Annotated in this window: 112 protein-coding genes, 5 tRNA genes, 1 other RNA gene and 1 pseudogene; 52 read left to right on the top strand and 67 right to left on the bottom strand. The window is 65.5% G+C overall.

Going from position 1 to position 109,238, the window contains the following annotated elements; genetic code table 11:
• Positions 1–544: 544 nt before the first annotated feature.
• From ABV518_RS21495 to ABV518_RS21465, 7 genes are all read left to right on the top strand, one after another.
• Positions 545–964 carry a DUF3052 domain-containing protein gene (locus ABV518_RS21495; protein ID WP_131133250.1) on the top strand — a complete coding sequence of 140 codons (420 nt, stop codon included), beginning with the start codon at positions 545–547 and terminating at the stop codon, positions 962–964.
• A 23-nt stretch (positions 965–987) separates the two neighbouring features.
• On the top strand, positions 988–1,479 hold the full coding sequence (locus ABV518_RS21490; RefSeq protein ID WP_367771397.1) for a peroxiredoxin: 492 nt from the start codon (positions 988–990) through the stop codon (positions 1,477–1,479).
• Positions 1,480–1,485: 6 nt separating this feature from the next.
• Entirely contained in the window at positions 1,486–2,406 is a 921-nt protein-coding gene (locus ABV518_RS21485; RefSeq protein WP_367771393.1) for an NAD-dependent protein deacetylase, read from the top strand.
• Positions 2,407–2,513: 107 nt separating this feature from the next.
• Positions 2,514–2,589, top strand: a tRNA-Val gene (locus ABV518_RS21480).
• A gap of 92 nt (positions 2,590–2,681) precedes the next feature.
• On the top strand, positions 2,682–2,972 hold the full coding sequence (locus tag ABV518_RS21475) for a hypothetical protein (protein WP_367771391.1): 291 nt from the start codon (positions 2,682–2,684) through the stop codon (positions 2,970–2,972).
• 249 nt (positions 2,973–3,221) lie between these two features.
• Positions 3,222–4,019, top strand: a complete 798-nt coding sequence (locus ABV518_RS21470) for an IclR family transcriptional regulator (RefSeq protein WP_367771389.1) — start codon at positions 3,222–3,224, stop codon at positions 4,017–4,019.
• 168 nt (positions 4,020–4,187) lie between these two features.
• Positions 4,188–5,537 (top strand): MFS transporter, encoded by a 1,350-nt coding sequence (locus ABV518_RS21465; protein WP_367771386.1) that lies wholly within the window; start codon positions 4,188–4,190, stop codon positions 5,535–5,537.
• Positions 5,538–5,776: 239 nt separating this feature from the next.
• Here the strand turns inward: ABV518_RS21465 and ABV518_RS21460 are convergent, their stop codons facing one another.
• Positions 5,777–6,841 (bottom strand): D-2-hydroxyacid dehydrogenase, encoded by a 1,065-nt coding sequence (locus ABV518_RS21460; RefSeq protein ID WP_367771383.1) that lies wholly within the window; start codon positions 6,839–6,841, stop codon positions 5,777–5,779.
• A 70-nt stretch (positions 6,842–6,911) separates the two neighbouring features.
• On the opposite strand from ABV518_RS21460, the gene ABV518_RS21455 reads away from it, so the two are divergent.
• Genes ABV518_RS21455 through ABV518_RS21445 form a run of 3 tightly spaced genes read left to right on the top strand, consistent with a single transcriptional unit; the run spans position 6,912 to position 9,675 of the window.
• Positions 6,912–7,841, top strand: a complete 930-nt coding sequence (locus ABV518_RS21455; protein ID WP_367771380.1) for an NAD(P)-dependent oxidoreductase — start codon at positions 6,912–6,914, stop codon at positions 7,839–7,841.
• Positions 7,838–8,608: an SDR family oxidoreductase gene (locus ABV518_RS21450; protein ID WP_367771377.1), complete on the top strand. Its 771-nt coding sequence runs from the start codon at positions 7,838–7,840 to the stop codon at positions 8,606–8,608. Before ABV518_RS21455 ends, ABV518_RS21450 begins: the two co-directional genes overlap by 4 nt.
• On the top strand, positions 8,608–9,675 hold the full coding sequence (locus ABV518_RS21445) for an L-idonate 5-dehydrogenase (protein ID WP_367771374.1): 1,068 nt from the start codon (positions 8,608–8,610) through the stop codon (positions 9,673–9,675). The genes ABV518_RS21450 and ABV518_RS21445 overlap by 1 nt, the downstream gene beginning before the upstream one ends.
• Positions 9,676–9,830: 155 nt before the next feature.
• On the opposite strand, the gene ABV518_RS21440 is transcribed toward ABV518_RS21445, so the two are convergent.
• Positions 9,831–10,559 (bottom strand): FadR/GntR family transcriptional regulator, encoded by a 729-nt coding sequence (locus tag ABV518_RS21440; RefSeq protein WP_131133241.1) that lies wholly within the window; start codon positions 10,557–10,559, stop codon positions 9,831–9,833.
• A gap of 243 nt (positions 10,560–10,802) precedes the next feature.
• Here ABV518_RS21440 and gndA point away from each other — a divergent pair, with 243 nt between their 5' ends.
• Together gndA and ABV518_RS21430 are read left to right on the top strand one after the other, a co-directional pair.
• Positions 10,803–12,239 carry an NADP-dependent phosphogluconate dehydrogenase gene (gndA, locus tag ABV518_RS21435; protein ID WP_367771371.1) on the top strand — a complete coding sequence of 479 codons (1,437 nt, stop codon included), beginning with the start codon at positions 10,803–10,805 and terminating at the stop codon, positions 12,237–12,239.
• A gap of 125 nt (positions 12,240–12,364) precedes the next feature.
• Positions 12,365–13,201: an oxidoreductase gene (locus ABV518_RS21430; RefSeq protein WP_367771369.1), complete on the top strand. Its 837-nt coding sequence runs from the start codon at positions 12,365–12,367 to the stop codon at positions 13,199–13,201.
• 3 nt (positions 13,202–13,204) lie between these two features.
• On the opposite strand, the gene epsC is transcribed toward ABV518_RS21430, so the two are convergent.
• From epsC to msrA, 3 genes are all read right to left on the bottom strand, one after another.
• Positions 13,205–13,789: a serine O-acetyltransferase EpsC gene (gene epsC / locus ABV518_RS21425; protein ID WP_310163404.1), complete on the bottom strand. Its 585-nt coding sequence runs from the start codon at positions 13,787–13,789 to the stop codon at positions 13,205–13,207.
• 39 nt (positions 13,790–13,828) lie between these two features.
• Positions 13,829–14,764, bottom strand: a complete 936-nt coding sequence (gene cysK / locus ABV518_RS21420; RefSeq protein ID WP_131133237.1) for a cysteine synthase A — start codon at positions 14,762–14,764, stop codon at positions 13,829–13,831.
• A 65-nt stretch (positions 14,765–14,829) separates the two neighbouring features.
• The gene (gene msrA / locus ABV518_RS21415; RefSeq protein ID WP_131133236.1) at positions 14,830–15,354 is read right to left on the bottom strand and encodes a peptide-methionine (S)-S-oxide reductase MsrA; all 525 of its coding nucleotides are present in this window, start codon (positions 15,352–15,354) and stop codon (positions 14,830–14,832) included.
• Positions 15,355–15,453: 99 nt separating this feature from the next.
• Here msrA and ABV518_RS21410 point away from each other — a divergent pair, with 99 nt between their 5' ends.
• Positions 15,454–16,377, top strand: coding sequence for a Nif3-like dinuclear metal center hexameric protein (locus ABV518_RS21410; RefSeq protein WP_367771363.1), 924 nt, complete (start codon positions 15,454–15,456; stop codon positions 16,375–16,377).
• Positions 16,378–16,437: 60 nt separating this feature from the next.
• Positions 16,438–17,175, top strand: a complete 738-nt coding sequence (locus ABV518_RS21405; RefSeq protein WP_367771360.1) for a zinc ribbon domain-containing protein — start codon at positions 16,438–16,440, stop codon at positions 17,173–17,175.
• Positions 17,176–17,240: 65 nt separating this feature from the next.
• Here the strand turns inward: ABV518_RS21405 and ABV518_RS21400 are convergent, their stop codons facing one another.
• Positions 17,241–18,005, bottom strand: a complete 765-nt coding sequence (locus ABV518_RS21400; RefSeq protein ID WP_367771357.1) for a YaaA family protein — start codon at positions 18,003–18,005, stop codon at positions 17,241–17,243.
• A gap of 56 nt (positions 18,006–18,061) precedes the next feature.
• Here ABV518_RS21400 and rnpB point away from each other — a divergent pair.
• The 4 genes from rnpB to ABV518_RS21380 all read left to right on the top strand — a co-directional run bounded on the left by rnpB (position 18,062) and on the right by ABV518_RS21380 (position 21,388).
• An RNA gene (rnpB, locus tag ABV518_RS21395) (RNase P RNA component class A) lies at positions 18,062–18,453 on the top strand.
• A gap of 268 nt (positions 18,454–18,721) precedes the next feature.
• Entirely contained in the window at positions 18,722–20,200 is a 1,479-nt protein-coding gene (locus ABV518_RS21390) for a glyceraldehyde-3-phosphate dehydrogenase (protein ID WP_367771354.1), read from the top strand.
• A gap of 74 nt (positions 20,201–20,274) precedes the next feature.
• On the top strand, positions 20,275–20,478 hold the full coding sequence (locus ABV518_RS21385) for a hypothetical protein (protein ID WP_310163411.1): 204 nt from the start codon (positions 20,275–20,277) through the stop codon (positions 20,476–20,478).
• A gap of 112 nt (positions 20,479–20,590) precedes the next feature.
• The gene (locus ABV518_RS21380; RefSeq protein ID WP_367771351.1) at positions 20,591–21,388 is read left to right on the top strand and encodes an HNH endonuclease family protein; all 798 of its coding nucleotides are present in this window, start codon (positions 20,591–20,593) and stop codon (positions 21,386–21,388) included.
• Positions 21,389–21,403: 15 nt separating this feature from the next.
• On the opposite strand, the gene def is transcribed toward ABV518_RS21380, so the two are convergent.
• The 3 genes from def to orn form a co-directional block, all read right to left on the bottom strand.
• Complete coding sequence (gene def / locus ABV518_RS21375) at positions 21,404–21,976, bottom strand: peptide deformylase (RefSeq protein ID WP_310163413.1); 573 nt, start codon at positions 21,974–21,976, stop codon at positions 21,404–21,406.
• Positions 21,977–22,099: 123 nt separating this feature from the next.
• Positions 22,100–22,172: transfer RNA gene (locus tag ABV518_RS21370), tRNA-His, on the bottom strand.
• Positions 22,173–22,300: 128 nt separating this feature from the next.
• Entirely contained in the window at positions 22,301–22,945 is a 645-nt protein-coding gene (gene orn / locus ABV518_RS21365; RefSeq protein ID WP_367771347.1) for an oligoribonuclease, read from the bottom strand.
• A 154-nt stretch (positions 22,946–23,099) separates the two neighbouring features.
• Here orn and mptB point away from each other — a divergent pair, with 154 nt between their 5' ends.
• On the top strand, positions 23,100–24,653 hold the full coding sequence (mptB, locus tag ABV518_RS21360; protein ID WP_367771344.1) for a polyprenol phosphomannose-dependent alpha 1,6 mannosyltransferase MptB: 1,554 nt from the start codon (positions 23,100–23,102) through the stop codon (positions 24,651–24,653).
• Here mptB and ABV518_RS21355 read toward each other — a convergent pair.
• Positions 24,636–25,355, bottom strand: a complete 720-nt coding sequence (locus tag ABV518_RS21355; protein WP_367771341.1) for a DNA alkylation repair protein — start codon at positions 25,353–25,355, stop codon at positions 24,636–24,638. The two genes, mptB and ABV518_RS21355, sit on opposite strands and share 18 nt — an antisense overlap.
• Before the next feature lie 138 nt (positions 25,356–25,493).
• Here ABV518_RS21355 and map point away from each other — a divergent pair, with 138 nt between their 5' ends.
• Both map and ABV518_RS21345 read left to right on the top strand, forming a co-directional pair.
• Positions 25,494–26,261 carry a type I methionyl aminopeptidase gene (gene map / locus ABV518_RS21350; protein WP_367771338.1) on the top strand — a complete coding sequence of 256 codons (768 nt, stop codon included), beginning with the start codon at positions 25,494–25,496 and terminating at the stop codon, positions 26,259–26,261.
• Between the two features lie 72 nt (positions 26,262–26,333).
• On the top strand, positions 26,334–27,236 hold the full coding sequence (locus ABV518_RS21345; RefSeq protein ID WP_367771335.1) for an aldose 1-epimerase family protein: 903 nt from the start codon (positions 26,334–26,336) through the stop codon (positions 27,234–27,236).
• On the opposite strand, the gene ABV518_RS21340 is transcribed toward ABV518_RS21345, so the two are convergent.
• Positions 27,229–27,864, bottom strand: coding sequence for a GNAT family N-acetyltransferase (locus tag ABV518_RS21340; protein ID WP_367771332.1), 636 nt, complete (start codon positions 27,862–27,864; stop codon positions 27,229–27,231). The genes ABV518_RS21345 and ABV518_RS21340 overlap by 8 nt on opposite strands.
• A gap of 130 nt (positions 27,865–27,994) precedes the next feature.
• Here ABV518_RS21340 and ABV518_RS21335 point away from each other — a divergent pair, with 130 nt between their 5' ends.
• Complete coding sequence (locus ABV518_RS21335) at positions 27,995–28,789, top strand: sugar phosphate isomerase/epimerase family protein (RefSeq protein ID WP_367771329.1); 795 nt, start codon at positions 27,995–27,997, stop codon at positions 28,787–28,789.
• Here the strand turns inward: ABV518_RS21335 and ABV518_RS21330 are convergent.
• Together ABV518_RS21330 and ABV518_RS21325 are read right to left on the bottom strand one after the other, a co-directional pair.
• Complete coding sequence (locus ABV518_RS21330) at positions 28,765–29,511, bottom strand: alpha/beta hydrolase (RefSeq protein WP_367771326.1); 747 nt, start codon at positions 29,509–29,511, stop codon at positions 28,765–28,767. The genes ABV518_RS21335 and ABV518_RS21330 overlap by 25 nt on opposite strands.
• Before the next feature lie 2 nt (positions 29,512–29,513).
• Positions 29,514–30,617 carry a LacI family DNA-binding transcriptional regulator gene (locus ABV518_RS21325; protein ID WP_367771323.1) on the bottom strand — a complete coding sequence of 368 codons (1,104 nt, stop codon included), beginning with the start codon at positions 30,615–30,617 and terminating at the stop codon, positions 29,514–29,516.
• Between the two features lie 188 nt (positions 30,618–30,805).
• On the opposite strand from ABV518_RS21325, the gene ABV518_RS21320 reads away from it, so the two are divergent.
• Genes ABV518_RS21320 through ABV518_RS21310 form a run of 3 tightly spaced genes read left to right on the top strand, consistent with a single transcriptional unit; the run spans position 30,806 to position 34,025 of the window.
• Positions 30,806–31,975, top strand: coding sequence for a Gfo/Idh/MocA family protein (locus tag ABV518_RS21320; RefSeq protein WP_131133219.1), 1,170 nt, complete (start codon positions 30,806–30,808; stop codon positions 31,973–31,975).
• On the top strand, positions 31,975–33,189 hold the full coding sequence (locus ABV518_RS21315; RefSeq protein ID WP_367771319.1) for a dihydrodipicolinate synthase family protein: 1,215 nt from the start codon (positions 31,975–31,977) through the stop codon (positions 33,187–33,189). Before ABV518_RS21320 ends, ABV518_RS21315 begins: the two co-directional genes overlap by 1 nt.
• A complete protein-coding gene (locus ABV518_RS21310) occupies positions 33,186–34,025 on the top strand; it encodes a sugar phosphate isomerase/epimerase family protein (protein WP_367771317.1) in 840 nt (279 codons plus the stop codon). Before ABV518_RS21315 ends, ABV518_RS21310 begins: the two co-directional genes overlap by 4 nt.
• Positions 34,026–34,137: 112 nt before the next feature.
• On the opposite strand, the gene ABV518_RS21305 is transcribed toward ABV518_RS21310, so the two are convergent.
• Both ABV518_RS21305 and xylA read right to left on the bottom strand, forming a co-directional pair.
• A complete protein-coding gene (locus ABV518_RS21305) occupies positions 34,138–35,559 on the bottom strand; it encodes an FGGY family carbohydrate kinase (protein WP_367771314.1) in 1,422 nt (473 codons plus the stop codon).
• Between the two features lie 79 nt (positions 35,560–35,638).
• Complete coding sequence (gene xylA / locus ABV518_RS21300) at positions 35,639–36,826, bottom strand: xylose isomerase (RefSeq protein WP_367771312.1); 1,188 nt, start codon at positions 36,824–36,826, stop codon at positions 35,639–35,641.
• A gap of 92 nt (positions 36,827–36,918) precedes the next feature.
• On the opposite strand from xylA, the gene ABV518_RS21295 reads away from it, so the two are divergent.
• The 3 genes from ABV518_RS21295 (at position 36,919) to ABV518_RS21285 (ending at position 40,524) form a co-directional block, all read left to right on the top strand.
• Entirely contained in the window at positions 36,919–38,253 is a 1,335-nt protein-coding gene (locus ABV518_RS21295; protein ID WP_367771309.1) for an ROK family protein, read from the top strand.
• A gap of 444 nt (positions 38,254–38,697) precedes the next feature.
• Positions 38,698–38,970 carry a hypothetical protein gene (locus tag ABV518_RS21290; RefSeq protein ID WP_367771306.1) on the top strand — a complete coding sequence of 91 codons (273 nt, stop codon included), beginning with the start codon at positions 38,698–38,700 and terminating at the stop codon, positions 38,968–38,970.
• Positions 38,971–39,642: 672 nt separating this feature from the next.
• Positions 39,643–40,524, top strand: a complete 882-nt coding sequence (locus ABV518_RS21285; RefSeq protein WP_367771303.1) for a tyrosine-type recombinase/integrase — start codon at positions 39,643–39,645, stop codon at positions 40,522–40,524.
• A 52-nt stretch (positions 40,525–40,576) separates the two neighbouring features.
• On the opposite strand, the gene ABV518_RS21280 is transcribed toward ABV518_RS21285, so the two are convergent.
• Positions 40,577–40,649: transfer RNA gene (locus ABV518_RS21280), tRNA-Arg, on the bottom strand.
• Between the two features lie 109 nt (positions 40,650–40,758).
• Here ABV518_RS21280 and ABV518_RS21275 point away from each other — a divergent pair.
• From ABV518_RS21275 to ABV518_RS21265, 3 genes are all read left to right on the top strand, one after another.
• Positions 40,759–41,100 carry a hypothetical protein gene (locus ABV518_RS21275; RefSeq protein ID WP_367771300.1) on the top strand — a complete coding sequence of 114 codons (342 nt, stop codon included), beginning with the start codon at positions 40,759–40,761 and terminating at the stop codon, positions 41,098–41,100.
• A 191-nt stretch (positions 41,101–41,291) separates the two neighbouring features.
• Positions 41,292–42,455, top strand: a complete 1,164-nt coding sequence (locus ABV518_RS21270; RefSeq protein WP_367771297.1) for an acyltransferase family protein — start codon at positions 41,292–41,294, stop codon at positions 42,453–42,455.
• Positions 42,456–42,679: 224 nt separating this feature from the next.
• On the top strand, positions 42,680–43,327 hold the full coding sequence (locus ABV518_RS21265) for an SGNH/GDSL hydrolase family protein (RefSeq protein WP_367771295.1): 648 nt from the start codon (positions 42,680–42,682) through the stop codon (positions 43,325–43,327).
• Here ABV518_RS21265 and ABV518_RS21260 read toward each other — a convergent pair.
• From ABV518_RS21260 to ABV518_RS21060, 41 genes and pseudogenes are all read right to left on the bottom strand, one after another.
• A complete protein-coding gene (locus tag ABV518_RS21260; protein WP_367771292.1) occupies positions 43,324–44,808 on the bottom strand; it encodes an SGNH/GDSL hydrolase family protein in 1,485 nt (494 codons plus the stop codon). The genes ABV518_RS21265 and ABV518_RS21260 overlap by 4 nt on opposite strands.
• Positions 44,809–44,810: 2 nt before the next feature.
• Positions 44,811–45,581 carry a hypothetical protein gene (locus ABV518_RS21255; protein WP_367771289.1) on the bottom strand — a complete coding sequence of 257 codons (771 nt, stop codon included), beginning with the start codon at positions 45,579–45,581 and terminating at the stop codon, positions 44,811–44,813.
• A gap of 61 nt (positions 45,582–45,642) precedes the next feature.
• Positions 45,643–45,810 (bottom strand): hypothetical protein, encoded by a 168-nt coding sequence (locus tag ABV518_RS21250; protein ID WP_367771285.1) that lies wholly within the window; start codon positions 45,808–45,810, stop codon positions 45,643–45,645.
• Between the two features lie 4 nt (positions 45,811–45,814).
• Positions 45,815–46,138 carry a hypothetical protein gene (locus ABV518_RS21245; protein WP_367771282.1) on the bottom strand — a complete coding sequence of 108 codons (324 nt, stop codon included), beginning with the start codon at positions 46,136–46,138 and terminating at the stop codon, positions 45,815–45,817.
• Positions 46,138–47,052: a murein hydrolase activator EnvC gene (locus ABV518_RS21240; RefSeq protein ID WP_367771279.1), complete on the bottom strand. Its 915-nt coding sequence runs from the start codon at positions 47,050–47,052 to the stop codon at positions 46,138–46,140. Before ABV518_RS21240 ends, ABV518_RS21245 begins: the two co-directional genes overlap by 1 nt.
• Complete coding sequence (locus ABV518_RS21235) at positions 47,049–47,696, bottom strand: hypothetical protein (protein WP_367771277.1); 648 nt, start codon at positions 47,694–47,696, stop codon at positions 47,049–47,051. Before ABV518_RS21235 ends, ABV518_RS21240 begins: the two co-directional genes overlap by 4 nt.
• Complete coding sequence (locus tag ABV518_RS21230) at positions 47,696–47,962, bottom strand: LapA family protein (protein ID WP_367771275.1); 267 nt, start codon at positions 47,960–47,962, stop codon at positions 47,696–47,698. The genes ABV518_RS21235 and ABV518_RS21230 overlap by 1 nt, the downstream gene beginning before the upstream one ends.
• Positions 47,963–47,980: 18 nt before the next feature.
• Positions 47,981–49,012: a hypothetical protein gene (locus tag ABV518_RS21225; protein WP_367771272.1), complete on the bottom strand. Its 1,032-nt coding sequence runs from the start codon at positions 49,010–49,012 to the stop codon at positions 47,981–47,983.
• Positions 49,009–49,929, bottom strand: coding sequence for a tail fiber domain-containing protein (locus ABV518_RS21220; RefSeq protein ID WP_367771269.1), 921 nt, complete (start codon positions 49,927–49,929; stop codon positions 49,009–49,011). Before ABV518_RS21220 ends, ABV518_RS21225 begins: the two co-directional genes overlap by 4 nt.
• Entirely contained in the window at positions 49,929–51,080 is a 1,152-nt protein-coding gene (locus ABV518_RS21215) for a hypothetical protein (protein ID WP_367771266.1), read from the bottom strand. The genes ABV518_RS21220 and ABV518_RS21215 overlap by 1 nt, the downstream gene beginning before the upstream one ends.
• Positions 51,071–51,934, bottom strand: a complete 864-nt coding sequence (locus ABV518_RS21210) for a hypothetical protein (protein WP_367771263.1) — start codon at positions 51,932–51,934, stop codon at positions 51,071–51,073. The genes ABV518_RS21215 and ABV518_RS21210 overlap by 10 nt, the downstream gene beginning before the upstream one ends.
• 1 nt (position 51,935) lies before the next feature.
• Positions 51,936–54,395, bottom strand: coding sequence for a hypothetical protein (locus ABV518_RS21205; RefSeq protein WP_367771260.1), 2,460 nt, complete (start codon positions 54,393–54,395; stop codon positions 51,936–51,938).
• Positions 54,396–54,554: 159 nt separating this feature from the next.
• Positions 54,555–54,977, bottom strand: coding sequence for a hypothetical protein (locus tag ABV518_RS21200; protein WP_367771257.1), 423 nt, complete (start codon positions 54,975–54,977; stop codon positions 54,555–54,557).
• Positions 54,974–55,558 (bottom strand): hypothetical protein, encoded by a 585-nt coding sequence (locus tag ABV518_RS21195; protein WP_367771254.1) that lies wholly within the window; start codon positions 55,556–55,558, stop codon positions 54,974–54,976. The genes ABV518_RS21200 and ABV518_RS21195 overlap by 4 nt, the downstream gene beginning before the upstream one ends.
• A complete protein-coding gene (locus ABV518_RS21190) occupies positions 55,558–56,586 on the bottom strand; it encodes a phage tail tube protein (protein WP_367771251.1) in 1,029 nt (342 codons plus the stop codon). The genes ABV518_RS21195 and ABV518_RS21190 overlap by 1 nt, the downstream gene beginning before the upstream one ends.
• An 11-nt stretch (positions 56,587–56,597) precedes the next feature.
• A complete protein-coding gene (locus ABV518_RS21185; RefSeq protein WP_367771248.1) occupies positions 56,598–56,897 on the bottom strand; it encodes a hypothetical protein in 300 nt (99 codons plus the stop codon).
• 12 nt (positions 56,898–56,909) lie between these two features.
• On the bottom strand, positions 56,910–57,386 hold the full coding sequence (locus ABV518_RS21180; RefSeq protein WP_367771245.1) for a hypothetical protein: 477 nt from the start codon (positions 57,384–57,386) through the stop codon (positions 56,910–56,912).
• Positions 57,386–58,183 (bottom strand): hypothetical protein, encoded by a 798-nt coding sequence (locus ABV518_RS21175; RefSeq protein ID WP_367771242.1) that lies wholly within the window; start codon positions 58,181–58,183, stop codon positions 57,386–57,388. Before ABV518_RS21175 ends, ABV518_RS21180 begins: the two co-directional genes overlap by 1 nt.
• Positions 58,183–58,599, bottom strand: coding sequence for a hypothetical protein (locus ABV518_RS21170; RefSeq protein ID WP_367771239.1), 417 nt, complete (start codon positions 58,597–58,599; stop codon positions 58,183–58,185). Before ABV518_RS21170 ends, ABV518_RS21175 begins: the two co-directional genes overlap by 1 nt.
• A gap of 79 nt (positions 58,600–58,678) precedes the next feature.
• Positions 58,679–59,917, bottom strand: a complete 1,239-nt coding sequence (locus ABV518_RS21165) for a phage major capsid protein (RefSeq protein WP_367771237.1) — start codon at positions 59,915–59,917, stop codon at positions 58,679–58,681.
• 116 nt (positions 59,918–60,033) lie between these two features.
• Entirely contained in the window at positions 60,034–60,717 is a 684-nt protein-coding gene (locus ABV518_RS21160; protein WP_367771234.1) for an HK97 family phage prohead protease, read from the bottom strand.
• Entirely contained in the window at positions 60,710–62,023 is a 1,314-nt protein-coding gene (locus ABV518_RS21155; RefSeq protein ID WP_367771231.1) for a phage portal protein, read from the bottom strand. The genes ABV518_RS21160 and ABV518_RS21155 overlap by 8 nt, the downstream gene beginning before the upstream one ends.
• A complete protein-coding gene (locus ABV518_RS21150) occupies positions 62,020–62,160 on the bottom strand; it encodes a hypothetical protein (RefSeq protein WP_367771228.1) in 141 nt (46 codons plus the stop codon). The genes ABV518_RS21155 and ABV518_RS21150 overlap by 4 nt, the downstream gene beginning before the upstream one ends.
• A gap of 13 nt (positions 62,161–62,173) precedes the next feature.
• Positions 62,174–63,610 carry a hypothetical protein gene (locus ABV518_RS21145; RefSeq protein WP_367771225.1) on the bottom strand — a complete coding sequence of 479 codons (1,437 nt, stop codon included), beginning with the start codon at positions 63,608–63,610 and terminating at the stop codon, positions 62,174–62,176.
• Complete coding sequence (locus ABV518_RS21140) at positions 63,600–64,106, bottom strand: hypothetical protein (protein WP_367771222.1); 507 nt, start codon at positions 64,104–64,106, stop codon at positions 63,600–63,602. Before ABV518_RS21140 ends, ABV518_RS21145 begins: the two co-directional genes overlap by 11 nt.
• Positions 64,107–64,127: 21 nt before the next feature.
• Positions 64,128–64,397, bottom strand: a complete 270-nt coding sequence (locus ABV518_RS21135) for a hypothetical protein (protein ID WP_367771219.1) — start codon at positions 64,395–64,397, stop codon at positions 64,128–64,130.
• A gap of 166 nt (positions 64,398–64,563) precedes the next feature.
• Positions 64,564–64,890, bottom strand: coding sequence for an HNH endonuclease (locus tag ABV518_RS21130; protein WP_367771216.1), 327 nt, complete (start codon positions 64,888–64,890; stop codon positions 64,564–64,566).
• Between the two features lie 107 nt (positions 64,891–64,997).
• Positions 64,998–65,291: a hypothetical protein gene (locus ABV518_RS21125; RefSeq protein ID WP_367771213.1), complete on the bottom strand. Its 294-nt coding sequence runs from the start codon at positions 65,289–65,291 to the stop codon at positions 64,998–65,000.
• A gap of 2 nt (positions 65,292–65,293) precedes the next feature.
• The gene (locus ABV518_RS21120; protein WP_367771210.1) at positions 65,294–66,112 is read right to left on the bottom strand and encodes a hypothetical protein; all 819 of its coding nucleotides are present in this window, start codon (positions 66,110–66,112) and stop codon (positions 65,294–65,296) included.
• 2 nt (positions 66,113–66,114) lie between these two features.
• Positions 66,115–67,089 carry a hypothetical protein gene (locus ABV518_RS21115; RefSeq protein WP_367771207.1) on the bottom strand — a complete coding sequence of 325 codons (975 nt, stop codon included), beginning with the start codon at positions 67,087–67,089 and terminating at the stop codon, positions 66,115–66,117.
• 85 nt (positions 67,090–67,174) lie between these two features.
• Entirely contained in the window at positions 67,175–67,618 is a 444-nt protein-coding gene (locus tag ABV518_RS21110) for a hypothetical protein (RefSeq protein WP_367771204.1), read from the bottom strand.
• A 202-nt stretch (positions 67,619–67,820) separates the two neighbouring features.
• Positions 67,821–67,979 (bottom strand): annotated as a pseudogene (locus ABV518_RS21105) (DNA translocase FtsK); the annotation flags it as partial.
• Positions 67,980–68,848: 869 nt separating this feature from the next.
• The gene (locus tag ABV518_RS21100; protein ID WP_367771201.1) at positions 68,849–69,193 is read right to left on the bottom strand and encodes a hypothetical protein; all 345 of its coding nucleotides are present in this window, start codon (positions 69,191–69,193) and stop codon (positions 68,849–68,851) included.
• 164 nt (positions 69,194–69,357) lie between these two features.
• Positions 69,358–69,861 (bottom strand): hypothetical protein, encoded by a 504-nt coding sequence (locus tag ABV518_RS21095; RefSeq protein WP_367771199.1) that lies wholly within the window; start codon positions 69,859–69,861, stop codon positions 69,358–69,360.
• A 104-nt stretch (positions 69,862–69,965) separates the two neighbouring features.
• Entirely contained in the window at positions 69,966–70,418 is a 453-nt protein-coding gene (locus ABV518_RS21090; protein ID WP_367771196.1) for a hypothetical protein, read from the bottom strand.
• Complete coding sequence (locus ABV518_RS21085; protein WP_367771193.1) at positions 70,411–71,769, bottom strand: ParB/RepB/Spo0J family partition protein; 1,359 nt, start codon at positions 71,767–71,769, stop codon at positions 70,411–70,413. The genes ABV518_RS21090 and ABV518_RS21085 overlap by 8 nt, the downstream gene beginning before the upstream one ends.
• A complete protein-coding gene (locus tag ABV518_RS21080) occupies positions 71,766–72,272 on the bottom strand; it encodes a hypothetical protein (RefSeq protein WP_367771190.1) in 507 nt (168 codons plus the stop codon). Before ABV518_RS21080 ends, ABV518_RS21085 begins: the two co-directional genes overlap by 4 nt.
• Complete coding sequence (locus ABV518_RS21075) at positions 72,269–72,463, bottom strand: hypothetical protein (RefSeq protein ID WP_367771187.1); 195 nt, start codon at positions 72,461–72,463, stop codon at positions 72,269–72,271. The genes ABV518_RS21080 and ABV518_RS21075 overlap by 4 nt, the downstream gene beginning before the upstream one ends.
• A complete protein-coding gene (locus ABV518_RS21070; protein WP_367771184.1) occupies positions 72,460–72,693 on the bottom strand; it encodes a hypothetical protein in 234 nt (77 codons plus the stop codon). Before ABV518_RS21070 ends, ABV518_RS21075 begins: the two co-directional genes overlap by 4 nt.
• The gene (locus ABV518_RS21065; protein WP_367771181.1) at positions 72,690–73,241 is read right to left on the bottom strand and encodes a hypothetical protein; all 552 of its coding nucleotides are present in this window, start codon (positions 73,239–73,241) and stop codon (positions 72,690–72,692) included. The genes ABV518_RS21070 and ABV518_RS21065 overlap by 4 nt, the downstream gene beginning before the upstream one ends.
• 150 nt (positions 73,242–73,391) lie before the next feature.
• On the bottom strand, positions 73,392–73,607 hold the full coding sequence (locus ABV518_RS21060) for a MerR family DNA-binding transcriptional regulator (protein ID WP_367771177.1): 216 nt from the start codon (positions 73,605–73,607) through the stop codon (positions 73,392–73,394).
• Positions 73,608–73,717: 110 nt separating this feature from the next.
• On the opposite strand from ABV518_RS21060, the gene ABV518_RS21055 reads away from it, so the two are divergent.
• The 4 genes from ABV518_RS21055 to ettA all read left to right on the top strand — a co-directional run bounded on the left by ABV518_RS21055 (position 73,718) and on the right by ettA (position 77,226).
• Positions 73,718–74,041 (top strand): multiprotein-bridging factor 1 family protein, encoded by a 324-nt coding sequence (locus ABV518_RS21055; protein ID WP_367771174.1) that lies wholly within the window; start codon positions 73,718–73,720, stop codon positions 74,039–74,041.
• Between the two features lie 239 nt (positions 74,042–74,280).
• Positions 74,281–74,826: a single-stranded DNA-binding protein gene (locus ABV518_RS21050; RefSeq protein WP_367771171.1), complete on the top strand. Its 546-nt coding sequence runs from the start codon at positions 74,281–74,283 to the stop codon at positions 74,824–74,826.
• 186 nt (positions 74,827–75,012) lie between these two features.
• Positions 75,013–75,498, top strand: a complete 486-nt coding sequence (locus ABV518_RS21045; RefSeq protein ID WP_367771168.1) for a hypothetical protein — start codon at positions 75,013–75,015, stop codon at positions 75,496–75,498.
• Between the two features lie 45 nt (positions 75,499–75,543).
• Complete coding sequence (gene ettA / locus ABV518_RS21040; protein WP_310163436.1) at positions 75,544–77,226, top strand: energy-dependent translational throttle protein EttA; 1,683 nt, start codon at positions 75,544–75,546, stop codon at positions 77,224–77,226.
• Positions 77,227–77,316: 90 nt separating this feature from the next.
• Here the strand turns inward: ettA and ABV518_RS21035 are convergent, their stop codons facing one another.
• On the bottom strand, positions 77,317–78,297 hold the full coding sequence (locus tag ABV518_RS21035) for an acyl-CoA thioesterase (RefSeq protein WP_367771165.1): 981 nt from the start codon (positions 78,295–78,297) through the stop codon (positions 77,317–77,319).
• A 63-nt stretch (positions 78,298–78,360) separates the two neighbouring features.
• Between ABV518_RS21035 and ABV518_RS21030 the strand changes: the two genes are divergently transcribed.
• Positions 78,361–79,020: a hypothetical protein gene (locus ABV518_RS21030; RefSeq protein WP_367771162.1), complete on the top strand. Its 660-nt coding sequence runs from the start codon at positions 78,361–78,363 to the stop codon at positions 79,018–79,020.
• A gap of 37 nt (positions 79,021–79,057) precedes the next feature.
• Here ABV518_RS21030 and ABV518_RS21025 read toward each other — a convergent pair whose 3' ends face one another.
• Together ABV518_RS21025 and ABV518_RS21020 are read right to left on the bottom strand one after the other, a co-directional pair.
• Positions 79,058–79,510, bottom strand: coding sequence for a globin (locus ABV518_RS21025; protein ID WP_367771159.1), 453 nt, complete (start codon positions 79,508–79,510; stop codon positions 79,058–79,060).
• 4 nt (positions 79,511–79,514) lie between these two features.
• A complete protein-coding gene (locus ABV518_RS21020; protein WP_367771157.1) occupies positions 79,515–80,210 on the bottom strand; it encodes a mechanosensitive ion channel family protein in 696 nt (231 codons plus the stop codon).
• A gap of 119 nt (positions 80,211–80,329) precedes the next feature.
• Between ABV518_RS21020 and ABV518_RS21015 the strand changes: the two genes are divergently transcribed.
• Positions 80,330–81,322 (top strand): NAD-dependent epimerase/dehydratase family protein, encoded by a 993-nt coding sequence (locus tag ABV518_RS21015; protein ID WP_367771155.1) that lies wholly within the window; start codon positions 80,330–80,332, stop codon positions 81,320–81,322.
• 6 nt (positions 81,323–81,328) lie between these two features.
• Here the strand turns inward: ABV518_RS21015 and ABV518_RS21010 are convergent, their stop codons facing one another.
• Together ABV518_RS21010 and pepN are read right to left on the bottom strand one after the other, a co-directional pair.
• The gene (locus tag ABV518_RS21010) at positions 81,329–81,802 is read right to left on the bottom strand and encodes an OsmC family protein (RefSeq protein ID WP_367771153.1); all 474 of its coding nucleotides are present in this window, start codon (positions 81,800–81,802) and stop codon (positions 81,329–81,331) included.
• A 9-nt stretch (positions 81,803–81,811) separates the two neighbouring features.
• Positions 81,812–84,379 carry an aminopeptidase N gene (gene pepN, locus ABV518_RS21005; RefSeq protein WP_367771149.1) on the bottom strand — a complete coding sequence of 856 codons (2,568 nt, stop codon included), beginning with the start codon at positions 84,377–84,379 and terminating at the stop codon, positions 81,812–81,814.
• Between the two features lie 144 nt (positions 84,380–84,523).
• Between pepN and ABV518_RS21000 the strand changes: the two genes are divergently transcribed.
• From ABV518_RS21000 to ABV518_RS20990, 3 genes are all read left to right on the top strand, one after another.
• Positions 84,524–85,531 carry a hypothetical protein gene (locus ABV518_RS21000; protein WP_367771146.1) on the top strand — a complete coding sequence of 336 codons (1,008 nt, stop codon included), beginning with the start codon at positions 84,524–84,526 and terminating at the stop codon, positions 85,529–85,531.
• 72 nt (positions 85,532–85,603) lie between these two features.
• Positions 85,604–86,098: a ribose-5-phosphate isomerase gene (locus ABV518_RS20995; protein WP_367771143.1), complete on the top strand. Its 495-nt coding sequence runs from the start codon at positions 85,604–85,606 to the stop codon at positions 86,096–86,098.
• The gene (locus ABV518_RS20990) at positions 86,098–86,985 is read left to right on the top strand and encodes an Fpg/Nei family DNA glycosylase (protein ID WP_367771140.1); all 888 of its coding nucleotides are present in this window, start codon (positions 86,098–86,100) and stop codon (positions 86,983–86,985) included. The genes ABV518_RS20995 and ABV518_RS20990 overlap by 1 nt, the downstream gene beginning before the upstream one ends.
• Before the next feature lie 77 nt (positions 86,986–87,062).
• On the opposite strand, the gene ABV518_RS20985 is transcribed toward ABV518_RS20990, so the two are convergent.
• A tRNA-Gly gene (locus ABV518_RS20985) sits at positions 87,063–87,136 on the bottom strand.
• A 148-nt stretch (positions 87,137–87,284) separates the two neighbouring features.
• Here ABV518_RS20985 and ABV518_RS20980 point away from each other — a divergent pair.
• The 6 genes from ABV518_RS20980 (at position 87,285) to ABV518_RS20955 (ending at position 92,502) form a co-directional block, all read left to right on the top strand.
• A tRNA-Pro gene (locus ABV518_RS20980) sits at positions 87,285–87,359 on the top strand.
• 83 nt (positions 87,360–87,442) lie between these two features.
• Positions 87,443–88,840 (top strand): trigger factor, encoded by a 1,398-nt coding sequence (tig, locus tag ABV518_RS20975; protein ID WP_367771137.1) that lies wholly within the window; start codon positions 87,443–87,445, stop codon positions 88,838–88,840.
• 219 nt (positions 88,841–89,059) lie between these two features.
• Entirely contained in the window at positions 89,060–89,680 is a 621-nt protein-coding gene (locus tag ABV518_RS20970) for an ATP-dependent Clp protease proteolytic subunit (protein ID WP_310164274.1), read from the top strand.
• A 35-nt stretch (positions 89,681–89,715) separates the two neighbouring features.
• Positions 89,716–90,375 carry an ATP-dependent Clp protease proteolytic subunit gene (locus tag ABV518_RS20965; RefSeq protein ID WP_267275380.1) on the top strand — a complete coding sequence of 220 codons (660 nt, stop codon included), beginning with the start codon at positions 89,716–89,718 and terminating at the stop codon, positions 90,373–90,375.
• 180 nt (positions 90,376–90,555) lie between these two features.
• Positions 90,556–91,836, top strand: a complete 1,281-nt coding sequence (gene clpX, locus ABV518_RS20960) for an ATP-dependent Clp protease ATP-binding subunit ClpX (RefSeq protein WP_367771134.1) — start codon at positions 90,556–90,558, stop codon at positions 91,834–91,836.
• A gap of 51 nt (positions 91,837–91,887) precedes the next feature.
• Positions 91,888–92,502, top strand: coding sequence for a DsbA family protein (locus ABV518_RS20955; protein WP_367771131.1), 615 nt, complete (start codon positions 91,888–91,890; stop codon positions 92,500–92,502).
• A gap of 367 nt (positions 92,503–92,869) precedes the next feature.
• Here ABV518_RS20955 and valS read toward each other — a convergent pair whose 3' ends face one another.
• A complete protein-coding gene (gene valS / locus ABV518_RS20950) occupies positions 92,870–95,488 on the bottom strand; it encodes a valine--tRNA ligase (RefSeq protein WP_367771127.1) in 2,619 nt (872 codons plus the stop codon).
• An 82-nt stretch (positions 95,489–95,570) separates the two neighbouring features.
• Between valS and ABV518_RS20945 the strand changes: the two genes are divergently transcribed.
• Positions 95,571–96,329: an SDR family oxidoreductase gene (locus ABV518_RS20945; protein ID WP_367771124.1), complete on the top strand. Its 759-nt coding sequence runs from the start codon at positions 95,571–95,573 to the stop codon at positions 96,327–96,329.
• Between the two features lie 25 nt (positions 96,330–96,354).
• Here the strand turns inward: ABV518_RS20945 and ABV518_RS20940 are convergent, their stop codons facing one another.
• Positions 96,355–97,347, bottom strand: a complete 993-nt coding sequence (locus tag ABV518_RS20940; RefSeq protein ID WP_367771121.1) for an endonuclease/exonuclease/phosphatase family protein — start codon at positions 97,345–97,347, stop codon at positions 96,355–96,357.
• A 65-nt stretch (positions 97,348–97,412) separates the two neighbouring features.
• Positions 97,413–98,468, bottom strand: coding sequence for an endonuclease/exonuclease/phosphatase family protein (locus tag ABV518_RS20935; RefSeq protein WP_367771118.1), 1,056 nt, complete (start codon positions 98,466–98,468; stop codon positions 97,413–97,415).
• Positions 98,469–98,863: 395 nt separating this feature from the next.
• On the opposite strand from ABV518_RS20935, the gene ileS reads away from it, so the two are divergent.
• Genes ileS through ndk form a run of 4 tightly spaced genes read left to right on the top strand, consistent with a single transcriptional unit; the run spans position 98,864 to position 104,447 of the window.
• Positions 98,864–102,187, top strand: coding sequence for an isoleucine--tRNA ligase (ileS, locus tag ABV518_RS20930; protein ID WP_367771115.1), 3,324 nt, complete (start codon positions 98,864–98,866; stop codon positions 102,185–102,187).
• Positions 102,188–102,190: 3 nt separating this feature from the next.
• Positions 102,191–103,549, top strand: a complete 1,359-nt coding sequence (locus ABV518_RS20925; protein WP_367771112.1) for a folylpolyglutamate synthase/dihydrofolate synthase family protein — start codon at positions 102,191–102,193, stop codon at positions 103,547–103,549.
• A gap of 3 nt (positions 103,550–103,552) precedes the next feature.
• Positions 103,553–103,990 carry a DUF4233 domain-containing protein gene (locus ABV518_RS20920; RefSeq protein WP_367771109.1) on the top strand — a complete coding sequence of 146 codons (438 nt, stop codon included), beginning with the start codon at positions 103,553–103,555 and terminating at the stop codon, positions 103,988–103,990.
• 37 nt (positions 103,991–104,027) lie between these two features.
• A complete protein-coding gene (gene ndk / locus ABV518_RS20915) occupies positions 104,028–104,447 on the top strand; it encodes a nucleoside-diphosphate kinase (RefSeq protein ID WP_131133190.1) in 420 nt (139 codons plus the stop codon).
• A gap of 96 nt (positions 104,448–104,543) precedes the next feature.
• On the opposite strand, the gene ABV518_RS20910 is transcribed toward ndk, so the two are convergent.
• Positions 104,544–105,224 carry a vitamin K epoxide reductase family protein gene (locus ABV518_RS20910; protein ID WP_367771105.1) on the bottom strand — a complete coding sequence of 227 codons (681 nt, stop codon included), beginning with the start codon at positions 105,222–105,224 and terminating at the stop codon, positions 104,544–104,546.
• 464 nt (positions 105,225–105,688) lie between these two features.
• Between ABV518_RS20910 and ABV518_RS20905 the strand changes: the two genes are divergently transcribed.
• Positions 105,689–109,009 (top strand): Rne/Rng family ribonuclease, encoded by a 3,321-nt coding sequence (locus ABV518_RS20905; RefSeq protein WP_367771102.1) that lies wholly within the window; start codon positions 105,689–105,691, stop codon positions 109,007–109,009.
• The last annotated feature ends 229 nt before the right edge of the window (positions 109,010–109,238 follow it).

The following is a 109,238-nucleotide window of genomic DNA, read 5'->3' as shown; positions in this document are numbered from 1 at the left end:
CTGTTCCCTGATCAGCGAATCCAGGGACTCAACCCACTCGGCGGTCTCTTCCGGATCACGATCAGGCAGCTGGTTAGTCAACCCGCTGAGGATATGGGAGGTATCTTCTCCTGCAGCCACGTCCAACCTCTCTTTGCGCGCATTCATCGGCGCCCCCAGGCCGGGCAGGGTGTGTCCGGCGTGAATGCGACGTGTGCGACGTATCGGTTACAACAGCCCGGTCATGTGCGCCGGGCAGGGTCCTATCACGCCTATGTCTGCATAGAGTTCCAGGGCGGTCGCCCCGCAGGCATAGTTGTCACCGATCACTCTAGCTGTGACTCCAGCGCGATGCGTAGCCGCGCCTTCGGCACCGCTGTTGTATTTCGCCGTCATACTGGTTGTGTGACGAAAAGCCGCTGCGATGCGGGTTGGCGGTGCCGGATGTGACGCAGAATATGGCGGATCGCGGTACGGGCAGCTTGAAGCGCAGGCACAAAGGGTGTTGGCTTGGAGTAATGGAAATCACTATGCGCACTGCATGTATTAGGCATTGGAGGAACACGTGAGCGAGGCCGACGCCGCCACTTCGGTAAATGTGGCGGAAAAATTGGGTTTCAAAAACGGGGATCTGATTCAGGAGTTCGGTTACGACGACGACGTCGATTTCGACTTACGTGACGATATTGAGGACCTGACCGGGTCCGAACTCCTGGACGAGGACGACCACGACGTCGTTGACGCTGTCATCTTCTGGTGGCGCGACGGCGACGGTGACCTGGTCGACACGCTCATGGATTCCCTGACCACCCTGAGCGAGACCGGAGTTGTCTGGGTCCTGACTCCCAAGTCCGGGCGGAAGGGTTATGTCTCTCCCGCCGAAATACAGGAAGCAGCACCCACGGCCGGGCTTCACCTGACCACCTCCGCCGGCGTTTCCAAGGACTGGAGCGCAACCCGGCTGGTCAGCAAGAAGAATAAGTGACGTCCGGACTCGCCGCTGGCGGCTTGACCCTGCAGGGGAGCACGGACCTGCCGGTCCCTGCCGTCGGCGAGTCCGCACCGGACTTTGAGCTGGCCAATCAGTATGGTGAGCCCGTCCGGCTGTCATCCTTCCGCGGCCAGAACGTCGTCCTGGTCTTCTATCCGTTCGCGTTTTCCGGCATTTGCACGGGCGAGCTGTGCGAGATCCGTGACAACCTTGGGGACTTCGAGGATGCCAACGCCACTGTCCTGGCCGTCTCTGTGGACAGTAAATTCAGCCTGCGGGCCTATGCGGAGCAGGAAGGCTACAGCTTCGACCTGCTCGCGGACTTCTGGCCCCACGGCTCGGTAGCCAGCGAGTATGGCGTCTTTGACGCCGGGAGCGGCATGGCACGGCGCGGAACTTTCATCATCGACGCCTCGGGTGTTATCCGTTACGTGGTGGTAAACCCCCGCGGCCAGGCCCGCGACCTGTCCGCCTACCGTGAAGCCTTGGCGGGCCTGGACCGGGCCTGACAACAGATGGAGCCGCGCAGGCACGGAGTAGGGCTGACGGGGTTTGCCAGCCTGCCTGTTGCCGGCCCTGCCGCCCTGTCAGCCGCTGATCTCGAAGTCCTCGACCGGATCCGTAACCTTCTCGCCGGCAAGCGCATCGCGCTGTTGACCGGTGCAGGGTTGAGTACTGATTCGGGGATTCCCGACTACCGGGGTCCCGATTCGGCGCCGCGGTCACCCATGACGTACCAGGAGTTCGTTGGTGACCCGGCCAACCGGCAACGGTACTGGGCCCGGAACCACATCGGCTGGTCGCACCTCCGGCATGCCGATCCCAATGCGGGGCACCGTGCGGCGGCAGAACTGGAGCGCCGCGGCCTGCTCACCGGCCTCATTACCCAGAATGTGGACCGCCTGCACGAAGAAGCCGGCAGCGTCAACGTCGTTGACCTTCACGGCCGCTTCGACCAGGTTGTCTGCCTGGAGTGCCGCCGCACGTATTCGCGGCGCCTGCTCGCGGGAATGTTGGAGGAGCTCAATCCAGGCTTCCTGGAACACGCCAGCGCGTCCGGTCTGGTGGAGATGGCCCCGGACGCTGACTCGACCGTTGAGGACCAGGCCCTGATTGGCAGCTTTGTCGTGGCAGTCTGCCCGGCGTGCGGAGGCACGCTCAAGCCGGACTTCGTCTATTTCGGCGAAAACGTTCCGAAGGACCGGGTAGCGCGGTCCTACGCGATGGTGGACGACGCCGACGTGCTCCTGGTTGCGGGATCCTCACTCACGGTGATGAGCGGGTTGAGGTTCGTCCGGCACGCCGCCAACGACGGAAAACCAGTTGTCATCATCAACAGGGGAGCCACCCGCGGGGACGACCGCGCCACTATCAAGCTCCATGCCGGCGTCAGTGAATCGCTGGCGTGGCTGGCCGAGGAACTGCCGCCGTTGTGAAACGCCGGTGCGGAGCCGTTTATGCTGCCGATTCGCTTTTGGCCAGCACCCTCAGGTAGAGTCTATGTTCGTTGGTTGACGCGCAGTGACGCGGAAATCAGCCCCATGGGTCTTTAGCTCAGCTGGTAGAGCGCCACGTTTACACCGTGGATGTCATCGGTTCGATCCCGGTAGGACCCACCAGGCAAAACCCCGTTGTTCCAGTCCACACGGCAGGAACGGCGGGGTTTTTTGGTGCCTGCTTTATTGTCAGTGCCCGCCCGTACGGTGCAGGCATGGAACATGTGGTGCTGATGACATCAGCAAGCGGAGCGCCCACAACGGTGGTCACCAGCGGAAGAAAGTGGGCCGTCAGCGCCGAACCCGTCCGGTGGTTTGAACGCGTCAGCTGGTGGGAAGCCCAGCGGCGCATGCCCCGGGGATTGAGCCGTGTGGACGTAGAGGTCCTGCAGGTCCAGGTACGGCTGGGAAGCAATCCCAATTCGGCATTGACCACCATGACACTGGTGCGGGACGGGCTCGGCGGCAGCTGGAGGCTCAGGGGGTCCGTGGCGGACGCGGCCTGAGTGAGTTCCGTCCGGGCATTGGAAAACCCTCCACCGCGACTATTGGGGGATGCCGCGGTGGAGGGTCTGAGATGAATATACCGTGAACTCCCGGAAACAAAAAATGTCACGTGCGCAATGCGCCATGTTTTTCGCCGACGTGTCATAAAGGCCAACCGGCCGCACCTTCCAGCCATTATGATGGTTTGTGTTCAGTGGAATGAACACTGTGACTCACCACCGCACTGGCGCGCCGATTGAAGGAGAATCATGGCCGATTCCCGTACACCCCGATCCTCCGACGGCTTGGGGAGCGCGTCGCCTGCGCCGGCGGTCACTCGCGCCGCCGCGGTCCTGGAGGCCTTGGCAGCCTCAGCCACCGGCCGGTTGACGCTCAGCGACCTGTCCCGCGAACTCGGTATTCCCAAATCCTCCACTTCCAACCTGATGCTTGCACTCGAGGAAGCACGGCTGATCAACCGCCAGGGCGCCGACTTCACCCTGGGCCGCAAACTTGTGGAACTGGGTGCTGCTTACTTGAGCCGGCTCGACGAAGTCCAGGAGTTCTACCGCTTCTGCGAGCAGGCGCCCACCCTTTCCGGCGAGACGGTCCGCATCGCGATGCTGGACGGAACCAACGTGATATACCTTGCCCGGTATGAGGGCCATCCTGCCGTGCGGCTTACCTCCAACATTGGCGACAAGATGCCCGTTTCGCTCTGCGCTGTTGGAAAAGCGTTGATCGCCCGGCTCCACGACCACGACATTGACGCCATGTTCGCCGATGATGACGAGCTTCCTGTCCTGACCCCTAAGTCGCTTAGGACCGGAGCGGAGCTCAAGGCCCAGCTTGAGACGATCCGCGAGCAGGGTTACGCCTTCGAGGACGAGGAATCCACCACGGGAGTGGTCTGCCTGGCCGTCTCCGTGCCGACCCGGGGTGCACACGGTCCCAGTCTTGGCCTGTCCGTGACCGCCCTCAAGGCGACATATTCCGCGGAACAGGGCGCCCAGATGGTCAAGGAACTTAAGGAGCTGGCCCGATCCCTGGGCAACCCCATGGGCTGACTGCACCCAAAATACGGGCAGCTGCGTCGCAAAACGAAGAAATTTCAGCCGACCACTTGCCCGCTGTTCAACTTGCTGTACTCTGTTCAATATAGTGATCCGCACAACAGGTGCCATTGCTAACCCACCAGGCCAACGGGGGTCTGGAGTGTTTTTGAGGGAGTTCCAGTGACAACTCGTACTAAATCACCGCAGGCTGACGTGGACGGCGCCGTCGTCGATCCCGAGCAGCTGCGCCGGGCAACGCTTGCCAGCTCAGTGGGCTCCGCCCTGGAGTACTACGACTTTTACATCTACGGCCTGGCCTCGGCCCTGATCTTTGGGCCACTCTTCTTCTCTCCGCTGGGCGAGAGCGGCGCAGTCATCGCCTCGTTCGCCACCTACGGCGTGGGCTTCGCTGCCCGGCCCTTCGGCGGAGTTGTCTTCGGCTACATCGGCGACCGCTACGGCCGCAAGATGGTTCTGATCCTCACCATCGGGCTGATGGGCATGGCCAGCTTCGCCATCGGCCTGCTGCCGACCTTCGAACAGGCCGGGATGGTGGGAGCGGTGCTCCTGGTGGCCCTCCGCATCCTTCAGGGTCTGGGCGCCGGCGCCGAGCAGGCCGGCGCCACAACGCTGATCTCAGAAGTGGCCCCGCGCCGCCGTCGTGGTTTCTTCGCCTCCCTGCCGTTCGTCGGCATCCAGCTCGGGACGCTCCTCGGTGCCGGTACCTTCGCCCTGATGGCGCTGGCCGACAAGGAGGTCCTGCAGGGCTGGCTGTGGCGCGTGCCCTTCCTGGCCAGCGTCATCCTGATTATCATCGCCGTGTTCATCCGGCTGCGCCTGAAGGAGACCCCGGTCTTCCAGGAGCTCGAAAAGCACAAGGCCGTGGTCAAGAACCCGGTAGGCCAGATCTGGAAGCACTCCAAAAAGAACGTGCTCATCGGGATCGGCCTGCGGATGGGCGAAAACGGAAACTCTTCCATCTACTCCGCGCTCCTGGTGTCCTTCATCAGCATGCCCGCCGGAATCTTTGCCGGCGATAAGTTCATCGGCCCGACAGGCCTCCTCATCGCCGCCGGATTCGCCGCCGTCATGGTGGTCACCTTCGGTGCCCTCTCCGACCGGTTCGGCCGTGTGCCCGTCTACCGCTATGGAGCCCTCTTCCAGGCCATCATCGCCCTGCCGGCCTTCTACCTGGTCACCCTGGGCAACGTCACGCTGGTCTGGGCGGTCATGGTGGTGGGCATCGCCCTGGGTGTCCAGTCCATGCTCGGCCCCCAGTGCGCACTGCTGCCGGAGCTCTTCGGTTCCCAGCACCGCTTCACCGGCGTGGCCCTGAGCCGCGAACTCTCGGCGGTCCTCGCCGGCGGCTTCGCGCCCATGATCGGCGTGGCGCTCCTGGCGGCCACCGGCCACTCCTGGCTGGTCCCTGCGCTCTACTCGCTGGTCCTGGCGCTGATCTCCTTCGGGACAACGTTCTTCACCCCGGAGACCAACGGCCGTGATCTGGTCCTCGTGGAGGACGCCAGCTAGCCACACCTCAGTTACACAGGAAGGTGGCCACCCCGGCAGCGGGGAGGCCACCTTCCGGCGTTAACAGCGCGAACGAACACCTGGGGCCCAGGCCGTCCGCTTGAGTTCCCCTTATGCGGCACCCGCCGGCAGTCCCGCCAGCAGGAGCGGTCCTGCAGGACCGCCGACACGAAAGAGCCCCTGCCGGGGACTCCTGATTCAGGAGTCCCCGGCAGGGGCTCTGCCGTGCGAAGGACGGATCAGTAGAAGTGGACGGTGTCCACGAGGTGCGGGAGGTCGCCGCCGTCGAGGAACGTGCGCAGGTTGCTGCTGAAGCGCTCCGCGATCAGGCGGTTCTCCGCGGCGCTCAATGCGGACGTATGCGGCGACACCATAACTTTGGGGTGGTGCCAGAGCGGGCTGTCCGCGGGGAGCGGTTCGACGGCGAAGACGTCCAGGCAGGCGTATGACACCTGGCCGTTCTCCAGTGCCTCCAGCAGGGCATCCTCGTCCACCACGGTGCCGCGGCCGACGTTAACGAAAACCGTCCCCGGCTTCATGGCGGAAAAGACGTCCCGGTTGAAGAGGCGCTCCGTGAACGGTGTGCCCGGCAGGGTGTTCACGACGGCGTCGGCGGAGGCCAGCAGCCCGGCAAGCCCGTCGTTGTCGGAGACCTGTTCGATTCCCTCGATCGGCTCCACTGTGCGCTTGGTACCGCTGACCTTCATGCCCAGGGCCCGGGCGATCCTTGCCGTTTCCAGGCCGATTTCTCCCAGTCCGGTGACCACCAGCGTGGATCCGCTGACCAACCGGGTGGGGGTGCGCAGTTCCGGCCATACCTTGGCGGCCTGGTCCTGCGCGAGTTCGGCGCTGCGTTTGAAACCGTTGAGGATTCCGAGGGCAGCGAACTCGGCCAGGGGCAGGGAGTGGACACCGGCGGAGGTGGTGACTTTGAACTTCTGCAGGGTTTCCTGGTCCAGCCCCGAGGCCTTGACCGCGCCGCCTGCGCCGGCTGCCATGCAGTGCACCCACTGGAGGTGCGGGTTCTCACGCGCAATCCGGGCCAGCCCGGCGGCGTTTTCGTTGGGCATGCCATACAGGACCTGGGCCCGGTTGAGCATGGACCAGTAACGCTCTTCCTGCTCCGGCGTGCGGCGGAAGTCGGGGTCGCCCGAGTGGTCTGCCGGGAAACGTTCCGGGGGCAGCAGTTCGGGTTCGTAGAGGACGGTAACGGAAGGATCTACGGCGCGGATGCGGTCAACGAGCTCAGCTTCGAGCGGGACGGCGATAGCGACGGTGGTTTCAGACGTCATGGTGTTCATCATACTGAATGGAGGCTAGGATATTGAACAGATTTCTCTTCATTAACCACGATGATGTGAGGCGGAGCCATACATGGACAACAAAACTGCGGGCTTTGTCGGCCTGGGGCACATGGGCAGGCCCATGGCCGCCAATCTCCTCCGCGGCGGCTGGGACGTTACGCTCTGGAACCGGTCGGCCGGTGCCCTTGAGGACCTCGAGAACCTTGGTGGCCGGCGGACGCCGAACGTCGCCGACATGCGCGATCTGCCGGTCATTGTCTTTATGCTGCCGGACATGCCGTTCATCGAGGAGGCGGCCGCCGGGCTTCTGGAGAGCTGGCGCGCTGCACCACCCCGGTCCGGCACCGCCGTAGTGATCATGAGCAGTGTTTCGCCCTCGGGCGTGCAGGACTTCGGCCGTGACGTGCAGCGGGCCAGCCACGGCAACGCTGCGGTGGTGGATGCCCCGGTGAGTGGCGGAACGGCCGGAGCCGTGGACGGGACGCTGGCGATCATGGCCGGCGGCGCCGCCGCAGACTTCAACAGGCTGGAGCCGCTCTTCAGCGCCATGGGAACCACCGTGCGCCACATGGGCGCGCTGGGGGCCGGATCCCTTGCCAAGGCCTGCAACCAGCTCATCGTGGGAACGACGACGGCGGCACTCGCCGAAGCCGCGGAACTCGCCGAACGCTCGGGCATGGATCCTGCGGCCCTGTTCGAGGTCCTGGCCGGCGGCCTCGCGGCCAGCCGCGTCCTGGAGGTGGTGGGGCCCCGGTTGGTCAGCAAGGACTACAGGCCCACAGGCCCGGCCAAGTTCATGCACAAAGACCTCTCCTTTGTCCTTGACTCGGCCCGCACGGCGGGCGCGGCCGTGCCCATGGCGGCTGCCGGCGTCGAACTTTATGCCGAACTCAAGCGCCAGGGCCTCGGTGACCAGGACCTGGCAGTGGTCCGGCAGGCAATTTCACAACTCAGCGATGCGCACGCGGGCAGCGCCACGGAAGGATCGGTTTCAGCATGAGCGGGCTTTTTGATTTGACGGGGCGGGTTGCCCTGGTGACGGGGTCGAGCCGGGGGATCGGCAACGCGCTGGCCCGGGCACTGGCCGACGCCGGTGCGACGGTGGTGCTGAACGGCATCAATGCCGGGCGGCTCAAGGACGCCGCGGCGGCGATGGCCGCCGACTACGCCCCGGGCCGGGTGCACAGCATCGCCTTTGATGTCACCTCCGATACTGAGGCGGCGCGGGGTGTTGCGTGGGTGGAGGAGCATGTAGGGCCGCTGGAGATCCTGGTGAACAACGCCGGGATCCAGCACCGGGTGCCGATGCTGGATTTGGACGTCGCGGATTGGGAGCGGGTGATCACGACGGACCTGACCAGCGCGTTTTTGGTGGGCCGGGAGGCTGCCCGGCACATGATCCCCCGGGGCAGGGGGAAGATCATCAACATCTGCTCGGTGCAGACCGACCTGGCCCGCCCGACCATCGCGCCTTATGTGGCGGCGAAGGGCGGGCTGCGGAACCTGACCCGCGCGATGACCGCGGAGTGGGCCGCCTCGGGGCTGCAGATCAACGGAATCGCGCCGGGGTATATCCACACCGAGATGACCCAGAACCTGGTGGACGATGAAGAGTTTAATTCCTGGATCCTGGGGCGGACGCCGGCGCACCGGTGGGGCACGGTGGGTGACCTTGCCGGGCCGGCGGTGTGGCTGGCCTCGGACGGGTCGGACTTCGTGAACGGGCAGACGATCTTTATCGATGGCGGAATGACGGTGGTGGTCTGATGCCCGCGAACACAACACTTCCCGTGTCGGGTTTGGCGGTGGTGGCGCACGCGAAGGGGGACCTGCGCGTCGATGAGGTGCCGTTGGCGGCGCCTGCCCCGGATGAGGCGGTGGTCGAGGTTCGCTACGGCGGGATCTGCGGTTCTGACCTGCATTACTGGCTGCATGGTGCGGCGGGGGAGTCGATCCTGAAGGCTCCGCTGGTGCTGGGGCATGAGATTTCCGGTGTGGTGGTCCGCGCCGCGGCGGACGGCACCGGCCCGGTGGCGGGGATTCCGGTCGCGGTGCACCCTGCCACCCCCGGCCCCGGCACAGGTGATGTCCGCTACCCGGCGGACCGGCCCAACCTCTCCCCGGGATGCACGTACCTGGGGTCCGCGGCACGGTTCCCGCACACCGACGGGGCGTTCAGCCGGTATGTGAACCTGCCGGCACGGATGCTCCGGGCACTCCCGGCGGCCTTGGATCTGCGGACGGCGGCGTTGATCGAACCCGCCTCGGTGGCCTGGCACGCCGTCGCCCGGGCCGGGGACGTGGCTGGTAAGACCGCGCTGGTGATCGGGTCCGGACCCATCGGCGCGCTGACCGTCGCGGTGCTGAAGCGGGCCGGCGCGGCCCGGATCACCGCGGTGGACATGCATCCCAGGCCGCTGGAAATCGCTGCCGCCGTCGGCGCTGACGAGGTGATCACCGCCGGTGACGCGGACGCGATCGCCGCGGTCCAGGCCGACGTCGTGATTGAATCTTCCGGCAGCCACCACGGACTGGCCTCGGCCATCCAGGGCGCCGCCCGCGGCGGGACCGTGGTCATGGTCGGGCTGCTGCCCACCGGCCCGCAGCCGGTCCTGATCTCCCTGGCCATCACCCGGGAACTGGACCTCAAAGGCTCGTTCCGGTTCAATGACGAGATCGACGACGTCATCGCCGCCCTCGCCGACGGCACCCTCAAGATTGACCCTGTCATCACCCACGACTACCCCGTGGACCAGACACTCGAAGCCTTCGAAGTGGCCCGCAACTCCGCCGAATCCGGCAAAGTCCTCCTCAACTTCACCCCGCCAAGCTGAGATCCGGCGCCCGCGTCCATCGGCGCGAACGTGCACGTGAGGCCCGAAAGCCCGCTTCCATGCGCGAGCGGGCAGATAAAACCCTCAAAACCGAGTTTTGAGGGTAATACGTGCCAGCTCGCGCGTGGTTTAGGGCGCGAAGTGTACGTTCGCGCTTAGTCCCGGCGGACGGGGATAAAAACCCGCGGCTGGTCCGTCCAGGTGCCGGACATACGCGACATCGTCCGGCGCATGATCCGGTCCGAGGCCGCCCGGGCCGCAGGGGCATCCCCGGCGGCCACGGCTTCGGCCAGGTCCACGTGCCACTGCAGCGCACCCTCATGCGGGTGGTCCGGCATCAGGCCGTGCACGGTCCGGCCCGTGAGCGTCTCAGCCACCTGTCCCATCAGGTTCGCGAACATTTCGTTGCCTGACCCGGAAAGGAGCACCGAGTGGAACGCAATATCCAGCTCCAGGAACCGTGGCACGTCGCCCGAGTGGCCGGCGTCGCGCAGGTCATGGGCAATGTCCACCAGTTCGCGGCGCAGGCGGGCCGGCGCGTTGAGGGCAGCCAGCTCGGCGGCCGCCGGTTCGACGGCGGACCGCAGCTCGGCGAGGGAGCGCAGCTGGGCGCCCCGGCCGTCGCCGGAGAGCCGCCAGCGGATCACCTGCGCGTCGAAGGGATTCCAGCGGCTGGACGGCAGGACCTTGATTCCCACCCGTTTGGTGGTCTCGACCAGGCCCAGGGATTGCAGCACCCGGACGGCTTCGCGGATAACTGAGCGTGAAACCTTCAGTTCGTCCTCCAGCTGCTCCGCCAGCATGATATGGCCGGTGGGAAGCTCGCCGGCGACGATCCGGGTGCCCAGGTTCTCGATGGCACGGTGGTGCAGGCTGGTTGACATAAAGACAAGCCTAATAGGGTTCCTGCCCGCAGAACCGCCAGGCCGGACCGCCGGCGGAGCCACCGGGGAGCCGCCGACCTAGACTGGCTGTGACGGCCGGCGTTCCACAAAGTGGGCGTTACTTTCCCGAAACCGTTTGAATATATATGCTTTATTCGGATCCCTTGGTTCGCAACTGCACGCTCCGCGGTCAAAGCGGGGCCACCTGCACATCCATTGCACAGAAATGAATTGGAGTTTTTGATGTCAGCACACATCGGTGTCACCGGCCTTGCGGTGATGGGAGCCAACCTGGCGCGTAACCTGGCCCGGAACGGCTTCACCGTTGCCCTGCACAACAGGTCGGTAGAAAAGACTGACGCACTGCTGGAAAAGCACGGCACGGACGGCGACTTCGTCCGCACCGAGACCCTGCAGGAACTGGTGGACTCGCTGGAGAAGCCGCGCCGCGTCCTCATCATGGTCAAGGCCGGCAAGCCGGTCGACTCGGTCATCGAACAGCTTGAACCGCTGCTCGAAGCCGGAGACATCATCATCGACGCCGGCAACTCGCACTACGAGGACACCCGCCGCCGCGAAGCCGCACTTGCCAAGAAGGACCTGCACTTTGTAGGCGTTGGCGTTTCCGGCGGCGAAGAAGGCGCACTGAACGGCCCCTCCATCATGCCCGGCGGCTCGAAGGAATCCTACGACGCCCTCGGCCCGCTGCTGGAGAAGATCTCCGCCAAGGTCGACGGCGAGCCCTGCTGCGCCTGGATTGGCACCGACGGCGCCGGCCACTTCGTCAAGATGGTCCACAACGGCATCGAATACGCCGACATGCAGGTCATTGGTGAAGCATTCGACCTCCTTCGCTCGGGTGCAGGCATCGAGCCCGCCGAGCAGGCCAAGATCTTCACCGAATGGAACAAGGGCGACCTCTCGTCCTTCCTGATCGAAATCTCCGCCGAGGTCCTGGGCCACGTTGACGCCAAGACCGGCAAGCCGTTCGTGGACGTCGTCGTTGACGCGGCAGGCCAGAAGGGTACCGGACGCTGGACGGTCATCTCCGCCCTGGAACTCGGCTCCCCGGTCTCCGGCATCGCCGAGTCCGTGTTCGCCCGTGCCCTGTCCTCCCAGGCCGAACAGCGCAGGCTCGGCCAGGAGCTGCTGGCCGGCGAGGAAGCCGCCGTGGAAATCCCCGACACCTTCGTCGAGGACGTCCGCCAGGCGCTGTACGCCTCCAAGCTGGTCTCCTACGCCCAGGGACTGGACATGCTGACCTCCGCTGCCAAGGAATACAGCTGGGACCTCAAGCTGGACGAGATTGCCTCCCTGTGGCGTGCAGGCTGCATCATCCGCGCTGAACTGCTCAAGGACATCACCAAGGCCTACGCCGCCGAGGAGAAGCCCGCCAACCTGCTGTTCGCACCGGCCTTCACCAAGGCCATCGCGGAGGCACTTCCGGCCTGGCGCCGCGTGGTCGCCACCGCCGTGCAGCTGGGCATCCCCGTGCCGGTCTTCTCGTCCTCGCTCGCGTACTACGACGGCCTGCGCCGCAAGCGCGTCGCCGCCGCCCTGATCCAGGGCCAGCGCGACCTCTTCGGAGCCCACACCTACGGCCGTGTTGACTCCGAGGGCACGTTCCACACCCTCTGGGGCGAAGACAAGTCCGAAATCGAAGCTGTGGATACGCACTAGTTTTCGGCTAACGCCGCGGCACATTGCTGCGGCACCTGCGGCCGGCAGTTCCCCGATACTCTGGGAGCAGCCGGCCGTTGCTGTTCCGGGGCAACTGCGGTACCCGTCCAGCGAGGGAGTCCAGCATGGCCCAGCCAGTAGCGTTCGTCACCGGAGCATCCACCGGGATCGGCTTCGAAGCCGCCAGGAAACTCAGCAGCAACGGGTTCACGGTCTACGCCGGGGCACGCCGCGTGGACCGGATGGAACCGCTCAAGGCCCTCGGAGTCCATGTCCTGTCGCTGGACGTGACGGACGATGAATCGATGCGCGCCGCCGTCGTCCGCGTTTTGGAGGAACGCGGGCGGATAGACGTCCTGGTCAACAATGCCGGGTACGGCTCATTCGGCGCGTTGGAAGAAGTGGACCTGGCCGAAGGGCGGCGCCAGTTCGACGTCAATGTGTTTGGCCTGGCGAGGATGACCCAACTGGTCTTACCGGCCATGCGGAAAGCCGGCCGGGGACGGATCATCAACATCTCGTCCATCGGCGGCAAATTCTATGAGCCGCTCGGCGCCTGGTATCACTCCACGAAGTTCGCCGTAGAGGGCATGAGCGACGCATTGCGGCTCGAACTGAAGCCGCACGGCATCAGCGTCTCCATCATTGAACCGGCCAGCACCGTTTCCGAATGGGGAGGGATCGCGGCCGAGGGGCTGCTGGCCACCAGCGGAACAGGGCCCTACGCCTCACAGGCGCGGGAGATGGCCGGCGCACTGGACTCCACCAACCGGCCCGAAACGTCCACGCCTCCGGAAGTCATCGCAGAAGCCGTGCTGCATGCGGCCAGCGCCGCACGGCCCCGGAGCCGCTACCCCGTGGGGCGCGGCGCCCGGGCCATCCTGACGCTGAGGCGGATCCTGCCGGACCGGCTCTTCGACCCCGTGGTCATGCTTGTACTCAAACGGGTGGCGGCCGGGTAAACGTCAGATGCGGTATTCGATGTCGTACTCGGCCGGATCCACCGCTGGCGTGGTTTCACGCTGCGCGTCCCGGTGGCGCCACTTGGCCGGCACGCCGGTAACGATCGATTCCGGCGGCGCGTCCTTCACCACAACGGCGTTGGCACCGACAGCGCTGTCCCGGCCGATGGTGATCGGCCCCAGGATCTTGGCCCCGGCGCCGATGGTCACCCGGTCCTCGATGGTGGGGTGGCGCTTGACCTTGGCCAGGGAACGGCCGCCCAGCGTCACACCGTGGTAGATCATGACGTCCTCGCCGATTTCGGCGGTCTCGCCGATGACCACGCCCATGCCGTGGTCAATAAAGAAGCGCCGTCCGATCGTGGCGCCGGGGTGGATCTCGATCCCGGTCAGGAAGCGGCCCAGCTGGGAAACGAGCCGTGCCGGGAAGCGCAGGGCGGGGTTCTGCCACAGGCGGTGCGTCAGCCGGTGGATCCAGATGGCATGCAGCCCTGAATAGGCGAAAAAGTTCTCAAAAGAACCTCGAGCCGCCGGGTCGTGGGACCGGGCGGCGTCGAGGTCTTCCTTCAGTCTTGCGAAAAAGCCCACAAAGTTCTTTCTACAGGAAACGGGGCGACAAGGGGCTAATCAGCCGCGGATGTCGTCATAGAGCACGGTGGAGATGTAACGCTCGCCGAAGTCGCAGACAACGGCGACGATCAGCTTGCCGGCGTTCTCGGGGCGCTTGGCCAGTTCCAGGGCGCCCCAGACGATCGCGCCGGAGGAAATGCCGCCGAGGATGCCTTCCTTGACGCCGAGTTCGCGGGCAACGCGCACGGAGTCCTCAAGGGTGGCGTCGAGGACCTCGTCGTAGACGTTGGTGTCCAGGATTTCCGGGACGAAGTTGGCACCGATGCCCTGGATCTTGTGCGGGCCGGGAGCGCCGCCGTTCAGGATGGCGGAGTCCTTCGGTTCGATGGCGACGATCTGGACCTCAGGCTTGCGCTCCTTCAGGACCTGGCCGACGCCGGTGATGGTGCCGCCGGTGCCGATGCCGGCGACGAAGATGTCCACCTTGCCGTCGGTGTCCGTCCAGATCTCTTCAGCGGTGGTGGTGCGGTGGATCTCGGGGTTGGCCTCGTTGGCGAACTGCTGGGCCCAGATGGAGTTCTCCGTGTTGGCCACGATTTCCTGGGCCTTCTCCACGGCGCCGCGCATGCCCTCGGACCCCGGGGTCAGCACAATCTCGGCGCCGAACGCGCGCAGCATGACACGGCGTTCCGTGGACATGGTTTCCGGCATGGTCAGGATGACTTTGTAGCCGCGGGCGGCGCCCACCATGGCCAGCGCGATGCCGGTGTTACCGGACGTGCCTTCAACGATGGTCCCGCCGGGCTTGAGGGCGCCGGACTTCTCGGCGGCGTCGACGATGGCAACACCGATACGGTCCTTGACACTGTTGGCCGGGTTGTAGAACTCAAGCTTGACGGCGACAGTGGCACCCAGGCCTTCGCTCAGCCGGTTCAGGCGGACCAGCGGAGTGCCGCCGACCAGCTGCGTTACGTCGTCATAGATCCGTGCCATGTGGATATGCCTATCTCTCAAGAGTGAATACTGAGGTCAGCCTAACGATGGCGGCGCAACCGTTGCTAAGCATTAAGCCATGCAGAGTAATATTTCCTGGCCTTGGCCAGTTTGGGGTTGATGATCACCTGGCAGTAGCCCTGTTCCGGGTGCTTGGCGTAGTAGTCCTGGTGGAAGTCCTCCGCCACGTGGAACCGGGGGAGGCGGCTGACCTCGGTGACGATCGGGTGCGACCACAGCGCCTGGTTCCGTTCGATCGCCTCCTCGAACAGGATTTTCTCCTCCGTGGTCTCGTAGAACATGGACGAGCGGTACTGCGTGCCGACGTCGTATCCCTGGCGGTTGAGCGTGGTGGGATCGTGCAGGACAAAGAACATGTCCAGGATGACCTCGGCAGGGATCACGGCCTCGTCAAAGGTCACTGCCACCACCTCGGCATGCCCGGTGGTCCCGTTGCAGACAGAGTAGTAGTCGGGATACGGGTCGTGGCCGCCGGTGTAGCCGGAAATCACCGAACTGACGCCCTTGGTTTTTTGATAGACAGCGTCGAGGCACCAGAAGCAGCCCCCGCCAAGAACAAAAGTTTTCATGACCTCTTCAATGGTTGAGCGCCCCGGATGATTCCCTGACCACCCTACGAGACTGTGGCACATGCGGGCCAGGGCCAGTGATGGGGTAAAACTGAGACTATGGAACCTGTAGACACCGGCGTTACAGATGCCGAACCGCACGACGACGGCACCCCCCGGGAGGATGCCCTCGTCGCGGATGAGGCGGCCCCGCCCACGCTGGGGCAGGTGCTGCTGGCGGTGGAGGAACTGTGGCCCGAATCTCTTGCCGAGAGCTGGGACGAAGTGGGCCTCGTGGCCGGACGGCCTTCGGCCCCTGTCACGCGGGTGATGTTCGCCGTCGATCCCACCCTGGAAGTCATCGAGGAAGCCGTGGAGTGGGGCGCCGAACTGCTCATCACCCACCACCCTTTGCTCCTCCGGGGCGTCACGTCCGTTGCGGCGACAACCGCAAAAGGCAAGGCAATCCACCGGCTGATCGAGTCCGGAACCGCCCTGCTGACCGTCCATACCAATGGTGATTCCGCCGTCGGCGGTGTCTCCGATGTCCTGGCGGACGCACTGGGACTGGAGGGAGTGGCACCCCTGACACTCGCCAGCAACGGACTGCCGGAAGAGGGCATCGGCCGTGTGGGCGACCTGCCCGACGTGATGAGCCTCGGGGACTTCGCCGCACGCGTTTTTGGCATCCTGCCGTCCGTGGCCGGGGGAGTGCGCGTGTCCGGGGACAAGGACGGGCTGGTGCGCAGGATCGCGGTCTGCGGCGGCGCCGGCGATTCGCTGTTCAACGAGGTCCGCGCGAGCAATGCGGACGTCTTCGTGACCGCTGACCTCCGCCACCACCCTGCGTCCGAGGCCCGGGAAGGGGCAGTAAACGGCCGGCCCTACCTTATTGACGTCTCCCACTTCGCGAGCGAGTGGCTCTGGCTGCCGGCGGCGGCGTCCGCGCTGGGCAACGTGCTCACTGACCAGGGCCACGACGTGGAGATCCAGGTCAGCTCCACCAACAGCGATCCGTGGGACTTCATACTCACTCCGGGCTAGAGTCTATAGAGCGCCGATACGGTGCCCGGCTCCGGCCGGTGGGATCAAGCGGAGGTAACAGTGGCTAAGGCAGCACCGGCGGAACAGTTGAAGTTGCTCGAACTGCAGGGGCTCGACGCCAAGCTGAAGTCGCTCACGAACCGGCGCCGCACGCTGGACACGGATCCGCGGATCACCGACCTCCAGTCGGCACTTTCGGTCGCCAACGGTGAACTTGGCGCCGCCAAGGTGGCCGTCCACGACGCCGAGACCGAGCTGAAGCGGGCAGAGGCCGACGTCGAACAGGTCGCCTCCCGGATCGAGCGCGACGAAGCCCGGCTGAACAGCGGAACGGGGTTGTCCAAGGACCTGGTGGCCCTGCAGAAGGACATCGCGTCGCTCAACAGGCGCCGGTCGGACCTTGAAGACGTGGAGCTGGAAGTCATGGAGCGGCTGGACTCGCTCCGCGCCAGGCAGGCGTCCCAGCAGCTGATCGTGGACAGCATCCAGGGCTCGTTCGGCGGAATCCGCGCCGAGCTCGACGAAGCCCTGGCCGAGGTGGACGCCGAAGCGACGGTGGTCCGCGGCAAACGCACTGAATTCGCTGCCACGCTCGACGCTGGGATGCTGGCGATCTACGAAAAAACGCTGGCCAAGCGTGGAGTGGGCGCGGCACGGCTGTTCCACGGAACGTCCGAGGCCTCCGGAATGAAGCTCAGCCCGGGTGACCTGGCCGAGATCAAGGCAGCAGCCGAAGACGACATCGTCTTCTGCCCGGACTCGGGCGCCATCCTGGTCCGCTCCGCCGAGTGGAACTAGGCTAGCCTGGGCCCACGCCGCCAGGGTCCCTGGCCGAGCTTGCGAGGCGAGGGTGGCGGTGGGCACTAGTTGGACAGGATGATGTTCAGCGCGTGCGGCTTCCGCGCTGAACCCTCCACAAGCTCCGCGTCCCACTTTTCGCGGGCCGCCTTCAGCAGTTGCGACGGCGTCTGCGGGGCGTGGCCGCGGCGGACCAGCAGGTGCCTCGCCAGTTCGCCGCGGGTGTGCTTCGCGAAGTGGCTCACCACCTTGCGCACGCCGTTCACCTCCGTGAACACGTTGACGGCCACCGTCTGCGCCGGCGGCGGGGCCCACGCCGCGGAGTAGGTGCTGGAGCGGCAGTCCACCAGCAGGTGCCCCGCGGACGCCTCGGCGAGGGCCTCCGAGAGTTGCGGTTTCCAGAACGAGGCGAGGCGGCCGACGTCGGGCAGTGCCGTTCCCATCGACAGCCGGTACGCGGGCACGCGGTCGGCAAAGCGGATGGCGCCCCACAGCGCGGACACCACCAGCACCGAACCGTCGGCCTTCCGTCGCTGCGCCGGTGTCAGCGTCTTGTACCCGAGGGCGTCGTACAAAACGCCCGAATAGATCTGGTGGGCAGGAGCCGCCGGTTCCGCGTGCAGCCGGGTGTTGCGTTCGACGTCTTCCTTCAGCGATGCCCCGACGCCCAGCAGTGCGAGGGCGTCCTCGTGGGCGCTCACCGTTCCCAGCGCCTCAAGGACCTTGGCCCGGTACGTGTTCAGCGCCGGGAAGCTCAGGGAAGGCCAGTCGACGGCGGATCCACGGACTGCGGGGGTCTTGCCTTCAGAGGGGGGAAGCAGAATCAGCACCGTACGATCCTACCGGCGACTTCCGGCCCCGTTCCGACGGTAGAATGGACGCCGGATGGGTTGACCAGGCGGCCGCGCGTCACGCAAGTGGCTCGAGGAACGTCCGGGCTCCACAGGGCAGGGTGGTGGGTAACGCCCACTCGGGGTAACCCGCAGGCCAGTGCCACAGAGAACAGACCGCCTGGATCGCGCCGTTTTGAAAGCGGCACGAAGCAGGTAAGGGTGAAACGGTGGTGTAAGAGACCACCAGCTTCCCGGGTGACCGGGAAGGCTAGGTAAACCCCACCCGGAGCAAGGCCAGACAGGACACGTTTGAGGGCTGCCCGCCCGAGTGTCCGGGTAGGCCGCTGGAGGGCGTCGGCAACGGCGTCCGTAGATGGATGGCCGCTACTCCCGCGCTGGTAACGGCACGGGAGCACAGAACCCGGCGTATCGGTCAACCCATCCCACCAACCCCCAGCCGGGCAGCCCGGCGCCGCATGTGAGTGACTTCACGCCCGTGGGGGACGTTCAGGGCCCCCCTCCAGCCTAGAATGGAGAGCGAACGTAGAAGTTCTGCCGCCGGGTCTGCGTTCGCAGCCGGTGGCTTTTCTTTGCGCTTCTCCAAGGTGTCCGGGGTGGACCGAATCCCCGCCGACGCTCGCGCCCCGGAACACCTCCGGCGGCCGCCCTCCGCGTACGAGGACGTATGTGGTTGACCCAAGGAAGGTAGTTCTGTGAGCCAGACGTCAGATTCTTGTCTTGATACGTGGATGGGCCGGGAGGCACTCGCCGAGGCCATGATTCCGGTGATCGGCCGGCTGTACCGCGAAAACAATGTGGTGACCAGCATTCACGGCCGCAGCCTGATCAACAAGTCCACCATGAACATCCTGAAGGCGCACCGGTTCGCCCGCCGCATGAGCAAGGATGAGCTGCTCCTGGAGGAGACAGCCCCGCTGCTGAACACGCTCGCCGGCCTGGAACTGGGCGCGGCAGCGATCGACATCGCCCGCCTGAACCAGAAGTTCAAGGCTGAGGGCGACGGCGCCACCCTGGAAGAGTTCCTCCGCGCCGAACTGGCCGAGGTAGTGGGCAAGCGCGGCGCCGACGACCGCACCAGCACCGACGTTGTGCTCTACGGTTTCGGCCGGATCGGACGCCTCCTGGCCCGCCTCCTCATCGAAAAGGCAGGCGGCGGCCACGGCCTGCGCCTGCGCGCCATCGTGGTGCGCCGCGGCTCGGACAAGGACCTCTCCAAGCGCGCCAGCCTGCTGCGCCGCGACTCGGTCCACGGATCCTTCGAAGGCACCATCCGCGTGGACGAGGATGCCAACACCATCACCGCCAACGGCGTCCAGGTCCAGGTCATCTACTCGGACAACCCGGCCACCATCGACTACACCGCCTACGGCATCCACAACGCGCTCGTGGTGGACAACACCGGCCGCTGGCGCGACGCCGAAGGCCTGTCCCAGCACCTGCAGAGCAAGGGCGTTGCCCGCGTGCTGCTGACCGCTCCGGGCAAGGGCGCGCTGAAGAACATCGTGCACGGCATCAACCACGGCAGCATCGAGGACACGGACCAGATCGTGTCCGCAGCGTCCTGCACCACGAACGCCATCACCCCGGTCCTGAAGGCCATCAACGACAAGTTCGGCGTGATCCACGGCCACGTTGAAACAGTCCACTCCTTCACCAACGACCAGAACCTGATCGACAACTTCCACAAGGGCGACCGCCGCGGCCGCTCCGCCGCGCTGAACATGGTCATCACCGAAACCGGAGCGGCCACCGCTGTGGCGAAGGCACTGCCCGAACTTCAGGGCAAGCTTTCCGGCAGCTCCATCCGCGTCCCCACGCCGGACGTCTCGCTGGCCATCCTCAACCTCAGCCTGGAAAACGGCACCACCAAGGATGAGGTGAACAACTATCTGCGCCAGATGTCCCTGCATTCGGACCTCCGCAAGCAGATTGACTACATCGATTCGCCCGAGGTTGTTTCCACGGACTTCGTCGGATCACGCCGTGCCGGCATCGTTGACGGCCTGGCCACCATCTCCAACGACAAAAACGTCATCCTCTACGTCTGGTACGACAACGAATTCGGCTACAGCTGCCAGGTGGTCCGGGTCATGGAAGAGATGGCAGGGGTCAACCCGCCGTCCTTCCCGGCGAAGGAACCTGCGGCAGCTCTCGCAGCCATCGCCGTCTGATTCCAGCTGAGGTTCCCTGCAGTTTCCCGGCTGGTTCTCTGGAATCAGCCGGGAAACGGGACCACACTGGTGGCATGGACAACGAAACTCTCCACGACACCACCCTGGAACACGCCCTTGATGTGGCTAAGGCCAACCATAAGGAGGCCGTCCGGCTCCTGGAGGATGCCCGGGCCGCCTATCAGGCGGGGGACATCCGCGAGGACCGCGTGCGCCAGCTCGAAGGGCTGCTTCAGGTTGCCGCTGAAGACCTCCGGAGGGTGACCCGGGAGCAGTAGCGGCCATCCCCGGCCGGCCACCTTTCCCCAACACTGTGGATATCGACCCCGGTGTCGGTGGGGTGGCCTAGGCTCTTCTGGTGCAGTACGTATCCGGAAGGGCGGGACGCCCGTGACCGTCAGCTGGTCTGCCTACCGAAAGGCGCGCCGGCGCTCCAGGCAGGCATGGGCCCTGCTGGTCCTCCTGGCCTGCGCCACAGTGGCCTTGGTGGCCTGGTTCTTCATGGCCGGCCAGTTCGCCGTGGCGGAACCGGCCATCGCCGGACCCACCGCGGCTCCCGTTTTCGATGCCGCCTTTATGAAACCTGTGGTCCCGGTACGGGCCGTGCCCCAGGGGAGTGCCCGCGAAGCACTCGAAGGGCTGCCGGTCAAGGGACGTGCGCCGAACGACAACTATGAGCGCGAAGCCTTCGGCCAGGCGTGGCTGGACGTCGACCGGAACGGCTGTGACACCCGCAATGACATCCTCCGCCGCGACCTGGCCGGCGTGGTGTTCACCGAAGGCTCAAAATGCCGGATCGCCGCCGGGACCTTCCATGAGCCCTACACTGGACAATTGGTGGATTTCCGCCGCGGCCAGGAAAGCAGCAAGGCAGTCCAGATCGACCATGTGGTGGCTTTGGGTGACGCCTGGCAGAAGGGTGCGCAGCAACTGACTCCGCAGCAGCGCCAAAGCCTGGCCAACGATCCTGTGAACCTCATCGCCGCCGACGGTCCCGCCAACCAGCAAAAAAGCTCCGGCGACGCCGCTACCTGGCTGCCGAAAAACAAGGCTTTCCGCTGCCACTACGTTGCCCGGCAGATCTCAGTAAAGGCAGCTTACGGGCTCTGGGTGACGCAGCCGGAGAAGGACGCCATGAAGCGTGTCCTGGACACCTGTCCGGACCAGTCCACTGTGACGGCGGGCTGAGGTCCGCCGACTGGGCTAGTGGCCGAAGGGATCCGGATCGACTCCGGGCATCCAGGTCAGGCCCGGAACGCCCCAGCCGCTTTTCTTGGCCTGCTTCATCGCCTTGCGGGCATAGCGGTCCATAAGCCGGTTGACGTAGAGCTTTCCGTCGAGGTGGTCGTATTCGTGCTGGATCACCCGGGCGAACCAGCCGGTGGCCTCAAATTCGACCGGCTGCCCATGGCCGTCGAAGCCCTGGACCCGGGCCCATTCGGCGCGCTTCAACGGGTACTGGCCGCCGGGGAAGGAGAGGCAGCCCTCCTCTTCCTCGTCAGGATCAGGAAGGGCCCCGGAAATCTTGGACAGCGTCAGGACGGGGTTGACCAAGACCCCGGTGGGGGGAGCGCCGTCATCGTTGGCGAACTTGTAGACAAAGATCCGCTTGCCCACGCCGACCTGCGGCGCCGCGAGTCCCACGCCGTTTGCGGCGTCATTGGTTTCGAACATGTCGGCAATCAGGGTCCGGAGTTCGTCGTCGAACACGTCCACTTCGGAGGCCCGGCGGTGCAGGACCGGTTCCCCCCAGATGGTGATCGGCATAACTGTCATCTTCAGCATCCCTTCGGCGTGCGGCCCGGTCTCTATTACCGGGCGCGGGACAAAAACAAAGGAGGCCGCACCGGATATCCGGTGCGGCCTTCTTTTTGGACGGTGTTCGTACCATCCTGTGAGGGTGAGCTACGGGGGTTGAACCCGCGACCTCCTGGACCACAACCAGGCGCTCTGCCAACTGAGCTAAGCCCACCATGTGCCTTGCTGGTTACCGGCTGACCGGCGCCCTTGAAAGGCAACTCAAATAGCTTACCTGCTGTTCGGGGGTGCTTTTGCCACTTTTCCGGTTTTTGGCGAAAAATCCCTCAAACGTGGTGCAGATTACTTCCCGGGGACCGTTGCGTCCGCCTCCGAAGGGGCGGTGCCGGCGGCAATGCGCTTGGAGATGCCCTGTGCCGTTGCGCTGTCCGGCCCCGGCGCAGGAACGAACACCGCTTCGCGGTAGTAGCGGAGTTCGTCGATGGAGTCCTTGATGTCTCCGAGGGCGCGGTGGCCGCCCTTTTTGGCGGGGGACTGAAAATAGGCCCGGGCGAACCACCGGCGTGACAGTTCCTTGATGGTGCTCACATCGATCACGCGGTAATGCAGGTGTTCCACCACTGCCGGCATGTCCCGGGACAGGAAGACCCGGTCAGTGCCCACGGAGTTGCCGCCCAGCGGCGCCTTGCGGGGGTCCGGCACCCACTTTTCGATGTATTCCATGACGGCCGCCTCGGCCTCCTCCATGGTCTTGCCGTGCGGCAGTTCCTTCAGGAGCCCCGAGCGCGTGTGCATGTCGCGGACGAAGTCATTCATCTGCGCCAGTGCGGCGTCGTCCGGCTTGATCACCACGTCCACGCCGTCGCCCAGGATGTTCAGTTCCGAATCCGTCACCAGGGCCGCCACCTCGATCAGGGCGTCGTTCTTGATGTCCAGGCCGGTCATTTCGCAGTCGATCCAGACGATGCGTTCATTAGATATAGGCACTTGACAAGCCTACCGTTTAGCTCTGTCCGGGCCGTCCGATGCTAGGATTTCGGAAACGCGGCGGTGAGTTTTCCGTCGTTGTACTACGCCCCGTCCGGCCCGGTGAGGCCCGTCGGGTGGAAGCGCGCAATGCAAGAGATTGGACAATCCTGAGATGACGGCGCCTGTGCCTGCAGCGGGAGAGAAGGCCGCCACGATCCCTATGCGGCCGGAGGCTGAGGTCGACAACGCACTGTCTCCGTTGATCGCCGGTTTCATCGGTTCGGTCTTTATGATGATCGGCTCACTGGGAGTGGGCTGGCTTGCGCCCGTCTCGGAACTGCGGCGGATGCCGCTCTTCATCTGGATGCGGACCGAGGCCATCGGGGTGGCGCTGTCCATCATCCTCCTGGCTGTCGGCGGCATGCTCCTTGTCCGGGCCTGGCTGCGGCTGGGTCAGCGCGTGCGGGTCTGGGGCCTTCAGGCGCGCAAGGCCACACTGCAGGCGGTGGTGGTGTGGGGCCTGCCCATGATGTTCACCGTGCCCCTGTTCAGCCGCGACGTGTATGCCTACATCGGCCAGGGCAGGCTGATGGTGGAAGGCTTCAACCCTTACGAAAACGGGATATCGGCGCTGTCCAACTACTTCCAGCTCGGTGCCGACAAGATGTGGACCGAGGCCCCGGTTCCGTACGGCCAGCTGTTCCTCTGGATTGAGCAGTTTGTGGTCTGGTCCACCAACGTGCACCCCGAGGCCAGCGTGATGCTCTTCCGTCTGGCCGCACTCGTGGGCATCGTGCTGTGCATCATCTACGTCCCCAAGCTGGCGGACCTCCACGGCGTGAACCCGCACCGGGCACTCTGGCTCACCGCTGCCAACCCGCTGTTCCTCACCAACTTCATTGCCAGCGTGCACAACGACGCCCTGATGATCGGCCTGGCCCTGGCCGGCCTGTATTACTGCGCCACGCGGCGGGTGGTGCTCGGCATCGTCCTGGTCACACTGTCCATCTCGGTCAAGCCGATCACCATCGTCTTCCTGCCCTTCATCGGCCTGCTCTGGGCCGGGAAGGGCGCCAGCTGGCCACGGAAATTCCTGTACTGGGGACTCACCGCCGGCCTGAGCGTCGGACTCCTTTTTGCCATGAGCCGCGTCAACGGCTTCGGCTTCGGCTGGATCAATGGGCTGTCGGCCCCCGGCAGCATCTGGATCTGGTACGCGCCGGTCGGCCTGATGGGCCTCGTAGTGGCCTCCATCGCCAACGCGTTCAGCCTCGACGGCTGGGGGCTCGCCAAATGGGTGTACGACGCCGGGAAGCTGCTTGCCGTGGGCATTGTCGCCTGGCAGATTTTCAAGGGAGACCACGACCGCCTCATGCGGCGCCTGACACTGGCGTTTGCTGCCATCGTCCTGCTGGCCCCCATGATCCAGTCCTGGTACGTGGTGTGGCTCATCCCGCTGTTTGCGGTCACCGGCATCCGTGACGACTGGCAGGTCAAAGCCCTCTACTTCATTGTTTCCTTCTTTATGGTCTACGCCATTTCGGACCAGCTGGAGGTCTTCCCGTACCTGCAGACCGAAGACCTGGGCCTGGCGCTTGCGCTGGCACGGAACGGTGCGGCCATCATCGCGCTGCTGTTTGCCCTGTACCTGATCTTCCTGGACCCGCGCACCAAACAGCTGTTCAGCAAGCCGGACCAGCCGGTCACCTCACGCCCCGTCATCTGACGGAAGACCCGTCCCGTCCTCTGGCGGAAGATTCCGCACGGCTTCGCGGCGGGACAACGGGCTGAGCCGTTCGCCGTACTCTGCGGCGAAAGTCCGCACCCATTCGGGGTCGGTTTTGCCAAACTCGCGCAATGCCCAGCCAATGGCCTTCCGGATGAAGAATTCGGGATCCGCCAGGTTGGCTTCAATGACTTCCCGGAGCAGCCTGCGGTCGGTGTGGGCTTTGGCCTTCAGCTGGGCGGTGATCGAGGCCCTCCTGATCCAGAAGTCCGGGTCGGTGCTCCACCTTCCAAGGACCTCTGTCATGGCCGGCCGGTGCGCCTGGAGGAGGCCGCAGATCCGGTGCGCCACGCCGTCGACGAAGTCCCACCAGGCGCCGGTGCGGATGATTTCCTCGTACACCGGAAGCATCGCCAGGTCCTTGGCTGCCATTTTCAGGCCGGTGAGGTCTATCGCGGCGTAGCGTTCCTCCCGTACCGTGGCGTCACGCCAGAGCTCCAGCACCGTTGCCCGCAACTGTTCCGGGGATTCGAAGGGGTGGGCAGCGGCCGCAGCCATGGTCAGGCGCCGGACCTCGGGCACCCGGACGCCAAGCGACGGGATAGCCGATTTCATATAGGCCTGCGCGCCCGCACCGCGTTCGGCGTCGGCCTGTTCTTCAAGCGCCGCACGGATCGCGGCCAGCAGCTCCCGGTTCACCATGCTGCAACTGTAGCCAGCCAGCCGGCCGGCCGCTTGCCGTGCAGCACCGTCGCGTCCGACCTAAAGTAGGAGCACAGGCAGGGATGGACCAAGCCCCGCACCACGAACGCCGCCGCGAGCTACTGGAGGAACCTTCGGATGTCCATGATCAAGAGCCCGGAACAGATCGCCCTGATGCGTGAGGCAGGGCGCGTGGTGGCCAACACGCTGGCCGTTGTGCGTGCGGCGGCCGGCGTCGGCGTTTCCCTTCGCGAGCTGGACGCGCTCGCGGCCGAACACATTGCCAAGGCCGGCGCCACGCCTGCTTTCCTCGACTACCGCCCGCGGTGGGCCGCCGTCCCCTTTCCGGGCGTCATCTGCGCCAGCGTCAATGATGCCGTGGTGCACGGGATCCCGGACGGCTACCGGCTTCAGGACGGCGACCTGCTGAGCGTGGACTGCGGCGCATTCCTGGAGGGCTGGTGCGGAGACGCCGCCGTCAGCTTCATCGTCGGCACCGCCGACCCGGTGGACCAGGCACTCATCGACGCCACTGACGCCGCATTGGCCCGGGGCATCGACGCGGCCAGGATCGGCAACAAAATGGGCGATCTCGCCTACGCCATCGGCGGCGCGGCCCGCAGGGCGGGCTACGGGCTGCTAGCCGACCACGGAGGCCACGGCATCGGACGGACGATGCACGCCGAGCCGCCCGTGCCCAACGACGGCCGGCCGGGACGTGGCATCAAACTGACGGAGGGGCTGGTCATCGCGATAGAACCCATGCTCATTCAGGGCGGCAAGGACGACTACTACCACGACGACGACGAGTGGACCCTGCGGTCGGCCAATGGCCGCCGGGCCGCACACAGCGAGCACACCGTCGCCATCACGGCCGACGGCCCCGTAATCCTCACGCTCCCGTAACAAGTACCCCTGGCGATCGGATGCGGTACGCTAGTTAGCGCTAACAACCAGCTGGAACGCAGAGGATCCACCATGTCGGGCACGGAACACAGCATCGCATTCGGGCCGTATTCGGCCATCATCACGGCGCGTGGCGGAGCTCTCCGCGAACTTCAATTCCAGGGGCGCCACCTGGTGGTCACGTTTGGGCCGGACGACGAAATCCCCGACTACCGCGGGGTCATCTGCGCCCCGTGGCCCAACCGCCTCGCGGACGGCACCTACAGCTACGCCGGAAAGTCCTTCGAGGCGGAAATCAACGAGCCCGAGCGCGGCACGGCCCTCCATGGCCTGCTGACCGGCATCGACTGGGACCTGCGCGGACACACAGCCGACTCCGTCACCCTCGCCGGAACCGTCGAAGCCGGCCAGGCCTATCCGGCCGGCCTTGACGTCGCCGTCACCTACAGCCTGTCTGCCGACGGGCTCGCTGCCACCGTGATGACGCGGAACACCGGCACCGAAACTGCGCCCTACGGCGTCTGTCCCCACCCCTATCTTGTGGCCGGCTCCTCGCCGCTGGACGAGTGGACCCTGGAGCTTCCCGCCAGGGAGTTCCTGGCGGTGTCCGCCGACCGGCTGCTGCCCGAAGGCACCCATCCGGTGGATGGCCACGAGTTCGATTTCCGAACGCCCCGCCCGCTGGGCACGGTCAAAATCGACCATGCCTTCACCGGCATCGTCCGCGGAGAAGGCGGCCTCGCGGCCGTCCGTGTCCTTGATCCGGCGGGAACCGGCGTTGAACTGGAGTGGGACGGGAGCTGGCCCTGGGTGCAGGTCCATACTGCCGACAAGCCAGCCGGCAAGGACCGGTTGGGTCTGGCTGTGGAACCGATGACCTGCCCGCCGGACGCGTTCAACTCGGGCACGGACCTGGTGCACCTGGCGCCCGGGGAGTCGCACGAGGCCGGCTGGACCATCAGGGCACTCAGCTAGCAGTGGCTCCGCGAAGGTCCAGGCGCACCACGGCCCTCCCGGGGACGGCGGAGCTGACCGCCTGGAATTCCGCACGCAGGAAGAGGTTCAGCGTGCCGTGGTACAGGTCGGCAGCTCCGGCCTTGGGCCTCTGTCCGCGGTCAACCGGGTAGCCTTCCACAATGTCCGCGCCATGGAGCCTGGCATGGTCGACGGCGGCGCGCAGCAGGGCATCTGCCACGCCGCTGCGGCGGTGGCCGGGTGCAACCACAAAGCAGGTCACGGACCACACCTCGCCGGGTCGCTCGGATGCTGCGGCCCCGGCGCCGGTCGGAGGGGAGGGTTCCGCGAGCCGCAGGACGCGGGAACGGAGAACCCGCGGATAACACGCCCGCGGTTCCACAGCGCACCAGCCCACCGGCTCACCGTCCCGGAAGGCGAGTACCCCCGGGGAGGGGGAGCCGCCGTCGAACTTTTCCTTCAGCTGTGCCTTGCGCGCGGACGGTTCCAGGGCGGAGTATTCAGGGCCGGTGAGGGCGAAGTAGCGGCACCAGCAGCGCGACGGTTCCCCCGGCAGGCCAAACAGGCCCTCGACGTCGGGCCATTCCGCCGGAGCCGTCGTCAGGCCAGGGACCGGCTGGTGTTTCATGCGTACAGGTTAGCCCGCCCGGATGGAACCGCAGCGAAATGATTTACGGGGCAAGCGCATTCCCGCTACGCTGGACTGCGATCCCTCCCGGCCCGCAGGCTTTTGGGCCTCAGCAACGGAAAGAATGTCAATGACCTTTGGACAGCAGACGGAACTGGCGGACTGGAACCGGTCAGTGCTCACCCCCGGCCTTTGCTCCGTGACGCTGCGGCACAGCAGCATTACGGACGTTGCCGCGATTGCTGCGGAGGCCGGCCTGGCCGGAATCGAGTGGGGGACGGACGTGCACATCCGGGATGAAGCCTCCGCAGGCGAGGCACGGGAGGCCACCCTGGATGCGGGCATGGAGGTCCAGTCCCTGGGCTCCTACTACCGGGCCGGAAGCTTCGCCGATTTCAACGCCGTGGTGCAGTTGGCCGTCCGCCTGGAGGCGCCCCGGATCCGGGTCTGGGCAGGCGAACAGGGCTCGGCAGACACTGACCGCGACGGGCGCTTGGCCGTTGTCCAGGACGCCCGGAGGATTGCGGAAATAGCCGGCGGCCACGGAGTGGACCTTGCCTTCGAGTACCACGGCGGCACCCTCACGGATACGCCTGATTCCACGCTCCAGTTACTGCAGGAAGTTGGCCGGGACAACGTGGGGACCTACTGGCAGCCCGCCGTCGGCCTCACCGACCAGGCCGCCCTGGCGAGCCTGCGCCAGGTGCTTGAGCATGTGACCGGCGTGCATTGCTTTTCCTGGTGGCCGGAGCACGAGCGGCTGGCACTCAGCGGCCGCAAGCAGCTCTGGCAGTCGGCGGCCGACATCCTGCGTGAGGCAGGCCGGCCCTTCGACATGATGCTCGAGTTCGTCGCGGACGACCTTCCGGAAAACGTCAGCCACGATGCCGACTTCCTCCATCACATTACGCTGGGCGAGGACTGAGACCAGCCCCTCCGCGTCAGCCATGCCGCGCACAGCGATGTCCACTGATCCGGCCCCGGATCCCCGGTAGCCAGTCCCAGGCCGTGGCGGCCATGCGGGAAGACATGAAGTTCGGCGGGCACCCCGGCGCGGACGAGCGAGCCGGTGTAGGCAAGGCTGTGATGGACCGGCACGGCCGCATCATCCGCGGTGTGCCACACGAAGGCCGGGGGAGTGGCGGCGGTGACGTGGAGATCGGCGGATACCTCCCGCAGCAGGTCGTCCGAGGGCGACGCGCCCAGCAAGTTGTCAACGCTCCCCTGATGGACGTCCTCGGTGCAGGACACCACGGGATAGCAGAGCACCGTGAGGTCCGGGACGGCGGCCCGGACGTCAAGCGCTGCATTTCCGGTTGCCACAGCCGTTGACAGCGTGGCGGCGAGATGGCCGCCGGCGGAAAATCCGAGGACTCCCACGCGGGTGGCGTCCACCGCCGGCCCGCCGCTTTCGCTGCGGATCTGCAGCAGCGCCGTTTTGGCGTCCTCAAGCGGTGCCGGATGGCGGTGCGGCGCAACCCGGTACCGGAGCACGTAGGCGTGGATCCCCAGGGAGGCGAGCCACTCCGCCACCGGCTCAGCCTCGTGGTCAGCCTGGTGGCCGTAGCCGCCGCCCGGAAGCACCAGGACGGCGGGCCGTGGCCCGTCGGCGCGGGCGGGGACAGCTGTGAGGGAAACCGTCGCCACCGTCAGGAGGCCGTCTCGGTGCTGCGCCGCAGTGTCACCCGTCCGGTCACCGGAGACGGCGCCGCGGCACCATCTGCGGCCGCGCTTCCCGCCGCGCTGCGCGTGGCGATCCTGCCGATTTCCTCCAGGGGAAGGTGCACGGTGGAAAGTGCCGGGCGGAAATCCCGCAGCGTCTCGATGTCGTCAAAGCCGGCGATGGTGGCGTCGCGGGGTATGCGCAGCCCTTCGCTCCGGAGGGCCGCGGCAGCGCCGATGGCCATGACGTCGTTGACGGCGAAAATGCACAGTCCCTTGGAGCCGCCGATGTTCCCGGTGGCCCCGACGCCACCGGCTTCCGGGCGGGAGGCCTTGATGCGTGCGGCAAGGGTGAGTCCGGCCTCGAACCCGCCGGCGCGGTTGAACGAACTGCGCAGGATTTCCGCCGGGGGTCGTCCCGCTTCGGCGAGGCCCTGCTGGAATCCGCGGATCCGGTCATCGGAGGTGAAGAGTCCTTCCGGTCCGCCAATGATCACGAAGTCGTCGCCAGCCCGGGAGACGGAAAGTTCCGAGGCGAGGCTGGCGGCAAGTTCCTCATTGGGTACTTCCACCACGTGGTACCCGTCGGACACGGCGGCCCCCACCACAGGGTGGCCCACTACAGCCACCTGGCCGCCGTTGCGGCAATACCTGTCGAGTTCAGCGGCGAGGTCGGCGTTGCCGTCGGTGTCCTCGGTGCGGGACGAGCGGGAACCGGCGATCACGATCGAATCGGCCCGGCGGGCAGCGAAGGCGGCAACGGCTTCCTTTTCATCCCCGGGAGCGCCGGCGGTGGTGGCTAGAAGGACCATCCTGCCCTGTTCCCGGGCTGCTTCCTGGACGCCGCGGGCGATGGCTGCGAAGTAGGGGTCGGCGATGTCGTGGACGATCAGTCCGATCAGGCCGGAACTCGATTTGGCAAGCCCCTGGGCCTGGGCGTTGGGGATGTAGCCCAGGGAGTCCGCAGCCTGCCGCACACGGTCCGCAATGTCCTGACCGGGTTTCCGGGCAGAACCGTTCAGCACGCGCGAGGCCGTGGCGGGCGACACGCCGGCCAGCCGGGCCACCTCGGTGAGGGTACTTGCAGCCACGGGATCTCCTTTTTCAGCGGAACTTAGCGGAACTCAGTCGCCAACGGCGGTGACCATATTATGGCAGTTTTAGGGACTTGCCGGAAAGCGCTTGCCAATTTCCTCCTGATGGGTGCAGAATGGATGCAGTGGGAATGCGCTTTCCCAATACAGCTTGAGTAACACTGCTCACTCACCGTGGAGGACACATGGGCTTCGAAACAAAGACGATCCGCATCGCCATGAACGGCATCACCGGCCGGATGGGTTACCGCCAGCACCTGCTGCGTTCCATCCTCCCCATCCGTGACGCCGGAGGCTTCACGCTGGAGGACGGCACCAAGGTCCAGATCGAACCGATCCTGGTGGGCCGCAACGAAGCCAAGATCCGCGAACTGGCGGAACTGCACAAGGTGGCGGAGTGGACCACCGACCTCGATTCCGTAATCAACGACCCCTCCGTGGACATCATCTTCGATGCCTCCATGACCAGCCTCCGCGCCGCCACCCTGAAGAAGGCCATGCTGGCCGGCAAGCACATTTTCACCGAAAAGCCCACGGCTGAAACGCTCGAAGAGGCCATCGAACTGGCCCGCATCGGCAAGGAAGCCGGCGTCACGGCCGGCGTAGTGCACGACAAGCTGTACCTGCCCGGCCTGGTCAAGCTGCGTCGACTGGTTGACGAAGGCTTCTTCGGCCGCATCCTGTCCATCCGCGGCGAATTCGGCTACTGGGTCTTCGAAGGCGACGTCCAGGCAGCCCAGCGCCCGTCCTGGAACTACCGCAAGGAAGACGGCGGCGGAATGACCACGGACATGTTCTGCCACTGGAACTACGTCCTCGAAGGCATCATCGGCAAGGTCAAGAGCGTCAATGCCAAGACCGCCACCCACATCCCGGCCCGCTGGGACGAGGCTGGCAAGGAGTACAAGGCCACGGCCGACGACGCTTCCTACGGCATCTTCGAACTCGAAACCCCGGCCGGCGAGCCGGTCATCGGCCAGATCAACTCCTCCTGGGCAGTCCGCGTTTACCGCGACGAACTGGTCGAGTTCCAGATCGACGGCACGCACGGCTCCGCAGTTGCCGGCTTGAACAAGTGCGTCGCGCAGCAGCGCGCCCACACCCCCAAGCCGGTCTGGAACCCGGACCTGCCCGTCACGGAATCCTTCCGCGACCAGTGGCAGGAAGTTCCCGCCAACGCCGAGCTGGACAACGGCTTCAAGCTGCAGTGGGAAGAATTCCTCCGCGACGTCGTAGCCGGCCGCGAACACCGCTTCGGCCTGCTCTCTGCTGCCCGCGGCGTCCAGCTCGCCGAGCTGGGCCTGCAGTCCAACGACGAACGCCGCACCATCGACATCCCGGAGATCACGCTCTGATGACTTCCCTGATCCTTCCCTCCAACGACGGCGGCACCAGGGAGTACCGCCTCCAGGGCGGTGCGTCCTGGGCCCGACCCACGGCCCCGCTCACGGCCCGCCGCGCCTACGCCGCGGCGCACGTGATTCCCGAGGTCCTCGCGGACAACACGCCGGGCGCCCCGGCACGCCTCGACTGGGACGCCACCATGGCGTACCGGCACGAACTCTGGTCCTACGGCCTGGGCGTGGCCGATGCCATGGATACCGCCCAGCGCGGAATGGGCCTGGACTGGGCCGCAACCCAGCAGCTCATCAAGCGCACCGGTGTGGAGGCCGCCTCGGTGGTCTCCTCCGGCAACGCCGCGACCGCCGGCAAAACCGTGCGCGACCTCGTCTCCTGCGGCGCCGGCACCGACCAGCTGGACATCGCCACGCTGCCCACGGGCGAGGCCGGACTGACAGCCGTCCTCGAGGCCTACCGCGAGCAGATCGCCGTTGTGTCCGAAGCCGGGCCCAAGGTCATCCTGATGGCCTCCCGGGCACTGGCCCGCGTGGCTACCGGTCCGGAAGACTACCTGAAGGTGTACTCCACACTGCTCCAGGAAGTGGACCAGCCCGTCATCCTGCACTGGCTCGGGACCATGTTCGATCCCGCCCTGGCCGGCTACTGGGGTTCGGACGACGTCGCGGCGGCCACCGAGACGTTCCTCTCCCTCATCCGCGACAACGCGGACAAGGTGGACGGCGTCAAGGTGTCCCTGCTGGACGCCAGCCACGAAGTGGCCCTCCGCGCCGTCCTTCCCGAAGGCGTCCGCCTCTACACCGGCGACGACTTCAACTACCCGGAACTGATCGACGGCGACGGCAGCCACCACTCGGACGCCCTGCTGGGCATCTTCGCGGCCATCTACCCCGCGGCCTCCGTTGCCCTGCAGCACTACGACGCGGGTAACGCTGCGGAAGCGCGGGCCATCCTCGACTCCACCCGGGAACTGGGCAAGCACATCTTCAGCGCCCCCACGTTCTACTACAAGACCGGGATCGCCTTTATGTCCTGGCTCAACGGCAAGCAGCCCGGTTTCCAGATGGTGGGCGGACTGCACTCCGGCCGCTCCGTGGTGCACCTGGCCAAGACGTTCGAACTCGCCGACCAGGCCGGACTGCTGAAGGACCCGGCCCTGGCCGCGTTCCGGATGTCCGACTACCTGCGCATCAACGGAGTGGGAGTATGAGCGACTTCTCGCGCCTTGCGATCAACAGCGCCACCACCAAGAAGTGGACCCTCGCACAGGTCGTCGACGGCTGCGTCAACGCCGGCATCCCGTCGATCGGCCCCTGGCGGGACCGCGTTGAGGAAGCCGGACTGGACAAGGCAGCCAAGCTGATCAAGGACGCCGGACTCCGGGTTTCCTCGCTCTGCCGCGGCGGATTCCTGACAGCGGCCGACGCCGAAGGCCAGGCCGCCGCACTGGCGGACAACCGCGCGGCTATCCTCGAGGCCGCGGCGCTTGACACCCGGGAACTCTTTCTCGTGGTCGGTGGGCTGGCTCCGGGGGAGAAGGACGTGGTGGCTGCCCGCCAGCGCGTCGCCGACCGCCTCGCCGATCTGGTCCCGTTTGCCTCCGAGAACGGGATCCGGCTGGTGCTCGAGCCCCTGCACCCCATGTATGCCGCCGATCGTGCCCTGATCTCCACCCTGGGACAGGCCCTGGACCTCGCGGCACCCTTCGACACGAAGGATGTTGGCGTCGCCGTCGACACCTTCCACGTCTGGTGGGATCCGGAGCTCAAGGCGCAGATTGAACGAGCCGGCCGGGAAGACCGCATCGCCTCCTACCAGGTGTGCGACTTCAACATGCCAATCGCCGCGGATCCGCTGCTGTCGCGCGGATACATGGGCGACGGCGTCATTGACTTCGCCACCATCGGCACCTGGGTCAGGGACGCCGGCTACACCGGCGACATCGAGGTCGAAATCTTCAATCAGGAGATCTGGGACACGGACGGCAATACCGTCCTTTCCACGGTCAAGGAGCGCTACGCGGAGCTGGTACTCCCGTACGCGTGACCTGATTCAGACCGCGGGCTCCTGCTGACGTCACGGCAGGAGCCTGCGCCCCACCGGCAAAAGGACCTGCACCGCCTTGGCGGTGCAGGTCCTTTTGCGTTGCTGTCCGGACTCAGGGGAGGTAGGCGGCGGCGTGGCTGCGGTACCTGGCCAGAACGCCGCCGTCGGACGGTTCAGCCGGAAGATCCACGCCGCTGGGGGTCCACTCCGGGAAGGACCCGGCCAGCACAGCGGCGGCCTGGCGGGCCGCGCCGTCGGCCACGTACTCGCCGGGCGTCGGCACAAAGGCGGGAAGGCCAAGCAGCTGGCTGGCTGCCAGCTGCACGGCTGGCGACTGCGCCCCGCCACCTACCAGGATGACGCGCCGGGCCTCAACTCCCTGCGCCTGAAGGGCGGCCAGGCCGTCGGCGAGGGAACAGACGACGCCTTCGACGGCGGCGCGCGCCAGGTTTGCGGGCGTGTAATTCGCCCGGGTGATGCCGTGCAGCGATCCCGCCGCGTCCGGAAGGTTGGGCGTCCGTTCCCCGTCGAAGTACGGAATGAGCGTCAAGCCGCCGGCTCCTGCCGCGGCCGCCATCGCCAGCTCATTGAATTCTTCCAGGCTGACATCCAGCAGTGCGGCCGTCGCATCGAATACCCTCGTCGCGTTGAGGGTGCAGGCAAGCGGCAGGTAGTTGCCGGTGGCGTCCGCGAATCCCGCGACGAGCCCTGACTCATCGGCCGCCGGAGTGGAGGACACCGCAAACACGGTTCCGGACGTGCCCAAGGAGAGGACCACGTCGCCCACGCCGGCGCCGACGCCCAGGGCGGCGGCGGCGTTGTCCCCGGCGCCCGGTCCGATGAGCGACCCTTCCGGGGTTTTCCCGGCGATGTCCAGCGGGCCGACGACGGCGGGGAGCCGGGGGACGTGGCCAAGGGACTTTTCGAGGGCGTCAGGAAGGTACTCGCCCGCAGCCGCGGAGTAGTAGCCGGTGCCGGAGGCGTCGGACCGGTCGGTCCGGAGTGCCGCCAGGCCTGCCTCGCCGCTGCCGAGGCCGAAGCCTGCCAGCCGCCAGGAGAGCCAGTCGTGGGGGAGGCAGACGGCTGCGACGCGGGCTGCGTTGTCGGGTTCGTTTCCGGCGAGCCAGCGCAGCTTGGTGATGGTCAGCGAGGCGACCGGGACTGTTCCCGTGGCGCGGGACCAGTAGCGGGCACCCGAGGCGGAGTCGCCGTCGCCGGCTTCCCGGATCAGGTCCAGGGCGGCGGGAGCACTCCTGGTGTCGTTCCACAGCAGTGCAGGCCGGATGACGTCTCCGGTCCCGTCAAGGCACACCATGCCGTGCTGCTGGCCGCCCACGGACACGGCGCTGACATCAGCGAGTCCGCCTGCCTGCGTGATGGCGGCCTGGAGGGCGTTCCACCAGTGCTCGGGGTGGACTTCGGTTCCGTCGGGGTGGCTGGCGCGTCCCTGGCGCACCAGCGCGCCGGTGTCCGCGTCGCGGATCACCACCTTGCAGGACTGGGTGGAGCTGTCGATTCCGGCAACGAGGGCCATGGGTTTCCTTTTGATGCGCCGGCGCCGCCGGATCGTGGATCCGGCGGCGCCGTGGTGCTGGTGGTTGGTTGCCTGCGGGCTAGCGTGCGTTGAGCAGGTGCTCGATGGCCAGCTGGTTGAGCCGCACGAAGGCGAAGGACCGCTCTGCGGCGGCATCGGCGTCGAACGTTTCAAATGCGCTGGCGTCAGCCAGCAGATCCGCGGTGGTCTCACCGGCGGCGAGCGTGGGTTCGCCGAGTTCGAACACGCCGGAGGTCTTCAGCGCTTCCTGGACCTCAGGGTCTGCGCGGAAGGCGAGCGCGCGTTCCTTGAGCAGCAGGTACATGGACATGTTGGACTTCGCGGATTCCCAGACGCCGTCGTAGCCGTCGGTGCGGGAGGGCTTGTAGTCGAAGTGGCGCGGACCGTCGTACTTGGGGCCGCCGTTGGGGAAGCCGTTCTCGAGGAGGTCAACGGTGAAGAAGGCGCTGGTGAGGTCGCCGTGGCCGAAGACGAGGTCCTGGTCATACTTGATGCCGCGCTGGCCGTTGAGGTCGATGTGGAAGAGCTTGCCTGCCCAGAGGGCCTGGGCGATGCCGTGGGTGAAGTTCAGGCCTGCCATCTGCTCGTGGCCGGTTTCGGGGTTGAGGCCCACGATGTCGCCGTGTTCGAGCTGGGCGATGAAAGCCAGTCCGTGACCGACAGTGGGGAGGAAGATGTCGCCGCGGGGCTCATTGGGCTTGGGCTCGAGGGCGATCCGCAGGCCGTAGCCCTTGTCCTTGATGTAGGCGGCGGCGGTGTCAACGCCCTCCTTCATACGGTCCAGTGCGGCCGACAGGTCCTTGGATCCGTCGTATTCGCTGCCTTCGCGGCCGCCCCACATGACGAACGTTTCGGCGCCGAGCTCGGCGGCGAGGTCGATGTTCTGCAGAACCTTGCTGAGGGCGAAGCGGCGGACGGAGCGGTCGTTGGAGGTGAAGCCGCCGTCCTTGAAGACCGGGTGGCTGAACAGGTTGGTGGTGACCATGGGGGTCTTAAGGCCGGTCTCGGCGAGGGCTGCCTTGAAGTTCTTCAGGATCAGTTCACGCTCGGAGGCCGTGGCGTCGAACGGGACGAGGTCGTTGTCGTGGAAGGTGATGCCGTACGCGCCGAGTTCGCTGAGCTTGTGGACGGCTTCCACTGGGTCCAGCGGCTTCCTGGTGGCCACGCCGAAGGGGTCCGCTCCGGTCCAGCCCACGGTCCAGAGGCCGAAGGTGAACTTGTCGCCGGGTGTGGGCGTAAAAGTCATGATGCGTCCTTGCATTTAGGGGGAACCGTGGAACCCCTGAAGTTAGTTTATCGCTTGAACTATATAAGCGGGAATGCGCTATGGTCAATAGCATGAGCCTCCCCTGGGGCACGAACTTCGAAAAGGAGGGCCGCATGGCCAGTTCAGCGCCTGCCGCCGGCGCTCCCGACACCGGGACGCCGGGCAGCATGGGTGACGTCCGCCGCGGCAACCTGGCCCTGGTGCTCGGACGCATTGCCCAGTCCGGGGCAGGGGCACACTTGACCCGGGCCCAGGTCGCTGCCGCCACGGGGCTCACCAAGGCCTCTGTCTCGAGCCTGGTGCTGGATCTCCTCGACGCCGGCATCGTCAGGGAAATTGGGCTGAATCCGCAGGGGGAGCGCGGACGGCCGGGCGTGGGGCTTGAGCTCAATCCGGCCATGGGCGTGATGGGCATGGAAATCAATGTCGACTACATCTCCGCGGGACTAACGGACCTTTCCGGCAACCTGTTGCTCCACCAAACGCAGGAGCAGGACAACCGCATCGCCTCACCGGGCTCCGTGGCGGCGGCGCTGGCCGGCCTCGCAGCTGATCTCAGGGGCAACGCGGAGGCCCAGGGAGTCCGCGTCCTCGGCGGCGGCCTGGCTGTTCCCGGACTCGTTGATGTTAAGACCGGCACGGTCATTACCGCTCCCAACCTCGGCTGGAACACCGAAGCACTGGACCTGGATGCCCTGCTCCCCGGGGTGCCACTGGGCACCACACTTTTCAACGAAGCCAACGCGGCAGCCCTGGCGGAGCTGCGGTACCGCCCGGCCGGCGGCGCTGACTTCCTCTTTGTCTCCGGTGAGGTGGGCGTGGGCGGCGGGCTGGTGATCGGCTCCGAACTGTTCACCGGCCCCCAGGGGCATGCCGGTGAACTGGGGCATGTTGTCGTCCAGCCTGACGGAGCGGCCTGTTCCTGTGGCGGCACTGGCTGCCTGGAAACTGTGGCGGGCCAGGACGCGATCTTTGCGGCCGCAGGGATTGCCACACAGGCGGCATCCGACGGGTCCGCGGCATGGGCTTCCCGTTCGGGCCGGGCGGCATCCGGTCCATCCAGATCCGAGACCCTGGCGCAGTTGCTGGCAGCGCTCGCGGCCGAGGATGCCGACGCGCTCGGCGCCGTCACCCGGGCCGGCCGCTTCCTCGGTGTGGCAGTTGCCTCCACTGTCCGGCTGCTGAATATCTCCTCCGTGGTGCTGGGCGGACACTTTGCCATCCTGGGGGAGTGGATCATGCCCGCTCTTTCCGACAGCCTGGAACGGTACGCCCCCGGGAAAGTCCTGCCCGGCAACATCAGCCTGTCCGGCGTGGGCCAGGCCGGAGCGCTGCTGGGCGCCGCCGGCAGTGTGGTCCGTTCCCTTGTGGAAGCCCCGCACCGACTCCAGGTCCAGGCTTCGTAGGCGGGCCACGGGCTGCGGCAAATCTTGATCCAACACCCCGTCTTGTCCTTGGCGAACACTGAGCTTCGGTGGGTAGTTTCAGTGCATCAGCGAGAGCAAAGGGGTCCACACATGAGCATCACCGAATACTTCTCAGGCCTGGCCGTCATCCTGGGGTCGCTCGCGGCCGTCCTGGGCCTCTGCGCAGGTGTCCTCCGGCGCGGGGCACGGCACTAGGGCTGCTGCCTAGGGGCCACGGCAAACGCGCAGGTCACAAAAGCAGTGAGGCTTCGGCCTGCGTCATCCGCAGGCCGAAGCCTCACTGCTTTACTTGTGCCCCAGGAGGGAATCGAACCCCCGACCGGCGGATTACAAGGTTGGCGATTCGGCTGAAGAAGAATCGAACGTGCACCAGTTCCCGTTCCGCCGTCAGCACGACGCTGACTTCCCCCTTGAGATCGCCGCGTGAGCCCGCTCCGCGCCGTCCGGGACGCCGCTCCTGACCCCGACAGCGAAGCCCTGGATAGCTTCCGTGAGTGGCGCAGCGCCGTCGATGCCGCTGCCGCCCTGCGGGACGCCATGAAGGGCCGCCGCGTCCGTTTCGTGGGGATGTTCCGCAACGCCTCGGTACAGCCCGAGGGACGCATCAAAGACGTGACGTCCGCCGGCTTCAAGATCCAGTGGGACAGCGGAACAGCCTCGCAATGGATCGACCCCGACAGCGTGGTCTTCATCTAACCCCCGAACTTAAAACTAAAAGCCGGCCGGATGCGTCAACATCCGAACCGGCTAGGCAATCAGTCCCCGGCTACGGACCCTGATCGCGGCTTTCAGTGTACCCACTGCACCCTGCACCAGTCCATAGCTTGTGACGCCCTCATACCGAGGCGGTACGGCTACCCCGCCTGGTGCTTTTGTCGCGCCTCAAAACACGCTAAGCCTTCATTCACGGGCTGCTTACTGGGTCAGAGCCAGTTCCTTTTCGAGCGCACGGGCAGGGTCCATAAAGCGAGCCGAAGGCCGCACATGCGAAGGAGTGCCAAGACCGACCGTGAGACCACCACTAAGGGTGCATCACCAGATCCGTGCGCACATGCCGCCACTGCCCAGGAGTAATGCCCTGGGCCTTGCTAGCTGCTTCCCAGCAGCCAACCGACGACGACCGACTGACCGACGCGGTGTCATCACAGCTTGCCTTGAACGAACCCAGAATTCTTTTCTTGGTTCTGACAAGGCAGGCCCCTGCCCTCCTCGCCCCTCTCTCCCTCTGCGGTATCGGCAAAGACAAAAGAAAAAGCCCTGCAAAGCAGGGCCTAAAAAGCTTGAACCTTCCAGAATATAGAGCGGAAAATCTGGCAAATTCGGTGTACAAATCAGATCGCACAGACACACTAAAGCAGGGGGCACCTAATGAACACGGACGACACGCTGAAATACTGGACGGCTTGCATGAAGGCAGCAGACCTCACGGAAAAGACCATCCGCGAGCGCCTGATCTTCATCCGCCAGCTGGCCCGCGATGTCGATAGCTTGGAGACCGTCACGCGCCGTGACCTGATCCAGTGGACCGCCGAGCAGAACTGGTCCAATAGCACCCGTGTTCATAGAAGATCCGGGCTCCATACGTTCTTCGCCTGGATGCAGGATGAAGGGCTGCGCCTGGACAACCCGGCATACCGTTTGCCGAGGGTGGCCACCCGGAAGCGCGAGCCGAACCCGTTCACCGTGGACGAGATCAACCAGCTGCTTCAGTCCGGGATCTACCGGAAGACCAGGGTCATGGTCGCACTGCATTATTACCTCGGATTACGGGTGTCCGAGATCGCCGCCGTGAACGGCGATGACATCAACTGGGAAGCCCGGACTATCAAGACCATCGGCAAGGGCCGCAAAGAAGCCACACTGCCCGTCCCCGCCGCCCTCTGGCCCCTGTTCCACCAGATGCCCAGGACCGGCTACTGGTTCCCGAACCGGACAAAGAACAAACTCCACGCCGCCGGCCAAGGGCACATCATGGGCAACTCGGTGTCGGGCCTGATCGGCGAAGCGATCAAGCGGATCGGCCTGAAGCACCGGCCCCACGACCTCCGCGCCTCCCTGGCCACCGAGATGCACGAAGCCGGTGTCAGTGACTTCATCGTCCAGCGGTCCATGCGGCACTCGAACATGGACACCACCACGAAGTACCTGCTGCTCCGACCAGAAGGCATCCGCCACGGCTTCGACCTGCTGCCCGAACTCAACATGCCCGAACGGTCCGGCCGGCGGCGCGCGCTGCCCCTGGCTGCCTGACCAGACGACAAAAGGGCCGGTCATCGTCATGATGGCCGGCCCTTTTCGCGTGTGCCCCAGGAGGGAATCGAACCCCCGACCCGAAGATTAGAAGGCTTCTGCTCTATCCCCTGAGCTACTGGGGCGGGCGCAATCCAGTGTATCGCCGTCGCATGTTGCACCCAAACACGCGGCAGCGTGGCCATATCCGCGGGGCTGCTGGTACATTTCGAGCACCATCTACCAGGGGGTCTCATGTCCGAAAAGCCGCTCCACTCCTTCACTTCCCACGTCGCCGGGAAGAATGCCAACGTCTCCATCTACGCCGACCGCGTCGAATGGACGAAGGCCGGCCTGTCCGGCGGGAAGCTCCTCGCAGGTGCAGCCACCATGGGCTTCTCAATACTCGCTACCGGCGTCCGCAATAAGGACACCGAGATGATCCCCGTCCGCTCCATCACGAGCATCACGTCCAAGAAGGGGATGACCAACACGACGGTCAGCGTCATCGTGCCTGGCAACACCATCGACTTCCGGGTATCGCACGGCGAGGCGAAGACGGTCAAGGACACCCTTCAGCGCCTGATGCTGAGCTAGCGGAGACAGCACAAAGCCCCCGGCGCTCGAACGCCGGGGGCTTTTCTCCATGTGCTTAGCGGTCCAGTCAGTCTATGCCCAGGACGCGCCCCTCCGGAAGGGGAACTTAACCGGTCTTATCTGCCCCTATGCATGACCCGGTATCATGAACTATTCGCGCTACTGGGGCGCGCTCGTGGGGGATCTTACTAATGTCAATCGACGCCAATGCTGACACGCGCCCGCAACTCTTTGTTTCGGGTCGCCTTGCCGCTCTCGATGGGCTCCGGACTCCTGCCGTTATGGCGGTCTTCCTGTACCACAGCGCCTCCGGCTTCATGCCTGGCGGGTGGTCGGGCGTTGATACGTTCTTCGCCCTGAGCGGGTTCGTCATCACACTGCTCCTGGTGAAGGAACATGCGTCCCGTGGGAGTATCCGTCTTGGCAGGTTCTACGTGCAGCGGCTTGCCCGGCTTTGGCCGGCGCTGCTAATCGTGTGTGTGCCAGTCGCGGCGGCTTCTGTCCTGCTGCCATCAAGTGGCTGGGGTGGTCAAGGCTCCAACGCTTTGCAGGGCGCCACGTATGTCATGAACATCTTCCGCTCCGGCCTCGTCGGCGTGACTACGGCTGGCGGTGCGTTGGGGCATACCTGGACGCTCGCCGTTGAAGAACAGTTCTACCTTGTGTGGCCGCTACTTCTGATCGTCATGCTCCGGCTGTTCGCGCTGCGCACGATCACTATCATCACGGGCCTGCTCGCCTTAGCGGCCGTTGCTGAGCGAGTCGCTATGGTTGCCACTGGCGTCGGTCTAAATCGTCTCTACAACGGGCCGGACACCCGCGCCGATCAGTTGCTCCTTGGCTGCGTGCTTGCCCTGCTGTTCATGATGATCAAGCCGGGCTCTGTCGCCGCAAGCCGGATGGCGAGCATCTCATCGAAAGCCATCTGGCCCGCCGCCCTGGTCCTGGTTGCGTCGGCCTTCCTGTTGGCCTACCCGAAGGACGCCGGCGCATGGTTTAACTTCTACTGGATGTTCGGCCCGTTCATCCTAGCTTTCGTCGCAACAGCCCTCATCTCCGGCCTCGCGACGAACCCGGACCACCGTCTAGCCAAAGTCTTGGCTCACCCATGGATGTCGTGGCCAGGACAAAACCTTTCCTACGGGGTGTACCTGTGGCACCTGCCCCTGATCTACCTGCTACTGCCGGTCATTGAACCGCTGGTCATCAGGGTGCCCGTTGTCTTCGTGCTGACGGGTGGCCTTGCATACCTGTCCGCTCGGTTTGTTGAAAGCCCCATTCGTGCACGAGTGAAGCTGCGGCTGGACAAGCGGTCCGAGCGGCTACCTGCGGCGGAACCGGCGAGGGCGGGTTAGCGTGATGCTGCCCCTGACCCCGATTGATCGTTTCGTGCTATGGCTACGGCGCCCGCGTACGTGCGTAGAGTACGGCTGCAAGAACGTCCCAGCGTCCTCCGAGCAGGAGTTCTGCTCGGAGGAATGCCGAGATAAGTACGTGGACAGCTTCTAGGCCTGGGATTAGTACGCACCCTATTGCCCCTACAATGATTTGACTTGACATCATTCAAATTGGGGGAATCGTGCGCGTACGCCGCATTGTCGCGGGTGCCGTGGCAGCATTGACGCTGGCCGGCGGTGGGAGCTTTGTGGCCTCCACGGTGAAGAACAATATCGAGCAGGGCCAGAAGTGCGAGTCGATCAAGGCCAGCCTGCCTGTCGTTCACCTGTCCGGCGCCTCGGTGGCGATCATTGGTGACTCTTACACGGCGGGCGATGGTCTGGACCGCCGGGCGGACGGCTGGGCTTACTCGGTCGGGTCCGATCTTGCCGGGGTTGGCATGACCGGCTTCGTCAATGGCGGGTACTGCGGGAACCATTCCTACGCCGAGCGGCTGGATTCGGTTCTGGAACTGCACCCGCAGACCCTCATAATTCAGGGTGGCCTCAATGACTGGAAGTCGCCAGAGAAGGTAGCCGACGCTGCGGCTGCCCTGCTGAGCCGGGCCAACGGGGTGCCCCGTGTGATCGTCGTCGGCCCGCCCGATGTGCCTGGCCGGGACGGTGAATCCGCCGTCGATCAGGCGTTGGTCGTGGCAACCAAGTTCACTGACACCGAATACGTTTCCGCTCTGGACTGGCAACTCGAGTTCCTCCCTGACGACACGCACTTGACGCCCGCCGGCCACGCCACCTTTGCGGCAAACGTGGCCAGCGCCATCAAGCGCTAGCTGCGGAAGACACCAAAGCGACCGACGCGCAAGGTGCCTTGCCCCTTCATCTGCACCGAGACTGTTGCCTTGGTTGCCGCCGCCGGGACCAGCACCCTTGGAATCCGGAACACGCCTGAGCCGGGCCTGGTGTTGACAAGGTCGTATGTGTCTCCAGCTACCCATTGCAGGTCCGTTGATGCGCCGACGCCAGCGAAGGCGTTGTCGAGGAACGCGATGGTCATGTGGAATGAGGTCGTGTTGGCCCAGTCCACGTCGGTCTGAAACTCGCACATGGCATCGATGTAGGTCGTGCCTGGGGTGATGCCGGCGAAGTTGAGGTTCTGCTGGATAGAACAACCTTCACCTGCGCTGACGCTGACCTGCTGCCACTCGCCGGGCAGGAAGTCCGTCCGGGCCACCTTGGAAGCAACCGCCGTGATGGCGGCCCCGGTGAGGCTCTGGCATGTCCAGCTCGTGGCGGCCTGACCAGTGATGCTGTTGGACAGGGTGCCGGTGGTTCCGGTCATGTTGGGGTTGGTCATCACGGCTTGAAGCTCCACGTCCTCACCCCAGCCGAGGATATCGACGGGTGGGCTGTAGGTGTTGATGATGTTGGCGATGGCTGCCCCGACGCGCTGCGAACCTATTCCGTTGAGGTGGACACCGTCCGATGCGACCCCTGAGCGGAACCCTCCGTTGGTCGGGTCAACGAGCAACTGCCATGCGTCCACCACATACACGCCTCGGCGGGTCTGGCCCTGCTCCCTGATCCACCGGTTGACGGCGCTCATGACGTTGCGTTGCGCCGTGGTGAGTGCGTTGCGCGGGGGGATGGTGGAGATGATGAGCCGTGCTCCGATGGCTGCGCACTTGTCCATGTACTGGGTGAGGCGCGTCTGGATCGTCGCGGCGGACGTGCTGCTGGCCACATCGTTGGAGCAGGGCGAGGTGAGGACCACCCAGCCGGGGTTGAGCGGCTTGATGTTCGTATCGAACCGGGAGACGAACGTGTCCGACGTGGAGCCGAAGACGCCCTTGGGGCCGTAGTACTTGAGCCGCTGCCGGGTGAGGACGTTCACCCAGGACATGATGCCCTGCGCTGAGTTGCTGTAGGACTTGTCTACGCGGACGGTCGCGCCGCCTGCGCCCGTGGCGCTGACAAGGTCGCCCTTCTGCGCCGCCGTGCTGATCATCGTCAGGCTGTAGCTCGCGCCGGCTGTGCCGGATACGGTGACGTTGCCCGTGCCGACGCTGGCGAGTGCAGCCACGGCGGTCTGGACAGTGGCTGTGCTGGCGTTATAGGCGAGGTCTGATGTGGTGGAGCCGTCCACGGTGATAGCGAACGTCCCGGCGCCGCCGCTGACCTTGATCACCGGGGACACTAGGCGGTTCTTCGAGTCGAACGAATCGCCGTCGCTGACCATTGTGTTCAGGTTGGGGCGGTTGAACTTCGCGTCCGCCGCCGCCTGGGAGTATGCGGGAGTGTCGAGGATTCCCATAGTTAGCTCACCACAATCTGGGGGACGTTGGTCGCGGCGCCGTTGGCGTTGCGCGTGATGGTCGGCTGGGTGAAGGTCTTCGTGACGGGCGAGCCGTAGGTGATGTTGTAATTGGTGACCGCTCCGGTGGCGTGCCGAGCGGTGATGGTCAAGACGCCGGGGGTGTCATCCGGCCAAGCGACGACAGCCGATGTGACCTGATCCGAACCGTCCACAGTGACCGCCCCAGCGATCAGCAGATCAGGGTTTTTCGCCGCCTGAACAAGGTTTAGGTAAGTGGCAGAAAGTTCCTCAACCGAGAGCCTGTTCGGCAGGTCCGATTCCTGGAGCGTGATGAACCCGGTACGGCCGCCGAAGCCCAGCACCGCCGCCGTCGGAGCCGTGACCGGGATCGACACCGGCCCGTCCGGGATCAGGTCAAGATCGATCGTGCCCGTCTGACCCAGCAGCGGCTTGAGGTTCTTGGCCCAGTTGATCGGGCGCTCGTTCGCGAACTCCCAGGACGCGCTGACCTGGTATGCCCAGTCCGTCACCTCGTTGCCTGCCAGGTCAATGAACCCGGCCTGGTCAACGAACGGGACCTGGAAGGAACCCAGCTGCCCGGCCTCGGCGGTGAAGGAATCCGAGAAGGCTGGGATCGGCTGGCCGGTGGCCGCCCAGATCACGGTTGAGGTCGGCTTGACCGTCACCTTCGTGACGACGTCCTTGCCGGTGATGGTCAGCGGGATACCGAAAGCAACCGTCGCCAGCTGCATGCCTACGGGAAAGCCCATGGGGAAAGCTCCTTACTCTGCCCGCCTCACGGGCCTTGTCGTGCTGGTGGTCTGGCGGGTGTCAGGCAGGGGTAAGGACTGCCCGGGAATACGTGATGGGTTCGGTCTGCCCGTCGAGGACCACCAGGTAGAGGTCATCACCGGGTACTTCCAGCACCTCCACCACTTCGCCGCCGATGCTCGGCGCGAGGGTCAGGGTGACGCGGTCGCCTACTTTGAGTTCAGTCATCCGGTTATGCCTCGTGCTTTCCGTCATTCGTGGGTGAGGTTGCTGCTTCGATCGCCGGGCTGATCCCGGTTGGTTTCCACAGCGTCTTGTAGCTGGTGCCGGCGGCTAGGAAGACCAGCAGCGCCAGGCGCAGAATGTCCCCGGTGGTGAACAGCCCTGCGACGTACGCGGTCACCGCGGCCACCAGCAAGTAGAAGCCGAAGGCCACCAGCGCCTGGGTGCGCTGGCTCCAGCGGGACTGCTGGATGGTGCTGATGACCGGCGGGCTGAAGAAGCCCACGGCGAGCGCCCACAGCGTGGCGTTGTCGAGGTTCAGGAGGGCGTCCATCACTTGCCCCCTACTGCGCTGTCGATGATGGCCTGCGGCAGGATCGACAGGACCGCCCCGCCGGTCACGAGTACCAGGTACTCGTCCCAGTGCAGCCCGCGGAACCCTGTCGCGGGGTCCCAGGCGTAGACGGTGTCCGAGTTGTCGCCCTTGAACAGGGTGCCGCTGGAGGTCTTGCCGGCGGCGGCGAGTTCGGCGAACTTCGCGTCGATCTCGGCGGGGCTGATGGTGTCCTTGGCGTTGACCACGTCGCGGACGAAACCGGCGAGCGCGTTGCGGTTGCTTTCGGCCACTGCCTCGGCTTCGCGGAACTTGGTGTTCATCCACTCCACGATTTCCGCGAGCCGTGCCACGATGTCTGCTGCTGCTGCCATGTCAATCTCCTCAAGAGGTGTGATGGTGCCGCCCTGGTAGGACAGGGAACCGGCGAAGTAGGGTTCCGGGTCAACGCGGCCGTAGTAGGGGGCGACGTTGACACGGAAGGGTGCGAGCACGAAGTCGAAGTGCAGGTGTTTGCCGGCGCTGAAGCCCGTCTCGCCGCAGACGGCGATCTGCTGGCTGGCGCGGACGCTGTCCCCGGCCTTGACCCAGACTTCCTCGAGGTGGCCGTAGCCGGTGAGGGCCACCAGCACGCCGCTCAGGTAGTGCCCGAGGATGATGTAGTTCCCGGCCGAGGTGTCCACGTTGTCGGTGCGGTCGAAGTCGATGTTCAGGTACATGATGTTCGGCCAGCCGAGGCCGCGGGAGTCGCCGGCGAACAGCACCACGCCGGCGGCTGCGGCGTACACCTCGGGGAAGATCTCCACCCCGTTTGTGTAGCCGGAGTCCTGGCCGGCGTGCGGGTTCCCGTCCGGCTGGATGTTCCCGTACCGCTGGGTGGTAGGGCCGCGGGACGGCCTCACTAGAGTGATCATGGGACAAGGCCTCCTTGGGCTGCGCAGGTGTAGGTGGTGGACCCTGGAGGGTTGGGGGTGCAGGTGTAGGTTGTCCCGGTTTGGTCAGTGAACGTTATTGACGTCGGGGCAGCGCCGTTGGTTCCGTCAACTCCGGCGGCGCCTTGCGGGCCCGTTTCGCCTTGCGGCCCGGCTGGGCCCTGCGGCCCTGGCGGGCCGGGGACCGTCGAGTCTGCGCCGTCCGCCCCTTGGGCGCCTGTTGCCCCCGCCGCTCCTGCGATGCCGGTCTCGCCCGGCGGGCCGCTGGCACCGGCCGCGCCGTCCTTACCCTCTGGCCCGGGCGGGCCTGGCGGCCCCGGTGCGCCGTCCTCACCGTCCTGCCCGTCGGCACCGGAAGGTCCGGGCGGGCCGGGTACCAGCTCGGCAGGGGAGGAAGCAATCTGGTTGGCTTTTTCGCACAGATCCCGGTCATCGATGACGAGCTGGCCGGTAGCGCAGGCCTGCTTGACCTGCTCCGCAATTGTCACCGTGTTGGCCGTCAGCACCTCGCTGCGCTGGGCAGCTGCCGTCCCCCAGAGGAAGACGCCGATTAGAAGGGCCGCCGAAACAACCCCGACAATCGCCGCGTACACGTTGCGCTTACGTCGCGCCGCTGTATCAGGCATCACTCGGTACCGCCGTTCTTGGGGTAGAGGCACGCCAAGAGTTTGTTGTAGCTATCTCGCTCTTTGGCTTCTGATTCGGACAGTTCCTTTTTGAGGTCCGCAATCTCTTTGTCTTTGCGGGCGATGATTGTTTCGGTGTCGGCTCGGACGGCGCGGGATTCGCGCATCCACAGCCACACGAACAACCCGATGACGACAAGCCCGAGACCGAAGACCCCGAGCTGAGCCAGCCACGAGGAGAGAATCCCCGATGCTTCTTGTTCCACACGTTTGGCCCTCCTGCGCTACGGCTTCTCGGTGACGGCCACGGAGCCCTTGAGGACCACGACCGCGCCGGCTGCGCTGGCGTTGCCCTGGATCTTCCACGTGTGCGAACCCGCAGTGGGGGTGTGCTCGACCAGCAGTGACGGGTTGAAGGGGACTTGGATGCCGGCAATGTACGGGATGGTGAAGGTCCAGCCGTCAATCTCGCCGCCGTCGCAGGTGATCCTGACTGCCGCGTCACGGTGCGCGCCTGAGTTTCCATTGGCCAGGGCGATGGCGTAACTGATAGCCACCTCGCCGCCCTGCGTGGTTCCCGTTACGGTGTGCAGGTCCGTCCAGCTCGGGGTCTGGGCTATCGCGCCGCTGCTCCCGGCCAGGCTGTGTCCCAGCTCGGTGGCCGCGGCAAGGGCCCATCGGGTGCCGTTCCACTTCTCCCGGCGGCCGGTGTCGCGCCGGTCGATCTCCTGCCCCTGGGCGGGGGATGTGATCTCGGCCCGTTCGGTGGAGTTGCGGATGGTGAAGGCCGCGCCGCGCGCCGCGGTGTGCCGCCAGACCTGGGTGATCGTGTTGGAACCGCCGGACGTGCCGGTGGTGCCAGCGAAGATCCGGGCCTCGGCAATGACGTAGGCGCCGGCCGGAAGGGAGCCGGTGGGCTTGGTCGGCGACGCTCCGGCGGTGCCCTGCTGAACACCGATCACGGCGTCGTTGTCAGCGTCGCCCTTAGCCTGGTCGTTCTGCTTGACGTAGATCAGGTCCCACCGGGAGTTCGTCCCCGGCGCGGCGCCCGTGGCCACGTTCGTGGTGCCGGTCAGCGTCGGCGTGTACACGCCTTCTGCTGCGGTCCGGCTGATGACCAGAGCGGCGGGGCTGACGTCATAGGACATGTCCGCCTTGCCGATGACCAGCTGGTCGGTGGCCTGCCCGAGTACGCCCGAGCGGGGGACTCCCGGGGCATTCTCCGCGTAGAGCCCTGCCAGCTGGAGTCGGTGCTCCACGGTGGTGGTGCCTACGCCCGCGATGGGTGCAACGCCTGGTCCTCGGTTGACCGTCATAGTGTTCCTCCCATGGCAATGACCGCCGCCTTCAGGGCCGCGATCTCTTGGTCTTGTTTGATTCGGTCTGCCACGAGTGTGGCGATGGTCCGCTCGTGAGCCTGTACGAACGGCAGCAGGACGACGCCGAGCCGCTCGTAGAACACGCTGTCAATCTCGCCGTTGAACCGCAGCGCGAGCTGAGGCACGGCGGCGGCGACTTCGCCAGCGATAAGCCCGGGCTCGTCAACGTGGACGGCGGGGGTGTAGTCGTCGGCGCCGGTTGCTTTCCGGTCGTAGAGGACAGCCCGAAGTCCCAGCAGTTGCTCTGGGGTTAGCGACCATTCGCGGATGTTTTTCTTGTACCGCTCGTCGGACGTGTTGTATCCGAAGACGTTCGTGCTGTGCATGTACACGGCCTTGTACGAACCGACCAGGCCTGTGATGTCGCGGTTGAATGCGGCGGTTGTGTTCCCGTCAGCCTGCGCAACTGCCGATGTGACGTCGGACCCGGCGTGGGTGTGGGCGGTGGGTGTGAAGGTGGAAGGTTTGCCGGTGATCGCTGCCCATGAGGTTGAGGCGCCGGTGACGAGCTTGACCCAGATGCTGTTGACGTCGTCCCAGATCTCGCCGCCGAAGTTGCCGGGGTCGGAGAGGAGCGGGCCGAAGCGCGCCATCGGGGTGCCGGCACTGTCGAGGATGACGAAGGCGCCGTCTTCGGTTTGGAAGATGCCGATGATGTTGCCTTCGGCGTCCACGGTGTAGAAGCCGGATTCGTCGGCGCGGATGCCGGCTCCGGTGTCATCGCTGATGGACATGGACCTTTGGGGTGCGCCGCGTTCGAGTTCCTCGGTTTGGCGCTGGTGCTTCCTGTTGTTGTTTGCTATCCGTTTCCGGGGGTCCGGGTCGGGGATGGAGCGGGGTGCGTCGATGGTCATTACACTCCTGCCGGCATCGGTGCGGGGGTGAGTTTCACTGTGCTGCTGCCGTCCCCGTCGATGGCCATCAGCCGGACGCGGCGGACGCCGGCTTCGATCATCGGGTTACCCTCAGGGACTCTGATCTGGGCGAAGTCACCGGGTGAGTAGTTGCCCAGCAGCGGGCTGGTGTTGGCCCGGACACTGAGGTTCCAGGTTTCGACCGGGCGGCGGGCCGCGGCCATGGCGTACGCGGCGTGGTCCTGGAGGATGCCGGGGTCTTCGACGTCCTTTGAAGCGGCGTCCGCTTCGGTCCATGGATATTCGGCGTTCTGGATGAGGTTGAGATCCTGTTCGGTGGCGAGCTTCATCTCCAGTTCCGAACCGGCGCCGGGCTGCCACACCCTGTCGGCCATGCCCCTGCCGTCTTCCTTCACACCGATGGCCGATACTCCGGACTCCTCGACCGTGCCGTCCCAGATCCAGTCGTCGCCGCCCTGGTACAGCAGGGGCGATGCTGTGCTCCCGTGCGTCATGACCCATTCGATCCGGGTCGGGTCGGCGCCATTGAAGCGGGGGCGGAACGCGATGTCCGGCCCGTCCTCCACTTCGGTGAGTTTCGTCAGGAGGTCCCCGAGCCATGGCAGCTTGTAGCCTTCGTAGTGCCGTTCGGCGGTGCCGATTTCCAGCACGTCCGGAAGCACGATGGGAAGACCGGGGTTGTAGGGGTTGCCGAAGATGGACAGCCTGACCAGTTCCCTGGCGATGCCGCCCAGCGAGAGGCCGGTGAGATCAAGGGACGTGCGGGTCACTGGCATGCCGTCGGTGATCTGTGCCCAGTTCAGGGCTTTGATCCGGTCCAGGATGGACCAGAGCCCTTCCGCGCCGAGCTTCAGGACGCCGGTGTTGTCGTCGTAGTCCCGCTGCCAGATCGGGCCCGCCTCCAGAATGGTGTTCCCGTAGGACACCGCGAGGTAGTTCTTCTTTGCCGCGGTGATGTTCCGCAGGTCCTTGTTCCGGAGTTCCACGGACAATGCCTTGGTAGTCACGTCGAGGGCGCCGGCACCGTTGAGCCGCTGGCCCCAGGACTGTGACGCGGCGGGCAGGTCGGCGGTGATCTTGCCGGTCACCATGTTCCCGACGAAAACCCGCCACGCGGGAGCTACCACCATGCCGGCCTCACTTCCACCAGGAGCTGTGCACCCGGCGCATCGGTTGCTTCGAAGAGCCACGTGCCTGCCGACTTTTTGGCAAGCCGGGTCCATTCCCGGACGGTGAGTTTCGCGGACCGGTCGGCGTACCCTTCGAGCAGCACCGACCCGTCCGAGGTGTCCAGCCGGACGGTCTGGCCCAGCAGCACCGCATCGGAGTAGACCAGCCTGTTGCCGGACTGCACGTGAGTGATGGTGAACCCGAAAGGCATGTCCTCGGTGACGGCCGAGACGGTGAAGGTCGGGGCTGTGTCCGCCGTCCCGGTGTTCGTCAGGGTCACCGTTCCCGGTGAGCCTGCCGCGCCATAGTCCAGCGGATCTTCGAGCGGGTACTCCAGCGCACCGCCGGGGGTAGCGATACCGGTCGCCGCGGTGACCGGGGCCCCGTACTTGCGGGGCTTCGGGCACCAGAATTGAAACTGGTACGTGGCGGTGGTGTCGTTCTTCCAACCAATCTTGGGATCGGCGAAGAGGTACGTTCCGGCGGACATGTCCGCCGTCGCCGTATCAGTCACCTCCAGCACACCGTCCAGACCGTCAGCCAGAACAGCCGCCAGATCCTCAGCCGCGAGCGCCGCGACTTCCTCCGAAGGGCACGTCGCGTCGCCCTCGATGGTGACCAGGCGGGCTCCGCGCCAACCGCGTTCGCCGAACTCGCCGTGCGCGTTCATCCGCTCGGCCCTGTCCCGGCGTACCGACGGGCCGTCGTCCCATCCCTTCAGCTCATCAAGCCACAGCGTGTAACCGGACGGGCTGACCCAGCCCTCAGTACTGAAGGTCAGCCCGTCCACTGTCAAGGTGCGGATGCCCGGCATATCACCCTTCCTTCCACAACAGTTGTTCGGCGAGCGCCCGCGCTGTTTGCTCTTCGGACATTCCGGGTGCTGCGTGGACCGCTACGGGGCGCTGAGAACGCAGGAGCTCCAGCAGGGCGTCAAGCTTCTCCAAGAAGCTCTGGCCCGCACTGGTGCCCCCTGCACTGCCGGTTTGTCCGAGACCTACGTCGGGCAGGTCAGGCACTGAGACGAGACGGGCCATCCGGGCATCAAGCCGGGACTGCATCTTGTCCGCGCCGTTGATCACGCCTTCGCCAAGGTTCTGGCCGTACCCGTCGAATTCCTTGGACGGTGACGCGATCCCCAGGGCTTGCTTGAATGGGCCGCGAATCATCTCCGGGAGCATGTCCGCGAAGAAGCTGCCGACGTTCCGCAGCAGTGATCCGGCCCCGTTGAGCAGCCCGTTGATCAGGTCGCGGCCGACGTTGTACAGCCACGAACCGACACCGTTCCAGAATCCGAGGATCTTGCCCGGCAGGTCTGCGAAGAAGCCCAGCAGGCTGCCGATCATGTCGCCTGCCCCGCGGAGGATTCCGCCGAACACGCCTGAAAGGACGGACCCGACGAAGTTCCACCCGGCTGACCAGACGGCACCAATGACCTGCATGGCTCCGGAGATGACCTGCCAGAGCATGGTGCCCAGGCCGGTGACGATGCCGATGACCAGGTTGCCGATCCCGGCGAGGATCTGGAGGATGCCGTTCCAGGCGGCTCCCCAGTCTCCGGCGATGATGGCCATCACGGTGTTGATCACGCCGGTTACGATCTGGAGCACCGAGGTGATGATCGAAGCGATCATTCCGAAGACGGTCGTCACGATCGGGATCAGGGCGTTGATGATCGGCGGCAGGATGTCGCCGAGCATCTGGACCAGGGGCACGATGGCGATCTGGATAATCGAGACGATCAGCGGGATCAGTGCCCCGAGGGCTGCCAGCACGGGCGGGATCAGTGACGTGATCAGCGGCAGGATCATCCCGACCAGCGGCATGATCGCCGGTACCAGCTGGAAGAAGGCATTCATCACGGCCTGAAGTACCGGGATCAAAGCCGGAACCAGGGACATAATGGCGGTCAGTACCCCTGCCACCAGCGGCGTGAGCGACTGGAGGAAGGGCACCAGCGTCGCACCGGCCACGGTAGCGATCTCCCCGAGCTGCTGCGCGAGCATGGGGATCAGCGGGCCGAGTACCTGGAAGAGCATGCTCAGCGGGGAGAACTGCTGGTACAGCTGGATCACGGTCGGGATCAGCGGCGAGATGGCGTCCCACAGCTGGCGTCCGAAGAAGCCGAGCCGCTCGAAGGTTCCGGCCATACCCGATGACGTGATATCGCCGTCGCCGGCTTTGAACGCGGCGAAGAAGGCCAGGCCGCTGCCCTTCATTTCTGTGAAGGTGTTGTGCAGTGCAATGCCCGTGCCCTCGAAGGCGCCGGCTACTCCTGCGGAGGTGTTCTCCCCGCCCTCGCGGAGACCAGCGAAGAACGCCAAGTACGAGCCCCGGGTCTCATCCAGAATCCCGCCGATAGTTGCAGCGGTGTCGCCCTTGAAGCCGAGAGCATCGGCGATGGCGAACCCGTTGCCGCCGTCTGCCACGACTCCCTGGACATCAATCAGCTTGTCCAGAAAACCGGACATCCCGCGGACGCCGTCAAGCGCCTTGATCCGAACGGCGGTGAAGGCCGGCGCCAGCAGGGTGCCGGTCTTGGCAGCCAGATTCTCGTTCTCGGCGGCGAGGGTCTTGGCCACGTTTGCCGTTGACTGAGAGGTCCGGGCGAAGTCGCCCTGGGCATCTTTGGTCTGGGCGAAGATCAGGCCCTGCGCAGCGAGGATCTTCTGCTGCGGGGTGAGCGCGTCCTTCGTGGTCTTGATGATGCCCTGGCGCATCGCTTCGTCTTTCAACGAAGCGTCGTCCATCATCACGCCGTAGGCACGGATCGGCTCCGCTTCGCCGCGCAGAGCGGCGCCCACGGCCTCGATGGCCTGTTCGGTGCTGGTGCCCTTGAAGGACGCCATGTCGCCCGCGAGCGCGGTCAGGTCGGTGGAGAAGCTGGCGAGGTCATCGCCGCCGAGGCCTGCCGCTTTGCCGTAGGTGCCGAAGGTGTTCGCGGCGTTGATGACCTGCTGTGAGGACAGGCCGAGGGATGCCCCGGCGGTCTTCGACTGCTCGATGACCTTGGTCATGGAGTCGCCGAAGACGACGCCGGCTGCTGCGCTGGAGTCCTCCAGTTCCGAGAACGCCGCGACGCTGGCGATGCCGAAGTCCTTGATCTTGTCCGCTGCGAACAGGGCAGCGAGCGGGGCCACCAGTCGGCCGGCCCCGGCGCTTACTTTGCCGAACGTTCCGCCGAGCCCTTCGGCTTTGCCGTGGATGTCGTCAAAGACCTTGCCGACACCCTTGTCCCGGCCGAAGATATCGAAGAACAGCGAACCGCCGGACATGACACCGCCTCTACTTGCTCTGGCTCTCGTGCTGCTTGAGAGCGTTCAGGTACAGGAGCCACATGTCGTAGCGCATTTCCCATACGTTGATCGGGGTGATGCCTGGCCAGATCCGGCTGATCCGGGTGATGTGCCCGAATACCGAATCTTCGATGTCCTCTATGTGGTTGAGGGTTCCTGCTGCTTGGCGGCCGCGGCCTTCTTTGCCGCCGTCTTTGGCTCTGCCCGCACGGAAGCCGTCCGGGCTCGTGTAGGGCGCTCTGCCGGGGCCTCCACGGCTGCGGGCTCCGGCTTCTCTTCGGGCCACGCGTATTCGTCCAGCGGCACTTCGGCGGATTCCTCGAAGGTGATCTTCTCGCCAGCCGTCCTGCGTGCCAGCCAGATGATGGCGGCGAAGACCTTCAGGGTCTCCGGCTCGTCGATGATGTCCAGCGGGGACTTACCCACGAAGCCGCGCGAGGTGGCCATAAGCGTCTTCATCCCGACGCCGGCTTTGGCCTGGAGTTCCATGAGGGTCAGCAGGGACGGGCGCTGAAGCCCTGACTGGAGGTCGTACTCTTTGCCGGAAATGAGAATCTTCATTCGGAACCAATCTCTCGGGCGGCGGCGTCGATGACATCGACCACGGCCTGCTTGAAGGTGTTTCGGTGTTTGGATATGGGCCGGTAGAACCAGGGCTTGCCGCGCTGGTTGACCCACGTCTCGGTGTCCCCAAAGACGGGGTGCCGGAACTTGTCCCGGCCGTAGAGGTAGAGCATCGGCTCCTGGCCGGCGGGCAGCTTCTTCTTCGTGGCCTCAATGCGGATGCCCTCGCCGGAGACGTCGCCGGTTTTCTTGGACACGCGGCCGGTCTTGATGGATGACCGCACGCCGGACGCGAGCGCCTGGCGGACGATGTTCCGGTTGCGGGCCCGGGCCGCACTGGTCCGGATGGACTTGCCGCGCCGGATCTCGCGGGCGCTGCGCTGGTCGGCCTTGGGCGGGGTTGGTCCCTGCACTTCGGCGCGGACGTCGGCCATGGCTGGATCTGCTGCTGCCCTGAGGTTGGCGCGGAGGTCGCGGCGGGCCACCTTGTCCCAGGTCCGGGAGGCCTGCACCAGACGGCGCAGGCTTCCCGGTTCGATCTGGATGTCAATCTCGGGCCCATCGAACCCGCCGGCCATTAGACCGCGGTGTCGGTGGAGACGATGACGACGTAGATCGGAGATCCGCTCAGGCCGTCCAGCCCGGTGAAGTCGATCGACTGTTCGACGACCTGGCCGCCGTCGGCTGATGGCAGTTCGCCTTCCAACGACACGACGGGGATGACGATTTCCAGCGTGGGCTTCGCCGAGGTTCCGATGACCAAGTCAGTCTGGAAGGTCAGGACGATGGAGAGCTGCTGCTGGGTGAGGTAGGCATCGCGCAGGACCGTGTCCGAGTACTCGGCGGTGATCTTGCCCTTCAGCTCGGCAAGGCCGTCCGTGACCGGGCGGCGGCCACGCTTGCCGCGGTTGCCGAAGTTGAACCCCTTATCGTCAATCTTGTTGTCCCAGGAGACGCTGAAGTCGCTGATGTTCGCAGCGGTCGTGCCGCCTGTGGACAGCGCCGTGCTGGTCGGTGGAACAACTGTGCCGCCCACCTTGATGGCGCCGTGGATGAACGTGAGCAGTTCGAGGTTGGCCGCGTAGGACGGTGCCGCGTACGCGACATCGGTCTTGACTTCCCTGGAATCCCAGGAAGTCTTCAGCTTCACGATCTCGCCGTTGGCAGCGGAGATCTCGCCGGACTTGCAGACCGAGCCGTTGAACGTCATCGGGGTGGTGGCCCCGCCGCCCAGGGTAGGGATGCCCTTCTGGATCGTGTACGCCGGCAGCGGCTCCGTGGTCGCCGGAGTGAACACGTGCTGGTACACGCCGGACTGGCCGGGCACCGCCGTGGAGGTAGCCGAACCGAAGAGGGCTTCGAAGAAGACGCCCATCCCCTTGGTGGCCACCTCAATGTTGATGTCACCGCCAGCGGACTGCTTGCCCAGGCCGCGGCGGCTGGCGCGTGCGACACGGGAGCCGACGCGCATGCCGGCGCCTTGGACGAAGGTCGGGTTCCAGACGAGCTTCTCGTTCAGGAACTCGGGGAACTTGGTGGGGGTGACGCCGGTACCGTAGGTGGTTTCCTTGCCCAGCCCGATAGAGCAATCCTGCATGGTTGTCATGGCTTATCTCCTTAGCTTCCGGACTGGCGGCGGGTGCGCTTGGTCGGTGGTTTGGGGTCGGCTGCCGGTTCGTCGGCGGGCTCGTCGGTTTCGCCCTCGCCCTCGGTGGGCTCGTCCGCCTCGGGGTCGGCGTAGATCTTGGCGAGGATGGCTTTCGCCTCGTCGTCCACGGGGGCGTAGTTCTCGGCCTGCGGGAGCAGCCGCTCGGCTACTTCGTCGCTGACTTCGATCTCTTCCCTGTAGCCGAGGAAGCAGCCGAGCAGCGGGACGTCCAGCTCGCCGAGCGGGGATACGTTCTTGATGATGGGCATGGTGATGGACTCCTAGTTTCGGATTCGCGCCTTGGCGGTGAACGTGGCCAGGACGTCGATCATCCTGCCCTTGTGCATGACTTCCTCCGGGGTGGCGCCCGGGGAATCGTGTGAGGTCAGGAAGCATTCGCGGACGGTCTGTCCGACCGTGGTATCGGTGACCCTGACGTGGTACTCGAGTTTCCTCAGCAGCTCGTAACAGCGGCGGGACGCTTCGATCTCGGCTTCCTCGGCGCCGCCACGGACAACCGAGATCTGCACGTCGAGAGTCAGGGTCTCCTCGCGTGAGCGGTTCGTGCCCAGCGTCGCTTTGTCCTGCCCGGCCCCGACCGATCCGAAGGAGATAATCTCGTCCGGGTCGAAGGTGGCCGGCTGCCCGAAGGCCACGTAGACGCTTTCCGTCTCGGGGTCCTCGGCCATCAGTTCCTTGGCCGCGTTGTAGAAGGCTTCCTTGAAGGCCAGCGCCACGGTGGCCATGGTCAGTTCCATCAGGCGAAACCGCCGATCTTCTGGTTTGGTGCGCACAGCTCCATGACGCGGCGGGGGACGGCGTACCCGGATGGGGTGAAGACGTCGCCCTCTGCGCCCTGGCCCCGGATGGCGCCGCCGTTGGCCTGCATGCCGATCTGCCACCAGTGCCGTACCAGTTCGCGGACGGCGAGCCGGATATTCGGCGGGACTGTTTGGCTGCCGACGGTGTACGTCACCACGACTTCACCGGAGGAGAAGCTGATCGGGGAGAGTCGGCTCCCGCCGTAGAGGATGCCAACCTTGAGGTCTGCGAAGAACTCGGTCAGCGGCTCCCCGTTGACCTCCACGGAGACAACCTCGGTTGGATCTCCCGGAAGCACGACGGCCGAACCGCCGCCCCACGTGCTGTGGACTTCGGTCCGCGCGAGCATCGGGCCGGTGATGTCCTCAATGACCGGGGTGGCCGCCGCGACGTACAGCCGCAGATCCTTGGACCGTTCAGCAGGAGTGGACGATGTCCACTTCAGCCCGTCCTCCGCTTCCTTCAGCGGGATGAGGAAGCGCGGGTCGGTGGGCCAGACGTCGATCACATCGCTGTAGGCGCCAGCCGTGCCGGTGGAGATCCAGTTGACCAGCCAGCGGCCGGCCATGTCGGCCGTGAACGCTGCACTGAACTGGGTAGGTGAGATGAACGTGACCTGGCCCGGCACGCCGGGCGTGCCGTCCGGGCGCGTGAGCGCCACGGACGGCGTTGACCCTGACGGCGCGGCAGACCAGGTGGCTTCCGCGAGTGAGCCAAAGTCAACAGAGGCCATCAGTCAGCCTTGATGCTTTCCTTGGCCAGCTCGGCGGCGTACTCGACCGGGGCCGTGTCTACCGCCTTCTCAGTGCCCGGCCGGACGGGCAGCGCTGCCGAGCCGCCGCGGACCAGGCCGAGTGCTTCCTGCTCCGGAAGGACAACCAGAGTGCCGCGGGGCGGCCAGTCCTTGCCGTCGCGGGTGCCGGAGATCTGGACCTTCAGGATCACGGCGAGGTGGCCGTCTGACGGGTCGGCGGTCAGCGTTTCCGGGGCGTCCTTGGACGGGTCCGGGAACTCGTCCGGGGTGACCGCGTCTTCCGACTTCTTGGTCGGTTCGACGGGTGCAGCGTCGGGCGCCTGGGTGGCGGGGACCTCGGTCTTGGTTTCGTCCGGCTCAGGTGCGGCGTCGGCTTTGGGCTTTACGGGTGACATGGTGCTCTCCTTACTGGTTGGGGTGGTTGCCAGGTGGCGGGCCGGGACTCGAAGTCACCGACCCGCCAGAAGGTCACTGTTACGTGGCAGCACCAACGAGGTGCTTGAAGGCACCCGTCTGGTCAGCCAGCACGCCGTCGCCGCGGACGATGGCCCGGAAGGTGATGACGTCCTTGTTGAAGCCGTACTCGTCGGAGCGCTCGAAGCGCACACCGTTGACGAGACGGACGACGTAGGCCGAGAGGTCACCGAAGCCCACGGACTTGTTGTTGACGCCTGTGGCGGCAACGTAGGGGTCAGTCAGAACCTTCTTCGCGAGGATCAGGTCAGGCTGCCCAGCCACGGTGGAGGCCTCCCACAGGTAGCGTCCGGACGAATCCTTCAGCTTGCGGATGGCTCCGGCGGTGGAGTCCTTGATCAGCCACGCCGCGTTCGGGCTCGCACGGTACGGGCCGATCACGGAGTAGAAGAGATCGATCAGGTTGTCGAACGTCGGGACGCCCGCAACGCCGGTACCCGAGGTCACGCCCAGGGTGCTGGAGGTGAAGATGCCGGTGGGCTCGCCGGAGCCGGTGCCGGCGATCAGCTTCGCGCCCAGGGCGTTGCCGACGGCGCGGCCGGCCATGCGGGCGAGGTAGCCCTCAAGGTCCACCGCGGTGTCGTCCGCGAGTTCGCGCGGGACCTGAATCAGGTCACCGTACTTGTAGGCGCCCAGGGTGCGCTTGCCGAAGACCGGGTCGGCTTCGGGGATGACGCCGCCTTCTGAGACCTGCGCGGCCGTGCCGTGGCTGGTCGTGATCGGCATTTCGATGGTCTCGCCGCTGGCCGTGGTGAGGACCGTGGCGCCGCCGAGGAGCAGGGTGGCGGTTTCGATCATGTGCTCCAGGAGCTTGCCGACGAACGTCGTGGCCACGGTGTTGCCGCCGGCGGTTGTGGTGCCCTTGGACAGGGACCGCTCGGAGATGGCTTTGAGTTCCTTGCCGGTGCTGCGGAACTCGCCTTCCTTGACTTCGCCGCGGAGCATCTTGCGGAGAAGCACGCCGTCGGCATTGCCGCCGTCCTGCTCTTCGTCCTTGCGGCGACGCTCGGCGTCGTCGTGGCCGGCGCCGCGCAGGGCGTCCTCCGCGGCGCGGGACTCGGTGGAGAACTGGACCAGCCGGTCGGACTGGGCACGAAGCTCAGCCATGTCCGCCTGGATCTTGTCGAACGTGACGGTCTCTTCAGCCGTCAGCCCGCGCTTGTCGGCGGTGGCGGTGTCGAGCAGAGCGTGTGCCTGAGTCTCCAGGCCCTTGCGCTTCTCAATGAGAAGCTGTGCCATTGCATGGCTCATCGCATTCCCTTTCTAGGAACGATAGAAGCCCCGGTGTGTCGGCCAGGGCTTCGGGTTATCTTCGGGTTGTGCGGGTGGTTGGCTACCTGCCCACGGGGTTACTGCTACGGGGCCAGGATCTCGATCCGGCGCCGCAGGTTGGCGATTGTCAGGTGGTTGTCTACCTGCCCGAGGTCTCGCCGTTCGCCGTCGCCGTGGGCGCCGGAGTCTTTGTTGGTCAGGAGCGAGCGGAGCTCGTCCTTATCGGCCGCTTCCTTGACCTGCTCAATGCCGATGTGCAGGTGTGTGGCCAGGGAGCGGAGGCCGGTTGAGGTGTCCCGGTACGCGGGATTGGTGACCGGTGCGACATCGACCAGCTGCACGCCCAGCAGGGTGCGCAGCGGGAAGCCCTCGGGCGTGAAGCCCCAGTCGTCGGTCAGGGTGCGGAAGGCGAAGCTGGAGTGCTGGAGGTCCCTGCGTTCGGCCAGGACTTTGACGTCCCGGCCGGCACTGGTGTCCGGCAGGTCGATCTCGTAGGCCAGCCCGGTGCCGTCCACGAACAGCCGCAGGGTCTCGGCCTCGGTGGTTCCCAGGAGGAAGTTGTCCTCGTGGTTGAACCGGGCGAAGACGGGCACGCCGTCGCTCAGGGACTTCGTGAAGGCCCCGGGGTCTACCTGCTCCACGAAGCCGCCGAGGTTCTGGCTATACCGGTTGAACACTGCGGCGTAGCCGGTCAGTACTCCCAGGCCGGTGCCGGTTGCCCGGAACTCGACCGGGCGGGGGATGTGCCGAAGCTCAAGGTCAAGCACTGGGCTGGCCTCCAATCTGGGGTTGTTTGACTGTGACGTTCGCCGGCAGGTCCATGCCGGTCATGCGGATGATCTCGCGGGCTTCGTCTTCGGTGATGACCGTGCCGACGCCGAGGTAGATCTTCTGGATGATCTCGGCGATTCGCTTGGCTTTGTCCATCTCGTCCGGGGCTGCCGGGTCGGGACGGGTTCCGAAGTTCTTCTGCCATGCGGTGATCTCGTCCGGCGTGAGCGGAGCGCGGTCCTCACCGGCCCTTGCCTCGTCCAAGGTCTCGATGCCGTTGCGCAGTGCGATTCCGCGGGCTTCCATGCGGGTCTTCAGGTCCGTGCGGATTGTGGCATCAGCGTTGAGCTTGGTGTACTCGGCCGGCGGCAGCAGTCTGTTGAGGTGGTTCTCCAGCCTGGTGTAGATCGGCAGCTGTGCCCGGATCTGGAACTTGATCTGGTTCAGCTCGAGCGTGGAGTAGGTCAGGCCGTTGGCTGCCTCGCCGCCGATCTCCTCCGGCGGCACATGGTAGATCGAGGCTATGGTGTTGGCCGTCGCCTTGATCGTCTCCAGGAACTGTGCCTCGTTCGGCTTGACCGAGAGTGCCTGCCAGCTCCAGTCGTTGCCGGAAACGAAGATGTCGTTATCCACGACGGAGGCTTTGAACCGTGCCTTCGCCCTGGACGTCTGGGTATCGTCCAGTTTGGATTCGGAGTACTTCAGATGGCCGGAAGGTGTAGAGCCGTTCTGGAACCACTTCCTGCCGAACCGTGTCGCGGCGTCCGCTGTCTCCAGCTGCGAGCGAAACAGCTCGATGGGGGATACTCCCACCGAACTGCCCGGAAGCGTGTAGCCGGGGATGTGGACCACAGTGGCGCGGTCCAGCGGCTTGCCGTTGTACGAGTACTGGGGCAGGCCTGAGGTCTCGTCAACCTGCACACTGTCGGGGTGTAGCCAGCCGATCTTCGTCGCATACCCCCGGTTGTCCACCGCGGTGATGATGCCGTAGGCGTTTCCGCGCAGGCAGTAGGAGATGACGAACTGGTGCAGCCATTCCACGATGGTGAACATTGGGTCCGGGTGAGGGTTGGCCAGCAGCGCCGGCTTCTCGTCCAGCCGCCGCTTGATGCCGCCGGCGTCGGTGTACCCCTGTACCGGCATGACGGAGATGGAGTCTGCCAGCAAGCCGGTAGCCGAGTACACCGGGGCGACTCGGAGAGCGGCCTTCATGCTGCCGCCGAACTTCACGCCGCCGGTGCCGAACGAGCCGAAGGTATCGCCGAGCATCCGCTGTTCGGAGCGTCCGAAAAATAGCGTCACTGGCTGGCCCTCCACGAGATCAGCAGGAGCCCGGTGCCGGCCAGCACGACGGCGGCCGGCACCCATACCAGGGCGACGCCCGCAACGATCAGCGAAGCGCCCACAACGTCGAGAGCTGTTGTGAAGTATTTGCGCATGTTCAGCTCCTTCTCAAATGGTGTCGTCAGGGTTGACGTCTTCCGGTGCTTTCTCAACCAGCAGCCACCGGGCGAACGTCAGGGCGTAGAACGCGCTGATGTCGCCGAGCGATCGGCCCTTGCTCCAGATGAAAGCGGCGCCGCCAACCATCTGCTTGACGGCGTTGCCCATGGATTTGTTCAGCACCGGGTCGTTGGCGATCCGGATCTGACTGTGCAGGAAGTCGTCGTACAGGCCGCCGCAGGCGTCCACCCTCTGGGGTCCGGACAGCAGCACCACTTCGAAGTCCTCGTCTTCCAGTTCCTTCTTCAAGGACTTGGCCGCGCCGTTCCCGTCCATGGCGATCATGTTGCCGCCGTGCTTGGTTCGGAGCTGCTTCATGCGGTCCACAACGCCGGCTGTTCCGAGTCGTTCCTCCAGCAGCTCCGCATGCCACTTGGCCTTCGGATCTGTTGACGGTGCAGCCCAGGCGATCGACGTCGTTTCACGGTCCGGCGATGTGTCGATGGCCCAGCAGACTGTGCCCTTCCACGGCTTGCCGTCGTCCCGGTAGCAGCCTTCCCATGCCGCGGTGGGGACAACCTTGGGCGGGGCTTTGGCCTTGGGCCACCAGCCGAGCCAGGCTCGTTCCCACTCCGCGAGGTCTTTGGAGTTCAGCCGCTGCGACATCAGTCGGTCGATGTTCAGCGTGTGGCCTACACCCGGGTGGGTGTTGAGCACGGTCTCTGGGTCGTTGGGGTCGGCGTCTTCCGGGGCGGAATACTCGATGTAGCAGGTCCGGGATTCCTTGCCGGATTCGACCAGGGCGCGGCCAAGATCAACCTTGTCCTTCAGATAGTTCGATCCGGAGTGACCAGCAGCCGAGAGAATCCACAGCTGCGAGCCGACCACGGTCATGAGTGCCGGGGCGATACCGCCTTCGAGGATGCCATCGACGTGAGCGTAGGCCTCATCGATGTGCGCCTCAGTGGAAGTATCACCATGGCCGGAGCTTTTGGACACTGCGTCGATCGCCAGTTCGGCGCCGTTCTTCCAGCGGAGAGCTTCCTCGCCGCCGCGCCAGCGGGGCTTGTCCATGAACTGTTCCATGGGTGAGCGCTTGATCGGGGTGTGGAAGTCCTTGCGGAGACGGGCCAGCGCCTTCAAACGGTTCTGCGCGGTGTAGATCATCTGCGCGTCTTCGGTGATCAGCGCCCGGTGCATGAGCTTGGACCGGCTGATCGTCGTCTTGCCGGCACGCCGGAGGACCACAATGATGACCGTGTCGTAAAAGAAGCTGCCCGTCTCAGGGTCGATCTCGCACGCTACGGCCAGCGCCTCACGCTGCCACGGCATCGGGTCGTTGCCAAAGGCCCGCATGATCTGGCAGACCTTGCCGCCCACGGTCTTGCGGGCGGGGTTCCGCTGGGTCGCGAACCGCGGCGCCGGGTTCCTGGGGCTAGTCGTCATCCGCTTCGCTCAGGCTGGCAAGGAAAGCTTCGGGGCTGGCGACCGCGCCGCCTGCTCCATCGGTGACTTTCCTAAGCCTGTCGAAGACGTTGAAGAGTCTGGACTCCATTCCGGAGATCAGGTCAAGCCGTTCCATCTTCGGGATCTGGTCAAGCACCCGGGCGTTATACCGGGCCAGCACCACCAGAGTCTTCTTGAACGGCGGCTCACCGATCAGCTTGTCCAGTTCTTCGACCAGGGCGGATTCAATCGGACCGTCCGGAGCGTCCCAGGCGATGGCCATTGAGGACGGCTCAACCGGTGGAGCGTCGAAGTAGCCGGGCGGGAACTCAGTGCCTCCGGCCTCCTGCAGCTTCTTCTTCGCCCGGTAGGCCTTCATATCGTCGGAGTGTTCCCGCCGGCACTGGCCGCAGCGGCAGCCCTTCCGGTAACCGGTGCGCCCTGGCGTCTTCCCATGGCGGTACGGGATCTTCTCCGGGTCAACTGCTTCGGACACAGGCACCGCCTTTCGGATTGATCAGCTTGGTCTGGTCGTCCTGCCGTTGGCCGACGGCTGCCTGTCGGACTTGATTTCGTAGTAGGCAAAGGGCAGCTGGGCGGTGTGTGTCGCTTCTCCGGGTACGGCGGTGCCGAGAATGATCGCTGAGCAGTCCCAGTAGCCGTTGTATGGGTATGCCAGAGGCGAGTCTTTGTCCTGCTGGTCCTTGCCGTAGGCGAGCCCGGCGCCGCATGGGCACCGGGCCGTTGCTGCCCAGGTCAGATCCTTCTCGGTTGGCTTCTTGCTCACGACGGGCTCCTGTTCACGGGCGGCGAGCGCGGCGAAATCGCGCTACACAGCGAGGGCGCTACCCCGGGTTTTCCGGGGGAGAGAAAAAATGGTTTCGGTGGGCGGGTCGACCGTTTTGGCGATTCTAAAAAACTCGGAAACTATGGGCTGACCTGCGGAAACGTCGCTACAGGTCGAGTCCGGAGACGGGCCGGATCGTGGTCTCGGCACGTGCCGCGAGCCTGCGCGAAGCACGGTGCTTGTTCTCCTTGATGGTGTTGCATCTGCGGTGCATAGCCTGAAGGTTCCACCTCGCCGTCGGGTGGCCGCCGTCCTCCAGCTTGGTGATGTGATCGACCGTGCCCGACCACCGCGAGTAGGCCGGCAAGGTCAGGTCTATCTCGAACTCACACCACGCGCAGCAGACGCCGGGTACCAGGATGGTCTTGCACAGCTCGCGCCATGGCCTGCCACCTCGGCCGCGCTTCGGATTCCACTCTTCAAGTGCGGGCATGATCCACCACCTGAGCACATGAGAAGAGCCCCGCCGGCTGACCGGTCGAGGCTCTGACTGTGGCTGGGTGCGAAACACCAGCTCACCCCATAATTTAGATCCTTAAGTCAAGGATGTGTGGGACGTGGCGTGTCGCGGGCGTGTTGCAGATTGAGCAGTGCCCGCTCCTGCCACGGGTAGAGCTCCATGCCCAGCCCGTCCCGGATGAAGCCCAACAGCCTGGACGTGGCGGCGGTTGCATCTCCGGACACTGGGAACTCAACGCCGGCCCCGGCAGCCATCTCGGTGTACCAACTCACCGGCAGTCGGAGCTGGTGCGCCGACCAACCATTGGACGGCGCGGACAGCAGATGCTCGCGCAGGGTATTTCGGCCGCCACGCCTCGGCCATTCGATCATCACGATCAGTGCCTCGCTTTCATGTACTTCTTCTTGAGTGCGTTGCGGGCCCGACCCGGCCGGCTGTTCGCGTGGGTGTAGAACCACTGGTCTGCTGCTACTCGGTGGGTGATGTCCTCGCTGCACCGGACAACCTTCCGGCCATCGGGTGTCTGGACTGCCACGACTTGACCAGGGCACCGGCTCTTGTCAGCGAGCTGCTGGGTGCAGCTGACATTCATGTGCAGTTCGACGGCTGGCGCCTGATAGACCGCGTCCTTGATCTTCGGGACGATGATGGCCAGGTCAGTGCCGACGGCAGTCAGGTGAGTTGCGGACGGGTGGCCGGCTAAGTATCCGACGTGCCAGCGGGCCAGCCAGTCGGCGAGTACTCCGGTGCCGTGGTCAGCAGGCAGTCGGACATTGACCCAGCCGTGATCATCGCCGAGCTGGCCGACGGCTGACCAGATGGCACGGCGTGCTTCGCGCATGACGTCGGACACGGTGCCGTCGATGGGCAGCGGCGGGTAGAGGTCCCCCGTTCCGGTCACGCGTTCCGAGGAGACGGCACGGCCACCAGCTGGGGCCAGGGCGTCTTCGAGGTCTGACCAGTGCTTGGCTACGGTGGCGAGTGATTCCCGCATCCACTCGGTGCACATCCAGCAGAGGTGAGTCCGGTCGATGGCGGGCATGGGCTCGTCGTGCTCGAAGATGCAGTAGTCCGGGTAGGTGGCCTGCTTCTTCGCCAGGGTGTACGGCAGCAGGACAGTGGTGCCGGCTACTTCCACGTGGTACTTGTCTTCGAGATCCAGCGAGGTAGGCGATGAAAGTTGTTTCGGAGGCATGCTCAGTTCCGTCCTCGGTTGCGGGGCCGTCGTCTTCTGGGTTTGGTGCCTGAAGCAGGGGTGGGTGCTTCTTCCCTTCCCTGCCCTCCCCGTCCCGTCCCGACCCGACCCGTCCCGGTAGATCCGGAATCTCCACACTGGCCTTCTGCGGAATCTGCTGGGATCTGCGGATTATCTGCGGATGGCGTCTGGACCGGTTGTGGAGAGTCCACGGCCTCGGGCTCGATCACTGCTGGCCGGTTGGTTCCGTTGCCAGTAGGAGAGCCGGGCTTGAGCTGCGCCGGGGCCTTGGGGGCCTTGATGCCGTTGCGCTGTGCCCAATCGTTGGTCTCGATCCACGCGATGGTGTGCTTGGAGTAGTAGGGCTTGATGGGTGCCGGGAGTAGCGGGATGGTCTGATCGGCGTTCGGGTGGTCCGAACGAGAGGAGTTGCATGCGCCGCAAGCGACCACGTACGTCTCGACGGTGGCAGCCTTGCCTGGTCTACGGTGATCGTAGGTCCCTGCGAGTCGTCCTTTCCGGACACCTGGGGCGAAGCTGACAACCAAGCCGCAGTAGCGGCAGGCGTCGCCGTCGCGCAGTCGTACAGGTACGATCAGCGCCGGGTTCGCGTTATCGGTCTTACGTTGCCGCTCGAACTCGATTTCTTCCCTGGTCCGGAGGTGGATGAACTCGGGATCATCAATGATCTTGTAGGCCTTGCGTGGCTTGCCGTTCACTTCGACTTCTACCTCGGTGAGGAGGCCGGCGAAGATCGCGACGTCGATTAGCTCCTGGGCGCGGGACATGCCGGCCATCTGAATGGCCGTGCCGCGGTTGACCACGTAGTCGGTGAGGTGGGCAGCGGACTGGGAAGAGCACCGGTGGATGAATCCGTAGACCTCGTTCAGGAGCCGTTCGTCTACGGCGTCGTGTTCGAGGACTGCGAGTGCAGCGGGGTGGTTTGCTGCGGTGTCTCCGGTTCTTCCCCAAGCCATAAGGTGGGTCCTTCTTTCCTGGTCTGGGTGGGTGGGTCAGGCTCCTCGATGATGATCGGCCGGCTGGATGTCGGGATCACGTACCTCATTGGCTACTTCTATCGATCGCCTCAACCCACTGAGTGGCGACAGCTGCAACTTGGATCAACTCGGCGCGCAGCTTGACGGGGTCTTCTTCAGCGAAAGCTTCAAAGACCTCTTCGCGCAGGATGTGCAGCCATGTGCACTGCCCGATCTGGGCGGCGCAGTTGGTCAGGAGCGTAAGCCGTTCGGCAGCTACAGTGGCGCTCCATGACCCGCTGCCGTAGGGCATTGGTAACTTGTGCGGACCGGTCCCGTTAGGGTGTTCCTGTTCGCCCCATTTGATCTTCTGTCGCTCACGCTCGGCCGCGACTTCAGCTATGACCTGGGCAGTCGCGTCACCACTGGCATGGCAGGTGCACGGACAGTGAGTGACTTTGTCGAGCTCCAGGTCCCAGCCGTCACCGGAGCATGAGGAGTGCTTACCGTCGCGGCAATCCGGGTTCACTTTCCCACCTTCGTCCCGCACAGGGCGCAATAGCCGGCCTTGACCATATGCGCGCAATGGCGGCGGATCGCTCGGGACGCAAGCGGCGGAGGCCATGCTGACCACTCGATCGGGGCTTCTTCGGGGGTGCTGTCGCCGTTCATGCTTTGACTCCCAGGGCATTGACTGCGTCTTGAGCCTGATCGGGCGTGAAGTTGACGGCGCGGGCTTTGGACCCGTCTGCGGGTCCGACGACGCCGGCCGCCTCCAGCTGGTCCATGATCCTCCCGGCTTTGGCGAAGCCGACGCGGAGTTTGCGCTGGAGCATGGAAGTTGAACCGAACTGGGTAGTGACCACGAGTTCGGCGGCTTGCTCCAGCAGCCCGGCGTCTTCCACGACGGACATGACGGTCTTAGACAGGTTCCTCGTGATGGCGTCAATGTCGCCGGCGTTGATGACTACTGGGCCGCTGCCCTGCTGGCCGGTTGCCGTGCGTAGGGCGTCACCAATGCTGACTTCTTTCGGTTTCGTGCCGCCGCCAGCGTGGGTGATGTCCGGGAGTCGACGCATCCAACCGTTGCGCCACTCGTTCAGTTCGTTGGCGACAGAGGAACCGTCTTCAGATCGGATCGGCATCAGCAGACCAAGGAAGGACTCACCGCAGCTAATCAGAATCCGTTTCGCGTCCTCGGTCGGTTCGATGACGAGCGGCTCACCGTAGGCGGCCGAGGCTGTGGCAAACAGCCTGACGAGACGGCCGGCGGCGACGAGACGTTCGGGCATCACGCGGTCCGACAGCGCCGCTGCGATCAGCAGACGGCCGAAGGCGATCGGATATTCGTTGTCGTCCTCTTCGCGGGGGATCTTGAACTCTTTGCCGGGGAAGAAACCGGAAACGTCCAGGAAGGTGATGTCCTGGTCCCTGACCGTGATCCGCATCGTGTCCCCGATTTCATCCTCCGGCTGTTTGCCCTTGGCTTTGAAGATCTGGAGCAGTTCTTTGGCCACTTCTGAGGGGAGGTTAAAGGCGTCCGTGTTCACCTCGCCGGTCAGCCCCTCGGAATCCCAGATGGACGCGACAGCGTGGCCCAAGGTGACAGTGTTCGAAGCGGTGACGTGAAGCATGCCGTCAGTAGCGGTGAAGTGGACGACGGCGAGCGCGGAGCTTAGTTTGGGGTCGCTGGTGTGTGGGGTGACGGCCATGAGTGCTTGCCGCAGGTCCAGTGTGTTGACGGTAAGGATCATGGTTGTCAGCTCCATGCCAGGAATGGGACCCAGTGAGGGTGCAGTTGCGTCGGGCCTTGCAGCGTCCATGCCTCGTCTTCGTCCTTGTCGAGTTCGGCAGGGTCAGCCCATTCCCTGCTGGCGTTCTCCCAGTCGGGCATGTCGTCCTCGTTCGGGTCGATGTGCTCGCCCCATGCAGCCCGGGCCTTCTCAGGATCGTGGGTGCCCCACACAATGCAGACTTCCCAGTCTGTGCTCCATGCGCGGATCTTGGACTGTTCGCTACCGCCGCAGGTGTGCAGCTCGGATACGGTGCCCTGCAGCTCTTCGGGGATACTGACGGGATGTTGGCAGGCTACGCATTCAGTCATTGCCGTTGGTCCTTCCGTGGGTTGGGCATTCGGGGTTGGTGGGGCGTGGCCACCGCGGGTTATATCGCCACGGTTGGCAGGTGCAGCCTGGGTTTCGATTCGGCGCCCGCGTCCAGCTTTCTGCGTCGCGATCGTGGTCCATGGCCTGCCTCCTTGCGGGCTGCTCATGCTGCGAGCCGTTCAGTGATGTACCTGACTAGATCGTTACGGCCGTGGCGGCGGGCCGTCCGCTTGAAGGTGTCGATCGAGTTGTAGCCGGAGCGACTCAGCGCCTCGTCCACCGAGCACCCGGCACTGACCAGGTACTCGACGTTCTCTAGCCGGTGAGCTGGTTTGATGTTCATCGGCGGAACGCCGGCTACCTCGAAGCTGGCGGCACGGAGACGCCTGTCGCCGACACGCTTCAGGATGGCCTCCTTGGCCCGCTGCTGATCGGCTGCCCGTTCGTCCCGGCTCGCATAGAACCGTTCGGCGAGCGCCAGTCCCTGGTCGTAGGCAAGTTCGTGGGTGACCTTCGCCTGCTCCATCGCCGCGGCTTCGGCATCCGCGATGATGATCTGTGCTTGGGTTCGGGCGGCTTGGATGATGTCCTCGGCTTCGGCCCGGGCGATGCCCAGCAGTTGCGCCGGGGTGAGCTTCTTCGTTCCCTGGTAGGTGTAAGGCTTCATGAGTCAGCACCGGCAGTTGCCGTTGTGTGGGTCGAGTACCTTCTTGCAGCTCGGGCACTTCTCGGCTTCGGCCGGGACGGTGGTGAGCTGCCCCTTCTTCTCGGTCACGCGGCGGCCCAGCCGTTCAGGTTGGTGCCGGACTGACGGCAAGCGCCGATGGTGAGCCAGCCGTAGTCGAAGGCGGTCACGCGATCATCGAAGACCGGTTCGTCGATGACGTGGACGATCTGGTCGCCGTCCCAGCAAGAAAGCTTCCAGCGGCCGTCCTCCGTCTGCCGGACGCCGGCCCGCGGGTACCGGGCATCCTCGACGATGAACGGATCATCCGGCGAGCGCAGTGTCGGCGGGGCGGGTACGGGCTGGCCGAGGGCATCCAGCGCGGCTTCCCATTCGTTGGCTGACTCGGCGTCGTTGAGGGCTTTGGCGTGGTCCAGTACGGCGGTCTGGGCTTTCCGGGTCCAGCCGTAGCGGATCGGCTCGTCCACGACCGAGGGGCGAAAGCCGCAGAGGCAGACGGGTTCGTTGTCCGCGTTCCGGGTGAGTCCGTGGTTACTCATCGTCTTCGTCTTCTTCCTGGTCTTCGGCTGCGATTTCGGCAAGGTGGGCGTCGTGGGCGGCTTGGAAGTGGTCAAGGACTTCCTGTTCGACGCTGGATAGTTCGTAGTGGTAGACGGTGCCGAGGTCTTCGATCCATGCCTTGGGTCCCCACGTGTGGCGGTAGTCGCCGGCATCCCACGCATAGAGCTTCAGCAGGTCGTCTTCGCGCGACTTGACGGTCAGGTGCAGCAGGATGGCCATCTGCTCGACCGTCATGTCCTGCAGGGCTGCCTTGATAGCGAAGTGGTCATCGTCGCGGTTGGCCGGGCGCCCGGTGATCTCGGCGAAGAGGGCCGTCTGGGCGTGGAGGTGGCTGAGCAAGAGCCGGTAGAGGGCTTCGTCTGCGGCGCCTTCGGGCGGTGCCTTGATCACGGTCTTGATGTGTTCGGCGCGGACGGCGTGGGCGATGTCAAGGGCGGCGGTCAGCGCGGCTTCGCGTTGCTTGGCTTCCTTTTCTTCCTCGGTCAGTTCGGGTTTCGGAGCTTTGGGGGTCTTTGCTGGCTTTTGGTACCACTCGACATCGCCCCACGTAGAGAGGGTGTACAGGTGCCCGGCGTCAACGTGCTCTTGGATAGTGATGGCGTTGCTGTCGTTTTCGTAGATCCGTTCCCAACCTCCGGTGTACCGTGTGGCGTCCGGGACAGATTTCGCCTTGGCCTCTGCCAGGTCCTTTTGTGCGGCCTCGATCTTGGCGGGGGCATCACGACGACGGGTCTCCATCGTGACGGTATAGCTCCAGTTACGGCCGGTAGCCGCGGCTTCGAGCAGGTTCTCTGTGGCTGCCTCGTCGTCGGCGAAGTCGACAAGTACAAGTGCCTGGTCAACGTTGAGGGTGTGGTCCTCCAGCTTGCCCTTCGCGTCTTCGTTGAGCTTGTTCAGCAGGAGCCGCTTCCGGACCGTGGCCTGCGAGCGCCCGGTGGCTTTGGCTACGGACTTCACTGAGTAGCCGGGGAACTCGAGTAGTGCCTGGTAGCCCTCGGCTTCTTCGAGGACGGTCAGGTCGGTGCGCTGGGTGTTCTCGACGATCATGGCTTCGAGCTGGCGGGGCTCGGTGTTGATGTCGTCGCGGATGACGCAGGGGAGTGCGTCTACGTTGGCGAGCTTGGCGCCTGCGTGGCGGCGGTGCCCGGCGATGATGATGAACAGTTCGCCCTCGTGCGGTTCGAGGTACGGGGCGACTACCAGGGGCTGGAGGATGCCCTGTTCGCTGATGCTGTTGGCGAGGTCAACGACGTTGCCGACGTCGCGGCGGACGTTCTTCGGGTGGACGACCAGCTGGTCGATGTGGATCTCTTCAAAGCGGGTACTCACAGTCCGGTGTCCTTCCTGGTGTAGGCAATCAGGGCCCGTTCTGCTTCGCGCATTCTTTCGACGGCTTCTTCCTCTACTCCGAGGACCGTCTTCAGCTCTTCCTCGGCTTTCACCGATTCACGCTTCGCGATGGCCAGAACGGTGGCTGCGTGCGTGCACTTGCGGATAAGCGCCGAGACTTCGACGTCGTCAGCCGGGGCCCAGGACGGCCGGCGAAGGTGAGCGCCGGGGACGTAGTGCTGCCGGGCTTTGTCCAGGGCAGCCTGCTGTGCCGGGAGGAAGGCCGCATCGCTGGTCGGCTCGGGGATGAAGATGAACTCCACCGAGCCGTCCTCGGACTCGCCTACGGTAGCCTCTGCGGGCGGGGCGTCGCTGAAGTCTCGGCCGCAGGCTGGGCATACAAGGCCTACGGTCCGGCGGATCCGCGCTGAGCAGTTGGCGCATGCGTTGGGGGTTTCGTTGCCGAGGAACTGCTGTTCGGTTTCCACTGGCTGTTCGGTCATGACTCTTGTCCTGTCTCAAGTACGAATCCGGCGGTGCCGGCTAAAAGGAAGGTGACGCCGGCCAGATAGCCGGAGTTGATGATCGGGAAAGCGGCGAGCGCTGCGAGGAACATCAGCGCGCCGAGGATCAGGAGTGGGGTGTAGAGGAAGGTGCGGCGGCGATTCCGGCCGACCCGCGCTGAAGGCCTCATGACCGGTACTCGTGGATGAAGAAGTTGGCCCGGTGGACGCCGTTGATAAGGATGTGTCCGGCGTGGACGTCGATATCGATCTTCTGCGGTACTGGCCATTTCCCGCGGGCGTACGTGGTGAGCTGGGCGGCCAGCTCCTTGTTGTCCCGGTAGTGCAGGGCCGCACGGTCCTTATAAGGGGCGTGGCCGACCGGGTGGACGACGGCTTGCCGCTTTATCCGGGCCTTCACCGGGAGACCCTGTCCAGAGCCAAGCCAAGGTTCGCCTTGATCTGCGCGGCCACGGCGGCGGGGGACGGGCCCGGCGTTCCGTCAAGCCGGGTGGGGCCGGCAGCCGCGAGCGCCTGGGGGGTTGGCGTCGCGGCTGCCGGTGTCTTGGGTGCGTGGCTCTCGATGTGCTCGGGCTCGCAGTTGTCACAGACCCGGTCAGCGGAATGCCCGCAACCGCCGCGCTCGGCGTCGATGGCATCGCCGTAACGGTCCTCGGCGGCTTCGATCTCCCGGATGAAGTTCCGGATCTGCTTATGGATGTCCAGTTCCAGGTCATCGAGGTTCACGGCGGCGAGGCCGGCGTTACCCATGACGTCGAATGACTCAACGGACTTGAGGGCCCTGACCAGGTGCTCAAGCTGCGTGTGCAGGCGGCGGGCGTCCGCAAAGCGCTTGTTCTGGATTACCTTGACTTCGGACTCTGGCAACGCTGCCGGGCCGGTCTGGTGATCAACGGCTTGGAAGAACAGGTTCCGGGGGAACTGGTCTAGTCGGCTTTCGGCGTCCATTGATAGACTCGATTCTGATTCGAGAGCCAGGTGACCCGTCGCAAATGGGCCTGGCTCTTGGGTTTTCGATTGGGCGGTCCAGTGAGTTCTTGGCGGAAGGAACTGGACCGCCCTATTTACTGCCTGCGGGACTATGCCTGGCAGGACAATCTATGCAGGCTCTTTGGCAGCCTGCGCGTCGCCATTCTTAATAGCGGCGATATCAGAGGCGAGAAATCGCCGGTGACCGGTAGGTGTGCGAATTGCGGCGATCTTTCCTGCTTTATCCCAGCGACGAATCGTGTCGCCATGGACCCTCAGCTCGGCCGCGGCCTCGCCTACGGTAAGTAGTTCGCCATCGCCTACTTGTGTGTACCTACTTTGCATGGGGTAAGTGTACGCATACCTACTTGCTGGATGTCAATTAGTACTTGCTTTGGATAATCACAAAAAATGGGGCTTGCACAAGTTTGCGTATGCGTGCAATAGTTTGGGACATGACAACGGAAGCAGTTCTCAACCAAGGATTTATCCCTGAGTGGACATTCGCAGACCGACTGCGCAAGGCGCGGCTGGCGTCAGGGCTTACTCAAGAGGAATTCGCCGAGCAGCTCGGAGCTAAGCCAGGCGCGTACTCGCACTGGGAAGCTGGCCGGAACACGCCGCGTAATCTCGTAGCGCTGGCACAGCGAATTGAAATGCTCGTCGGTATCCCGGCGGCGTGGACCCTGGGCATCATGAATGATGTCCCTGATAACGGAGGCCCCGGCACTCGTTCCCCAAAACTTAAGCCGGTCTCAGAGCGCAAGCCTTTGGATTAGAAGGCCGCTGCTCTATCCCCTGAGCTACTGGGGCACGTGGTGTCCGGAGCATATATTCCGGCGCATCAAAAAGTTTACATGGCCCCGGGTGCCGCTGCCGTCATGGTGGCACCTGTCCTCCACAGTGCCGCCACGGGCGGCGTTATGCACATACGGAAACAGACACCTCGCCGGAGCGCGGTGTCCGCGCGAAGCTGGTTTTGCCCGGTAGGGCACCACCTTCGAGACAGGACATGATCATGACCGACATCATTACCATCCGGGGCTTCGTGGCGACGGACGTCACCACGTCCACCACTACTACCGGCGTTGGAACGGCCTCGTTCCGGCTGGGGTCCCCCTCCCGTCATTTCGACAAAGCCTCGGGGGAGTGGGTCGAGGACTACATGAACTGGTTCACGGTCCAGGGGTACCGCCAACTGGCCGGGAATATGGCCTGCAGCATCAAGAAGGGCCAGCACGTGATAGTCGTCGGCCGGCTGAAGCTGGCACGCTGGGAACGGGACGGACGCATTTACCACAAGGCCGAGGTCAACGCCGACTCAGTGGGCCACGACCTGAGGTGGGGCTCCGCCAATTACATCCGGACGGCGAAGAACGAACTGCCGGACTCTGAAACGGCCGCCCAGCGCGGCGACGGCTACGACGCGGCGGCCGGGGAGTCGGGGCCGGACAACTACCCGGAAGAAGACGGCGCTCCGGAGGACATCGTGTTCGAGGATGCGAGCGGCGACTACGTCTCCGTGGACACGGAAACCGGAGAGCTCGCCGGAGCGGTGACCTGAAGCCTGCGCTCGCTGGCACGCGGTCTCCCGCTGCGGGCTGCCACGCCGCAACAAACCCCGCCGTTGCGGCGTGGCAGAATGGGCGGCATGACGAGCACCATGAATCACCGGCCGAAACATCCAAAAGCTCCCCGGCCGGGATCCCCGTCATCGGTGGGTATGTCATCGGCTGGTGCTCCTTCGCCCTTGGTTCTTCTCGCGGTGGCCGGCTGCCTCGCCGCTGCCGCAGCCCTGTCCGCCTGCACCGGGTCCCAGCCTGGTCCTGCAACATCCACAGCAGTTTCAAGCTCCACACCGCCGGCCAGCGTCGCCGCGCCTTCAACCGCGCCGACACCGGCTCCTGCCCAGGCAGCCGAAACCGCCGCAGGTGACAACCCGGCAACGGCCGCGCTGAAGCAGACCCTTGCCGGCGCGCTGAACCGGCTGGCCGCCGGCACGCCGAAACCTGCAACGGCCCAGGTGGCGGACGCGCTAACGGGGGCAGGCATCCCGGGGGCAGCACTTGAAGTCTCGGAAAGCCGGACACCCACCGGGCTGGAAGCGGACGCCATCGAAGCCGCCGTCCTGGCGGACGGGGACTGCGTCATAGGACAGATCCGGGACGGCAGCGTCACTGTCAGCGTCCTGCCGGTTCTTGCGAGCGGCAAGTGCTTTGTCGGGGCTCCCGCCTGACGGACGAATGTGAGTTATCCCCGCCAACCCACTAGATTTGGAACCATGGCGGAATTTATCTACACAATGACCAAGGCCCGTAAGGCCGTTGGCGAAAAACTTATTCTCGACGACGTAAGCATGTCCTTCTTCCCGGGCGCCAAGATTGGTGTTGTTGGCCCGAACGGTGCCGGTAAGTCCACCATTCTTAAGATCATGGCCGGACTGGACACCCCCTCGAACGGTGAAGCGCGGCTCAGCCCCGGTTACACGGTGGGCATCCTGCTCCAGGAACCGCCGCTGAACGAGGAAAAGACCGTCCTGGGCAACGTCCAGGAAGGCGTTGGCGAGATCTACGGCAAGATCCAGCGCTTCAACGAGATCTCCGAGGAAATGGCCAGCCCCGACGCTGACTACGACACCCTCCTCGAAGAGATGGGCCACCTGCAGGAAGCCATTGACACCGCCGACGCCTGGGACCTGGACTCCCAGCTGGAGCAGGCCATGGACGCCCTCCGCTGCCCGCCCGCCGATGCGGACGTCACGCTCCTCTCTGGTGGTGAGCGCCGCCGGGTGGCCCTCTGCAAGCTGCTCCTGCAGAAGCCTGACCTGCTCCTGCTCGACGAGCCCACCAACCACCTCGACGCCGAGAGCGTGCTATGGCTCGAACAGCACCTCTCAAACTACGCAGGCGCTGTCCTGGCCGTCACCCACGACCGGTACTTCCTGGACCACGTCGCGGAATGGATCGCCGAGGTTGACCGCGGCCACCTCTACCCGTACGAGGGCAACTACTCCACGTACCTGGAAAAGAAACGTGCGCGCCTTGAAGTCCAGGGCAAGAAGGACGCCAAGCAGGCCAAACGGCTCACCGAGGAACTGGAATGGGTCCGTTCCAACGCCAAGGGCCGCCAGACCAAGTCCAAGGCCCGTCTGGCACGCTACGAGGAGATGGCTGCCGAGGCAGACCGCACCCGCAAGCTTGACTTCGAAGAGATCCAGATCCCGCCGGGACCCCGCCTGGGCGGACTGGTCCTGGAGGCGAAAAACCTTCAGAAGGGCTTCGATGACCGCACGCTGATCGACGGTCTGTCGTTTACCCTTCCCCGCAACGGGATCGTCGGGGTCATCGGCCCCAACGGTGTGGGCAAGTCCACGCTGTTCAAGACCATCGTGGGCCTGGAGCCGCTCGACGGCGGCGAGCTGAAGATCGGTGACTCGGTCAAGATTTCCTACGCGGACCAGAGCCGCGGCGGCATCGACCCCAACAAGACGCTGTGGGAAGTTGTCTCCGACGGCCTGGACTACATCCAGGTGGGCCACGTGGAAATGCCGTCCCGCGCCTACGTTGCCGCGTTCGGCTTCAAGGGCCCGGACCAGCAGAAGAAGGCCGGCGTTCTCTCCGGCGGTGAGCGCAACCGGCTGAACCTGGCCCTCACGCTCAAGCAGGGCGGGAACCTGCTGCTCCTTGACGAACCCACCAACGACCTCGACGTCGAAACCCTCAGCAGCCTTGAGAACGCGCTTCTTGAATTCCCGGGCTGCGCCGTGGTGGTCTCCCACGACCGCTGGTTCCTGGACCGGGTGGCCACCCACATCCTCGCTTACGAAGGTGACGAGGAGAACCCCTCCAAGTGGTACTGGTTCGAGGGCAACTTCGAATCCTACGAGGAGAACAAGGTTTCACGCCTGGGCCCCGACGCAGCAAAGCCGCACCGGGTCACCCACCGCCGCCTGACGCGCGACTGATCAGCACAGGCTGACGCTGCATCAAACGAAAGGCCGGCACCCCGCGGGGTGCCGGCCTTTTCGCTTGCCAGAACCAGGCGAACGGGGAAGCTAGTCCCGTCCCGCCTTGCGGATCTGGTGCTCCAGGACTTTGGACTGGAAGGCCCCCACCACCTTGTTCTTCAGGTCGGTGGGAACGCGGACCATGCCCTCCTGGGCCACGGATGCAACATGCTGTCCGGCCCGGTTGAAGATCTTTCCCGTTGCCAGCCCGCGCGCGCCTTGGGCGCTGGGGGATTCCTGGACGTAAAGCAGCCACTCGTCAACGCGGGCAGGGCGGTGCCACCACATCGCGTGGTCCAGGCTGGCCACATTCATGCCGGGGGTGATCCAGCTCAGCCCGTGCCGGCGGAGGATGGACTCCAGCAGGGTGTAGTCACTGGCGTAGGCCAGCGCGGCACGGTGCAGGTTGGCGTTGTCCGGCATGGGTCCGAACGTCTTCATCCACACGGCGTTCCGGGCTTCCCGCTTGCCCTTCGCCGAGACATAAAGTGGCGGATCCACGTGCCTGATGTCGAAGGGCCGCTCGTACGCCCAATGCCGGGCCACCGGATGGTCGAACTTGCCCAGGAGGTCCGCCGTGCTCGGCAGCGACTCAGGATCCGGGATTCCCTTGGGCATCGCCGATTCGTGCTCCAAGCCTTCGTCCTCACCCTGGAAGGACGCAATCATGGACAGGATGGGCACGCCCTCCTGGTAGGCGTGGACCCGGCGTGCGGAGAACGAGCGGCCATCGCGCAGGCGCTGGACGCCGAAGGTGATGGGCTTGTTGGCATCGCCTGGCCGCAGGAAGTATCCGTGCATCGAGTGGACGTGCCGTTCGGCGTCCACCGTCCGGTTGGCCGCGATGAGCGACTGGGCCAGGACCTGGCCGCCGAAAACCCGCTGGTGCGGCTGCTGCTGCGACGGCCCCAGGAAGATGTCCTCGTCGGTCCGGGCCCCCTCCAGCTCGCCAAGGTCCAGCAGGTGGATGAGTGATGTGGTGGGGTCACCGCTGGGCGGGGCCAGCAATCCGGCGTCGGCTTCAGTCATGGTTCGACTCTAGACGCCACCCCGGCACCGCTCAACCAAGGTGCAGCCGGTAGTGTTCATGGTGTGACAGATCTACTCACCCAGTCCTTCCGCTTCGCTGATCCGCGTGATCTCGCCGATCTGCGGACCTTCGCCACGCGGGCCAAAGCAATCGACGACGGCGCCATCCGGCTTCAGGCCGCAGGGTCAGTCCTGGCCGCGTACGTGTGCGTGCTCAGGCCCCGGCTGCTCGGCGAAGCAACCCCCACCATCCTGGGGCTGCGCACCATGGGACTCGCGGAACGGTCCGGAACGGACGTCACGGTCCCGCTGTCAGCGGTCCTGGACCGGCTCGCCCGGGCAGGGGAGGACGACGTCGAGCTGCCGGTTCCGCCGTCCACCGTTACCGAATCGTGGACCGGGGTCGGTGCCCCCAGGACAGGCTGGGAGCTGGTCCGGTCCATTCCGGATGCCGAACTGCGCCAGGCTGCCGAGGCCGGCATCGCCGAAGTGGCCGGCATTGTGCCGGACAAGCCCGGCGCACTGATCGTCAACAATGCCCGGGCTGCTGTCTGGGGCCGTCCGCTGGACGGTTCGGGGCTGCCGGCAGGAGCCGCGTTCGCCGCGCTGACACTGGGTTTCCTTGCCGACGGCGACCAGAAGCTCTACCGCACTGGCCGGTGGTTCCGCCTCACCGGCGCACGCGGGCACGTCCTTGCCCGGACCGGCAGTGGCCTGGGCTAAGCCCCCCAACCCGGCCAGCCCGCCAGCAGGCGGGACCTCAGGCCTCTGAGGGGCTGTTCACCATGGACAGGGCAGCGCGTTCCATGTAGTCCCACAGCGTGCCCTCGTAGAGCGGGGGCAGTTCCAGCGAATCGACGGCCGCGCGCATGTGGAACAGCCAGCGGTCCTTGGCCTCCGGCGTCACGCGGAACGGCATGTGCCGCATCCGCAGCCGCGGGTGGCCGCGTTCCTCGCCGTAGGTGGTGGGACCGCCCCAGTACTGCTCCAGGAACATCAGGAAACGGCGTTTGGCCGGGGCCAGGTCTTCTTCGGGATACATCGGCCGCAGCAGCGGATCGGTGGCCACGCCGTCGTAGAAGACATCGATGAGGCGGACGAACGTGTCATGGCCGCCCACGGCATCGTAGAAATTGTCCGTGTAGCCCGGCTGGCTGAACGGATCGTTCTGCATCAGCTGGCGCGGCTGCTGCGGTTCGGCGGGTGTGCTCATGTCCCTATTCTCCGGCTTTCTGGTCAGTCTTTTTAGTCTCGGTGTTGCTGGCCGGCTCGTGCAGTGCGGCTTCCTGGCCCGCGGCGGGTGCGTCAGGCACCGGAACGTAAGTGCCCTGCGAGCGGTTTCCCACGCGCAGGATCTCACCGTTGCGCAGGTACCAGATGGCACCGTCCTCGGAGCGGACCCGGGTGATGCGCAGGCCCATGGATTCCACTACGCCCACTACTTCGCTGGTTTCGATGACGTCGCCGATCCCGTACTGGTCCTCAATGGTGATGAAGATGCCGGCGAGGAAGTCACGGATCAGCTGCTGCGCACCGAAACCGATGGCGACACCCAGGATGCCCACGCTGGTCAGCAGCGGGGCGATGTTGATGTCCAGGTTCTGCAGCACGTACATGATGGTGATCACGGCCACCAGGACGCCCACAATGCTGTTGAGCAGTGAACCGATGGTCTCCGCGCGCTGCACCCGCCGTTCATGGTCCAGCGCCCGGATCGCCGGTGCGACCCACTTGAAATGGGCTTTCTTGAAGAAGTTGCTGCCCGCTGCCACGCGCCTGCTGATGCGGGAGATGACGAAGGTTGCCACCAGCCAGACGGCAACGCCAACGCCGATGCTGATCACGATGCCCGTGACGCTGACTCCATCTGGCTCGGAGGCGAGGGAAGGGGTGATCGACAACGTGCTGAACATAGGCGGGTTTGCTCCTTGGGGTTCTCCGGCTGCGGCCGGAATCATGGGGCCCATGCGCGGGTTTCGCCCGGCGCATAAGGCTCTGTTCTGATTCAACCCTAGCGCCGTAGCGTGGACTCATGCGCATCCTGATCCTCGGCGGAACCGCCTTTCTCTCCTCAGAAATTGCCCGGCAGGCAGTGGCATCCGGGCACCAGGTCACGTGCCTGGCCCGCGGTTCCGCGGCCGAACCGCCCGACGGCGCCACATGGGTTAAGGCGGACCGTTCACTGGGCGCGAACAGCTACGCGGCCGTGGCCGGGAACTGGGATGCAGTCATCGAGGTTGCCCGCGACGCCGTCCAGGCCTCGGAGGCGCTGGCCGCCCTGGCCGGCCAGGCGGACCACTGGACATTTGTCTCCAGCTGTTCGGTCTACGCCGACCATTCAACGCCGGGAGCGGCGGAGGACGCTGCGCTCCTGCCGCCCCTTCCTGCGGGGACGGAATCAGCCCCCGAAAACTACGGCGAATCGAAATCTGCCATAGAGCACGCAACCCTGGCCGCGGCGGGCGACAAGGCGCATCTTTGCCGGGCAGGCCTCATCGGCGGTCCCGGCGACGCAACGGACCGCTACGGCTACTGGCCCGCCAGGTTTGCCCGGGACAACGGTCCGGCCGTGGTCCCGGACATTCCCCGCCACGCCACCCAGGTCATCGATGTCCGCGACCTGGCCGGGTGGATCCTTGACGCGGCGTCACGGGGCGTCACGGGGGCATTGAATGCGGTGGGGGACCAGGTGCCCTTCGGTGATTACGTTGAGGCGGCGAAAACCGCCGCCGCCTTTGAAGGCGAAGTCTTGTCAGCTTCGGAGGGATGGCTCGTGGAGCACGGGGTCGATTACTGGGCAGGGCCGGATTCCCTCCCGCTGTGGCTGCCGCCGGATCACGAGGGGTTCTGCGCCCGGAGCAACCAGGCAGCCACGGCCGCCGGGCTGACCCTGCGGCCCTGGCAGGAAACCGTGGCAGACACCCTGGCCGACGAGCGCAGCCGCGGCCTGACCCGCCGCCGCAAGGCCGGGCTGGCGCCCGCGACGGAAGCCCGCCTCGTCACGGAGCTTCTTCGAAGCCCCTGAGTCCCGTCAGGCCGTTAGGGTCACCGGTTCGTGATGCACCGGAAAATTGACGCTGCGGGCGATAAAGCAGACCTGGTTGGCTTCGTGGTGCATCTGTGCGGCGAGCGCTGTGTGCGCAGGATCCGCCAGGGTCACCTGCGGGTTCAGCGTCACGGATTCAAACTGCCCGCTGCCGTCCCGGTTCAGCCGCAGCATCCCCGTGGCCTCGTCCCGGTAGTCGGTGACCACCACACCGTGCCGCACTGCCACGTGCAGGAAGGACAGCATATGGCACTGCGCCAGGGCGGCCAGGAGGAGCTGCTCGGGGTTGTAGCGTGACCTGTCGCCGTGGAACGTCGGGTCGGCGGAACCCGGGAGTACCGGCAACCCGGGGATCAGGACATCATGGTCCCGCGAATATCCGCGGTATGACGATGTTCCCTCGCCCAGGTTGCCGGTCCACTGAACTGTCAGCGAATAGTGGTGCTCACCCAGGCTCATGCTGCATGCCTAGGCATCGCCGGGAAGGACGTCAGCGGCGCGGGCGCGCAGCGCCCGGGCAACGCCGTCGCGGTTTTCCAGCATCATGCGGCGCAGGGCGGCGCTTTCCGCGGGGAGCGCCGCCAGGAATTCGTCAGTCCGGTCAATCGTTGCCTGAGTGGTCAGCTGCGCCGGGTACAGCCCGACGACGATCTGCTGGGCCAGTGCGTGCGTGCGGGTGGCGACGATCCCGGGAACGGCCGCGAAGTACTTTTCCGCATACGGTTCCAGGAGGGAGCGGTCCAGGACCCGCGTGAAGCCCGCGACGGCTGAGCCCTGCAACGCGTTGGACAGGTCACCCTTGACCACGATCGACTCCCAGGCGGCGGCCTTGGCGTCGGGGGTGGGGATCGCGGCCTTGGCCAGCGCCGCGGCGTTCTGGCCGCTGGCGGTGTTGTCCCGTTCCAGCTCGGCGTTGATGTCCTCGGTGCCCAGCCGGCCGCCGGACACCAGCGATGCCACGAGCTCCCACCGCAGGTCCTGGTCCACGGCCAGCCCCTCCAGCGTTGCCGTGCCTGAAAGGAGGCCGGCCACAGTGTCCAGCTGGCCCGTGCTGCGTGCCAGCAGGGCAAAGGACTTCACAAACTGCAGCTGCGCATCGGACCCGCCCGGCACTGCGTTGGCGAGGTCCCAGAGGGTGTCCACGGCGGCCACGGTGGTGGCCTCACGGTGCTCCTCGGCAACGTAGAAGTTCAGCGTGGTGGCCAGCTGGCGAAGCTGGACCAGGATCACCGAGGAATCCGATTCCGCCGCCACGTTGGCCAGGATCAGCTCCACGTAGCGGCGTGCCGGGGTCTCGCCGTCGCGTGCGGCGTCCCAGGCGGAATTCCACACCAGGGTGCGCGGCAGGCTCTCGCTGAAGTCCTTCAGGTGCGCCGTTGCCGTCGCCAGGGACTTTTCGTCCAGCCGGACCTTGGCGTACGCGAGGTCGTCGTCGTTGACCAGGATCAGGTCCGGCTGTGCCAGGCCTGCCAGGGCCGGCACCTCGGTGCGTTCGCCGTCGACGTCGAGCTCTTCGCGGTGCACGCGCTCCAGCTTTCCGGCGCCATTGAGGTTGTAGAAGCCAACGGCCAGGCGGTGCGGCCGGATGGTGGGCCAGTCCTGAACCGCCGACTGGATGATGGCAAAGGACGAGAGGTTCCCGTCGGCGTCCGTCTCCAGTTCGGGTTTGAGCGTGTTGACGCCCGCCGTCTCCAGCCATAGCCGGCCCCACTGGTCCAGGTCGCGGCCGCTGGCCTTCTCCAGCTCCACCATGAGGTCGCTGAGCTCGGTGTTCTGCCACGCGTGCTTGCTGAAATACTCCCGGACGCCGGCCATGAACTGTTCCGGCCCGACCCAGGCAACCAGCTGGCGCAGCACTGAGGCGCCCTTGGCGTAGGTGATGCCGTCGAAGTTGACCTCCACATCCTCGAGGTCGTTGATCTCGGCGAAGATCGGGTGCGTGGTGGGCAGCTGGTCCTGGCGGTAGGCCCAGGACTTCTCCACCGAGGCGAACGTGGTCCACGCACTGGTGAAGGACGTGTTTTCCACCGCGGCGAGGTGGGACATGTACTCGGCGAAGGATTCGTTGAGCCAAAGGTCGTTCCACCAGCGCATGGTCACCAGGTCGCCGAACCACATGTGCGCCAGTTCGTGCAGGACGGTGATGGCCCGGCGCTCGATCTGCGCGCCGGTGACCTTGCTGCGGAAGACGTAGCCCTCGAGGATGGTCACCGCTCCGGCGTTCTCCATCGCGCCCGCGTTGAACTCGGGGACAAACAGCTGGTCGTACTTTTCGAACGGGTACGGGCAGCCGAACTGGGCCTCGAAGAATTCAAAGCCCTGCCGGGTCAGCTCAAAGATGTTGTCCGCGTCCAGGTACTGCATCAGCGACTTCCGGGCGAACACACCGAGCGGCACCACGCGGCCGTCGGACGAGGTGACCTCGCTCCGGACCGACTGGTACGGGCCTGCGATCAGTGCGGTGACGTAGGAGGAGAGCCGGGGCGTGGCCGCAAACTGCCAGATCGAGCGGGCGCCGCCGTCGTCCCCGGGGGCGGTTTCCTGCGGCGCGGGGGTGGGGGAGTTGGAGATGACGTCCCAGTGCGACGGCGCCGTGACAGTGAACTTAAACGTGCCCTTGAGGTCCGGCTGCTCGAACACGGCGAACATGCGGCGCGAATCCGGCACCTCGAACTGGGTGTACAGGTACACCTCGTTGTCCACAGGATCCACAAACCGGTGCAGCCCTTCGCCGGTGTTCATGTACGGCGCATCGGCCACCACGGTGAGCTCGTTGTCCGCCGCAAGGTCCGGCAGCTGGATCCGGACGCCGTCGGCAACGGCCGATGGGTCCAGGGCACGTCCGTTGAGCGTGATGCTGTGGACCGTCTGGGTGATGGCGTCGATGAAGGTGGAGGAACCGGGTACGGCCGTGAACTTCACCGTGGTGGAGCTTCCGAAGACCTTCCCGCCCCTGGTCAGGTCCAGGCTGACGTCGTAGGAATCAACGTTGATCAGTTCGGCGCGCTCGCGTGCTTCGGCGCGCGTCAGGTTCATACCCGGCAAGTGGGACCTCCAGAAGTTGCTGTTGCCGGCGGGGGAGTAGCCTGCGCCGGCACTGTGAAGTCATTCTTTCACTTCTTGGGCTGTTGGCAAGTTGACGCAGATCACAACGTGGCACCGCGGGAGTAGCGTTAAGGCATGGGCAAGTTCAGGGATGCGGTGGACGCCAAAGCGCTTCGGTTCGCGGTGGGTTTTCCCGTGGTGCTCGCCGGGGCGTTTGTATTCTGCGCCCATCTGCTCAGGCCCAGCCTTCCGGAACCGCTGGCTGTGAGCTGGACGGACGACGGCGGCGCCTCCTTCGCCCCGTTTGCCGCCTACGCGTGGGGTGGGGCGCTTAGTATCGTGGCGGCCGGCTGGCTGGTCCTGTCGCAGGCCGTGCCGGTCTCCCGCCCCGTGGTGATGCGCAGGATCATGATGGGGGCCGGGCTGTTCCTGAGCCTCTTTGTCACCAGCGTCCTGGCCGCCGGGCTGGTAGGACAGTCCGGGCTGGCTGACGCGCGGGAGTCCCGCGTGGACCTGACAGTCCTTGCGCTCGGAAGCGGGGCGGCACTCTCGCTGGGCGTGATCATGGGCTTCGTTTTCAAGGCTGACCGGCGGTGGTCCCCGGATGACGACAGGGCCTTCGAGCTGGCCATCGCCAGGGAGCTGGACCCGGACCTGGCGCGCGACACGATCCGGCTCTGGGTCCATGCCCGCAGTTCGGTGTTCGTGATGATCACGGTGGCCGTGCTGTTTCCCGCGGCCCTGATCGTTATTGCCCTGCCGTGGCTGGGGGCGTTCCTGGCTGCCCTGGCCGTAGTGGCCGCGGCGTTCCTCTGCGCCAGGGTCAAGGCCGACCGCAGCGGCCTGCGCGTACTTGTGGCGGGGGTTCTGCCGGTAATGGACGTACCGGCAGCCGCTATCTCGGCGGCCAGCGCCTCGGACGTGAAGGCGGCTGACTATGGCGGGTGGGGCTACCGGAACCACAGCGGCACCGCAGCGATGCTGGTCAGCAGCGGCCCCGCCGTCGTCGTCCGGAAAACCGACGGCCACAGTCTCGCCGTAAGCGGCGGCAGCCCGGCGTCGGCCGCCCGCCTGGCCGAAGTCCTGACCCGGGTGGCAGCACGCGCGCACGGCGGCGCCTCAGGCGTGGAGCAGGACTCCTAGTATTCTTGTTCCTGTTGCCCTGACCCGGCCGGGCCAGCCCGCCGGCCCCCCCAAAACCGAACGGATACTGTCGTGACTTCTTCCCCTGCCTTCCCGCGGGTACACATCGCCACTGACCACGCAGGCATGGAACTCAGCGCCCACCTCGTCAGCCACCTCTCGGCCAAGGGCTACGACGTGGTGGACCACGGTCCCAAGGAGTACGACGCGCTGGACGACTACCCGTCCTTCTGCATCAACGCTGCGCTCGCCGTGGTGGCCGACCAGCAGGCGGGCATCCACGCCCTGGGCATCGTTCTGGGCGGGTCCGGCAACGGCGAGCAGATCGCCGCCAACAAGGTCAAGGGAGTCCGCGCGGCCCTCGCCTGGAACCATTCCACCGCAACCCTGGCCCGCGAGCACAATGACGCCAATGTGGTGGCCGTCGGCGGCCGCCAGCACACCGTCGAGGAAGCCACCGCCCTGATCGAAGCCTTCCTGGCGGAACCCTTCAGCAACGACGAACGGCATGTGCGCAGGATCGGCAAGATCGCCGCCTACGAAACCACCGGCGAGGTCATCGAGTAGTGCCCGAAGGCCACTCGGTACGCCGGCTGGCGCGCCAGTTCGACGACGTTTTCGGGGGTGAGACGCTGGCCGTGAGCAGCCCGCAGGGGCGGTTCGCGGCGGGTGCAGCCCTGCTGGACGGCCACACGATGATCGAATCGCAGGCCCACGGCAAACACCTTTTCCTGCATTTTGACCACGCGCTGGTCCTCCACGTCCACCTCGGACTCTACGGCGCCTGGGATTTCGGCGGCGACGCCGCGTTCCGGGGTGCGTCGAGCATCGGCGCCCCCCGGAAAGTCGGCGAGCGGGAAACGTTCGACGACGGCACCGCCGCTGCGTACGCCGGCCCGCCCGCGCCGGTCGGTGCTGTCCGGGTACGGCTCGTGGGCCGGCACGGCTGGGCGGACCTGCGCGGCGCCACCACCTGTGCTGCCATTACCGGGGCTGAAGCATCAGCTGTCCTGGCCAGGCTGGGACCGGATCCGCTGCGGAACCTGCCGCCGGACCGGGAACGCTTTGTGACGGGCGTCCGGTCGCGTAAGACGCCCATCGCGGCGCTGCTGATGGACCAGAAGGTGATTGCCGGCGTCGGAAACGTCTACCGCGCCGAAGTCCTCTTCCGCCAGCGGATCGCTCCGCTGCTGCCGGGAAGCTCCCTGCCCCGGGACGCGGCGGAACTGCTCTGGGACGACACTGCGGCCGTGATGGGCGACGGCGTCCGCGACGGCAGGATCATCACCACTCCGGCGTCGTATTGGGGAGAAGGCGCCGCCCTGCCGGCCGGGGACGAAGCGCGCTACGTCTACAAGCGCCAGGGGCTGCCGTGCAGGGTCTGCGCCGTTCCCGTCGGGTTGGCTGAGCTGGGCGGCCGGAAGCTGTACTGGTGCCCCGGCTGCCAGCAGTAAGCCGCCGCAACCGGCACAGAGCCGCAACGCGGACCAGAAAAAAGCAGGGCCCCTCGGTGAGGGGCCCTGCTTTTGCGTGGAGGGGACGACGGGAATCGAACCCGCGTAATCAGTTTGGAAGACTGAGGCTTTACCATTAAGCTACGTCCCCGGGAGAACAGCACGTCTAGCATTTACAATGTTAGCGGCCGGTCTTTCGGGCTGGCTGATCAAGCCGGATACAACTAAACCTAATTCATGCCCCACGTGTCAAATGTGCAAACACGGCCGGTATGAACGTAGACTTGCCTGTGCACTTACGGGGTGTAGCTCAGCTTGGCTAGAGCACCTGCTTTGGGAGCAGGAAGTCGCAGGTTCAAATCCTGTCACCCCGACTCTGCGGCCCGGACCGGACGGCCTGGACAGAACACAAGAATTTGCAGAAAACCCATCCCACAAACCCAGGAGTACTTAGACCGTGAAGAGCGCTGTCGAGAACCTCACCCCCACGCGGGTCAAGCTCAATGTTGAGGTCCCCTTTGAGGAATTGAAGCCCAGCATCGACGAGGCATACAAGACTGTTGCTTCGCAGATCCAGGTCCCTGGCTTCCGTAAGGGCAAAGTCCCGTCCAAGCTGATCGACCAGCGCGTTGGCCGCGGCTACGTCCTGGAGACTGCCATCAACGAAGGCCTCAACGGCTGGTACCAGGCCGCTGTGCAGGAATCGGGCATCCGCCCCCTGAGCCGCCCCGAGGTTGAGATCACCGAAGTTCCGGACCCCACCTCCACCGACGGGGAACTGAAGTTCCACGCCGAGGTTGACGTCCGCCCTGAGATCGAGCTGCCTGACTACGCCGGCATCAAGGTTGAGGTTGCCGCTGCGGAATCCTCCGATGAGGACGTCGACAAGGCCCTGGACGAACTCCGTGGCCGCTTCGGCACGCTGAAGTCCGTGGACCGCCCGGCTGCCGATGGCGACTTCCTGACCATCGACATCACCGCGACCGTTGACGGCGCCGAGGTGGACTCCGCTGCCGGACTGTCCTACCAGGTTGGCGCCGGAACCATGCTCGAAGGCCTGGACGAGGCAGTCACCGGCCTGAGCGCCGACGAGGACGCCATCTTCGACACCACACTGGTGGGCGGCGACCATGCCGGCGAAGCATCCCAGGTCAAGGTTGTCGTCAAGGCCGTCAAGGAGCGCGAGCTCCCCGAAGCCAACGACGACTTCGCCCAGCTGGCGTCGGAGTTCGACACCCTGGCTGAACTCCGCGAAGACCTGGCCAAGCAGGCTGCAGACTCCAAGGTTGTCGAGCAGGGCGTAGAGGCCCGCGACAAGGTCCTGGACAAGCTTGTGGAGCTCGTTGAGGTTCCGGTTCCGGACTCCGTGGTTGAAGAGCAGCTCGAAGCGCACTTCAAGGAGGGCAGCGGCCACGGTGAAGGCGAACACGACACCGAGGAGCACCGCGCCGAGGTCAAGGCCAACACGGCCCGCGCCTTCCAGAACGAGATCATCCTTGACGCCATCGCCGAAAAGGAAGAAGTCAACGTCAGCCAGAACGAGCTGATCGACTACATCGTCACCACCGCCAGCCAGTACGGCATGGACCCGAACCAGTTCGCCCAGATCATCGATCAGAGCGGCCAGGTCCCCATGATGGTTTCCGAGGTCCGCCGCCGCAAGGCACTGGCCGTTGTGCTGGGCCAGGCGACCGTCACCGACTCCGCCGGCAACAGTGTTGACCTGAGCGACTTCGTCCGCCCCGGCGGCGAAGAAGAGGCTCCGGCCGTTGAGGAAGAAGCAGCCGAAGCCGCTTCGGACGAAGCCGCGGCCGACGCCGCAGCGAACGACGATCCCGCTGCAGTGAAGTTCTAATACGGCATTAATTTCCACCGCCCGCCCCTGGACCCTACCGGTCCGGGGGCTGGGCGCTTTAACAGCCGGTTTCCGGCTCGTGCGCCGTCAGCGAACAGCGCGATTCGGGCGAACAAATCGGCCGTCAAAACGGTTAGTGTCCAAGTAGTGAAGTTCAGTGATGTCACCGTCACCAGCGAGAGGTAAGTACACATGTCACAGCACGCAGAGGCCCCACGGATGGCGACAGTCGATCCCGCAGCCCAGGACAACTACATCTACAACCGCCTCCTGAAAGAGCGGATCATCTGGCTGGGCTCCGAGGTGCGCGATGACAACGCCAACGCGATCTGCTCGCAGCTGCTGCTCCTGTCCGCCGAGAACCCGGAAAAGGACATCTACCTTTACATCAACTCTCCCGGCGGCTCCGTCACCGCCGGCATGGCCATCTACGACACCATGCAGTTCATCCCGAACGACGTTGTCACCGTGGCCACGGGCCTGGCAGCCTCCATGGGGCAGTTCCTGCTCTCCTCCGGCACCAAGGGCAAGCGGTACGCCACCCCGAACGCCCGCGTCCTGATGCACCAGCCCTCCGGCGGCATCGGCGGCACCGCCTCGGACATCAAGATCCAGGCCGAGCTGATCCTGCACATGAAGAAGGTCATGGCCGAGCTGACTGCCGAGCAGACCGGCCAGAGCGTTGAAACCATCCTCAAGGACAACGACCGCGACAAGTGGTTCACTGCCCCGGAAGCCCTCGAGTACGGCTTCTTTGACAAGATCGCGGCCCACGCCGGGTCCGTGTCCGGTGGCGGCGGAACCGCCAACGGCACGTCCGGCGAGTCGGCTTCAGCGTAACCGGCACTTAGAACACCCAGATCAGGAGCAATAAAATGACCTACAACTTCGGATCGACTGCCGGTAACCTTCCGACCAGCCGCTACGTCCTGCCCCAGTTCGAGGAACGCACACCCTATGGCTTCAAGCGCCAGGACCCCTACACCAAGCTGTTCGAGGACCGCATCATCTTCCTCGGCGTGCAGGTGGATGACGCCTCTGCCGACGACGTCATGGCCCAGCTGCTGGTCCTGGAGTCAACGGACCCGGACCGCGACATCACGCTGTACATCAACTCCCCGGGCGGTTCCTTCACCGCCATGACGGCGATCTACGACACCATGCAGTACATCCGGCCTGAGATCCAGACCGTCTGCCTTGGACAGGCCGCCAGCGCTGCCGCGGTCCTGCTTGCAGCCGGCACGCCCGGCAAGCGGCTGGCACTGCCCAACGCCCGCGTCCTGATCCACCAGCCGGCACTGTCCGGCGGGCAGGGCGGCCAGGCGTCGGACCTCGAAATCCAGGCCGCTGAAGTCATGCGGATGCGCTCCTGGCTTGAGGACACGCTTGCCCACCACTCCGGCCGCACCTCGGAACAGGTCAACAACGACATCGAGCGCGACAAGATCCTCACCGCCGAGGAGGCCATGAATTACGGCCTCATCGACCAGGTCCTGGATTCGCGCAAGATCAAGCCACAGGCAATTACCAGGTAGTAGGGCTTATCGCCAGGCCGGTGCGGTCCAGTTCATTTGGGCCGCACCGGCCTTCGCTTTCCACCCTTGGGGCCGAATGTGACCTAGAGTGGATGTTGTCACGGCGGGCCCTCCCAGGCCGGTCCAGATTCCAGCAACGGTGCACAGCTGCCTGGCAGCAAGATACTAAGGGGTTCACATATGGCTCGGATTGGCGAGAGCACGGATCTGCTGAAGTGTTCTTTCTGCGGAAAGAGCCAGAAGCAGGTACGGAAGCTTATTGCCGGGCCCGGTGTCTACATCTGCGACGAATGCATTGAGCTCTGCAACGAGATCATTGAGGAAGAGCTCGCGGAAGTCGCCGATCTGGGAAGTTTTGAACTGCCCAAGCCCCGGGAAATCTTCGACTTCCTGCAGGAATACGTCATTGGCCAGGAGCCGGCTAAGCGCTCCCTCGCCGTCGCGGTCTATAACCACTACAAGCGGATCCAGGCAGGCCACGCCCCCAAGAGCGGCAGCCTTGCCGAGGGCGGCCACCACGACGACGTCGAAATCGCCAAGTCCAACATCCTCCTGATCGGCCCCACCGGCTGTGGCAAGACCTACCTCGCCCAGACGCTCGCCCGCCGCCTCAATGTCCCCTTCGCCGTCGCTGACGCCACCGCGCTGACCGAAGCCGGATACGTGGGTGAGGACGTGGAGAACATCCTCCTCAAGCTCATCCAGGCCGCGGACTACGACGTCAAGAAGGCCGAGCAGGGCATCATCTACATCGACGAGATCGACAAGATCTCCCGGAAGAGCGAGAACCCTTCCATCACCCGGGACGTGTCCGGCGAGGGCGTCCAGCAGGCACTCCTGAAGATCCTCGAAGGAACGGTCGCCTCCGTACCGCCCCAGGGCGGCCGCAAGCACCCGCACCAGGAATTCATCCAGATCGACACCACCAACGTGCTCTTCATCGTGGCCGGCGCCTTCGCCGGGCTGGAAGAAATCATCGGTTCCCGCTCCGGCCGCAAGGGCATCGGCTTCGGGGCCCCGCTCAACGACGCCAGCAACAAGGTCGACTCCTACGGCGAAGTGATGCCCGAGGACCTCCTGAAATTCGGTCTCATCCCGGAATTCATCGGGCGGCTCCCGGTGATCACCACGGTGTCCAGCCTGGACCGTGACGCCCTGATCCAGATCCTCTCCACGCCCAAGAACGCGCTGGTCAAGCAGTACCAGAAAATGTTCCAGATCGACGGCGTGGAACTGGTCTTCGACCAGGAAGCCCTCAATGCCATCGCGGAACAGGCCCTTGAAAGGGGCACCGGCGCACGCGGCCTGCGCGCCATCATGGAGGAAGTGCTGCTCCCGGTCATGTTCGACCTCCCCAGCCGCGAGGACATCGCCAGCGTGGTGATCACGGCCGACGTCGTGCTCAGCAAGGCCGAACCGACCATGATTCCGCACGTGACCAAACGGCGTAAATCAGCCTGACAATACTGGCCGCCCACTCCGAAAACGTTGAACAACCCAGAGGACTTCCGCATGACTGAAACCACCACCAACCAGGCCGACTTCTGGTTCGATCCGCTGTGCCCGTTCGCGTGGATCACGTCACGCTGGATCGGCGAGGTGGAGGCCGTCCGCGACATCAAGACGGTCTGGCACGTGATGAGCCTTGCGGTCCTGAACGAGGGCCGCGACCTGGAACCGGCCTACCGGAAATCCATGGACAAGGCCTGGGGCCCTGTACGAGTCATCATCGCGGCCAAGGAACAGCACGGCGACCACGTCATCAAGCCGCTGTACGACGCCATGGGAACCCAGATCCACGACGGCGGGCAGAAGGACTTCGGCATCGTCATCAGCAAGGCCCTGGCCGAATGCGGCCTCCCGGCCGGACTGGCAGACGCCGCCGCCTCGGATGAGTTTGATCCCCAGCTGCGCGCCAGCCATGAGGAGGGCATCTCGCTGGTGGGCCAGGACGTCGGCACCCCCGTGGTGGCGTTCAACGGGACGGCCTTTTTCGGCCCCGTGCTGACCCGGATCCCGCGGGACGAGCAGGCCGGTCAGCTGTGGGACGCCACCGTGGCGCTGGCTTCCTATCCACATTTCTTCGAGATCAAGCGGAGCCGGACCGAGCGTCCCCAGTTCGACTGAAGCCCGCCTCCCGGAAGCAGGAAAAGAGCCCCGGAAGAACTACTCTGATGTAGTTCTTCCGGGGCTCTTGCGCATCCCCACCTACGGGACCAGAATGGTTTTTACCCACTTCGAAAGAAGTGAGACGCAGGAACCAAAGATTCAGTGATATGTATCTGACGCAGCCATCGGCAAAGCCGGATACAAGCTACCAGTGACGAGGTAGGAAGACCTGAAGATCAGCGGATCCTGCCAGACCATCAAAGACGTCACCAGATGGCCGAAAAGTCGAAGCCCCACCAACGGCAAAACGCTGATGGGGCTTCCCCTTTGCCCAAAAACCGGCCGGCCCGGAAGCGGACCCGCCCGGAAGCGGGCCCGGATCCGGTCAGGCCTGCGCGGGCTCCTCAGGAGCCGCGAGGACGACGTCACTCACGGTCAGTTCGCCTTCCCCGGCCACCAGCGTCAGTTCGCGGGCGTTCGATGCTGCCTTGAGGTCCCCGAGCCCCGCCTTCAGCTGGGTGGTCAGAGACTCCGATGCCGTGATGGTGGCGGACAGCACCTCGGTGCGCTGCTTCACCTTGGCCTCGGACTTTGCCTTGCGGACGCCGCTCAGGGCAGTGCCCACGGTGGCGAGCAGCGTGGTGTCGCCGTCGACCTCTACGGCAGTGGGCCATTGTGCACGGTGCACCGACCCGTTGCGCCACCAGCCCCAGACCTCTTCGGTGGCGAAGGGCAGGAACGGGGCAAACAGCCGAAGCAGGGTGTCCAGGCTGGTGGCGAGGGCGGCAAGCACTGAAGCCTGCTCCTGCTCGCCGGCCGCACCGTAGGCGCGGTCCTTGATCAGCTCCACATAGTCGTCGGTGAACTGCCAGAAGAAGCTCTCCGTGATCTGCAGGGCACGGGCGTAGTCGTAATTCTCGAACGCCTTGGTGGACTGGCGCACCACGTCGGCCAGCTGTGCCAGCACCGCGCGGTCCAAGGGGTTGGTCAACACGGAGAGGTCGCCGGACACCACCGAGTTCTCGGTCGCGCCCAGGTTCAGGACGAACTTGGAGGCGTTGAGCAGCTTGATTGCCAGGCGGCGGCCGATCTTCATCTGCGCGATCTCATAGGCCGTGTCCGCGCCGAGCTTGGCGGACGTGGCCCAGTAGCGGACGGCATCCGAGCCGAATTCGTCCAGCACGTCGGTGGGAACCACCACGTTGCCCTTGGACTTGGACATCTTCTTCCGGTCCGGGTCCAGGATCCAGCCGGAGATGGCCGCGTGCTTCCACGGGGCCGCGTGCTGCAGCGCATCGGCCTGCACTACCGAGGAGAACAGCCAGGTCCGGATGATGTCGTGGCCCTGGGGGCGCAGGTCGAACGGGAACACCTTGCCGAAGAGGTCCTCGTCCCGGCTCCAGCCGCCCACAATCTGGGGGGTCAGGGACGACGTGGCCCAGGTGTCCAGGATGTCGGCGTCGCCGGTGAAGCCGCCCGGCACGTCGCGCTGGGCTTCCTCGTAGCCGGGGGCGGCGTCTGCGGCGGGGTCAACCGGAAGCTGCTCATCCGAAGGCACGATCGGGGCGTCGTAGTCGGGGTTGCCATCGGCGTCCAGGGGGTACCAGACGGGGATGGGCACGCCGAAGAAGCGCTGGCGCGAGACGAGCCAGTCGCCGTTCAGGCCCGAGATCCAGTTCTCGAAGCGGGAGCGCATAAACGCAGGGTGGAAGTCGATCTCGTGGCCGCGCGCGATCAGGCGTTCACGGCGGTCTTCGTCGCGGCCGCCGTTGCGGTAGTACCACTGCCGGGACGTGACAACCTCGAGCGGCTTGTCGCCTTTTTCGTAGAAGTTCACGGGGTGCATGATCTTCTTCGGCTCGCCGTCGATCAGGTCATCGGCGGCGAGGAGTTCCACCACTGCTTCCTTGGCGCTGAAGACGGTCTTGCCGGCGATGGCTTCGAAGGCGGCACGGCCGGCGTCGGTGGTGATCCAGTCCGGGGTGTCGCCGATGATCCGTCCGTCCCGGCCCACGATGGCACGGGTGGGCAGCTGGAGTTCGCGCCACCAGGTGACGTCGGTGAGGTCACCGAAGGTGCACACCATGGCAACGCCGGAACCCTTGTCCGCCTTGGCCAGCGGGTGGGCCTTGACCTCAACCTCAACGCCGAAGACCGGGGACGTGACCTTCTTGCCGAACAGCGGCTGGTACCGCTCGTCGTCGGGGTTTGCCACCAGGGCGGCGCAGGCTGCCAGCAGTTCGGGACGGGTGGTCTCGATGTAGATCTTTTCGCCGTCTTCGGTGAAGAACGGGTAGCGGTAGTAGGCACCGGCCACTTCGCGGTCTTCCAGTTCCGCCTGGGCCACCGCCGTCCGGAAGGTGACGTCCCACAGGGTGGGGGCTTCGGCCATGTAGGCGTCGCCCGCTGCCAGGTTGGCCAGGAAGGCGCGCTGGGAGACTTCGCGGGAGGCGTCGTCGATGGTCCGGTACGTCAGCTGCCAGTCCACGGAAAGTCCGAGCTGCTGGAACAGGCTTTCGAAGACCTTCTCGTCCTCCACGGCCAGTTCTTCACACAGCTCGATGAAGTTCCGGCGCGAGACGACGTCGAAATCGCGCTGGTTCTTGGCGGGCTGGGCGGGCGGGCGGTAGCCGGCGTCGTACGGGATGGCCGGGTCGCAGCGGACGCCGTAGAAGTTCTGCACGCGGCGCTCGGTGGGCAGCCCGTTGTCGTCCCAGCCCATGGGGTAGAACACGTTTTTGCCGATCATGCGCTGATAGCGGGCCAGCACGTCCGTCTGCGTGAAGGAGAACATGTGTCCCACGTGCAGCGAGCCCGACGCGGTGGGCGGGGGAGTGTCGATCGAGTAGACCTGCTCCCGGGAGGTGTCCGGGTTGAACTTGTAGGTCCCTTCGGCAAGCCAGCGCTGCGTGAGGGCAGCTTCGAGCCCTTCGAGGGCGGGCTTGTCCGGAACGTTGATAGGGGCGGTGGAGGGCGTGTCTGTACCCTGAGTGTCTTCAGCCATCTGCCAATTGTTTCATGGCCGCCACTTCATCCGGCGACATCGCTCCACGCATGCCTCCGGCCAGGCCCGTTAGGGTGGTGCCATGACTGAAGATTCGCGCACCAAGGCAGCAGTAGTAACAGGGGCCAGCACCGGGATCGGGGAAGCAACCGTCCGCGCCCTGACAGCGGAAGGGTGGACGGTTTTCGCCGTGGCGCGCCGCGCCGAACGCCTCGCCGCCCTGGAAGCGGAGACCGGCGCCGTCGGGATCCCCGCTGACATCACCGAGGACGACGACGTTGCCCGGCTCCTTGCCCGCGTCACCGAAGCCGGGGGTGTGGACACGCTGGTCAACATCGCCGGCGGCGCCCGGGGTGCCGACCTCGTGGGCACTGCCAACACCGAGGACTGGGACTGGATGTACCGCGTGAATGTCCTCGGCACCCTGAACCTCACCCGTGCCTTCCTGCCCATGCTCCGGGCCACCGGTGAAGGCACCGTCCTGAACCTGACGTCCACGGCCGGGCTCGTGGCCTACGAAGGCGGCGCCGGCTACAACGCCGCCAAGTTCGCGCAGCATGCCATGACCGGGGCGCTCCGGCTTGAAGAGGCCGAACACAATGTCCGCGTCATCGAAGTGGCCCCCGGACTGGTCCGCACCCAGGAGTTCGCCCTGAACCGGCTCGGCGACCCCGAGGCGGCCAGCAAGGTGTACCAGGGTGTGGAAAAGCCGCTGACCGCGGCTGACGTGGCGGACGTGGTGCGGTATGCCGTCAGCGCCCCGCACCATGTCAACCTGGACCAGATCGTCATCCGCCCGGTGGCGCAGGCCGCCACTCACAAACTGATCCGGAAAAACTGAACCGGGAAGAAAAAGACGCAGCCAGTCAGCCGGCCGGGACGGACAACGTGGCAAGCACAGCCGCGTGGTCCGTTCCCGGCACCGCGTGGACCTCGTAGCCGGAGCTGCCAACCTGCGGGCTGGTCACCAGATGGTCGATGGTGATCCCGGGCAACTGCGGTCCTTCCATGGGCCAGGTGGGCACCAGCCGTGAACCGGAGGCGGCCCCCACATCCACCAGTCCCGGCCCGGTGCCCAGGAGCTCCCGGAACTCGGCGTGGTCATACGTGGCGTTAAAATCCCCAATCAGCAGCCGGTTGCCGGGACGTTCTGCGACCCTGGCCAATGCCTCCAGGTCACTGCGCCACTGGTCCACCCTGGCGTCCAACGGCGGGAGTGCGTGGACGTTGGTCACTTCCAGCACAGCGGTTGAACCGTTGGCCGCCGCGGTCAGCCGGACGGTGGGGATCCTGAACGGGGTGTCCGGGACAAGGCCTACCGGCTCCAGCGGAAAGCGGGAGTACACGGCGTAGCCCCCGGCGTCGTCCGTGGGGTCGCTGTCCCGTATCGGCAGCAATCTGTCCAGGCCCTCCGCGGACAGCCGGTCTTGGAGCGCTTGCGAGTGCTCCTGGATGGTGAGCAACCCGATGCCGTTCTCCCTGACCAGCTGCACGATCCGGGCTGCATCCGCCTGGCCAAACTCTGAATTGATGTTCATGGCCTTGAGCTCCACAGTGGCTGCCGGGCCCGATGCTGTGGCGGGCTTGGCAATATCAAAGGGAAAGAGCCAGAACACCTGGCACAGCAGCAGGGCTGCCGTGGACACCTGCAGCCACCGGCTCCGGCCCAGCAGTGCCAGCACCATTGCCACCGCGGCGGGCACGGCCAGCCACGGCGTGAAGGAGAGCAGCTGGACGGCCAGGACCGGCCATTCCGCAGGAACGGCCCGGAGCGCCGACAGGGCCAGCACCGGCGTGGCTACCAGGAGCGCCAGCCAGCGGCCAGCCGCTGCCAGGTATTTGTGGCCGGAAGCAGTCATGGCCCTGAGTCTAGGCAACTGTCCCGGTAAAGGGCGAGGCCATGACGGTTCCCGGGGTTTGTGCCCTATCCGTCAAGGGACAGTTCCGCCACGACGCCAGTGTGGTCGGTGCCGTGAACAGTGAAAGTGGCGAAGGCCAGGATGCCGATGCCCGGGGTGACCAGCACATGGTCAAGTGCCACAAACGGCGGAACCTGGGAGTTGGCCGGCCAGGTGGGCGCCAGGCCCTTACCCGCAGCCTGGGCGGCGTCGGTGAGGCCGGTGGCCAGGAGGTCGCGGAACTCGCGGTGGTCCTGGCTGGCGTTGAAATCGCCCAGCAGGAGCGCTGAAGGCGGGCCCGGCAGTGCAGGCCGAAGGCCACCCAGCTGGCGCAACTCCTGTCGCCAGTACGGTGTGTGCCCTGGCCGGGGGGAGTCAATGTGCACCGCGGTCAGGTAGATGCCCCCGGGGACGCCCGGAATGGCCGCCACCGCCCTGCTCTGGTAAAAGGTGCTTCCAGGCACGCGTTCCAAGGTGTCCAGCGGGAAGCGCGAGAAGATCCCGCTTCCCGTGCCGGCCCAGTCAACGTCAAGGACGCTGTGGGGAAAGTCGGACGCCACCCCGGCCCCCTCCAGCGCCTCAAGGGTCGGGGGCGTCAGTTCCGGCAGGGCCAGGATGTCCACCCGCCTCGCGCGCACCTCGGCCAGCAAAGCCTCCACATCAACGCCGGGGGGTCCCACGTTGAGGGCCATGACCGTCACTGTACGGCCCGGGACGGAACGGCCGGGCGACGACGGCGCGGCCTGCGGGGCCACCACCGCTCCTCCCTGGGGCAGGACGCGGGGTAGGACCATGGCAAGCTGCAGCAGCATCACGCCCGTTACCGTTGCGGCAACGACTGTCCGCCTGGGCCGGGAATCCAGGCAGAGAGCCAGGATAGCGAGCGCAGCAGCCGCCGTTGTGACCACCACACTGGCAGGAAACAGGGACAGGAGCTGGATCCACGGAGTGCCAATGTCCCATGGGATAAGGCGGAGCACCGCCAGTCCGGCTCCCGGCAGGCACAAAAGCGCCGCGGCGGCCAGGCACCACGCCGCGCCCAGGCGCCGCCTGCCCTGCCCGTGTGAGCCATCCTCTTGCATACCCCCATTATTGGCGGCAGGCACGGGACTTCCAACGGACCCGGGCCTGAAAGCGGCTCGCGCCGGGGAATGGCGGTAGGCGGCCCGGCGATAGTAGACTCGAACATGGCTACGACCCGGCAATCACCGGTGAGCTTCCGGAAGAACGCACGCATTCGCCAGGCCCCTGGCGGCCAGTGTCAGTAGAGCCGGACGGGTAAGCCCGTCACAGCAGTAATGAGCGGCCGGTGCAACAGCACGATCCTCCTCGGAGAGAGCGTGGTGCGGTGCCGGTAAGTGAGGTGGTACCGCGGTAAGCGTGCAGTCCCGGACTGCGCAAGAGCCGTCCTCGCATCCTGAACGGAACCGGCCAGCAACTGCTGGACGGTTCACCAGCTCAACCCAGGATGTCGAGAATGACGTATTACCCCAAAGCCTCAGCCTCCCCTTCGGCCGCACCGGGCTCCGGTGTTTCCGCTTCCGTGAAGTTCCCGGAAATCGAAGAACGCATCCTGAAGTACTGGGACCAGGACGGCACGTTCCAGGCCAGCATCGACCAGCGCAGCGCCGACGCCCCCGGAGGGCAGCCCGGCAGTAACGAGTTCGTGTTCTACGACGGCCCGCCGTTCGCCAACGGGCTGCCGCATTACGGCCACCTTCTGACCGGTTACGCCAAGGACCTGGTGGGTCGCTACCAGACCCAGCGCGGCCGCCGCGTGGAACGCCGCTTCGGCTGGGACACCCACGGCCTGCCGGCCGAGCTGGAAGCCATGAAGCAGCTGGGCATGACGGACAAAACCCAGATCGAAGCCATGGGCATCGACAAGTTCAACGATGCCTGCCGCGCCTCCGTCATGAAGTACGCGGATGAGTGGCAGAGCTACGTCACCCGCCAGGCCCGCTGGGTGGACTTCGATAACGACTACAAGACCCTCAACGTCGAGTACATGGAGTCGGTCCTGTGGGCGTTCAAGCAGCTGCACGAAAAGGGCCTGACTTACAACGGCTACCGCGTGCTGCCGTACTGCTGGAAAGACGAAACGCCGCTGTCCAACCATGAGCTGCGCATGGACGACGACGTCTACAAGAACCGCCAGGACCAGACCGTCACCGTGACGTTCCCCATCACGGCAGGGGAGTCCGGGCTGTCACGGCAGCTGGCCGGTGTGCAGGCGCTCGCCTGGACCACCACGCCCTGGACGCTGCCCACCAACTTGGCGCTCGCCGTCGGGCCTTCCATCACCTACGCCGTGCTGCCGGCCGGACCCAACGGCGTCAAGGCCGCCTCGCCGGACGCGCCCGTCACGGGAAGCTTCCTGCTGGCGGCTGACCTGCTGGCCACATACGCCAAGGATCTGGGCTACGAGGACATGGATTCCGCCGAGGCCGCCGTGACGTCCACCCACACCGGGGCCGAGCTGGAGGGCCTGCAGTACCAGCCGCTGTGGCACGACTTCAGCGACACCGAAAAGTTCGGCACCCAGAACGCCTGGCGCATCCTCGTGGCGGACTATGTCACCACCACCGACGGCACCGGCATCGTCCACCAGGCGCCCGCCTACGGTGAGGATGACCAGAAGGTCTGTGAAGAGGCCGGCATCCCCGTGGTGCTGTCCGTGGACGAGGGCGCCAAGTTCCTGCCCCTGTTCAAGCATGGGGACCTGCACGACATCGCCGGCCTGCAGGTCTTCGAAGCGAACAAGCCCATCACCCAGGTGCTCCGCGCCCAGGGCCGCCTGGTCCGCCAGGCCAGCTACGAGCACAGCTACCCGCACTGCTGGCGCTGCCGCAACCCGCTGATCTACCGCGCAGTGTCGTCCTGGTACGTGGAGGTCACCAAGTTCAAGGACCGGATGTCCGAACTGAACCAGGAGATCAACTGGATCCCGGGCAACGTCAAGGACGGCCAGTTCGGCAAATGGCTGGCCAACGCCCGCGATTGGTCCATCAGCCGCAACCGGTACTGGGGCAGCCCCATCCCCGTCTGGCAGTCCAGCGACCCCGAATTTCCGCGCACTGACGTCTACGGCTCCCTGGCCGAGATCGAGGCCGACTTCGGCCGCCTGCCGCTGAACAAGGCCGGCCAGGTTGACCTGCACCGCCCGTTCATCGACGAACTCACCCGCCCCAACCCGGACGACCCCCGGACCCCCGAAGAAGGCCAGTCCGTCATGCGCCGCGTCGAGGACGTCCTGGACGTCTGGTTCGACTCCGGCTCCATGCCTTACGGCCAGGTGCACTACCCGTTCCAGAACGAGGCGTGGTTCGACACGCACAACCCGGCGGACTTCATCGTGGAGTACATCGGGCAGACCCGCGGCTGGTTCTACATGCTGCACATCCTGTCCACGGCGCTGTTTGACCGCCCGGCCTTCCGCAACGTCATTAGCCACGGCATCGTGCTGGGCTCGGACGGGCAGAAGATGTCCAAGAGCCTGCGCAACTACCCGGACGTCTCCGAGGTCCTGGACCGCGACGGCTCCGACGCCATGCGCTGGTTCCTGATGTCCAGCCCCATCCTGCGCGGCGGCAACCTGGTGGTCACCGAACAGGGAATCCGCGACGGCGTCCGCCAGGTCATCCTTCCGCTGTGGAACGTGTACAGCTTTTTCACGCTGTACACGAACGCAGCCGGCGGCGGTAATGGCTATGACGCGAAACTCCGGTACGACGGGTACGCCGACACCCTGGACCAGTACCTGCTGGCCAACACCGGCGACCTGGTCCGCAACATGACAGCCCAGCTGGACAGCTACGACATCTCCGGTGCCTGCGACGAACTGCGCAGCTACCTGGACATGCTCACCAACTGGTACGTCCGCCGCAGCCGCCAGCGCTTCTTCGACGAGAACGCCGACGCCTTCGACGCGCTCTACACCGCGCTCGAGACCGTCTCCCGCGTGGCGGCGTCGCTGCTGCCGCTGGTGTCCGAGGAGATCTGGCGCGGCCTGACGGGCGGACGCTCCGTGCATCTGGCCGACTGGCCCGAGGCTGACCTGTTCCCGTCCAACTCGGAACTGGTGGAGGCGATGGACCGTGTGCAGCAGATCTGCTCAACTGGTTCCTCGCTGCGCAAGGCCGCCAACCTGCGCGTCCGCCTGCCGCTGCAGGAGCTGACTGTTGTGGCACCCGGTGCGGATGCGCTGGAAGGCTTCGCCGCCGTCGTCGCCGACGAACTGAACATCCGCTCGGTCCGCATGCTCGACGCCGAGAGCGCCTCCCCGGAGGAGTTCGGCATCGAGCAGAAGCTCGTGGTCAATGCACGGGCCGCGGGTCCCCGCCTGGGCAAGAACGTGCAGCAGGCCATCAAGGGCTCCAAGTCCGGCGACTGGTCGGTGTCCGACGCCGGTGTGGTCACCGCCGGCGGCCTGGAGCTGGAACCGCAGGAATACACCCTGGAAACCGTTGTGGCCGAAGCCGCGGAAGGCGCCGGTTCCCGTGCGGCCGCAGTGCTGCCGGGCGGCGGATTTGTGGTGCTCAACACCGAGGTCACCCCGGAGCTCGAAGCCGAAGGCGCCGCACGCGACATGGTCCGCGCGGTCCAGCAGGCGCGCAAGGACGCCGGGCTGAACGTGAGCGACCGGATCCGCAGCATCATCCGGGCCCCGAAGGATGTATTCGACGCCATCAGGGCCAACGAGGAGCTCTTGACGACCGAAACCCTGACCGTCGAACTCGATCTCGGGTCCTCCGGCGACGACACTGAGCTGCAAGTAACCGTTGAAAAAGTAGAGGCCTAGGACATGACCGACGAATTTTCCGTGGAAAGCGTCTACGCCGAGCTGCTGGGCCGGGCACCCGAGAACAAGATGGAGCCCCGGCTGGCGCCGCTGTTCCGGGCCATGGATGTGCTGGGGGAGCCGAACAAGGCGTTTCCGATCATCCATGTGACCGGCACCAACGGCAAGACGTCTACGGCCCGGATGATCGAGGCGGGGCTGCGCGCACATGGACTGAGCACCGGGCGCTACACCAGCCCGCACCTGTCCAAGGTCACCGAACGGATCAGCATCGACGGGGCGCCGGTGCCGGACGAGACCTTTGTCCGCATCTGGGATGAGATCCGCCCCTACCTGCAGATCGTCGACGACGAACTCACCGCTGCGGGGGAGCCGCGGCTCACGTACTTCGAGTGCCTCACGATCCTCGGCTTCGCGGTCTTCGCCGACCAGCCCGTCAACGTTGCTGTGATCGAGGTGGGCCTCGGCGGCATCACCGACGCCACGAACGTGGGCGACGGACAGGTCTCCGTGGTCACCCCCATCTCGCTGGACCACACGGACCTGCTGGGGGACACCACGGAGGACATCGCCCGCGAGAAGGCCGGCATCATCAAGCCCGGCGGATTCCTGGTCAGCGCGGCCCAGCCCGTGGACGCGGCCCAGGTCCTGCTGGAAAAGGCGCGGGAAGTGTCTGTCCCGTTCCGCTTCGAAGGCGTGGAGTTCGGCGTCGAATCCCGGACCGTGGCCGTTGGCGGCCAGATCGTCAGCATCCAGGGGCTCGCCGGCCGGTATCCGGAACTGATGGTGCCGTTGCACGGCGCCCACCAGGCCCAGAACGCCGCCGTCGCCGTTGCCGCGCTGGAGGCTTTCTTCGGCGGCGAAAAGGAGCTCGACGCCGAGGTGCTCCAGGAGGCCTTCGCGTCCGTCACCTCGCCCGGTCGGCTGGAAGTTGTCCGGACCGCGCCCACCATCATCGTCGACGCGGCCCACAACCCCGACGGCATCCGGGTCTCCGCCGAAGCCATCCAGGAGGCGTTCAGCTTCAGCAAGCTGGTGCCGGTGGTGGGTGTGCTGAAGGAGAAGGACGCGGAAGAGATCCTGCGCCAGCTCAAGGAATCCCTGGGCGACATTGCCCAGGAATACTGCTTCACGCAGTCCAACTCGCCGCGTGCGGTGCCCGCCGCCGAGCTCGCCGAACTGGCCGTTGAGATGGGCTTCGGGGAGGACAACATCCATATCGCGGAGAAGCTGGACGACGCCCTGGAATGGGCGGTGGAACGCGCCGAATCCAACGATGACCTCGCCGGCGGGGTCTTGGTAACCGGTTCCATCACGCTGGTGGCCGAAGCTCGGATCCTGCTCGGAAAGACGGGGGTGTAGGCCATGGCCAAACTGACCAAGGCGCAGCGGGAATGGCGCCCGGGAATGCCCAAAAAGCGGCGCTCCACCAAGGTGATGTTCGCCTACACCGTCCTCCTGCTTGAGGCGTTTGTGGTGTTTTTTGCCACGCTGGCGGTCTTCGGCCTGCGGCGCGGCGAGTTGCCGCCGGCGTTGATCCTCGGTGTCGGCATCGCGCTGAGTGTGGTGATGGTCCTCGCCTGCGCCGTGCTGTCCAAGCCGTGGGGCGTGGGGCTCGGCTGGATCCTGCAGATCGTGCTCATCCTGACCGGACTGGTGGAACCGATGATGTTCCTCGTGGGCGGGCTGTTCGGCCTCGCCTGGTGGTACGGCATCCGCACCGGCATCAGGATCGACTCCGAGGCCGCCCAGCGCGAACGCGAGCAGGCCGAGTGGAACGCCGCGCATCCGGAATCCTCGTAGAATTGTCCCGAAACCCCACCAACGCATTGGAGCAACTGTGAGCATTGAGCGCACCCTAGTTTTGATCAAGCCCGACGGCGTGGCCCGCAACCTCAGTGGCGCCATCCTGAGCCGCATCGAGTCCAAGGGCTACACCCTCGCCGAGCTGAAGAAGGTTGATGCCAGCCGCGAGCTCCTGGAGCAGCACTACGAGGAGCACGTTGGCAAGCCGTTCTACGAGCCCCTCGTGGAGTTTATGCTCAGCGGCCCTGTGGTGGCGGCGATCTTCGAAGGCCACCGCGTCATCGAAGGCTTCCGCTCCCTCGCCGGTACCACGGACCCCACGACGGCTGCCCCTGGCACCATCCGTGGCGACTTCGGCCGCGACTGGGGCCTGAAGGTCCAGCAGAACCTGGTCCACGGCTCGGATTCCGTGGACTCGGCTGAGCGCGAGATCAAGATCTGGTTCCAGGACTAGACCCGCCACCGCTTAAGGCGCGAACTGGCAGATAATGCCCTCAAATCTCTCGAATTTGAGGGCATTATCTGCCAGTTCGCGCTTTTTTGTGTCCGGTTAGAAGCCTGAGGTTCCCGCGAACACCTGGATGAAGGCGAAGAAGATCGTGGCGATGACTGCCACGTAAAGCAGCGCAGTGAGGATCCAGCCCGAGTCGCCCAGTACCCGGGCCGCCGCTGCCGGGAGGGGCAGGACGCCGTGGGTGACGTTTCTGACCGTCACCCAGACGAAGAGCGGGATCATGGCAGCCCACACGATCATGCAGAAGGGGCACAGGATGTGGATCTCGTACAGGGCCTGGGACCACAGCCACACCACAAAGGCGAAGCCCAGCGTCACGCCGGCCTGAAGTCCGGCCCAGTACCAGCGCGAGAACGCAGCGCCGGACAGCAGCCCCATACCCGTCGTGATGATTACCGCGAACGCCACGATTCCGATAAACATGTTGGGAAAGCCGAAGACTGAACTTTGCCAGGTCTGCATCACCTGCCCGCAGGAAATCCACGGGTTAACATCGCAGACGGTGGTGTGGTTCGGGTCCTTGAGGACTTCAAGCTTTTCCAGGACCAGGGTTCCGGACGCGAGCCAGCCGATGATGCCGGTAACAACCATCAGCCAGCCGAGTGGCCGGTTGCGCGTCATGGGGGGAACAGTCCCGTGGGGCTCCGTGGCCGCCGCTGTCCGGGCGGATGCCGGGCTGCCGGTTTCGGCGCCGCTGACGGGCGAGATGCTGGGCATGGTTTCAGGCGTCCTATCATCGGGTGCTCTTTGCCCCGATTGTAACGCCGCAGGCTGAATCCGGCGCCCAGCCAGGCCTCCACTGCGGGCCCGCAGCGATCACGTGCCTCTGCTTCCGCCGCCTTTTAGTCCGCATGTGAGAGAATGAGTTTGGCTGGAGGCCGACCCACATTCGGACTCCGGTCCGGTGGCTTTGTTCCCAAGACCGCCAATGATGAGCTGGCAGGCTTCGGATTCTCTGATCCGTCTTTCCCGCCATTCCATTGGTCGGCACCTGGTTGTGGCATGTAGAACAACGGGTTTCAGAACGCAGCCGCCGGCTCCCACGGGCTGCCGCACCCCACTGCCGGTGCGAACCTGGGAGTATCCACTTGACTTCTGTCAACGCCTGCGGGTTTTGACAAATATATGCCCCAATGGGTGCCGGATGTGGCGGTACGTCGGGGGCAGGAGTGTTGCCACATATGGAAAATGAACAAGTACTGGCCGTTAACAACGATGAAGCGGCAGCCGAGGCGCCCGACGCGCCCAAGAAGGCTACCAGGACCCGGCGGAAGGCCGCTCCGAAGCCGGAGACCGCAGGCGCTGAAGTGACTGCGGCCGACGCCGGCACCGCACCCGCAGCTGAAACGCCTGTTCCCGAGGCGGCAGCACCTGTCCGCCGTACCCGCGCCCGCAAGAAGGTCGACGACGCCGCCGAGCCGCTGCCGGCCTTTGCCGCGGACGGGACGGCCGGGGACGCCGGAGCCGGGGACAGTGCCGCGCCAATCGAGCCCGCTGCCCCCGCGAACGCCACCACTGGGGCCGAAGCCCCCGCCGAAGCGGAACCGGAGACCAAGCCGGTCCGCCGCCGCCGCGTCGCAACCCGCAAGACGTCGGCTCCCGACGTCGCCGCCGAGTCGGAGGCAGCGCCGGAGGCCGCCGCAGCTGTTGAGGCCGCGCCGGAAGCCCCCGCCGAGGAAACCCCGGCCCCCACACCTGCCGAAACCACAGTCCCGGACGCCGCAGCCGTCACCGAATCCGCAGACACGCCCGAGCCGGCACCGGTCGAAGCCGCACCCGCCAGCCCGTTCGGCTCACTTTTCCTGGAACCGGGATCGGCAACGTCCGTCCTGTTCCAGGCTCCGGACCTGACCACGGTCGTCCGCCCCGCCCCTGCACCCGCCGCCGCGGCTGAGGAGCCGGAAGAGGATGACGCCGAACTCGGCGACGAGGACGACGCCAACGGCCGCCGCAGGCGCCGCAGCCGTGGCCGCCGCGGGCGCAGCCGCACCGGCGACCGCGAACTTGACGGCGACAGCGAAGGCGCCGACACCGAAACTGACGACGCTGACGAGGAGTCAGCCGGAACGGCAGACGAAGGCGTCACCTCCCGCCGCCGCCGGCGGCGCCGCCGCGGTGACCAGGACCTGGAACTGACCGGAGGCGGGGACGACGATCCCCCCAACACCGTGACCCGGGTCCGGGCTCCCCGCGCCGTAACCGAAGCGCCGGTCAACAACCGCGTGACGTCCGTCAAGGGCTCCACCAGGCTCGAAGCCAAGAAGCAGCGCCGCCGCGAATCCCGCGACACCGGCCGCCGCCGCACGGTCATCACCGAGGCAGAGTTCCTGGCCCGCCGCGAATCCGTGGACCGCCAGATGATCGTCCGCCAGCGCGACGACAGAATCCAGATCGCCGTCCTCGAAGACGGCGTCCTGGCGGAACACTTTGTGTCCAAGACGCAGCAGGACTCCCTGATCGGCAACGTCTACCTCGGCAAGGTGCAGAATGTCCTGCCGTCCATGGAAGCGGCGTTCGTTGACATCGGACGCGGCCGCAACGCCGTCCTGTACGCCGGCGAGGTTAACTGGGAAGCCGTCAACCTCGAAGGCAAGCAGCGCCGCATCGAGAACGCCCTGAAGTCCGGCGATACCGTCCTGGTCCAGGTCACCAAGGATCCCGTGGGCCACAAGGGCGCACGCCTGACCAGCCAGATCTCCCTTCCCGGCCGCTACCTGGTCTACGTGCCCGGCGGCTCCATGACCGGCATCTCCCGGAAACTGCCCGACGTCGAACGCAACCGGCTCAAGCGCATCCTCAAGGACCGCCTGCCCGAGCACGCCGGCGTCATCGTCCGCACGGCTGCCGAAGGCGCCTCGGAAGAGGAGCTCACCCACGACATCAACCGGCTGCGGGCCCAGTGGGAAGGCATCGAAAGCCAGTCCACGTCCACCAAGATCCTGGCCCCGGAACTGCTGTACGGCGAACCGGACCTCACCATCAAGGTGGTCCGCGACGTCTTCAACGAGGACTTCTCCAAGCTGATCGTTTCCGGTGAAGAGGCCTGGGACACCATCGAGGCCTACGTCACGTACGTTGCCCCGGACCTGGTGGGCCGCCTGGAAAAGTGGACCAAGGACCAGGACATCTTCGCCGCCTGGCGGATCGACGAGCAGATCCACAAGGCGCTCGAACGCAAGGTCTTCCTGCCCTCCGGCGGTTCGCTGGTGATCGACCGCACCGAAGCCATGACCGTGGTGGACGTCAACACCGGCAAGTTCACCGGCAGCGGCGGCAACCTCGAGGAAACCGTCACCAAGAACAACCTGGAAGCGGCCGAAGAAGTTGTCCGGCAGCTCCGGCTCCGCGACATCGGCGGCATTATCGTCATCGACTTCATCGACATGGTCCTTGAATCCAACCGGGACCTTGTCCTGCGCCGTATGGTGGAATGCCTGGGCCGCGACCGGACCAAGCACCAGGTCGCCGAAGTGACTTCGCTGGGTCTGGTGCAGATGACGCGCAAGCGCATGGGCACCGGGCTCCTGGAGGTCTTCGGTGAGCAGTGCGAAACATGCGCCGGCCGCGGAGTGGTCACCCATGACGATCCTGTGGAGCACCGCCGCGCCAACACTGTCGCTGCCGAGCACCACGTGCAGCGTGCGGACAGCCACCGGACAGAAACCCCGCGCCCTGACCAGCGCCCGGACAGCCAGCGGGCCGACACCCAGCCCGGCGGCCGCAACGACCGCAAGCGTCGCCGTGGACGCGGTGGTGCCCCGCTGGAGACCGCGCCGTCCGCACCGGTCCAGATCCACACGGTCCACCCGGACCCGAGCGACGCCGAACGGCACGCCAAGGCTGAAGCCACCAGGGCGGCCCTCGCCAACATCGCCGCAGCAGCGCACGCAGCGCACCTGCACGACGACGAGGTAGCCCACGCCGCTTCAGCCGGAGCTGCGGCCCCCGCTGCGCCCGCAGCACGGACAACGCCGGAGCAGGCACCCGCAACCCCGGCCGCCGCGCAGCACGACGCTGACGCCTCCGGACGTCCTGCTGCCGTGCTCACCTTCGGCGGCGAGCAGGTGGCGCTGCCGTTCGTGGAGCACGCGGCGGACCAGCCGCAGCAACCTGCCCTGACGCTCGACCGGCTGGCGGAAGCATTTGCGCACCTCGGCGAACCCGCCGTCGCCGCGCCGGAACCCTCCCAGGCAGCGCCGCAGTCCGCCGCACCGGCCATCTCTGTTCCCCAGCCCGGTGCTGCGGCGGAGGAGAAGGACTACTCTGACCACACCGCGGAGCAGTCCCGGACCCGCAGGCCGCGCCGCAACCGCAGCGCCAGCCGGGCCCAGGGTGCGGCCAACGCCACCTCGGTGGAGCACCACGAGGCAACGCAGTCAGCGGCCGGAACCCACTCCCACGCTGCCAAGGCACCCGAGCCGGCCAAAACCGGCATGGGCGCGAAGGCGCCCGCCGAGGCGCCCATCATCCTCGGCGTAGGAGTTCCGGCCTCCGAGCTCTGATCCTCCGCAGGGACATCCGCCAGGATGCCCGGCCCCGCCCCGTCACAGGGGCGTGTCCGGGCATTCCGGCGTTAAGGGCTTCATCTGACGCGGCGGCCGGCGCGGAAACGCTGATATGTAGGTCCGGCTGTCAAGAGGCAGTGGTGAGCGGCTCCTGGCTTTTGGTCCAGGGGCCGCCTCACTCAGGTGGCCGGCCGGTCGGTGGTGAAGGTGTTGGCGAGTCGTTTTC

Source organism: Arthrobacter sp. HS15c, from assembly GCF_040812005.1.
GTDB lineage: Bacteria > Actinomycetota > Actinomycetes > Actinomycetales > Micrococcaceae > Arthrobacter.
The sequence above is the reverse complement of the archived record's forward strand: the minus strand, read 5'-3'. Positions and strand labels throughout refer to the sequence as shown.

What these genes read in the sequence shown, in the direction of transcription:
- ABV518_RS21475 (WP_367771391.1), top strand. Translation starts at nt 2,682, where the DNA reads ATGGAACATGTGGTGCTGATGACATCAGCAAGCGGAGCGCCCACAACG.
- msrA (WP_131133236.1), bottom strand. Translation starts at nt 15,354, where the DNA reads ATGAAAACTTTTGTTCTTGGCGGGGGCTGCTTCTGGTGCCTCGACGCT.
- ABV518_RS21235 (WP_367771277.1), bottom strand. Translation starts at nt 47,696, where the DNA reads ATGCCTGATACAGCGGCGCGACGTAAGCGCAACGTGTACGCGGCGATT.
- ABV518_RS21260 (WP_367771292.1), bottom strand. Translation starts at nt 44,808, where the DNA reads ATGGGAATCCTCGACACTCCCGCATACTCCCAGGCGGCGGCGGACGCG.
- ABV518_RS21245 (WP_367771282.1), bottom strand. Translation starts at nt 46,138, where the DNA reads ATGGACGCCCTCCTGAACCTCGACAACGCCACGCTGTGGGCGCTCGCC.
- pepN (WP_367771149.1), bottom strand. Translation starts at nt 84,379, where the DNA reads ATGAACCTGACGCGCGCCGAAGCACGCGAGCGCGCCGAACTGATCAAC.
- ABV518_RS21240 (WP_367771279.1), bottom strand. Translation starts at nt 47,052, where the DNA reads ATGATCACTCTAGTGAGGCCGTCCCGCGGCCCTACCACCCAGCGGTAC.
- ABV518_RS20965 (WP_267275380.1), top strand. Translation starts at nt 89,716, where the DNA reads ATGACCTACAACTTCGGATCGACTGCCGGTAACCTTCCGACCAGCCGC.
- ABV518_RS21215 (WP_367771266.1), bottom strand. Translation starts at nt 51,080, where the DNA reads ATGGTGGTAGCTCCCGCGTGGCGGGTTTTCGTCGGGAACATGGTGACC.
- ABV518_RS21385 (WP_310163411.1), top strand. Translation starts at nt 20,275, where the DNA reads ATGGACAACGAAACTCTCCACGACACCACCCTGGAACACGCCCTTGAT.
- ABV518_RS21275 (WP_367771300.1), top strand. Translation starts at nt 40,759, where the DNA reads ATGTCCGAAAAGCCGCTCCACTCCTTCACTTCCCACGTCGCCGGGAAG.
- ABV518_RS21455 (WP_367771380.1), top strand. Translation starts at nt 6,912, where the DNA reads ATGGACAACAAAACTGCGGGCTTTGTCGGCCTGGGGCACATGGGCAGG.
- ABV518_RS21410 (WP_367771363.1), top strand. Translation starts at nt 15,454, where the DNA reads ATGGAACCTGTAGACACCGGCGTTACAGATGCCGAACCGCACGACGAC.
- ABV518_RS21120 (WP_367771210.1), bottom strand. Translation starts at nt 66,112, where the DNA reads ATGCCTCCGAAACAACTTTCATCGCCTACCTCGCTGGATCTCGAAGAC.
- ABV518_RS21035 (WP_367771165.1), bottom strand. Translation starts at nt 78,297, where the DNA reads ATGACTGAAGCCGACGCCGGATTGCTGGCCCCGCCCAGCGGTGACCCC.
- ABV518_RS21145 (WP_367771225.1), bottom strand. Translation starts at nt 63,610, where the DNA reads ATGACGACTAGCCCCAGGAACCCGGCGCCGCGGTTCGCGACCCAGCGG.
- ABV518_RS21010 (WP_367771153.1), bottom strand. Translation starts at nt 81,802, where the DNA reads ATGAGCCTGGGTGAGCACCACTATTCGCTGACAGTTCAGTGGACCGGC.
- ABV518_RS21190 (WP_367771251.1), bottom strand. Translation starts at nt 56,586, where the DNA reads ATGACAACCATGCAGGATTGCTCTATCGGGCTGGGCAAGGAAACCACC.
- ABV518_RS21000 (WP_367771146.1), top strand. Translation starts at nt 84,524, where the DNA reads ATGGGCAAGTTCAGGGATGCGGTGGACGCCAAAGCGCTTCGGTTCGCG.
- ABV518_RS21450 (WP_367771377.1), top strand. Translation starts at nt 7,838, where the DNA reads ATGAGCGGGCTTTTTGATTTGACGGGGCGGGTTGCCCTGGTGACGGGG.
- ABV518_RS20905 (WP_367771102.1), top strand. Translation starts at nt 105,689, where the DNA reads ATGGAAAATGAACAAGTACTGGCCGTTAACAACGATGAAGCGGCAGCC.
- ABV518_RS21165 (WP_367771237.1), bottom strand. Translation starts at nt 59,917, where the DNA reads ATGGCACAGCTTCTCATTGAGAAGCGCAAGGGCCTGGAGACTCAGGCA.
- ABV518_RS21095 (WP_367771199.1), bottom strand. Translation starts at nt 69,861, where the DNA reads ATGAAGCCTTACACCTACCAGGGAACGAAGAAGCTCACCCCGGCGCAA.
- cysK (WP_131133237.1), bottom strand. Translation starts at nt 14,764, where the DNA reads ATGGCACGGATCTATGACGACGTAACGCAGCTGGTCGGCGGCACTCCG.
- ABV518_RS20955 (WP_367771131.1), top strand. Translation starts at nt 91,888, where the DNA reads ATGACTGAAACCACCACCAACCAGGCCGACTTCTGGTTCGATCCGCTG.
- ABV518_RS21445 (WP_367771374.1), top strand. Translation starts at nt 8,608, where the DNA reads ATGCCCGCGAACACAACACTTCCCGTGTCGGGTTTGGCGGTGGTGGCG.
- ABV518_RS20925 (WP_367771112.1), top strand. Translation starts at nt 102,191, where the DNA reads ATGACCGACGAATTTTCCGTGGAAAGCGTCTACGCCGAGCTGCTGGGC.
- ABV518_RS21195 (WP_367771254.1), bottom strand. Translation starts at nt 55,558, where the DNA reads ATGGCCGGCGGGTTCGATGGGCCCGAGATTGACATCCAGATCGAACCG.
- ileS (WP_367771115.1), top strand. Translation starts at nt 98,864, where the DNA reads ATGACGTATTACCCCAAAGCCTCAGCCTCCCCTTCGGCCGCACCGGGC.
- ABV518_RS21020 (WP_367771157.1), bottom strand. Translation starts at nt 80,210, where the DNA reads ATGTTCAGCACGTTGTCGATCACCCCTTCCCTCGCCTCCGAGCCAGAT.
- ABV518_RS21310 (WP_367771317.1), top strand. Translation starts at nt 33,186, where the DNA reads ATGAGCGACTTCTCGCGCCTTGCGATCAACAGCGCCACCACCAAGAAG.
- gndA (WP_367771371.1), top strand. Translation starts at nt 10,803, where the DNA reads ATGTCAGCACACATCGGTGTCACCGGCCTTGCGGTGATGGGAGCCAAC.
- map (WP_367771338.1), top strand. Translation starts at nt 25,494, where the DNA reads ATGTCCATGATCAAGAGCCCGGAACAGATCGCCCTGATGCGTGAGGCA.
- ABV518_RS20920 (WP_367771109.1), top strand. Translation starts at nt 103,553, where the DNA reads ATGGCCAAACTGACCAAGGCGCAGCGGGAATGGCGCCCGGGAATGCCC.
- ABV518_RS20910 (WP_367771105.1), bottom strand. Translation starts at nt 105,224, where the DNA reads ATGCCCAGCATCTCGCCCGTCAGCGGCGCCGAAACCGGCAGCCCGGCA.
- ABV518_RS21250 (WP_367771285.1), bottom strand. Translation starts at nt 45,810, where the DNA reads ATGACTGAACTCAAAGTAGGCGACCGCGTCACCCTGACCCTCGCGCCG.
- ABV518_RS21430 (WP_367771369.1), top strand. Translation starts at nt 12,365, where the DNA reads ATGGCCCAGCCAGTAGCGTTCGTCACCGGAGCATCCACCGGGATCGGC.
- ABV518_RS21205 (WP_367771260.1), bottom strand. Translation starts at nt 54,395, where the DNA reads ATGTCCGGCGGTTCGCTGTTCTTCGATATCTTCGGCCGGGACAAGGGT.
- ABV518_RS21340 (WP_367771332.1), bottom strand. Translation starts at nt 27,864, where the DNA reads ATGAAACACCAGCCGGTCCCTGGCCTGACGACGGCTCCGGCGGAATGG.
- ABV518_RS21460 (WP_367771383.1), bottom strand. Translation starts at nt 6,841, where the DNA reads ATGATGAACACCATGACGTCTGAAACCACCGTCGCTATCGCCGTCCCG.
- ABV518_RS21090 (WP_367771196.1), bottom strand. Translation starts at nt 70,418, where the DNA reads ATGAGTAACCACGGACTCACCCGGAACGCGGACAACGAACCCGTCTGC.
- ABV518_RS21100 (WP_367771201.1), bottom strand. Translation starts at nt 69,193, where the DNA reads ATGACTGAATGCGTAGCCTGCCAACATCCCGTCAGTATCCCCGAAGAG.
- ABV518_RS21060 (WP_367771177.1), bottom strand. Translation starts at nt 73,607, where the DNA reads ATGCAAAGTAGGTACACACAAGTAGGCGATGGCGAACTACTTACCGTA.
- ABV518_RS20970 (WP_310164274.1), top strand. Translation starts at nt 89,060, where the DNA reads ATGGCGACAGTCGATCCCGCAGCCCAGGACAACTACATCTACAACCGC.
- ABV518_RS21065 (WP_367771181.1), bottom strand. Translation starts at nt 73,241, where the DNA reads ATGGACGCCGAAAGCCGACTAGACCAGTTCCCCCGGAACCTGTTCTTC.
- ABV518_RS21355 (WP_367771341.1), bottom strand. Translation starts at nt 25,355, where the DNA reads ATGGTGAACCGGGAGCTGCTGGCCGCGATCCGTGCGGCGCTTGAAGAA.
- ABV518_RS21150 (WP_367771228.1), bottom strand. Translation starts at nt 62,160, where the DNA reads ATGCGCAAATACTTCACAACAGCTCTCGACGTTGTGGGCGCTTCGCTG.
- ABV518_RS21440 (WP_131133241.1), bottom strand. Translation starts at nt 10,559, where the DNA reads ATGTCAACCAGCCTGCACCACCGTGCCATCGAGAACCTGGGCACCCGG.
- ettA (WP_310163436.1), top strand. Translation starts at nt 75,544, where the DNA reads ATGGCGGAATTTATCTACACAATGACCAAGGCCCGTAAGGCCGTTGGC.
- ABV518_RS20940 (WP_367771121.1), bottom strand. Translation starts at nt 97,347, where the DNA reads ATGACTGCTTCCGGCCACAAATACCTGGCAGCGGCTGGCCGCTGGCTG.
- ABV518_RS21485 (WP_367771393.1), top strand. Translation starts at nt 1,486, where the DNA reads ATGGAGCCGCGCAGGCACGGAGTAGGGCTGACGGGGTTTGCCAGCCTG.
- ABV518_RS21200 (WP_367771257.1), bottom strand. Translation starts at nt 54,977, where the DNA reads ATGAAGATTCTCATTTCCGGCAAAGAGTACGACCTCCAGTCAGGGCTT.
- ABV518_RS21185 (WP_367771248.1), bottom strand. Translation starts at nt 56,897, where the DNA reads ATGCCCATCATCAAGAACGTATCCCCGCTCGGCGAGCTGGACGTCCCG.
- ABV518_RS21285 (WP_367771303.1), top strand. Translation starts at nt 39,643, where the DNA reads ATGAACACGGACGACACGCTGAAATACTGGACGGCTTGCATGAAGGCA.
- valS (WP_367771127.1), bottom strand. Translation starts at nt 95,488, where the DNA reads ATGGCTGAAGACACTCAGGGTACAGACACGCCCTCCACCGCCCCTATC.
- ABV518_RS21225 (WP_367771272.1), bottom strand. Translation starts at nt 49,012, where the DNA reads ATGACGGTCAACCGAGGACCAGGCGTTGCACCCATCGCGGGCGTAGGC.
- ABV518_RS21270 (WP_367771297.1), top strand. Translation starts at nt 41,292, where the DNA reads ATGTCAATCGACGCCAATGCTGACACGCGCCCGCAACTCTTTGTTTCG.
- ABV518_RS21470 (WP_367771389.1), top strand. Translation starts at nt 3,222, where the DNA reads ATGGCCGATTCCCGTACACCCCGATCCTCCGACGGCTTGGGGAGCGCG.
- ABV518_RS21255 (WP_367771289.1), bottom strand. Translation starts at nt 45,581, where the DNA reads ATGGGCTTTCCCGTAGGCATGCAGCTGGCGACGGTTGCTTTCGGTATC.
- ABV518_RS21305 (WP_367771314.1), bottom strand. Translation starts at nt 35,559, where the DNA reads ATGGCCCTCGTTGCCGGAATCGACAGCTCCACCCAGTCCTGCAAGGTG.
- ABV518_RS21335 (WP_367771329.1), top strand. Translation starts at nt 27,995, where the DNA reads ATGACCTTTGGACAGCAGACGGAACTGGCGGACTGGAACCGGTCAGTG.
- ABV518_RS21210 (WP_367771263.1), bottom strand. Translation starts at nt 51,934, where the DNA reads ATGCCGGGCATCCGCACCTTGACAGTGGACGGGCTGACCTTCAGTACT.
- ABV518_RS21345 (WP_367771335.1), top strand. Translation starts at nt 26,334, where the DNA reads ATGTCGGGCACGGAACACAGCATCGCATTCGGGCCGTATTCGGCCATC.
- clpX (WP_367771134.1), top strand. Translation starts at nt 90,556, where the DNA reads ATGGCTCGGATTGGCGAGAGCACGGATCTGCTGAAGTGTTCTTTCTGC.
- ABV518_RS21050 (WP_367771171.1), top strand. Translation starts at nt 74,281, where the DNA reads ATGACCGACATCATTACCATCCGGGGCTTCGTGGCGACGGACGTCACC.
- ABV518_RS20935 (WP_367771118.1), bottom strand. Translation starts at nt 98,468, where the DNA reads ATGCAAGAGGATGGCTCACACGGGCAGGGCAGGCGGCGCCTGGGCGCG.
- ABV518_RS21170 (WP_367771239.1), bottom strand. Translation starts at nt 58,599, where the DNA reads ATGTCACCCGTAAAGCCCAAAGCCGACGCCGCACCTGAGCCGGACGAA.
- ABV518_RS21175 (WP_367771242.1), bottom strand. Translation starts at nt 58,183, where the DNA reads ATGGCCTCTGTTGACTTTGGCTCACTCGCGGAAGCCACCTGGTCTGCC.
- ABV518_RS21080 (WP_367771190.1), bottom strand. Translation starts at nt 72,272, where the DNA reads ATGACCGAACAGCCAGTGGAAACCGAACAGCAGTTCCTCGGCAACGAA.
- mptB (WP_367771344.1), top strand. Translation starts at nt 23,100, where the DNA reads ATGACGGCGCCTGTGCCTGCAGCGGGAGAGAAGGCCGCCACGATCCCT.
- ABV518_RS21025 (WP_367771159.1), bottom strand. Translation starts at nt 79,510, where the DNA reads ATGAGCACACCCGCCGAACCGCAGCAGCCGCGCCAGCTGATGCAGAAC.
- ABV518_RS21130 (WP_367771216.1), bottom strand. Translation starts at nt 64,890, where the DNA reads ATGCCCGCACTTGAAGAGTGGAATCCGAAGCGCGGCCGAGGTGGCAGG.
- xylA (WP_367771312.1), bottom strand. Translation starts at nt 36,826, where the DNA reads ATGACTTTTACGCCCACACCCGGCGACAAGTTCACCTTCGGCCTCTGG.
- ABV518_RS21015 (WP_367771155.1), top strand. Translation starts at nt 80,330, where the DNA reads ATGCGCATCCTGATCCTCGGCGGAACCGCCTTTCTCTCCTCAGAAATT.
- def (WP_310163413.1), bottom strand. Translation starts at nt 21,976, where the DNA reads ATGACAGTTATGCCGATCACCATCTGGGGGGAACCGGTCCTGCACCGC.
- ABV518_RS21315 (WP_367771319.1), top strand. Translation starts at nt 31,975, where the DNA reads ATGACTTCCCTGATCCTTCCCTCCAACGACGGCGGCACCAGGGAGTAC.
- ABV518_RS21055 (WP_367771174.1), top strand. Translation starts at nt 73,718, where the DNA reads ATGACAACGGAAGCAGTTCTCAACCAAGGATTTATCCCTGAGTGGACA.
- ABV518_RS21180 (WP_367771245.1), bottom strand. Translation starts at nt 57,386, where the DNA reads ATGGAACTGACCATGGCCACCGTGGCGCTGGCCTTCAAGGAAGCCTTC.
- ABV518_RS21320 (WP_131133219.1), top strand. Translation starts at nt 30,806, where the DNA reads ATGGGCTTCGAAACAAAGACGATCCGCATCGCCATGAACGGCATCACC.
- ABV518_RS20945 (WP_367771124.1), top strand. Translation starts at nt 95,571, where the DNA reads ATGACTGAAGATTCGCGCACCAAGGCAGCAGTAGTAACAGGGGCCAGC.
- ABV518_RS21220 (WP_367771269.1), bottom strand. Translation starts at nt 49,929, where the DNA reads ATGACCATCGACGCACCCCGCTCCATCCCCGACCCGGACCCCCGGAAA.
- ABV518_RS21075 (WP_367771187.1), bottom strand. Translation starts at nt 72,463, where the DNA reads ATGAGGCCTTCAGCGCGGGTCGGCCGGAATCGCCGCCGCACCTTCCTC.
- ABV518_RS21295 (WP_367771309.1), top strand. Translation starts at nt 36,919, where the DNA reads ATGAGCCTCCCCTGGGGCACGAACTTCGAAAAGGAGGGCCGCATGGCC.
- ABV518_RS21115 (WP_367771207.1), bottom strand. Translation starts at nt 67,089, where the DNA reads ATGGCTTGGGGAAGAACCGGAGACACCGCAGCAAACCACCCCGCTGCA.